General features: G+C 60.1%; 105 protein-coding genes and 2 tRNA genes (1 of these 107 running past the window's edge). 41 read left to right on the top strand and 66 right to left on the bottom strand.

The genetic code is table 11. The features are described 5' to 3' along the window. On the top strand, positions 1–666 hold the 3' portion of the coding sequence (locus tag ACEN8Q_RS22175) for an efflux RND transporter periplasmic adaptor subunit (protein WP_413425077.1). Its footprint begins 399 nt before the window's first position; 666 of the gene's 1065 nt are visible here — the last part of the coding sequence; its start codon lies beyond the left edge, outside the window; the stop codon is at positions 664–666. Then, positions 663–3713 carry an efflux RND transporter permease subunit gene (locus ACEN8Q_RS22170; RefSeq protein ID WP_413425075.1) on the top strand — a complete coding sequence of 1017 codons (3051 nt, stop codon included), beginning with the start codon at positions 663–665 and terminating at the stop codon, positions 3711–3713. The genes ACEN8Q_RS22175 and ACEN8Q_RS22170 overlap by 4 nt, the downstream gene beginning before the upstream one ends. Before the next feature lie 119 nt (positions 3714–3832). Here the strand turns inward: ACEN8Q_RS22170 and ACEN8Q_RS22165 are convergent, their stop codons facing one another. From ACEN8Q_RS22165 to ACEN8Q_RS22105, 13 genes are all read right to left on the bottom strand, one after another. Further along, a complete protein-coding gene (locus ACEN8Q_RS22165) occupies positions 3833–4459 on the bottom strand; it encodes a class I SAM-dependent methyltransferase (RefSeq protein WP_413425073.1) in 627 nt (208 codons plus the stop codon). A gap of 157 nt (positions 4460–4616) precedes the next feature. Next, positions 4617–4973 carry a DUF6124 family protein gene (locus ACEN8Q_RS22160; protein WP_413425071.1) on the bottom strand — a complete coding sequence of 119 codons (357 nt, stop codon included), beginning with the start codon at positions 4971–4973 and terminating at the stop codon, positions 4617–4619. A gap of 464 nt (positions 4974–5437) precedes the next feature. Then, positions 5438–6082 (bottom strand): methionine ABC transporter permease, encoded by a 645-nt coding sequence (locus ACEN8Q_RS22155; RefSeq protein WP_007972909.1) that lies wholly within the window; start codon positions 6080–6082, stop codon positions 5438–5440. Continuing rightward, positions 6072–7193, bottom strand: coding sequence for a methionine ABC transporter ATP-binding protein (locus ACEN8Q_RS22150; RefSeq protein ID WP_413703741.1), 1122 nt, complete (start codon positions 7191–7193; stop codon positions 6072–6074). The genes ACEN8Q_RS22155 and ACEN8Q_RS22150 overlap by 11 nt, the downstream gene beginning before the upstream one ends. 2 nt (positions 7194–7195) lie before the next feature. Continuing rightward, a complete protein-coding gene (locus ACEN8Q_RS22145; RefSeq protein WP_102670668.1) occupies positions 7196–8005 on the bottom strand; it encodes a MetQ/NlpA family ABC transporter substrate-binding protein in 810 nt (269 codons plus the stop codon). Between the two features lie 119 nt (positions 8006–8124). After that, the gene (locus ACEN8Q_RS22140; protein ID WP_413425065.1) at positions 8125–9483 is read right to left on the bottom strand and encodes an LLM class flavin-dependent oxidoreductase; all 1359 of its coding nucleotides are present in this window, start codon (positions 9481–9483) and stop codon (positions 8125–8127) included. Beyond that, on the bottom strand, positions 9483–10676 hold the full coding sequence (locus ACEN8Q_RS22135) for an SfnB family sulfur acquisition oxidoreductase (RefSeq protein WP_413425063.1): 1194 nt from the start codon (positions 10674–10676) through the stop codon (positions 9483–9485). Before ACEN8Q_RS22135 ends, ACEN8Q_RS22140 begins: the two co-directional genes overlap by 1 nt. Positions 10677–10699: 23 nt before the next feature. Next, positions 10700–11932 carry an SfnB family sulfur acquisition oxidoreductase gene (locus ACEN8Q_RS22130; RefSeq protein ID WP_413703740.1) on the bottom strand — a complete coding sequence of 411 codons (1233 nt, stop codon included), beginning with the start codon at positions 11930–11932 and terminating at the stop codon, positions 10700–10702. A 231-nt stretch (positions 11933–12163) separates the two neighbouring features. Beyond that, a complete protein-coding gene (locus tag ACEN8Q_RS22125) occupies positions 12164–12928 on the bottom strand; it encodes a hypothetical protein (RefSeq protein ID WP_413703739.1) in 765 nt (254 codons plus the stop codon). Positions 12929–13413: 485 nt separating this feature from the next. Then, positions 13414–14169, bottom strand: coding sequence for an L-cystine ABC transporter ATP-binding protein TcyN (gene tcyN / locus ACEN8Q_RS22120; RefSeq protein WP_413425057.1), 756 nt, complete (start codon positions 14167–14169; stop codon positions 13414–13416). Positions 14170–14173: 4 nt separating this feature from the next. After that, on the bottom strand, positions 14174–14839 hold the full coding sequence (gene tcyL / locus ACEN8Q_RS22115) for a cystine ABC transporter permease (RefSeq protein WP_007972897.1): 666 nt from the start codon (positions 14837–14839) through the stop codon (positions 14174–14176). Next, positions 14839–15639: a cystine ABC transporter substrate-binding protein gene (gene tcyJ / locus ACEN8Q_RS22110; protein ID WP_413425055.1), complete on the bottom strand. Its 801-nt coding sequence runs from the start codon at positions 15637–15639 to the stop codon at positions 14839–14841. Before tcyJ ends, tcyL begins: the two co-directional genes overlap by 1 nt. A 300-nt stretch (positions 15640–15939) precedes the next feature. Then, on the bottom strand, positions 15940–16932 hold the full coding sequence (locus ACEN8Q_RS22105; RefSeq protein WP_413425053.1) for a D-cysteine desulfhydrase: 993 nt from the start codon (positions 16930–16932) through the stop codon (positions 15940–15942). 190 nt (positions 16933–17122) lie between these two features. Here ACEN8Q_RS22105 and epsC point away from each other — a divergent pair, with 190 nt between their 5' ends. Both epsC and betT read left to right on the top strand, forming a co-directional pair. Beyond that, complete coding sequence (epsC, locus tag ACEN8Q_RS22100; RefSeq protein WP_057399186.1) at positions 17123–18049, top strand: serine O-acetyltransferase EpsC; 927 nt, start codon at positions 17123–17125, stop codon at positions 18047–18049. A gap of 386 nt (positions 18050–18435) precedes the next feature. After that, positions 18436–20397 carry a choline transporter BetT gene (gene betT / locus ACEN8Q_RS22095; protein WP_413425088.1) on the top strand — a complete coding sequence of 654 codons (1962 nt, stop codon included), beginning with the start codon at positions 18436–18438 and terminating at the stop codon, positions 20395–20397. A 24-nt stretch (positions 20398–20421) separates the two neighbouring features. Here betT and ACEN8Q_RS22090 read toward each other — a convergent pair whose 3' ends face one another. Next, positions 20422–20682 carry a hypothetical protein gene (locus ACEN8Q_RS22090; RefSeq protein ID WP_413425051.1) on the bottom strand — a complete coding sequence of 87 codons (261 nt, stop codon included), beginning with the start codon at positions 20680–20682 and terminating at the stop codon, positions 20422–20424. Positions 20683–20919: 237 nt separating this feature from the next. Between ACEN8Q_RS22090 and mgrA the strand changes: the two genes are divergently transcribed. Next, on the top strand, positions 20920–21957 hold the full coding sequence (gene mgrA, locus ACEN8Q_RS22085) for an L-glyceraldehyde 3-phosphate reductase (protein WP_057399192.1): 1038 nt from the start codon (positions 20920–20922) through the stop codon (positions 21955–21957). Positions 21958–22093: 136 nt separating this feature from the next. Here the strand turns inward: mgrA and tauD are convergent, their stop codons facing one another. The 7 genes from tauD to ACEN8Q_RS22050 form a co-directional block, all read right to left on the bottom strand. Then, positions 22094–22936, bottom strand: coding sequence for a taurine dioxygenase (gene tauD / locus ACEN8Q_RS22080; protein WP_413425048.1), 843 nt, complete (start codon positions 22934–22936; stop codon positions 22094–22096). Positions 22937–23074: 138 nt separating this feature from the next. Then, entirely contained in the window at positions 23075–23908 is an 834-nt protein-coding gene (gene tauC, locus ACEN8Q_RS22075) for a taurine ABC transporter permease TauC (RefSeq protein WP_413425046.1), read from the bottom strand. Beyond that, entirely contained in the window at positions 23905–24699 is a 795-nt protein-coding gene (gene tauB, locus ACEN8Q_RS22070; protein ID WP_413425044.1) for a taurine ABC transporter ATP-binding subunit, read from the bottom strand. The genes tauC and tauB overlap by 4 nt, the downstream gene beginning before the upstream one ends. A gap of 16 nt (positions 24700–24715) precedes the next feature. After that, positions 24716–25693: a taurine ABC transporter substrate-binding protein gene (tauA, locus tag ACEN8Q_RS22065; RefSeq protein WP_413425042.1), complete on the bottom strand. Its 978-nt coding sequence runs from the start codon at positions 25691–25693 to the stop codon at positions 24716–24718. A gap of 245 nt (positions 25694–25938) precedes the next feature. Further along, positions 25939–27522, bottom strand: a complete 1584-nt coding sequence (gshA, locus tag ACEN8Q_RS22060; protein ID WP_413425040.1) for a glutamate--cysteine ligase — start codon at positions 27520–27522, stop codon at positions 25939–25941. Between the two features lie 255 nt (positions 27523–27777). Continuing rightward, complete coding sequence (locus tag ACEN8Q_RS22055; protein ID WP_007972875.1) at positions 27778–28161, bottom strand: PaaI family thioesterase; 384 nt, start codon at positions 28159–28161, stop codon at positions 27778–27780. Next, a complete protein-coding gene (locus tag ACEN8Q_RS22050) occupies positions 28161–30485 on the bottom strand; it encodes a Tex family protein (protein WP_413703738.1) in 2325 nt (774 codons plus the stop codon). Before ACEN8Q_RS22050 ends, ACEN8Q_RS22055 begins: the two co-directional genes overlap by 1 nt. 361 nt (positions 30486–30846) lie before the next feature. On the opposite strand from ACEN8Q_RS22050, the gene ompR reads away from it, so the two are divergent. Together ompR and ACEN8Q_RS22040 are read left to right on the top strand one after the other, a co-directional pair. After that, positions 30847–31587: a two-component system response regulator OmpR gene (gene ompR / locus ACEN8Q_RS22045; RefSeq protein WP_007972873.1), complete on the top strand. Its 741-nt coding sequence runs from the start codon at positions 30847–30849 to the stop codon at positions 31585–31587. Positions 31588–31702: 115 nt separating this feature from the next. Further along, positions 31703–33016, top strand: a complete 1314-nt coding sequence (locus ACEN8Q_RS22040) for an ATP-binding protein (protein WP_008019059.1) — start codon at positions 31703–31705, stop codon at positions 33014–33016. 84 nt (positions 33017–33100) lie between these two features. On the opposite strand, the gene rimK is transcribed toward ACEN8Q_RS22040, so the two are convergent. Both rimK and ACEN8Q_RS22030 read right to left on the bottom strand, forming a co-directional pair. Continuing rightward, positions 33101–34006, bottom strand: a complete 906-nt coding sequence (gene rimK, locus ACEN8Q_RS22035) for a 30S ribosomal protein S6--L-glutamate ligase (RefSeq protein WP_007972871.1) — start codon at positions 34004–34006, stop codon at positions 33101–33103. After that, complete coding sequence (locus ACEN8Q_RS22030; protein ID WP_413425086.1) at positions 34003–34464, bottom strand: ATP-dependent zinc protease; 462 nt, start codon at positions 34462–34464, stop codon at positions 34003–34005. The genes rimK and ACEN8Q_RS22030 overlap by 4 nt, the downstream gene beginning before the upstream one ends. A gap of 233 nt (positions 34465–34697) precedes the next feature. On the opposite strand from ACEN8Q_RS22030, the gene ACEN8Q_RS22025 reads away from it, so the two are divergent. From ACEN8Q_RS22025 to ACEN8Q_RS22015, 3 genes are all read left to right on the top strand, one after another. Then, the gene (locus ACEN8Q_RS22025) at positions 34698–35102 is read left to right on the top strand and encodes an RNA-binding S4 domain-containing protein (protein ID WP_008019054.1); all 405 of its coding nucleotides are present in this window, start codon (positions 34698–34700) and stop codon (positions 35100–35102) included. Between the two features lie 216 nt (positions 35103–35318). Continuing rightward, positions 35319–36221 carry an Hsp33 family molecular chaperone HslO gene (hslO, locus tag ACEN8Q_RS22020; protein ID WP_413425034.1) on the top strand — a complete coding sequence of 301 codons (903 nt, stop codon included), beginning with the start codon at positions 35319–35321 and terminating at the stop codon, positions 36219–36221. Positions 36222–36401: 180 nt separating this feature from the next. After that, positions 36402–37943: a phosphoenolpyruvate carboxykinase gene (locus ACEN8Q_RS22015; protein WP_413425032.1), complete on the top strand. Its 1542-nt coding sequence runs from the start codon at positions 36402–36404 to the stop codon at positions 37941–37943. A gap of 57 nt (positions 37944–38000) precedes the next feature. Here the strand turns inward: ACEN8Q_RS22015 and ACEN8Q_RS22010 are convergent, their stop codons facing one another. The 5 genes from ACEN8Q_RS22010 to ACEN8Q_RS21990 all read right to left on the bottom strand — a co-directional run bounded on the left by ACEN8Q_RS22010 (position 38001) and on the right by ACEN8Q_RS21990 (position 42257). After that, a complete protein-coding gene (locus ACEN8Q_RS22010; protein ID WP_413425030.1) occupies positions 38001–38354 on the bottom strand; it encodes a DUF1493 family protein in 354 nt (117 codons plus the stop codon). Beyond that, positions 38351–39628 (bottom strand): type II toxin-antitoxin system HipA family toxin, encoded by a 1278-nt coding sequence (locus ACEN8Q_RS22005; protein ID WP_413425028.1) that lies wholly within the window; start codon positions 39626–39628, stop codon positions 38351–38353. Before ACEN8Q_RS22005 ends, ACEN8Q_RS22010 begins: the two co-directional genes overlap by 4 nt. Then, positions 39625–40119: a helix-turn-helix domain-containing protein gene (locus ACEN8Q_RS22000; RefSeq protein WP_413703737.1), complete on the bottom strand. Its 495-nt coding sequence runs from the start codon at positions 40117–40119 to the stop codon at positions 39625–39627. Before ACEN8Q_RS22000 ends, ACEN8Q_RS22005 begins: the two co-directional genes overlap by 4 nt. A gap of 352 nt (positions 40120–40471) precedes the next feature. After that, positions 40472–40762 (bottom strand): hypothetical protein, encoded by a 291-nt coding sequence (locus tag ACEN8Q_RS21995; RefSeq protein WP_413703736.1) that lies wholly within the window; start codon positions 40760–40762, stop codon positions 40472–40474. 430 nt (positions 40763–41192) lie between these two features. After that, complete coding sequence (locus ACEN8Q_RS21990; protein ID WP_413425084.1) at positions 41193–42257, bottom strand: S8 family peptidase; 1065 nt, start codon at positions 42255–42257, stop codon at positions 41193–41195. Between the two features lie 263 nt (positions 42258–42520). Here ACEN8Q_RS21990 and ACEN8Q_RS21985 point away from each other — a divergent pair, with 263 nt between their 5' ends. From ACEN8Q_RS21985 to ACEN8Q_RS21975, 3 genes are all read left to right on the top strand, one after another. Continuing rightward, positions 42521–44455, top strand: coding sequence for an ATP-dependent DNA helicase RecQ (locus tag ACEN8Q_RS21985; RefSeq protein ID WP_413425022.1), 1935 nt, complete (start codon positions 42521–42523; stop codon positions 44453–44455). Positions 44456–44684: 229 nt separating this feature from the next. Next, the gene (locus ACEN8Q_RS21980) at positions 44685–45911 is read left to right on the top strand and encodes a 3-hydroxyacyl-CoA dehydrogenase NAD-binding domain-containing protein (RefSeq protein ID WP_413425020.1); all 1227 of its coding nucleotides are present in this window, start codon (positions 44685–44687) and stop codon (positions 45909–45911) included. Positions 45912–46003: 92 nt separating this feature from the next. Continuing rightward, positions 46004–46426 carry an acyl-CoA thioesterase gene (locus ACEN8Q_RS21975; protein WP_413425018.1) on the top strand — a complete coding sequence of 141 codons (423 nt, stop codon included), beginning with the start codon at positions 46004–46006 and terminating at the stop codon, positions 46424–46426. A gap of 66 nt (positions 46427–46492) precedes the next feature. On the opposite strand, the gene ACEN8Q_RS21970 is transcribed toward ACEN8Q_RS21975, so the two are convergent. The 4 genes from ACEN8Q_RS21970 to ACEN8Q_RS21955 form a co-directional block, all read right to left on the bottom strand. Continuing rightward, positions 46493–46981 carry a glycine zipper domain-containing protein gene (locus ACEN8Q_RS21970; RefSeq protein WP_413425016.1) on the bottom strand — a complete coding sequence of 163 codons (489 nt, stop codon included), beginning with the start codon at positions 46979–46981 and terminating at the stop codon, positions 46493–46495. 326 nt (positions 46982–47307) lie between these two features. Beyond that, positions 47308–49656, bottom strand: a complete 2349-nt coding sequence (locus ACEN8Q_RS21965) for an FdhF/YdeP family oxidoreductase (protein WP_413703735.1) — start codon at positions 49654–49656, stop codon at positions 47308–47310. Next, on the bottom strand, positions 49653–50492 hold the full coding sequence (gene fdhD, locus ACEN8Q_RS21960; RefSeq protein ID WP_413425012.1) for a formate dehydrogenase accessory sulfurtransferase FdhD: 840 nt from the start codon (positions 50490–50492) through the stop codon (positions 49653–49655). The genes ACEN8Q_RS21965 and fdhD overlap by 4 nt, the downstream gene beginning before the upstream one ends. A gap of 92 nt (positions 50493–50584) precedes the next feature. Beyond that, a complete protein-coding gene (locus ACEN8Q_RS21955) occupies positions 50585–51472 on the bottom strand; it encodes a LysR family transcriptional regulator (RefSeq protein WP_413425010.1) in 888 nt (295 codons plus the stop codon). A 128-nt stretch (positions 51473–51600) separates the two neighbouring features. Between ACEN8Q_RS21955 and lysM the strand changes: the two genes are divergently transcribed. Further along, complete coding sequence (gene lysM / locus ACEN8Q_RS21950; protein ID WP_413425008.1) at positions 51601–52041, top strand: peptidoglycan-binding protein LysM; 441 nt, start codon at positions 51601–51603, stop codon at positions 52039–52041. A gap of 130 nt (positions 52042–52171) precedes the next feature. Here lysM and yrfG read toward each other — a convergent pair whose 3' ends face one another. Continuing rightward, the gene (gene yrfG, locus ACEN8Q_RS21945; protein ID WP_413425006.1) at positions 52172–52834 is read right to left on the bottom strand and encodes a GMP/IMP nucleotidase; all 663 of its coding nucleotides are present in this window, start codon (positions 52832–52834) and stop codon (positions 52172–52174) included. A gap of 88 nt (positions 52835–52922) precedes the next feature. Between yrfG and nudE the strand changes: the two genes are divergently transcribed. Next, positions 52923–53489: an ADP compounds hydrolase NudE gene (gene nudE, locus ACEN8Q_RS21940; protein WP_008019034.1), complete on the top strand. Its 567-nt coding sequence runs from the start codon at positions 52923–52925 to the stop codon at positions 53487–53489. Beyond that, positions 53486–54313 (top strand): 3'(2'),5'-bisphosphate nucleotidase CysQ, encoded by an 828-nt coding sequence (gene cysQ, locus ACEN8Q_RS21935; protein ID WP_413425004.1) that lies wholly within the window; start codon positions 53486–53488, stop codon positions 54311–54313. The genes nudE and cysQ overlap by 4 nt, the downstream gene beginning before the upstream one ends. A gap of 86 nt (positions 54314–54399) precedes the next feature. Here cysQ and ACEN8Q_RS21930 read toward each other — a convergent pair whose 3' ends face one another. From ACEN8Q_RS21930 to rfbC, 4 genes are all read right to left on the bottom strand, one after another. Continuing rightward, positions 54400–54855: a YiiD C-terminal domain-containing protein gene (locus ACEN8Q_RS21930; protein ID WP_008003181.1), complete on the bottom strand. Its 456-nt coding sequence runs from the start codon at positions 54853–54855 to the stop codon at positions 54400–54402. Positions 54856–54895: 40 nt separating this feature from the next. Next, the gene (locus ACEN8Q_RS21925) at positions 54896–56290 is read right to left on the bottom strand and encodes a sigma-54-dependent transcriptional regulator (protein WP_413703734.1); all 1395 of its coding nucleotides are present in this window, start codon (positions 56288–56290) and stop codon (positions 54896–54898) included. Beyond that, on the bottom strand, positions 56287–58095 hold the full coding sequence (locus tag ACEN8Q_RS21920; protein ID WP_413425000.1) for a sensor histidine kinase: 1809 nt from the start codon (positions 58093–58095) through the stop codon (positions 56287–56289). The genes ACEN8Q_RS21925 and ACEN8Q_RS21920 overlap by 4 nt, the downstream gene beginning before the upstream one ends. A 93-nt stretch (positions 58096–58188) precedes the next feature. Further along, on the bottom strand, positions 58189–58734 hold the full coding sequence (gene rfbC, locus ACEN8Q_RS21915) for a dTDP-4-dehydrorhamnose 3,5-epimerase (protein WP_413424998.1): 546 nt from the start codon (positions 58732–58734) through the stop codon (positions 58189–58191). 191 nt (positions 58735–58925) lie between these two features. Here rfbC and ACEN8Q_RS21910 point away from each other — a divergent pair, with 191 nt between their 5' ends. The 8 genes from ACEN8Q_RS21910 to ACEN8Q_RS21875 all read left to right on the top strand — a co-directional run bounded on the left by ACEN8Q_RS21910 (position 58926) and on the right by ACEN8Q_RS21875 (position 68126). Then, the gene (locus ACEN8Q_RS21910; RefSeq protein ID WP_413703733.1) at positions 58926–61838 is read left to right on the top strand and encodes an aminotransferase; all 2913 of its coding nucleotides are present in this window, start codon (positions 58926–58928) and stop codon (positions 61836–61838) included. A 294-nt stretch (positions 61839–62132) separates the two neighbouring features. Further along, positions 62133–63239, top strand: coding sequence for an agmatine deiminase (gene aguA, locus ACEN8Q_RS21905; RefSeq protein WP_413423471.1), 1107 nt, complete (start codon positions 62133–62135; stop codon positions 63237–63239). Positions 63240–63483: 244 nt separating this feature from the next. After that, on the top strand, positions 63484–63696 hold the full coding sequence (locus ACEN8Q_RS21900) for a hypothetical protein (protein ID WP_057399224.1): 213 nt from the start codon (positions 63484–63486) through the stop codon (positions 63694–63696). Positions 63697–63925: 229 nt separating this feature from the next. Continuing rightward, positions 63926–64597: a DsbA family protein gene (locus tag ACEN8Q_RS21895; RefSeq protein WP_413423469.1), complete on the top strand. Its 672-nt coding sequence runs from the start codon at positions 63926–63928 to the stop codon at positions 64595–64597. A gap of 260 nt (positions 64598–64857) precedes the next feature. Beyond that, complete coding sequence (locus tag ACEN8Q_RS21890) at positions 64858–66144, top strand: OprD family porin (protein ID WP_413423467.1); 1287 nt, start codon at positions 64858–64860, stop codon at positions 66142–66144. A 352-nt stretch (positions 66145–66496) separates the two neighbouring features. Continuing rightward, positions 66497–66718, top strand: a complete 222-nt coding sequence (locus ACEN8Q_RS21885; protein ID WP_111286693.1) for a tautomerase family protein — start codon at positions 66497–66499, stop codon at positions 66716–66718. Further along, positions 66715–67371: a DsbA family oxidoreductase gene (locus ACEN8Q_RS21880; RefSeq protein ID WP_413423461.1), complete on the top strand. Its 657-nt coding sequence runs from the start codon at positions 66715–66717 to the stop codon at positions 67369–67371. The genes ACEN8Q_RS21885 and ACEN8Q_RS21880 overlap by 4 nt, the downstream gene beginning before the upstream one ends. Positions 67372–67415: 44 nt before the next feature. After that, positions 67416–68126: an SDR family NAD(P)-dependent oxidoreductase gene (locus ACEN8Q_RS21875; RefSeq protein WP_057712436.1), complete on the top strand. Its 711-nt coding sequence runs from the start codon at positions 67416–67418 to the stop codon at positions 68124–68126. A 64-nt stretch (positions 68127–68190) separates the two neighbouring features. Here ACEN8Q_RS21875 and ACEN8Q_RS21870 read toward each other — a convergent pair. The 7 genes from ACEN8Q_RS21870 to ACEN8Q_RS21840 all read right to left on the bottom strand — a co-directional run bounded on the left by ACEN8Q_RS21870 (position 68191) and on the right by ACEN8Q_RS21840 (position 73716). Next, positions 68191–68266, bottom strand: a tRNA-Thr gene (locus ACEN8Q_RS21870). 78 nt (positions 68267–68344) lie between these two features. Further along, a complete protein-coding gene (locus ACEN8Q_RS21865; protein WP_413703732.1) occupies positions 68345–69169 on the bottom strand; it encodes an FkbM family methyltransferase in 825 nt (274 codons plus the stop codon). 343 nt (positions 69170–69512) lie between these two features. Then, positions 69513–70742, bottom strand: coding sequence for a methyltransferase (locus ACEN8Q_RS21860; protein ID WP_413703731.1), 1230 nt, complete (start codon positions 70740–70742; stop codon positions 69513–69515). Beyond that, positions 70723–71412 (bottom strand): ABC transporter permease, encoded by a 690-nt coding sequence (locus ACEN8Q_RS21855; RefSeq protein WP_413423442.1) that lies wholly within the window; start codon positions 71410–71412, stop codon positions 70723–70725. The genes ACEN8Q_RS21860 and ACEN8Q_RS21855 overlap by 20 nt, the downstream gene beginning before the upstream one ends. Continuing rightward, positions 71409–72104: an ABC transporter permease gene (locus tag ACEN8Q_RS21850; protein ID WP_085717865.1), complete on the bottom strand. Its 696-nt coding sequence runs from the start codon at positions 72102–72104 to the stop codon at positions 71409–71411. Before ACEN8Q_RS21850 ends, ACEN8Q_RS21855 begins: the two co-directional genes overlap by 4 nt. A 78-nt stretch (positions 72105–72182) precedes the next feature. Further along, positions 72183–72929 (bottom strand): ABC transporter substrate-binding protein, encoded by a 747-nt coding sequence (locus tag ACEN8Q_RS21845; RefSeq protein WP_111286715.1) that lies wholly within the window; start codon positions 72927–72929, stop codon positions 72183–72185. Positions 72930–72942: 13 nt separating this feature from the next. Next, positions 72943–73716, bottom strand: coding sequence for an ABC transporter ATP-binding protein (locus tag ACEN8Q_RS21840; protein ID WP_007972784.1), 774 nt, complete (start codon positions 73714–73716; stop codon positions 72943–72945). A 115-nt stretch (positions 73717–73831) separates the two neighbouring features. On the opposite strand from ACEN8Q_RS21840, the gene ACEN8Q_RS21835 reads away from it, so the two are divergent. Then, entirely contained in the window at positions 73832–74122 is a 291-nt protein-coding gene (locus tag ACEN8Q_RS21835) for a hypothetical protein (RefSeq protein ID WP_413423439.1), read from the top strand. Between the two features lie 157 nt (positions 74123–74279). Next, entirely contained in the window at positions 74280–75671 is a 1392-nt protein-coding gene (gene gabP / locus ACEN8Q_RS21830; protein WP_413423437.1) for a GABA permease, read from the top strand. 70 nt (positions 75672–75741) lie between these two features. Here the strand turns inward: gabP and vapC are convergent, their stop codons facing one another. The 6 genes from vapC to ACEN8Q_RS21800 form a co-directional block, all read right to left on the bottom strand. Further along, the gene (vapC, locus tag ACEN8Q_RS21825) at positions 75742–76149 is read right to left on the bottom strand and encodes a type II toxin-antitoxin system tRNA(fMet)-specific endonuclease VapC (RefSeq protein WP_413423435.1); all 408 of its coding nucleotides are present in this window, start codon (positions 76147–76149) and stop codon (positions 75742–75744) included. Then, positions 76149–76379, bottom strand: coding sequence for a type II toxin-antitoxin system VapB family antitoxin (vapB, locus tag ACEN8Q_RS21820; protein ID WP_413423433.1), 231 nt, complete (start codon positions 76377–76379; stop codon positions 76149–76151). The genes vapC and vapB overlap by 1 nt, the downstream gene beginning before the upstream one ends. A 163-nt stretch (positions 76380–76542) precedes the next feature. Continuing rightward, positions 76543–76992: a hypothetical protein gene (locus ACEN8Q_RS21815; RefSeq protein WP_413423431.1), complete on the bottom strand. Its 450-nt coding sequence runs from the start codon at positions 76990–76992 to the stop codon at positions 76543–76545. Between the two features lie 6 nt (positions 76993–76998). Continuing rightward, the gene (locus tag ACEN8Q_RS21810; protein WP_368556556.1) at positions 76999–77415 is read right to left on the bottom strand and encodes a hypothetical protein; all 417 of its coding nucleotides are present in this window, start codon (positions 77413–77415) and stop codon (positions 76999–77001) included. A 38-nt stretch (positions 77416–77453) separates the two neighbouring features. Further along, entirely contained in the window at positions 77454–78416 is a 963-nt protein-coding gene (locus tag ACEN8Q_RS21805) for an alpha/beta fold hydrolase (RefSeq protein WP_413423429.1), read from the bottom strand. A 68-nt stretch (positions 78417–78484) separates the two neighbouring features. Beyond that, the gene (locus ACEN8Q_RS21800) at positions 78485–79543 is read right to left on the bottom strand and encodes a PDDEXK nuclease domain-containing protein (protein WP_413423427.1); all 1059 of its coding nucleotides are present in this window, start codon (positions 79541–79543) and stop codon (positions 78485–78487) included. A gap of 254 nt (positions 79544–79797) precedes the next feature. Here ACEN8Q_RS21800 and ACEN8Q_RS21795 point away from each other — a divergent pair, with 254 nt between their 5' ends. Then, on the top strand, positions 79798–80247 hold the full coding sequence (locus ACEN8Q_RS21795) for a carboxypeptidase regulatory-like domain-containing protein (RefSeq protein WP_413423425.1): 450 nt from the start codon (positions 79798–79800) through the stop codon (positions 80245–80247). A 139-nt stretch (positions 80248–80386) separates the two neighbouring features. On the opposite strand, the gene ACEN8Q_RS21790 is transcribed toward ACEN8Q_RS21795, so the two are convergent. From ACEN8Q_RS21790 to ACEN8Q_RS21770, 5 genes are all read right to left on the bottom strand, one after another. Beyond that, a tRNA-Phe gene (locus ACEN8Q_RS21790) sits at positions 80387–80462 on the bottom strand. Between the two features lie 103 nt (positions 80463–80565). Continuing rightward, complete coding sequence (locus tag ACEN8Q_RS21785; RefSeq protein WP_413423423.1) at positions 80566–80838, bottom strand: oxidative damage protection protein; 273 nt, start codon at positions 80836–80838, stop codon at positions 80566–80568. After that, complete coding sequence (gene mutY / locus ACEN8Q_RS21780) at positions 80835–81902, bottom strand: A/G-specific adenine glycosylase (RefSeq protein ID WP_413423421.1); 1068 nt, start codon at positions 81900–81902, stop codon at positions 80835–80837. Before mutY ends, ACEN8Q_RS21785 begins: the two co-directional genes overlap by 4 nt. Then, positions 81899–84130, bottom strand: a complete 2232-nt coding sequence (locus ACEN8Q_RS21775) for an AsmA family protein (RefSeq protein ID WP_413703730.1) — start codon at positions 84128–84130, stop codon at positions 81899–81901. The genes mutY and ACEN8Q_RS21775 overlap by 4 nt, the downstream gene beginning before the upstream one ends. A gap of 78 nt (positions 84131–84208) precedes the next feature. Then, positions 84209–84613 (bottom strand): acetyl-CoA sensor PanZ family protein, encoded by a 405-nt coding sequence (locus tag ACEN8Q_RS21770; protein ID WP_413703729.1) that lies wholly within the window; start codon positions 84611–84613, stop codon positions 84209–84211. 231 nt (positions 84614–84844) lie between these two features. On the opposite strand from ACEN8Q_RS21770, the gene ACEN8Q_RS21765 reads away from it, so the two are divergent. The 7 genes from ACEN8Q_RS21765 to ACEN8Q_RS21735 all read left to right on the top strand — a co-directional run bounded on the left by ACEN8Q_RS21765 (position 84845) and on the right by ACEN8Q_RS21735 (position 90679). Further along, entirely contained in the window at positions 84845–86509 is a 1665-nt protein-coding gene (locus ACEN8Q_RS21765; protein WP_413703728.1) for an OFA family MFS transporter, read from the top strand. 283 nt (positions 86510–86792) lie between these two features. Continuing rightward, entirely contained in the window at positions 86793–87386 is a 594-nt protein-coding gene (gene hisB / locus ACEN8Q_RS21760; RefSeq protein ID WP_003186751.1) for an imidazoleglycerol-phosphate dehydratase HisB, read from the top strand. After that, the gene (hisH, locus tag ACEN8Q_RS21755; protein WP_007989198.1) at positions 87386–88024 is read left to right on the top strand and encodes an imidazole glycerol phosphate synthase subunit HisH; all 639 of its coding nucleotides are present in this window, start codon (positions 87386–87388) and stop codon (positions 88022–88024) included. The genes hisB and hisH overlap by 1 nt, the downstream gene beginning before the upstream one ends. After that, the gene (locus ACEN8Q_RS21750) at positions 88025–88285 is read left to right on the top strand and encodes a DUF2164 domain-containing protein (protein ID WP_413423413.1); all 261 of its coding nucleotides are present in this window, start codon (positions 88025–88027) and stop codon (positions 88283–88285) included. A gap of 42 nt (positions 88286–88327) precedes the next feature. Further along, positions 88328–89065 (top strand): 1-(5-phosphoribosyl)-5-[(5-phosphoribosylamino)methylideneamino]imidazole-4-carboxamide isomerase, encoded by a 738-nt coding sequence (gene hisA / locus ACEN8Q_RS21745; protein ID WP_413703727.1) that lies wholly within the window; start codon positions 88328–88330, stop codon positions 89063–89065. Between the two features lie 9 nt (positions 89066–89074). Continuing rightward, complete coding sequence (gene hisF / locus ACEN8Q_RS21740; RefSeq protein WP_413703726.1) at positions 89075–89845, top strand: imidazole glycerol phosphate synthase subunit HisF; 771 nt, start codon at positions 89075–89077, stop codon at positions 89843–89845. A gap of 78 nt (positions 89846–89923) precedes the next feature. After that, positions 89924–90679 (top strand): substrate-binding periplasmic protein, encoded by a 756-nt coding sequence (locus tag ACEN8Q_RS21735; protein WP_413423408.1) that lies wholly within the window; start codon positions 89924–89926, stop codon positions 90677–90679. Positions 90680–90823: 144 nt separating this feature from the next. Here the strand turns inward: ACEN8Q_RS21735 and ACEN8Q_RS21730 are convergent, their stop codons facing one another. The 4 genes from ACEN8Q_RS21730 to gpmI all read right to left on the bottom strand — a co-directional run bounded on the left by ACEN8Q_RS21730 (position 90824) and on the right by gpmI (position 96027). Continuing rightward, complete coding sequence (locus ACEN8Q_RS21730; protein WP_413703725.1) at positions 90824–91600, bottom strand: divergent polysaccharide deacetylase family protein; 777 nt, start codon at positions 91598–91600, stop codon at positions 90824–90826. A 2-nt stretch (positions 91601–91602) separates the two neighbouring features. Continuing rightward, positions 91603–92922, bottom strand: a complete 1320-nt coding sequence (locus ACEN8Q_RS21725; protein WP_413423404.1) for a S41 family peptidase — start codon at positions 92920–92922, stop codon at positions 91603–91605. A gap of 34 nt (positions 92923–92956) precedes the next feature. Beyond that, positions 92957–94252 (bottom strand): murein hydrolase activator EnvC family protein, encoded by a 1296-nt coding sequence (locus ACEN8Q_RS21720; RefSeq protein WP_413703724.1) that lies wholly within the window; start codon positions 94250–94252, stop codon positions 92957–92959. Positions 94253–94497: 245 nt separating this feature from the next. After that, the gene (gene gpmI, locus ACEN8Q_RS21715) at positions 94498–96027 is read right to left on the bottom strand and encodes a 2,3-bisphosphoglycerate-independent phosphoglycerate mutase (RefSeq protein WP_413703723.1); all 1530 of its coding nucleotides are present in this window, start codon (positions 96025–96027) and stop codon (positions 94498–94500) included. A gap of 151 nt (positions 96028–96178) precedes the next feature. Here gpmI and ACEN8Q_RS21710 point away from each other — a divergent pair, with 151 nt between their 5' ends. The 3 genes from ACEN8Q_RS21710 to secB are packed head-to-tail and all read left to right on the top strand — an operon-like array spanning position 96179 to position 97390. Beyond that, positions 96179–96592, top strand: a complete 414-nt coding sequence (locus ACEN8Q_RS21710; RefSeq protein WP_007989216.1) for a rhodanese-like domain-containing protein — start codon at positions 96179–96181, stop codon at positions 96590–96592. Position 96593: 1 nt separating this feature from the next. Beyond that, complete coding sequence (gene grxC, locus ACEN8Q_RS21705; RefSeq protein WP_008018956.1) at positions 96594–96848, top strand: glutaredoxin 3; 255 nt, start codon at positions 96594–96596, stop codon at positions 96846–96848. 56 nt (positions 96849–96904) lie between these two features. Then, positions 96905–97390 (top strand): protein-export chaperone SecB, encoded by a 486-nt coding sequence (gene secB / locus ACEN8Q_RS21700; protein WP_057397192.1) that lies wholly within the window; start codon positions 96905–96907, stop codon positions 97388–97390. 132 nt (positions 97391–97522) lie between these two features. On the opposite strand, the gene ACEN8Q_RS21695 is transcribed toward secB, so the two are convergent. Beyond that, on the bottom strand, positions 97523–97978 hold the full coding sequence (locus ACEN8Q_RS21695) for a tRNA (cytidine(34)-2'-O)-methyltransferase (protein WP_413423397.1): 456 nt from the start codon (positions 97976–97978) through the stop codon (positions 97523–97525). Here ACEN8Q_RS21695 and ACEN8Q_RS21690 point away from each other — a divergent pair. After that, positions 97977–98417 carry a hypothetical protein gene (locus ACEN8Q_RS21690; protein ID WP_413703722.1) on the top strand — a complete coding sequence of 147 codons (441 nt, stop codon included), beginning with the start codon at positions 97977–97979 and terminating at the stop codon, positions 98415–98417. The two genes, ACEN8Q_RS21695 and ACEN8Q_RS21690, sit on opposite strands and share 2 nt — an antisense overlap. Positions 98418–98956: 539 nt before the next feature. On the opposite strand, the gene ntrC is transcribed toward ACEN8Q_RS21690, so the two are convergent. The 5 genes from ntrC to glnA form a co-directional block, all read right to left on the bottom strand. Beyond that, a complete protein-coding gene (gene ntrC, locus ACEN8Q_RS21685; protein ID WP_413423393.1) occupies positions 98957–100393 on the bottom strand; it encodes a nitrogen regulation protein NR(I) in 1437 nt (478 codons plus the stop codon). Beyond that, on the bottom strand, positions 100390–101475 hold the full coding sequence (glnL, locus tag ACEN8Q_RS21680; RefSeq protein ID WP_008018951.1) for a nitrogen regulation protein NR(II): 1086 nt from the start codon (positions 101473–101475) through the stop codon (positions 100390–100392). Before glnL ends, ntrC begins: the two co-directional genes overlap by 4 nt. A gap of 230 nt (positions 101476–101705) precedes the next feature. After that, complete coding sequence (locus ACEN8Q_RS21675) at positions 101706–102326, bottom strand: DUF4124 domain-containing protein (RefSeq protein WP_413423391.1); 621 nt, start codon at positions 102324–102326, stop codon at positions 101706–101708. Then, positions 102323–102838: a DUF4124 domain-containing protein gene (locus ACEN8Q_RS21670; RefSeq protein ID WP_413423389.1), complete on the bottom strand. Its 516-nt coding sequence runs from the start codon at positions 102836–102838 to the stop codon at positions 102323–102325. Before ACEN8Q_RS21670 ends, ACEN8Q_RS21675 begins: the two co-directional genes overlap by 4 nt. A 300-nt stretch (positions 102839–103138) precedes the next feature. After that, on the bottom strand, positions 103139–104545 hold the full coding sequence (glnA, locus tag ACEN8Q_RS21665) for a glutamate--ammonia ligase (protein ID WP_413423387.1): 1407 nt from the start codon (positions 104543–104545) through the stop codon (positions 103139–103141). A gap of 328 nt (positions 104546–104873) precedes the next feature. On the opposite strand from glnA, the gene thiI reads away from it, so the two are divergent. Together thiI and typA are read left to right on the top strand one after the other, a co-directional pair. Continuing rightward, complete coding sequence (thiI, locus tag ACEN8Q_RS21660) at positions 104874–106328, top strand: tRNA uracil 4-sulfurtransferase ThiI (RefSeq protein ID WP_413423385.1); 1455 nt, start codon at positions 104874–104876, stop codon at positions 106326–106328. Positions 106329–106467: 139 nt separating this feature from the next. Then, positions 106468–108288, top strand: coding sequence for a translational GTPase TypA (gene typA, locus ACEN8Q_RS21655; RefSeq protein ID WP_413423383.1), 1821 nt, complete (start codon positions 106468–106470; stop codon positions 108286–108288). Between the two features lie 218 nt (positions 108289–108506). On the opposite strand, the gene ACEN8Q_RS21650 is transcribed toward typA, so the two are convergent. Next, entirely contained in the window at positions 108507–108944 is a 438-nt protein-coding gene (locus ACEN8Q_RS21650) for a YkgJ family cysteine cluster protein (protein ID WP_008018944.1), read from the bottom strand. 257 nt (positions 108945–109201) lie between these two features. Here ACEN8Q_RS21650 and ACEN8Q_RS21645 point away from each other — a divergent pair, with 257 nt between their 5' ends. Further along, positions 109202–111652: a glycogen/starch/alpha-glucan phosphorylase gene (locus ACEN8Q_RS21645; RefSeq protein ID WP_413703721.1), complete on the top strand. Its 2451-nt coding sequence runs from the start codon at positions 109202–109204 to the stop codon at positions 111650–111652. Positions 111653–111834: the final 182 nt, after the last annotated feature.

The raw sequence follows: 111834 nt of genomic DNA, 5'->3' as shown, positions 1-111834 counted from the left end.
GCGGCCAACACCGACCTGAAAACCACCCAGGCCTCCCTCGATCAGGCCCGGGCCGCCGTCAACCAGAGCAAGGACCAACTGGGCTACACCGAGTTGCGCGCCGATCATAAAGCCGTGGTCACCGCGTGGAGCGCCGAGGCCGGGCAAGTGGTCACGGCCGGCCAGCAAGTGGTGACCCTGGCGCAACCGGACATCAAGGAAGCGGTGATCGACCTGCCCGATACCCTGGTTGATCAACTGCCCAAAGATGTGGTGTTCCTGGTCGCGGTGCAACTTGATCCGAGCATCAACACCACGGCTGTCATCCGCGAAATCGAGCCTCAGGCTCAAAGCGCCACGCGCACTCGTCGCGCCCGCCTGACCCTGGCTGAAACGCCAGTCGGCTTTCGTCTGGGCACGGCAATCAGCGTCACCTTGAGCTCGGCGATCAAGCCGCGCATCGAGTTGCCTGTCACCGCGCTGCAGGAGGTGGATGGCAAGCCGCGCATCTGGGTGATTGATGCACAGAGTAAAACCGTCTCCCCCCGTGACATCACCGTGATCAGCCGCACCGGCAACACCGTGGTGCTGGCCGGCGGCGTGAAGAACGGCGAGCGGGTGGTCAGTGCCGGTGTCAACAGCCTCAAGCCGGGGCAACAAGTGAAAATCGACGAGGACAGTCAATGAAAGGGCCTTTCAACCTCTCGGAATGGGCCCTCAAGCATCAGTCGTTCATCTGGTATCTGATGTTCGTCGCGTTGCTGATGGGTGTGTTCTCGTACTTCAACCTTGGGCGTGAAGAAGACCCTTCGTTCACCATCAAGACCATGGTGATCCAGAGCAAATGGCCGGGGGCGACCCAGGAGGAAACCCTCGAGCAGATCACCGACCGGATCGAGAAAAAGCTCGAAGAGCTCGACTCCCTCGACTACGTGAAAAGTTACACGCGCCCAGGCGAGTCCACGGTGTACGTGTACCTGCGCGACACCACCAGTGCCAAGGACATCCCGGAAATCTGGTACCAGGTGCGCAAGAAGATCAACGACATCAAGTACCAGTTCCCGCAAGGCATACAGGGGCCGTCGTTCAACGACGAGTTCGGTGACGTCTTCGGGTCGATCTACGCCTTTACCGCTGACGGCCTGACCATGCGTCAGTTGCGCGACTACGTGGAACAGGCCCGCATGGAAATTCGCGGCGTGCCGGGGCTGGGCAAGATCGAGATGGTCGGCCAGCAGGACGAAGTGCTGTACCTGAACTTCTCCACGCGCAAACTCGCCGCGCTGGGCATAGATCAGCGTCAGGTGGTGCAGAGCCTGCAAACCCAGAACGCCGTGACCCCGGCAGGTGTCATCGAGGCCGGGCCGGAGCGGATTTCGGTGCGGACATCGGGGCAATTCGCTTCGGAGAAAGACCTGGCCGAGGTCAACCTCAAGCTCAACGACCGCTTTTATCGTCTGGCCGACATCGCCGAAATCAGCCGTGGCTACGTCGATCCGGCCTCGCCGGAATTCCGCTTCAACGGCAAGCCGGCCATCGGCCTGGCGATCGCCATGCAGAAGGGAGGCAACGTCCAGGCATTCGGCAAGGCCTTGCATACCCGTATCGACGAGTTGACTGCCGACTTGCCGGTCGGTGTCGGCATCTACAACGTCTCCGACCAGGCCGTGGTGGTGGAGGAGGCCGTTGGCGGCTTTACCAGCGCGTTGTTCGAGGCGGTGGTGATCGTGCTGCTGGTCAGCTTCGTCAGCCTTGGCGTGCGCGCCGGGCTGGTGGTGGCGTGCTCGATCCCGCTGGTGCTGGCGATGGTCTTCGTGTTCATGGAATACAGCGGCATCACCATGCAGCGGATTTCCCTCGGTGCACTGATCATCGCCCTCGGCCTGCTGGTGGACGATGCGATGATCACCGTGGAAATGATGGTCACGCGCCTGGAATTGGGCGAAACCAAGGAGCAAGCGGCGACCTTCGCCTACACCTCCACGGCGTTCCCGATGCTCACCGGTACGCTGGTCACGGTGGCGGGCTTCGTGCCGATCGGCTTGAACGCCAGCTCCGCCGGCGAGTACACCTACACCCTGTTTGCGGTGATTGCCTGTGCGATGCTGGTGTCATGGGTGGTGGCGGTGCTGTTTGCGCCGGTGATCGGCGTGCACATCCTCAGCACCAACGTGAAACCCCATGAAGGCGAACCCGGGCGTATCGGCAAGGCGTTCAACGGCGGGCTGCTATGGTGCATGCGCAATCGCTGGTGGGCCATCGGCATCACCGTACTGTGCTTTGTACTGGCGGTGTTTGGCATGCGCTACGTGCAGAACCAGTTCTTCCCGTCTTCGGATCGACCGGAAATCCTCGTGGACCTGAACCTGCCGCAAAACGCCTCGATCGACGAAACCCGCCGGGCTGTCGACCGACTCGAGGCCACGCTCAAGGACGATCCGGACATCGTGCGCTGGAGCACTTACGTCGGTCAGGGCGCCATCCGCTTCTACCTGCCACTGGACCAGCAACTGCAAAACCCGTTTTACGCGCAGTTGGTGATCGTCAGCAAAGGCCATACCCGCGAGGCCATGATGCAGAAGCTTCGCGAGCGCTTGCGCAACGACTTCGTCGGCATCGGCAGTTATGTCCAGGCACTGGAAATGGGCCCGCCGGTAGGGCGTCCGATCCAGTACCGGGTCAGCGGCAAGGACATCGACCAAGTGCGCCGACATGCCATCGACCTGGCCACCGAGCTGGACAAGAACCCGCACGTTGGCGAGATCATCTACGACTGGAACGAGCCGGGCAAAGTCCTGCGCATCGACATCGCCCAGGACAAGGCGCGGCAGTTGGGGCTGTCTTCCGAGGATGTGGCCAACCTGATGAACAGCATCGTCAGCGGCCAGTCGGTGACCCAGGTCGATGACGACATCTATCTGATCAACGTGGTCGGGCGTGCGGTGGATTCCGAGCGCGGAACACCGGAAACCCTGCAGAACCTGCAAATCGTCACGCCTGGCGGCACGTCGATTCCACTGCTGGCGTTCGCCACGGTGCGCTACGAACTGGAACAGCCGCTGGTGTGGCGTCGCGATCGCCTGCCGACCATCACCATCAAGGCGGCGATACGCGACGAGATCCAGCCGACCGACCTGGTGAGAATCCTCAAGCCGTCCATCGACGATTTCGCTGCCAAATTGCCGGCGGGCTACAAGGTCGCCACCGGTGGTACGGTGGAGGAAAGCGGCAAGGCCCAGGGACCGATTGCCAAGGTTGTGCCGCTGATGCTGTTTTTGATGGCGACCTTCCTGATGATCCAGTTGCACAGCGTGCAAAAGCTGTTCCTGGTGGCCAGCGTCGCGCCGCTGGGGCTGATCGGCGTGGTACTTGCGCTGGTGCCTACAGGTACGCCAATGGGCTTCGTGGCGATCCTCGGGATTCTGGCGCTGATCGGTATCATCATCCGTAACTCGGTGATCCTGGTGACCCAGATCGAGGAGTACGAGCAGAAGGGCTATACGCCGTGGGACTCGGTGGTGCAGGCCACCGAGCATCGACGTCGGCCGATCCTGCTGACCGCGGCAGCGGCGAGCATGGGGATGATCCCGATTGCCCGGGAAGTGTTCTGGGGGCCGATGGCCTACGCCATGATCGGCGGGATCGTCATCGCCACCTTGCTGACGCTGCTGTTTTTGCCGGCGCTGTATGTGGCCTGGTACAAGATTCGCGAGCCGAAGAAAGAGGTGCAGTAAGGGCGAGCGCTTCGCGCTCTATTCGCGAGCAAGCCCGCTCCCACAGGGTTCAGCGCAATCCCTGTGGGAGCGGGCTTGCCCGCGAAGACGTCAGCACAACCACCGCAAATCTGCGGGCTTTACACCTTGCGCCAGACACTCGCCAACCAAGGCTGCTGCTCTCGCGGCAGCCCTGCCGGCCGGTAGTAATGCTCAAGCTCCACAAACCCCGCCTCGATCAACAATTGCTGCCAGGCCGCCAGGTCGTGGTACGACCCATAACGCGGCCCGTTCCAGCCTTCCTGATTCTCGCCACGGGGATTGGAACTGAACAACACGCCACCCGGTTTCAACGCTCCCCGCAACTGCTTCAACACCCGTGGCAATTCCTGGCGCGGAACATGAAACAGCGCCGCATTGGCAAAGATCCCGTCGAAACGCTCGGCCGGCAGATCGAGCTTCAGGAAGTCCTGTTGCCACACCTCGCAACCACTGTCTTCACGGGCCAACTGCGCGAGTTTTTCCGAGCCGTCGAGGCCGACTGCCTTGTGGCCCATGCGGGTGAACGTCTGCAAATCCCGGCCCGGTCCACAGCCAAAATCGAGAATGTCGAATGGCGCCTCGCCCTGAATGTGCCGTAACAGCGCATCAATGTTCTGGCTGACATCGTGATCGCGGGTTCCTTCACGGAAGCTTTCGGCGACCGCGTTGTAGTGGCCCAGGGTGGTGGAGGTGATCTGTTCGAGGTCGTCGGGTGTTTGTTTCATGGTTGGCTGCGCAGGCAAGTGGGATGGGTCGAATATACGCCATCGGTTGGGTGGCTGCTTTGCAGCCATTCGCGAGCAAGCCCGCTCCCACAGGAGTACGCAGTCAACTGTGGGAGCGGGCTTGCTCGCGAAGGCGGTGGAACTGACAACAAATGACTCAGCCTTTTTTCATCCCCAGACATTCAATGGAGTGGTCCACCATCGCCTTGGCAATCTCCAGCAGATGCCAGATCGAGAACACCATTGCACGATCAGCCCCCTTGAGTTGATCGCCACACTGATACGCCGTGACTGAAGCGCAACGCAGCAGATCGGCAACATAGAGCTGGGTGTCTTCGAAGCTCACGTCTTTGCTGACGTTGTAGAAGCGCAGTTCATCGGGCGCTGAGGGTTGCTTGCCGGTGAGGTGGAAATCAATGGCGCGGTAAAGCGAGGATCGATCCCTGAGCGGGTCTTCGGTGATGGTTTCGTTGTCGGGATTTTCGGGAGGTGGATCGGGAACGGATTTCTTCATTGGTAAAACTCCTGGAATTAATTGGAGCCAACCGATATCGCGACTAAACGAATAGGGGTGGCGGCTGCACGCAGGTTAGTCGACCGGTCTCCAGGCAATACCGGCGCACCCGAGGGTGCCCTGCGCACAGCCACCATAACTTTCAGGTAATAAACACCTGACACGAGGTGGCGCTGTGCGCCTGGAAAGATCCGGGCGACTAAACCCGATCACTGATGAGCAGTGACGGGCCGAGACTAGCCACCGGATTTGGCAGGCGCAAGCGAGCGAAATGATCTAGGAAATGTCCTGCAAAGGAAAGGGAACAGGCCTTCGGAAACGCTGATTTCTTTGTACGAAATATCACCAGGATCGCCACTCCTGTAGGAGCGAGCTTGCTCGCGAAAAGCCTGAGGGCGCCACGGGGAATCAGGTTCCCCGCGTTATCGTTGACCTCCATCGCGAGCAAGCTCGCTCCTACAGCGTTAGCGTTTATTCAACCCCCGCGCCAACCGATCACCCCCCAACTGAATCACCGCCACCAACGCCACCAGCAGCACAATCACCGTCAGCATGATCTGGCTATCAAAGCGCTGATACCCATACCGATACGCAATGTCCCCCAACCCACCTGCACCAATCGCCCCGGCCATGGCCGAGGAGTTGATCATCGTCACCAGGGTGATGGTGAACCCGCCGACAATCCCCGGCAGGGCTTCCGGCAACAACACATGCCAGACGATGTGCCAACGCCGGCAGCCCATGGCTTGCGCCGCTTCGATCAGTCCGTGATCGACCTCGCGCAAACTCACTTCAGCGATCCGCGCAAAGAACGGTGTAGCCGCGATGGTCAACGGCACCACGGCCGCCCAGACGCCGTAAGTGGTGCCGACAATAAGCCGCGTGAACGGAATCAAAGCGACCATCAGGATCAGGAAAGGCACCGAGCGGAACAAGTTCACGAATGCGCCCAGCGCGCGGTTCAGCGCCGGGGCTTCGTAGATGCCGCCCTTGGAACTGGTGACCAGGATCACAGCCAGCGGAATGCCCGCCAACAGCGCGATCAACGACGACACGCCGACCATCAGGAACGTGTCGATAAAACCCTGCAGCAAGCGATCAAACCACATAACCCAGTACCTCCACCTGTTGCGCCCAATGGCCGGCGCGTTGACGCAACTCTTCGGCACTGAGGGATGAGCCCGCCACCGACAGCAGCAGTTGCCCAAGCGCATGGCCCTGAATCCGTTCCACGCCGCCCTGCAGCAAGCGCACTTGGCCACCGAGCGCACTGAACAATGCCGCCAGGTCCGGTTCGTCGCGTTGGCTGCCGGTGAACTGCAAGCGCAGGACCACGGCGGCATCGGCGGATGTCGCTTGCGCCAACAGACGGCTTTGCAGCTCTGGCGGCAATGCGTGTTGCAATGGCGCCAGCAGCGTCTTGCTGACCTCATGCTGTGGATTGCCGAAGACTTCCCACACCGGCCCTTGCTCGACGATTCCGCCGTGTTCGAGCACGACCACCCGATCACAGATCTCGCGGATCACCGCCATCTCATGGGTGATCAAAACGATGGTCAGGCCCAGGCGCCGGTTGATCTCGCGCAGCAGGCCGAGGATCGATTGCGTGGTCTCCGGGTCGAGTGCCGAGGTGGCTTCGTCGCACAGCAGGATCTGCGGGTCATGCACCAGCGCCCGGGCAATGCCCACGCGCTGTTTCTGCCCGCCGGACAATTGCGCCGGGTAAGCCTTGTGTTTGGCCTGCAAGCCGACCAGTTCCAGCAGTTCACGGACTTTCTGCTCGCGTTGTTCCTTGGGCACGCCAGCGACTTTCAGCGGCAGTTCGACGTTCTGCCAAACGGTCTTGGCCGACATCAGGTTGAAGTGCTGGAAGATCATGCCGATGCGCCGACGCAGCGCCACCAGGCGGTCTTCGTCGAACTCGCCGATGTCCACCTGATCGATCAGCACCCGACCGCTGCTCGGTTGCTCCAGGCGATTGATGGTACGGATCAGCGACGACTTGCCGGCGCCGCTGCGGCCGATGATGCCGAACACTTCGCCGCGCTGGATTGCCAGGTCGATGCCGTGCAGGGCAGCCACCGGCCCTTGCTGGCCGTTGTAGGTCTTGCCCAGGCCGATGAAGCGGACGTGGGCATGGTTCAGCTCGGGATGCAGCTCGGTGCGTTCGGCACTTTGCGGCTCTGGAATCTCCAGTCGCCGTTGGATGGCGGCGGTCATGCTCAGCTTTCCCAGCCGGCTTGATAGAGCTTGCCGTGAGCTTTATCCAGCGCGGCGCGCACAGCGGGTGAGTGCTGGTAGATATCGACGAACTTGATCAGGCGCGGGTCGGTTTTGCTCTTGGGCTGGATCACGAACTGAATCACGTACTCCTTGTGATCGAGGCCATCGAACAGCAGCGCGGAGCCCGCATCGAAGGTTTTCGACAAGCGAATGTAGGCCGGGTAGCCCTGCACCAGATCGGCATCGTCATAGGCTCGCACCAGTTGTACGGCTTCGACCTGGAGGATCTTGATGTGCTTCGGGTTGGCGATGATGTCTTCTTCGGTGGCCTTGTAGCCGACGCCGGGCTTGAGGGTGATCAGCCCGGCCTTGGCCAGTAGCTGCAAGCCACGACCGCTGTTGATCGGATCGTTGGCGATGGCCACGCTGGCGCCTTGCGGCAGTTCGTCGAAGCTTTTGTATTTTTTCGAATAGAGGCCGACGTTGTTGATGATCCCCGGCGCGAAAGGCACCAGGTCGAAACCCGAAGCGGCCTTGGCGTTTTCCAGGAACGGGATGTGCTGGAAGTAGTTCACGTCGATGTCGCCGGCGGCGAGGCTGACGTTCGGTGCGATCCAGTCGGTGAACTCCACCAGCTCGACTTTCAGGCCTTGTTTGGAGGCCTCTTCGACGGCCGCTTCCAGGGGAATGGCGAAGGCGGCGGTGGTGCCGATTTTCAGCGGCGCGTCGGCGGCGAATGTCACCGAGCTGAACAGGCCGAGGGCCAGGGCCAGTGCTTTGACTGGGTGAGAGAGGTAGTGCTTTTTCATGATGAGTTTTCCAGTCAGTGCATTGATTTTTTGGTGTCTGGTGGGGCCTCTTCGCGAGCAAGCCCGCTCCCACATCTGGAATGCATTCCCCTGTGGGAGCGGGCTTGCTCGCGAAGCTTTTAGCGGCGGTAAGCCGAGCCGGTATGTTGCTCAGGCAAAAACGCCTCTCGCTGAAACAGCTTTTGACGCAAGGTGCCGCTGTCGTACGCCGTCTTGTACGACCCCCGCCGCTGCAACTCGGGAATCACCAGTTCAATGAAATCCTCATAGCTTTCCGGCGTGACGATGCGGGTCAGGTTGAAGCCATCCAGCCCGGTTTCGGCGATCCACGATTCCAGCTCATCGGCCACCTGTTCCGGGGAACCCACTACGGTGATGTAGCGACCGCCGAGGGCGTGTTGTTCGAGCAATTTGCGCCGGGTCCAGTCGTTGTTTTGCAGGTGTTTGGTGGCGGACTGGATCGCGTTGCTCTTTACGTACTGGATCGGTTCGTCGATTTCATACTGAGAAAAATCAATCCCGGTGGACGCCGAAAAATGCGCCACGCCGGCTTCGGCACTGGCGTAGCTCAGGTATTCGGCGTGCTTGGCCCAGGCCAGGTCTTCGGTGGCGCCGACGATCACATTCAGGCCCATGAACACCTTGATGTCCTCGGGGTTGCGTCCGGCGGCGACGGCGCTGGCGCGCACCTTGTCCACCTGCGCCTTGGTCGATGCCTTGGTCTGGCCGCTGATGAACACGCACTCGGCATGGCGCCCGGCGAACAGCAAGCCGCGATCCGAGCTGCCGGCCTGGAACAGCACCGGCGTGCGCTGCGGCGAGGGTTCACACAGGTGATAACCCTCGACCTGATAGAACTCGCCCTTGTGCTCGACCTTGTGCACTTTCTCAGGCTGCGCGTAGATCCGCTGCTGTCGATCGTTCAGCACCGCGCCGTTTTCCCAACTGCCTTCCCAGAGTTTGTAGAGCACCTCCAGGTACTCGTCGGCCTGGTCGTAGCGACGGTCATGCTCGACCTGTTCGCTCAGGCCCATGGCTTTGGCGGCGCTGTCGAGGTAGCCGGTGACGATGTTCCAGCCGACCCGGCCACGGCTCAGGTGATCCAGTGTCGACAGGCGTCGGGCGAACAGGTACGGCGCTTCGTAGGTGAGGTTGGCGGTCAGGCCGAAACCGAGGTTTTTCGTCACCGCGGCCATGGCCGACACCAGCAGCAGCGGGTCGTTGACCGGCAACTGGATCGACTCTTTCAACGGCACGTCCACCGAGTTCTGATAGACGTCGTAGACCCCGACGATGTCGGCGATGAACAGGCCGTCGAACAGCCCGCGCTCCAGCAACTGCGCCAGTTCGGTCCAGTATTCGAGGGTGTTGTACTGAGTCGAGTTATCTCGCGGATGGGTCCACAGACCATGGTTGATGTGCCCGATGCAGTTCATGTTGAACGCGTTGAGCAGGATCTTCTTTTTAGTGGCAGCCATCAGATGGTCCCCCGCAGTGGCGGGTTTTCATCGTTGAGGTAGTAATTACCTACGGCGTGGTACTTCCAGCGCACCGGATCGTGCAGGGTGTGCACCCGGGCGTTGCGCCAGTGACGGTCGAGGCTGTGTTCGATCAAGGTCGCCTGGCTGCCGGCCAGTTCGAACAGCGTGCTGCCGGCGGCCAGGGAGATTTCTGTGCTGATGGCGCGGGCTTCGGCGACGGCAATCGACGCGGCCGCGACGGTCTCGGCATGGGTGTCGGCCTGGGCCTTGTCGAGGTATTCGCCCGCACGCTCCAGCAGCGCCTCGGCGGCGTGCAGGCGAATGCTCAGGTGGCCGAAGCTCTTGAGGGTCAGCGGATCGTCCGTGGCTTTTTCGTGGGTAGCGTCGATCCATGGCCGGGTTTTCGTGCGCACGAAGTGCAGCGCATCTTCGTACGCGGCGCGGGCGATGCCAGTGTCGATGGCGGCATGGAGGATCTGCGCCAGTGGGCCAACCGTGGTAGGGCGCTCGAAGGCGCTTTGAAAGGGGATCACATCGTCAGCGGCAACAAACACATCTTCAAATACCACTGAGCCGCTGCCGGTGGTGCGCTGGCCGAAGCCGCTCCAGTCGTCGATCACACTCAGGCCCTTGCTGTTGCGCGGGACGAACGCCAGTTGCTGCACGCCATTTTCATCCACCACCGAGGTGGGAATGCGCTGGGCGTAAATCGCGCCGGTGGCGTAGAACTTGCGACCATTGATGCGATAGCCGCTGCCGTCGCGGGTCAGGCTGGTGACGCGATCGTGGGCGGTTTTGGTGCCGAGTTCGGCCAATGCATTGCCGAAGCGCTGGCCGGCCAATACTTCGGCATAAAGACGTTTTTTCTGCTCGTGGTTGCCGTTCACCCGCAGCACTTCGAGGGCATAAAAATGGTTTTGCGGGATTTGCCCAAGCGAGCCGTCGGCCTGGGCAATCAATGCGATGACCTTGGCCAGGGTGACGTTGGAAGCGCCGGCGCCGCCATACTCTTTCGGCACGCTGATGCCCCACAGGCCCGAGCGGGAAAACACTTCCAGCTCCGGGTGTGGCAAGCGGCGCTCGCGGTCGCGCAAGGCGCTGTCGCGTTTGAAGTCTTCGGCCAGGTCGCTGGCAATGATCAGGGCTTGTTCATCGCTGGTGATGACCGCGACGTGCTGATAATTTGTCATGTTGTTCTCCAGATGTCTGGTCGTCAGATCCAGGAATGCCGATTAGGCAACGTGCCGTTGAGGCGATAGGCGCCGATGGCGTGATACTTCCAGCGCACCGGATCGTGCAGGGTGTGCACGCGGGCATTGCGCCAGTGACGGTCGAGGTTGAATTCGGCGAGGGTCGCGCGGCTGCCGGCCAGTTCGAACAGCTTTTCACTGGCCAACAGCGAGATCTCGGTGGTCAGCACCTTGGCTTCGGCCACGGCAATCGAGGCGCGGGCGGCTGACTCGGCGGTGAGCGGCGCGGCGCTGACCTGATCAAGCACCTGTCCGGCCTTGCGCAGCAGCGCTTCGGCGGCGTGCAATTCAATTTTCAACTTGCCAATATCGGCGATCACGTACAGGTCATCACCGGCCCGCTCGACCTTGGCGTCGATCCATGGCCGGGCGCGGGTTTTCACGAAGTCGATGGCGTCGTCGATGGCGCCTCGGGCGATACCGGCGTCGATGGCCGCTTGAATCAGTTGGGAGACGGCCCCCTGAATGTTCGGCGTGTCGTTGATCTTCCAGTTATCCACAACCAGTTCGGAGTCGACTCGCACGTTGTTGAGCAAAATCGTGCCGCTGGCGGTGGTGCGCTGACCAAAACCGGACCAGTCATCGACGATGCGCAATCCCGGCGTGCCACGACGGATGAACGCCAGCACCTGCCTGCCGTCGTCATTCAATGCCTTGACCGCGACCCAATGGGCGAACAGGGCACCGGTGGAATAGAACTTCTGACCGTTGAGGACACCGTCGGCGGTCAGGCGTGCCTTCAGTTCCAAGGTGTTTTTGGTGCCGCGTTCCGGCCCGGCATTGCCGATGCGCCAGCCATCAAGAACGCTTTTGAACAGTTGTTGTTTCTGCGTTTCGGTTGCGCTGCCGAGGATCAGGTTGAGAATGCCGAACTGGTTCTGCGGGATCTGCCCAAGCGCCGGGTCGGCGGCGGAAATGATCGCGAAGACCTCGGCCAGGGTGACGAACGAAACTTGCGGGCCACCGTACTCGCGGGGGATGGAAATGCTGCCCAGGCCGCTGCGGGTGAACTGTTCGATTTCAGACCATGGGAGCTTGCGCTGCTGGTCTCGTTTGGCCGCTTGCAAGCGGGCGGCTTGCGCCAGCTCGTGGGCGGCCTTGATGGCTTGGGCATCGTTGCGCAAGACTTGTGCGGGCAACAACAGGGGGGCGACGTCCAGGTCACTCTGGACGATTGCATCTGCCAGACTGGACATCAGTGCCGCTCCTTGGCTGCACGCAATGCCCTGGCGATCTGCACTGGGGTGATTGTGTTCCGGACCATACCTACCTCACATCTCATGGAAGCGCCGCTTGTGGCGGCGCATGAAAACAAGAATGTCCGGTGGTCCGGTGTATATACCCTAAACGCGTATAAATAATTTATGAACTAACTTTTAGGAATATGGATAGAAGGATGATCCCGCTGATGTGAGTGGCCCCTGTATTCATTGCTTGCGGGATTCGGCTGCCTTGAGCATTTTTTTCGGGGGGACTTTCAGATAAGGATTGGCGCAACCGATCTTTAGCGTGCGGGGCGGTGCCCAGCGGGAGTTGTTGCCCACCCTGTCGAGAATGCAGTAGGTCACTTCCAGCCGCAGATCTTCGCCGGCTTCGAGGATGATGGCTGGCGGTATCCAGACCTGGATCGGTTGGCCGACATCGGCGGGCTCGAGTCGTGGCAGGTCCATGCGCACATCGCCCCAGCGCAGGGTGATTTCGTCGTCGACGGCCATGTTCAGGTACGGCTCGATGGTCAAGGGAACACCGCGTTTGACCTGGCTCGTATTGACCCCCTGACGGCGAATCGCCTCGGGAATGTTCACCGGTGCCAGGCACTGGTTTTCATCGCCGCACAACGCGGAGGGTTGGCCGCCCGGGCAGTCGAGTTTGATCTGCACGTTGCGGCTGGCCGATATCGCCGGGCCCCGGCCAACTTGCATGACCCGGTAGTGAATGCTCGAAGTACCGTTGGCGACAAAACTTTCAGGCACCCTTAGCTGCACCGGTTGGCCGACATCGTTGGCCGTCAGTACGCGGGAGGCCACGTAGCAGTTGTCCCAGAACAGTTCTATCAGGTCGCCTGCATCCATGGCGGGGTAGGGCGCCACATCGATCAGCAGGTGCGCCGCGCAAGTGACGTTGATGCCGGTCTTGTTGGATTGCGCCAGGGTCGGGGCCGCAAGCGCGGATTTGTTCGAGGTGCTTTTCATGAAGTCTCCTTGAAGTCTTGCAACGAAGTCCGTTTCTGGAATATCAAAAAACTAAAAATCGAAGCGAAAAAAACCATTCATTACTTCGAGTTGAAATAATGATTCAAGCGTGATGAATGTTGCTGGCAGGAGACTAGATAAGAGCCATGAAGATCAGGTGTCAATAAGAAATATTAGTTATGATTGGTGTGTGTTGCTATTCAGAAAGTTCCTACACTCCCAAGTAAATAAACCATGTCCGCGTGTCGTATTTGTCTGCTGAAAACGGCGAGATACAGGCGTTTTTGTGCAAGTCGTAGGCGCAGTCCTGCCATGAGGAGCCTGATTGGCTCAGCACTGTTTAATTGTTGCGATGCATATATATGTACCGCGTGTGCGTACAGGATATGCGTGTCGAATGGATGAGTTTTGTTTGGTATTTATGAGGTGTATTTCGAGGGGTGTCACTTCCATCCATGGAAGTTTACCGTTGTTGTGCAGGGTTGTTAGTTGTGAGCGTTATTCAGGAACTTGCTCAGGAACTGTTTGGTTCGCTCTTCTTTCGGGTTGGCAAACAACGCCTTCGCTTCGCCTTGCTCGACGATCACGCCCTTGTCGAAAAACACCACCCGGTTGGCCACGTCCCGGGCAAAACCCATTTCGTGGGTGACGATCACCATGGTGCGTTTCTCTTCGGCCAGGCCGCGGATGGTCGCCAACACCTCGCCCACCAGCTCCGGGTCGAGGGCCGAGGTCGGCTCATCGAACAGGATCACTTCGGGCTCCATCGCCAGCGCCCGGGCAATCGCCACGCGCTGTTGCTGGCCACCGGAGAGGCGACGCGGGTAAGCGTCCTCCTTGCCCGCCAGGCCGACCTTGGCCAAGAGCTTTTTACCCAGGGAAACGGCGTCGGCGCGCGGGGTCTTTTTCACCACGATCGGGCCTTCGATGACGTTTTCCAGGGCGGTGCGATGGGGGAACAGGTTGAAGTTCTGGAACACGAAACCTACGTGCTGGCGCAAGCGCCGCACCAGACTCTGCTGCTGGTTCAGGGGACGGCTGGTATCGATCTCGATATCACCGACCTTGATCCGGCCGCTGGTGGGTTCTTCCAGAAAATTCAGGCAACGCAGGAAGGTGGTCTTGCCCGAACCGCTTGGGCCGATGATTGCTACCACCTCGCCTTCCTTGACCTCAAGATCGATGCCGTTGAGCACGACTTGACCCTTGAACTGCTTTGTCAGTTTTTCCACGACAATCATCGGGTCAGGACTCCTGGTCGTGCCGATTGACCCGCGCTTCCAACTGGTTCTGCAGGTGCGACAGCACCGTGGCCAGGACCCAGTAGATCAGTGCGGCGGCAAGATACATGGTGAAGATTTCGAAGGTACGGGCAGTGATCAGTTGCGCCTGGCGGAACAGTTCCGGCACCTGGATGGTAGCGGCCAGCGCCGTGTCCTTGACCAGCGAAATGAAGCTGTTGCCCAGCGGCGGCAATGCGGTGCGCATTGCCTGCGGCAGGATGGCCCGGCGCAGGGTTTGCGCACGGGTCATGCCGATGCTGGCAGCAGCTTCCCACTGGCCGCGCTCGATGGAGCTGATCGCGGCACGCAGGATTTCACAGGCGTAGGCGGCCATGTTCAGCGAGAAGCCGATCAGGGCCGCCGGCAGCGGATCGAGTTCCAGACCCAATTGCGGTAAGCCGTAATAGATCACGAACAGTTGCACCAGCAACGGCGTGCCGCGAAAGAACGACACGTAGATGCGGGCGATCCAGCTCACCAGTTTGAAACGCGACAGGCGCATCAACGCCAGGCCGAACCCCATCACCAGGCCGAAGAACATCCCGCCCAGGCTCAAGATCACTGTGTAGTACGCGCCCTTGAGCAGAAAGGGCACGGAGTCCAGTGCGAGTTGAAAAGCTTCTTCCATTATTGAGTGACGTCAGCGCTGAAGTATTTTTCCGAAAGCTTTTTCAGCGTACCGTCGGCGCGCAGCTTGTCGATGGCTTTGTTCACGGCTGCCAGCAGTTCAGGCTCGCCTTTGCGCAGGGCAATGCCGGCTTCCTGACGGGAGAACGCATCACCGGCGGCGGTGGTGTCCTTGGCTTTCTTGGCGTATTCCAGCGCGGCCAGGCGGTCGATCAGAATGGCGTCGATGCGGCCGACACGCAGATCCTGGAACTTGGTCGGATCATCTTCGTAGGTGCGGATGTCAGCCTTGGGCACATTTTCTTTCACCCACTGCTCGTAGTTGGTGCCCAGACCTACGCCGACTTTCTTGCCAGACAGGTCAGCGGCGGACTTGATGTTCAGCTCGGCGGCCTTCTTCGTCAGCACCAGCGCTTGAATCCCGGAAACGGTGTACGGCTCGGAGAAGTCATACTTCTTCTTGCGCTCTTCGGAGATGGTCACCTGGTTGATGACCGCGTCCAGGCGCTTGGACTCCAGGGCGGCGAGGATGCCGTCCCATTTGGTCGGTTGCAGCTTGACCTTCACGCCCAGCTCTTTGGCCAGGGCTTCGGAGAACTCGACTTCGAAGCCGGCCAGTTTGCCGTCGGCGTCGACGAAACTGAACGGTGGGTAAGTGCCTTCCAGGCCAACGTTGATCACGCCGGCGTCTTTGATTTTTTGCAGTTGCTCACCGGCAACGGCTTGGCCAATCAGGCCAGCGCTCAGTGCCAGGCCCAGCGAGCCCACCAGCAGATTGCGACGTAGTGCGGAAAAATTCATGACAAGCCCCTGTGTTTTCTTATGGAAGACGCTTAAGGAAAGTTGGCAAATTCGGGATTTTGACGACAGCGCTATCCTGCCTTAAAGCAGCGTATGCGTCTCGCTGCAAATTCGCCTGCAGCGTGACTATATGATGGCGTTTTTAGATTAGAAAATAATAATTAATCTTCTGGTTATTCTTTTTTGGAATAGCTTGCGTTTTTACTGTAGGAGCGAGCTTGCTCGCGATGGACGACAGGGCACCGCGGGGTGTCAGGTTGCCAGCGTTATCGTTGACGACCATCGCGAGCAGGCTCGCTCCTACAGAAAATCCTTGTACGCAAACAACGCCGGCGCCCCGCCGGTGTGCAGGAAGATAATCGGGCCCTCATCGAAACGCTGACGCCCGATTCCGTCCAGCAAGCCCGCCATGGCCTTGCCAGTGTAGACCGGGTCCAGCAGCAAGCCTTCCTGGCCCGCCAGCAGCTTCACCGCCGCCAGTGTTCCGGCATTCGGCTCGCCATAACGCGGGGCGAAATACTCATCCCATAGCTCGACCTTGAAAGCCTCCGGCAGGTTCACGCCCAGCAGCTCGGCGGTGCGTTCGGCCAGGCCTTGAACCTTGGGCCGCTGATCTTCATCGCTGCGCGAGACCGTCACGCCGATCACTGGCAGATCCGGCAGCACTTCACTCAAGGCCAGTGCCAGGCCGCTGTGGGTACCGGCGCTGCCCGAGGCCAGGACTACGGCGGCGAAGGTCAGGCCGGTGTCCTTGATTTGCCCGGCCAGTTCCAGCCCGGCACGCACGTAACCCAGGGCACCCAGCGCGTTGGAGCCACCGATCGGCACCAGGTACGGCTTCTTGCCGTTGCTGCGCAGCCGGCCGGCCAGGGCTTGCAGTTGTTCGTCGGCGTTGTCGAGGTTTTCCACCAGTTCGACCTTGGCATCGAACAAGTCGAGCAGCAGCCGGTTGCCATTGCCGGTGTAATTGCTGTCATCGGTGCCGAGGGGGTTTTCCAGAAGGGCTACGCAGCCCAGACCGAGCTTGGCGGCAATGGCAGCTGTCTGGCGCACGTGGTTCGATTGCAGCGCGCCGGCGGTGATCAAGGTGTCGGCACCCTGGGCCAGTGCATCGGCGGCCAGGTATTCGAGTTTGCGCAGCTTGTTGCCGCCCATCGCCAGCGGCGTCAGGTCATCGCGCTTGACGTACACGTCGCGACCCAGCCAGGTCGACAGGCGTTCAAGTTTTTCCAGGGCGGTGGGCTGACCGAGCAGGTCGAGGCGGTTAAAGCGGGCGAGCTGTTGTTTGATCATGGGTCCGTACTGGCCGTTGAAGATCTCAGGACTATAGGCACGCCCCAAAGCCTGGGCAACCGCCAATCGCTTATAGCCAAACGAACTGAGCACAGCACTATTGGTTCTTAATTTGCCTTGCGACCCTTGCCGTAAAGTAATTGCCGTCAGTGCGGCCAGACAGTCCGGTCGCCCGTGAGGAGTTTTTACCGTGAGTGAGCGTTCCAGCCATTGGCAATTGCAGACCATCGTCAGCCAGCTGCGCACGGCGCGTGAACAGTGGCGTGCACAAAACGGCCGGGCCAGCGGCGAGCAGGGCGGTCGCGAACTGCCCTCCCGGGCAGCCATGGCGGAGATTCTCGAAGCCTTGTGCGGTGCGCTGTTCCCGATGCGCCTGGGGCCGGTTGACCTGCGCGAAGAAAGCGAAGATTTCTACGTCGGTCACACGCTGGATGTGGCATTAAATGCGCTGTTGGCCCAGGCGCGGCTCGAATTGCGCTACGCCGCGCGCCACAGTGCCCAGGCCGATACCGAAGTCGAAGCCAAGACCATCCAGATCATTCAGGACTTCGCCCTCGCTTTGCCTGGGTTGCGCAGCCTGTTGGACACCGACGTACTGGCGGCCTATCACGGCGACCCGGCGGCGCGCAGTGTCGATGAAGTGCTGTTGTGCTATCCGGGGATTCTGGCGGTGATCCATCATCGCCTGGCCCACCATTTGTACCGTGCCGGGCTGCCGTTGCTGGCGCGGATCAGTGCGGAAATCGCCCACTCGGCCACTGGCATCGACATTCACCCTGGTGCGCAGATCGGCCGCAGTTTCTTCATCGACCACGGTACCGGCGTGGTGATCGGCGAAACCGCGATCATCGGCGAGCGCGTGCGGATTTATCAGGCGGTGACTTTGGGGGCCAAGCGCTTCCCGGCCGACGAAGACGGTCAGTTGCAGAAGGGCCAGCCGCGGCATCCGATCGTCGAGGATGATGTGGTGATTTATGCCGGGGCGACGATTCTGGGGCGGATCACCATCGGTCAGGGCTCGACCATCGGCGGCAATGTCTGGTTGACCCGCAGCGTGCCGGCGGGCAGTAACCTGACCCAGGCGAATCTGCAGCATGATGATGGGGCGCAGAAGTAGGCCTTTGAATCTCCTTTGACTGGTCTGGCCTCTTCGCGGGCAAGCCCGCTCCCACAGTGTTTTCTGTCGTTCACGGCTTTTGTGTTCAACCCGGATCCACTGTAGGAGCGAGCTTGCTCCGGGCGGCGTTCCGACGAAGCTTCTAAATCCCCCGTATTTCCTCCCTTGAACTAGCGTACAACCAGTACCGCCCAGCCCTGCGATTAGTCCTTAGCCCCCTATCCATGTTTAACTTGAACGTTCATTCAAGTTAAACCGGCGGTTCGCTGCCCGCTCACAACAGGAGGCTTGCCTTTGCTGAGTCCGATTTCCACAGCCACGTTTCTACCCTTCGAGGTGCACCGTACATGAGTGCATCGTCCATCCCTCAAGGCGGTCTGATCCGCATGAATCCGCCGGTGTTCTGGTTCTCGGCGAGTTTCATTCTGTTGTTTGGTGTCGTTGTCATCGCCATGCCCGAGCAGGCCGGTGCCTGGTTGCTGGCGGCGCAAAACTGGGCGGCCAACACGGTCGGCTGGTATTACCTGCTGGCGATGACCCTGTATCTGGTCTTCGTGGTGGTCACCGCCTTGTCCGGCTACGGCAAGATCAAGCTCGGTGCCGACCACGACGAACCCGAATTCAGTTATCTGTCCTGGGCCGGCATGCTGTTCGCCGCGGGGATCAGCATCACCCTGTTTTTCTTCTGTGTGTCCGAGCCCCTGACCCACATGCTGCAACCGCCGCAAGGAGAGGCGGGTACGGCGGATGCGGCGCGCCAGGCGATGCAGATTCTGTTTCTGCACTGGGGTCTGCATGGCTGGGGCGTGTTCGCCTTTGTCGGCATGGCGCTGGCCTACTTTGCCTACCGGCATAACCTGCCACTGGCCCTGCGTTCGGCGCTGTACCCGCTGATCGGCAAGCGCATCAATGGCCCCATCGGCTATGCCGTGGATGGCTTCGGCATCATTGCCACGGTGTTCGGCCTCGGTGCCGACATGGGCTTCGGCGTGTTGCACCTCAACTCGGGCCTGGACTACCTGTTCGGCATCGCCCATACCCAATGGATTCAGGTCGGCCTGATCACCTTGATGATGGGGGCGGCGATCATCGTTGCCGTATCCGGCGTCGACAAGGGCATGCGGGTCATGTCCGACATCAACATGCTGCTGGCCTGTGCGCTGTTGCTGTTCGTGTTGTTCGCCGGCCCCACGCAGCACTTGCTCAACACCCTGATCCAGAACCTCGGCGATTACCTCGGCGCCTTGCCGATGAAGAGTTTCGACCTTTACGCCTACGACAAACCCAGCGACTGGCTGGGCGGCTGGACCGTGTTCTACTGGGCCTGGTGGATTGCCTGGTCGCCGTTCGTGGGGCTGTTCATCGCGCGCATTTCCCGTGGCCGGACGATCCGCGAATTCGTCTTCGGCGTGCTGCTGATTCCACTTGGCTTCACCCTGGCGTGGATGTCGATCTTCGGTAACAGCGCCATCGATCAAGTGCTCAACCATGGCATGAGCGCGCTCGGCATGTCGGCCATCGACAACCCGTCGATGACGCTCTACCTGCTGCTGGAAACCTACCCGTGGAGCAAAACCGTCATCGCGGTGACGGTGTTCATCAGCTTCGTGTTTTTCGTCACCTCCGCCGACTCCGGCACGGTGGTGCTGTCGACGCTGTCCGCCAAGGGCGGCACTCACGATGAAGACGGGCCGAAATGGCTGCGAGTGTTCTGGGGTGCAATGACTGCGCTGGTGACCAGTGCATTGCTGTTCTCGGGCAGCATCGATGCGTTGAAGTCGGCGGTGGTCCTGACCTCGCTGCCGTTCTCGTTGATCTTGCTGTTGATGATGTGGGGGCTGCACAAGGCGTTTTACCTGGAATCGCAGAAGCGGATTGCGCAGATGCATTCACTGGCGCCGGTCTCGGGGTCCCGACGTGGCAAGGGCGGCTGGCGTCAGCGCTTGAGCCAGGCGGTGCATTTCCCTTCGCGGGATGAGGTCTATCGCTTCCTCGATACGACGGTGCGCCCGGCGATTGAAGAGGTGTCTGCCGTGTTCATCGAAAAGGGTTTGCACGTAGCGACACACCCGGGCCCGGCCAATGACAGCGTCAGCCTGGAAATCGGCCATGGCGATCAGCATCCGTTCGTTTATCAAGTGCAGATGCGCGGTTATTTCACACCATCGTTTGCCCGCGGCGGCATGGGCTCCAAGCAACTCAACAATCGCCGTTACTACCGGGCCGAAGTGCATTTGAGCGAGGGTAGCCAGGACTACGATCTGGTGGGTTACACCAAGGAACAGATCATCAACGATATCCTCGACCAGTACGAACGACACATGCAGTTCCTGCATCTGGTGCGTTGATCGCGGGCAGGGCGCCGGGGCTTTTCAGCCCTCGGCGCTCAGCACCATGAACAACACCAGCGCCGCCACCGGAATGCTGAACACCACCGTGCCGATCCCCAGTTCCGTACTCAACGACTGGCCGGCGCTCACCACGCCGATGGCACCGTTGATCACTGTCAGCGCCAGCCACAGCAGCACAAACGCGTAGGTCAGGGTCTGGCGGCTGAAGCCGATCTTCTCGCCGATGAACAGCATCAGGGCGAGCAAGGCCAGGCCGAAGGTGATGATGATCGTGGTGTGCATGGCGGCTTCCCTCCTTGCGATAGCTATCGCATCTTCGTTGCTTTGGCGACTTTGTTCCTGTCGACCCTGATCACGCAAGCCTGTCGCGGTTTTGTTGAATTCTGCGGGCTGATCAATTTTTTGTGAAACGATTCAGCATTTAGTCGAATCCCCGGTTTTTTGCCGTCCGTGCGGGCGTATGCTGGGCGACTGGCGAAGCAGTCGATACCAGATTCAAGACAGACAAGAGAGGATTCGATGACTTACACCGCTGCCGAAAACCGCTACGACTCCATCCCTTATCGCCGTGTGGGCCGCAGTGGGCTGGTGCTGCCGGCGCTGTCCCTGGGCCTGTGGCACAACTTCGGCGACAGCACGCCGATCGATACCCAGCGCGCGTTACTGCGCACGGCGTTCGACCTGGGCATCAACCATTTCGACCTGGCCAACAACTACGGCCCGCCGTATGGCAGCGCCGAGATCAACTTCGGCCGTCTACTGCGCGAAGACTTCAAGCAGTATCGTGACGAACTGATCATCTCCAGCAAGGCCGGTTGGGACATGTGGCCGGGGCCTTACGGTCAGGGCGGCGGTTCGCGCAAGTACGTGCTGGCCAGCCTCGATCAGAGCCTGCAACGCCTGGGCGTGGACTACGTCGACATCTTTTACTCCCACCGTTTCGACCCGGACACGCCGCTGGAAGAAACCGCCAGCGCACTGGCGACAGCGGTACAACAGGGCAAGGCGCTGTACATCGGCATCTCGTCCTATTCCGGGGTGAAAACCCGTGAAATGGCCGCGTTGCTCAAGGAATGGAAAGTCCCGTTGCTGATCCACCAACCGGCCTACAACCTGCTCAATCGCTGGGTTGAAAAAGACTTGCTGGACACCACTGACGAACTCGGCACGGGCGTGATCGCCTTCACGCCGCTGGCGCAGGGATTGCTGACCGACAAGTACCTCAACGGTGTGCCGACGGATGCGCGGGTCAATCGTCCTGGGGGTGGTTCGTTGCAGGCGTCGCACTTGTCCGAGGCCAACATCGCCCAGGTGCGAGCACTCAACGAAATCGCCCGGCAGCGTGGCCAGAGCCTGGCGCAACTGGCGCTGGCCTGGACCCTGCGTGATCCACGGGTGACTTCGGCATTGATTGGTGCGAGCCGGCCGGAGCAGATCATCGAGAACGTCGGGGCGTTGAAGAACCTGAGCTTCAGTGCGCAGGAACTGGCGGAGATTGACCGGTTTGCCCAGGAGGGCGGGATCAATCTTTGGGAGAAGCCTTCGACGGCTGAGTGAGTGTTAGGCGCCAGATTCTTTTGCGCCTTTCAGATCGCTTTCGCGAGCAAGCCCGCTCCCACATTGGAACGCATTCCAAATGTGGGAGCGGGCTTGCTCGCGAAGAGGCCAGACCGGCCATTCAAGACATCAGGGTTTACTTAAAAAACGGCACATCCCCCAAAACCGTTGCCCGCTGCATCACCCGCCGCGCCGGCCGGTAATCATCCACCGCGTAATGCTGGGTCACGCGGTTATCCCAGAACGCGATGTCGTCCTGCTGCCAGCGCCAGCGAATGGTGAATTCAGGTCGCGTGGCGTGGGCAAACAGAAACTTCAGAATCGCCTCGCTTTCGGTTTCCGACAGTTCGTTGATCTTCGAGGTGAAGCCTTCATTGACGAACAGCGAGCGGCGCCCGCTGACCGGGTGCGTGCGGATCACCGGGTGTGACAGCGGCGGATTCTTGCGTCGTGCTTCTTCCCATTGGGCCAGCGCCTCGGGCGTGTTGCCATAGCGCTCCAGCGGGAATGAGCGGGTGAAGTCGTGGGTGGCGGTCAGCCCTTCGAGCAAGGTTTTCATCGGCGCCGACAGGGCTTCATACGCCGCAATCCCGCTGGCCCACAACGTGTCGCCGCCAAACTCCGGCAGCAGCTTGGCGCTGAGCACCGCGCCCAGGGCCGGGGTCGGCAGGAAGGTCACGTCGGTGTGCCAGATCGCGTTGTCGCGCACGTCGGTGACGGCGGTGTCGAGGATCAATACTTCCGGTTGTTCCGGCACATTGGGGTAGATCGGGTGAATGTGCAGGTCGCCGAAATTCGCGGCGAATCGCGCCTGTTGCTGGGGCGTGATCGGCTGGTCGCGGAAGAACAGCACCTGATGCTTGAGCAGTGCCTGCTCGATGGTGTCGCGCTGTTCAACGTTCAGCGGCTGACTGATGTCGATGCCGCTGATTTGTGCACCGAGCGCGGAGCTGAGGGGGACGATAGTCAGGTGGCTCATGGTGGTTCTCTTCAATTCGGGGTCGAGCTTTCTTGTAGGAGCGAGCTTGCTCGCGATGGCGGTGAATCAATCACAGTAGTGTTGCCTGTCGCATTGCTATCGCGAGCAAGCTCGCTCCTACAGGGGGGAGTTCAGTTATCAGTGAGCCTGGCCATGCCACGGCACCAGTTTGCGTTGCAGGGCGCGCAGGCCCATCTCCATCGCGAAGGCGATCAGCGCGATCACCAGAATCCCCAGTACCACCACATCGGTGACCAGGAACTGTGCGGCCGACTGCACCATGAAGCCCAAACCGCTGGTGGCGGCGATCAGTTCGGCGGCGACCAGCGTCGACCAGCCTACGCCGAGACCGATGCGCACACCGGTCAGGATGTCCGGCAAGGCACTCGGCAAAATGACGTGACGGATCAACTGCGCCCGCGTCGCGCCCAAGGATTGTGCGGCGCGCAATTTCGCCGGGTCGACGGTACGCACGCCGGTCGCGGTGGCGATGGCGATCGGGGCGAAAATTGCCAGGTAGATCAGCAGCACTTTCGACAATTCACCGATGCCGCACCAGATCACGATCAGTGGCAGGTAGGCCAGCGGTGGAATCGGCCGGTAGAACTCGATCAGCGGGTCGAGCACGCCACGGGCGATGCGGTTGGCGCCGATGGCGATTCCCACCGGCACGGCGGTGAGAATCGCAAAGCCGAGGCCCAGGCCGATGCGCCCCAGGCTCGCGCCGAGGTGCTGCCACAGGGTTGAATCCATGTAACCGGAGGTCGCCAGCAGCCAGCCTTTTTGCAGGACGGCGGAGGGTGGTGGCAGGAACAGCGGCTCGATCAAACCGGTTGCCGTTACGACCCACCAGAAAACAATCAGAGCGACCAGTGTCAGCACACTGATCCAGCGAGTACTCAAGCTGCGTCGTGTAGCAGTCACGGGAGTGCCTGGCCTTGTCGCTGCGGCGGGAATTTCGTAACTGCTCATGCGCGCTCCTGCCGCGTGGCGGCGCTGCGTTGGGAGAACACTTTGGCGAGTACGTGTTCGCGGGTTTCGATAAAGCGCGGGTCGGACTTGATTGCCCGTGCCGACTCACCGGCGGCATAACGCTGGCCGAAGTCGAGACTCAGGCGCTCGACGATCTGCCCCGGGTTCGGCGCCAACAGAATCAGGTCGGTGGCGAGGAACACGGCTTCTTCAATGTCGTGGGTAATCAGGAACACCGGCTTGGCGGTGCGTTGCCAGACTTGCAGCAATAGCTCCTGCATCTGTTCACGGGTGAACGCGTCGAGGGCGCCGAAAGGTTCGTCCATGAGCAACACGCGCGGGTCGGCGGCGAGGGCACGGGCCAGGCCGACGCGCTGCTTCTGGCCGCCGGAAAGCTGCCAGATGCGGCGGTCTTCAAAACCGGAAAGATCGACCAGGGCGAGCATTTCCCGGGCGCGGGCCTCGCGCTTGTCCCGGGCGATGCCGGCCAGTTCAAGGCCGAAGCCTACGTTGGCCAGCACGTCTTGCCACGGCAGCAGCGCGTCGTCCTGGAACACCACGCCACGCTCGGCACTCGGGCCTTTGACGGGCACGCCGTCGAGGGTGATGCGCCCGGTGCTGGGATCGACGAAACCGGCAATCAGGTTCAACAGCGAAGTCTTGCCACTGCCGGACGGGCCGAGGGCGACCAGCAGCTGCCGGGGCCCCAGGCTCAGGGAGATATCCGCCAGCACAGGTGTAGGGCTGCCGGGGTACTGTGCGCTGATGCGCTCCAGCTGTAGCAAAGCCATCGCAATGAACTCCCGATCAGTTGGTGATGAACTTGGCGCTGACGTACGGCGCGTAGTCCGGCAGTACCGCCTCGACCTTGCCTTGCTCCTTGAGGAACGCGGCGGTGTCGGTGATGGCCTTGGTGGTCGGCGCGCCGAGGGTGATCACCTGGTCAGCTGCCAGCGGGTAGACGTTGCCTTGCAGCAGCAGCGGAATGTCGCTGGCCTTGGCTCCGGACAGTTTTACCAGCTTGTCGACGTTGCCCTGGTTGGCGAGCCAGGCTTGCGGGTCTTTGCGGTAGTCGGCGTAGGCGTCCAGGGTCACTTTGGCGAACGCGGTGACGATTTCAGGGTGCTTCTCGGCGAAGTCCTTGCGCACGATCCAGGCATCGAAGGTCGGTGCGCCGAATTTGGCCAGCTCGCCAGAGGTGATCAGTACCTTGCCGTTTTCCTTGGCCACGCCGAGTGCCGGATCCCAGACGTAAGTGGCGTCGATGTCACCACGTTTCCAGGCGGCAATGATCGCTGGCGGAGCCAGGTTGAGTACGGTGACTTTCGACGGGTCGATGTTCCAGTGCTTCAGCGCGGCGAGCAGGCTGTAGTGGCCGGTGGACACGAACGGCACGGCGATCTTTTTGCCGATCAGGTCTTGCGGGGTCTTGATCCCGGAACCGTCGCGAGCCACCAGGGCTTCGGCGGCACCGATCTGGGTGGCGATGAGGAAGGTTTCCACCGGGACTTTGCGGGTGATGGCCGCCGTCAGGGGGCTGGAACCGAGGTAGCCGATCTGCACGTCGCCGGAGGCGATGGCGGCGATGATGTCGGCACCGTTGTCGAATTTGCGCCAGCTGATATCGGCCTTGGTGGCTTTTTCGTAGGCGCCATCGGCCTGGGCGACTTTCGCCGGGTCAACGGTGGTCTGGTAGGCGACGGTGACGTCGGCCGCTTGGGCCAGGAAACTCGCTGTCGCCAAGGAAGCGGCCGCCAGCAAGCGTAGAGGGAAAGTCAGTTTCATCAGAAAGCTCCTTGTCAGGCGACCGAATGTCGGCGTGAGAAAGAGACTAAATGATCTAAGAATTCGAAAATAAATAACTTTTTCGAATTAGCTTATGAGGGGAACAATCTGTGGAGGTCAGCGGATCATGCTCTCTGTGGGAGCGGGCTTGCTCGCGAAAGCGGTGTGTCAGTCGCAGTAAAGTCGCCTGACACTCTGCATTCGCGAGCAAGCCCACTCCCACAGGGGGGAGCTGTGTTTGATGGTCAGTTGCTGATCGCCAGAATGCTCGCCTGGTACGCCCCGACAAACACATCGAAATCACCGACTTCGTTCTGCTCCAGCTCAGCCTGCTCAGCCAGCGACGAACGCGCCCGCTCTTCAAACCTCGCCTGCTCCTCAGCCGGCAACGGCTCGCTACGGAAGAACTCGGCGTGGGCCTGGCTCTGGCGCAGGGAGAACTGGGCAAAGCTCTCCTTGTGCTCGGCCATGGCCGCCAATACCTGTGCCGACGGCGTCAGGGACGAGTCCTGGACCTTGGCCATCTGGGCGTCCAGCGCCTTGCTGTGGGCATCGCCGCCATGGCTCTGGTCGAGCATCGCGGCCAATGGCGCAATTTTCTCCAGTAACTCGCCGGCCCATTCCTTCAGGTCGACCGGATGGCCATCCCGTTGCAGTTGCAGGCCTGGACGACGGCCTTCCTTGACCACGCTGAGGAAGTTCGAAGTCGCGTTGCCGCAACTGGTGTTGGTCAGCAGCGGGCTGTCGTTGAGCGCGCAGTACAGCAGGAACGCATCGAGGAAGCGTGACTCGGTGAGGTCGATGCCCATCGGCAGGAACGGGTTGATGTCCAGGCAGCGCACTTCGACGTACTGGATGCCCCGGGCCATCAACGCCTGGATAGGACGCTCGCCGGTGTAGGTCACGCGTTTCGGGCGGATGTTGGAGTAGTACTCGTTTTCGATCTGCAGGATGTTGGTGTTGAGCTGTACCCACTCGCCATCCTGGTGGGTGCCGACTTCGACGTATGGCGCATAGGGTGTGGCCACCGCCTTGCGCAGGCTGTCGGTGTAGCTGGCCAGATCGTTGTAGCACGGCGTCAGGCCGGCCTGGGCGTTGCTCTGGTAACCCAGGTCGCTCATGCGCAGGCTGGTGGCGTACGGCAGGTACAGGGTGTTCGGGTCCAGTTGCTCCAGCTGATGCGAGCGACCGCGCAGGAAGCCGGCGTCCAGTGCCGGCGAGGCGCCGAACAGGTACATCAGCAACCAGCTGTAGCGGCGGAAGTTACGGATCAGCGCGATGTAGGACGACGACTGAAAATCGCGGTCGGTGCCGACAAAGCCTTCGGCCTGCCTGAGCAACGGCCAGAGTTTTTCCGGCAGGGAAAAATTGTAGTGGATGCCGGCAATGCATTGCATGGTCTTGCCGTAACGCAGGGCCAGACCCTTGCGGTACACATACTTGAGCTGCCCGATATTGGACGTGCCGTAATAGGCGATCGGGATGTCTTCCTCGGCCGGCAACGGGCACGGCATCGATGGGCTCCACAGATACTCGTTGCCGAGCTTGCTGTAGGCAAAACGGTGAATGCTGTCCAGGCTCGCCAGCGTGTCCGCCGGGTCGGGCAGGGCCGGAGTGATGAACTCCAGCAGCGACTCGGAATAGTCGGTGGTGATCTGTTCGTTGGTCAGCGCGGAACCCAATGCTTCCGGGTGCGGCGTTTGCGCCAGACGACCTTCGCCGGTCACGCGCAGGCATTCACGTTCGATGCCGTGAAGGCACTGTTCGAGCAGAGAGAGGTTAGCGCGCTCGCCGAGCAGGGCCAGGCGGCGGTTGAGAAGTTCGCTCAAGTTGGATTCCTTCACGCGTCAGTCGCCCCAATATGGGGGTGGGCAAGACGGTCTACAAGGGTGAAGTTAAAACTGGCGTTTTCGCCTGGTTTTCGGACCGCGCAGGCCCATACCCTGTAGGAGCGAGCTTGCTCGCGATGGAGGTTAACGATAACGAGGGGTGCCTGAGTGAAAACGGCGCCCTGACGTTCATCGCGAGCAAGCTCGCTCCTACAGGTCATTGCGCTGAAATTAACTCAAATCGATGACGACTAGCTACAGGACAGCGAACGTGCCTTGTGCTTTTGCGACCAGTTTGTCGCCCTGCATCACATCGGCTTCGACTACCAACGTGCGGCGACCCGGGTGGATCACCCGCGCCGTGCACATCACCTCGCCGTCTGAGACGGCGCGGATGTAGTTGATCTTGCACTCGATGGTCGCGCTCTGCTGGTCAAAGCCGTGGGTGCTGGAACAGGCCAGCCCCATGGCAATGTCCACCAGGCTGAACAAGGCCCCGCCGTGCAGCTTGCCGCCGCGATTGCGCAACTCGGGCTCCAGCGCCAGGGCGACTTGCGCCACCCCGGTTTCCAGGCTGTGCAGGCGACAGCCCAGTAGCTTGAAAAACGCGCTTTCGGTCAGCCCGGCGGGAATGTCCATCAGCGTTTCTTCAACTGCTTGGCGTTGGCGAACAGCGAAGCCATGGCGTTGTTGCTCGGGGCAGCGGCCGTGGTTTCCTTGCGCGGTGCAGTGTTCTGGGACTGGCGTGGCGCCGACCCCGGACGCGCGCCGCGGGCACCGTCGATTTTCTCGCCCGGGGTGTCGCTCATGCGCATCGACAGGCCTACGCGTTTGCGCGGGATGTCGACTTCCATGACCTTCACTTTCACCACGTCGCCGGCCTTCACCGCTTCGCGAGGATCCTTGATGAATTTCTCCGAAAGTGCAGAGATATGTACCAAACCGTCCTGATGCACGCCGATATCGACGAAGGCACCGAAGTTGGTCACGTTAGTCACCACGCCTTCGAGGATCATGCCCAGCTGCAGATCCTTGAGGTCTTCGACGCCTTCCTGGAACTCGGCGGTCTTGAACTCTGGACGCGGGTCGCGACCGGGTTTTTCCAGCTCTTGCAGAATGTCGGTGACTGTCGGCAGGCCGAAGGTTTCATCGGTGTACTTCTTCGGATCGAGGCGCTTGAGAAATGCGGCATCGCCGATCAGTGAGCGGATGTCACGGTCGGTCTCGGCGGCAATGCGCTGCACCAGCGGATAGGCTTCCGGGTGAACGGCCGACGAGTCCAGCGGGTTTTCGCCGTTCATGACGCGCAGGAATCCGGCGGCCTGTTCGAAGGTTTTTTCACCCAGACGCGCGACTTTCTTCAGCGCGGCACGGGTTTTGAACGCGCCGTGCTCGTCGCGGTGGCTGACGATGTTCTGCGCCAGGGTCGCGTTGAGGCCGGAGATCCGTGCCAGCAGCGCCACGGAAGCGGTGTTCACGTCCACGCCAACGGCGTTCACGCAGTCCTCGACTACCGCATCGAGGCCGCGGGCCAGTTTCAGCTGTGAAACGTCGTGCTGGTACTGGCCGACACCGATGGATTTCGGATCGATCTTCACAAGCTCAGCCAGCGGATCTTGCAGACGACGGGCAATCGACACCGCACCACGGATCGACACGTCGAGGTCCGGGAATTCCTTCGAGGCCAGTTCCGATGCCGAGTAAACCGATGCGCCGGCCTCGGAAACCATGACCTTGGTCATTTTCATGGCTGGGTATTTTTTGATCAGTTCGGCGGCCAGTTTGTCGGTCTCGCGGCTGGCGGTGCCGTTGCCGATGGCGATCAGGTCCACCGAGTGCTTGGCGCACAGCGCAGCGAGCACGGCGAGGGTCTGGTCCCACTTGTTGTGCGGCACGTGCGGGTAAACCGTGGCGTGATCCAGCAGCTTGCCGGTGGAGTCGACCACGGCAACCTTGCAACCGGTGCGCAGGCCAGGGTCGAGGCCCAGGGTGGCACGCGGGCCGGCCGGGGCCGACAGCAACAGGTCATGCAGGTTGTGGGCGAAGACGTTGATCGCTTCGGTTTCCGCGCCATCGCGCAACTCGCCCAGCAGGTCGGTTTCCAGATGGGTGTAGAGCTTGACCTTCCAGGTCCAGCGCACCACCTCGCCCAGCCATTTGTCGGCGGCGCGGTTCTGGTTCTGGATGCCGACATGCTGGCCGATCATGCCTTCGCACGGGTGCATGGTGCCCGGCAATTCGTCGCCGACTTTCAGCGAGGAACTGAGAATGCCTTCGTTGCGGCCACGGAAAATCGCCAGCGCGCGGTGCGACGGCATGCTCTTGAGCGGTTCGTCGTGTTCGAAATAGTCGCGGAACTTGGCGCCTTCCTCCTCCTTGCCGGCAATCACGCGGGCACTGAGGGTGGCTTCCTGCTTGAGGTAGTTGCGCAGCTTGTCCAAGAGGCCTGCGTCTTCGGCGAAGCGCTCCATGAGGATGTACTTGGCGCCTTCGAGGGCAGCCTTCACATCGGCCACGCCTTTTTCCGCGTCGATGAAACGCGCGGCTTCGGTTTCCGGGCTCAGGGACGGGTCGTTGAACAGGCCGTCGGCCAGTTCGCCGAGGCCGGCTTCCAGGGCGATCTGACCCTTGGTGCGGCGTTTCTGCTTGTACGGCAGGTACAAGTCTTCGAGACGGGTCTTGGTGTCGGCGAGCTTGATGTCGCGTTCCAGTTGCGGCGTCAGCTTGCCCTGCTCTTCGATGCTGGCAAGGATGCTGATGCGCCGTTCGTCGAGTTCTCGCAGGTAGCGCAGGCGCTCTTCCAGATGACGCAATTGCGTATCGTCGAGGCTGCCGGTCACTTCTTTCCGGTAACGGGCGATGAAGGGAACGGTAGAGCCTTCATCGAGTAGCGCGACGGCCGCTTCGACCTGTTGTGGGCGTACACCGAGTTCCTCGGCGATGCGGCTGTTGATGCTGTCCATAAAACCACCTGACAAATTGTGAAAGCAGGCTCGCAGGCGCTGAAACAGGGCCTTCGCGAGTCTGGTTGAGCGGCCTGGCCAGCGCCGCTGCCTGGGTCAACAGGCATTGCGTTGACCCGTGAAATCGAACAATTACTGCTGACGCCATGAAAATAAATAGCGTCCGTCTGTAGTACCTGTCTGATGTTGCCTGACACAAAAGGCCGCGCATTATAACCAGCGTTACGGCATTCGGGGGCATAGCGGATTGCCAGTGCAATGGCCGGTTTTCTGGCGCTGAAGGAAAAATCTGCTAACAATGCACACGGTGCGTATAACGGCAGCTACGCCATAATGCGCGCCGAGATCAAAGGAGCATCCAATGAGCAGCACTGCACAAACTGCTGAAGGCGAAAAAATTCTTATCGTTGACGACGATCCGGGGCTGAGCAGCCTGCTGGAACGTTTTTTCGTCAGCAAGGGCTATCGCGCCCGCGCCGTACCGAACACTGAGCAAATGGATCGCCTGCTGGCGCGCGAAGTGTTCAACCTGGTCGTCCTCGACCTGATGTTGCCCGGCGAAGACGGCCTGACCGCTTGCCGCCGCCTGCGCAACGCGAACAACCAGATTCCGATCATCATGCTCACCGCCAAGGGTGATGAGCTGAGCCGCATCAAGGGCCTGGAGCTGGGCGCCGACGATTACCTGGCCAAGCCCTTCAACCCGGATGAGCTGATGGCTCGCGTCAAGGCGGTATTGCGTCGCCAGTCGGCGCCGGTGCCGGGCGCCCCGGGCAGCGAAGACGAAAGCGTGACCTTCGGCGACTACGAGTTGTCCCTGGCCACCCGCGAGCTCAAGCGCGGCGAAGAGGTGCACATGCTCACCACCGGTGAATTCGCCGTGCTCAAGGCCCTGGTGATGAACGCGCGTCAACCGCTGACCCGCGACAAGTTGATGAACCTGGCCCGTGGCCGCGAGTGGGATGCCCTGGAGCGTTCCATCGATGTGCAGATTTCCCGTCTGCGCCGGATGATCGAACCCGATCCTTCCAAACCGCGTTACATCCAGACTGTCTGGGGCGTGGGTTATGTGTTTGTTCCGGATGGTACCGCCACCAAGTGATGGGCGATTTGTAGGAGCGGGTCATGCGGACAACGGATCAATCGATCCCGTCCGCAGACTCGCGATCCGCAATATGCGAGCATCGCTCGCTCCTGCAAGTGTTTAACGGTTATCCATGAAAACCCCCGTTTGGTTCCCCCAGAGCTTCTTCTCCCGCACCCTTTGGCTGGTGCTGATCGTCGTACTCTTCTCCAAGGCGCTGACCCTGGTTTATCTGCTGATGAACGAAGATGTGCTTGTGGACCGTCAGTACAGCCACGGTGTCGCCCTGACGCTGCGCGCCTATTGGGCTGCCGATGAAGAAAACCGCGGCAAGATCGCCGAGGCCGCGACCCTGATCCGGGTGGTGGGTGCCGGCGTGCCGGAAGGCGAACAGCACTGGCCTTACAGCGAGATCTACCAGCGGCAGATGCAGGCGGAGCTGGGGGCCGACACTGAAGTCCGGCTACGCATGCATTCGCCACCGGCGCTGTGGGTACGGGCGCCAAGCCTGGGCGATGGCTGGCTGAAAGTACCGCTTTATCCCCATCCGCTGCGCGGCCAGAAAATCTGGAACGTGCTGGGCTGGTTCCTCGCTATCGGTCTGCTTTCCACCGCTTCGGCCTGGATCTTCGTCAGCCAGCTCAATCAACCGTTGAAGCGTCTGGTGTATGCCGCGCGGCAACTCGGCCAGGGTCGCAGCGTGCGCCTGCCAATCAGCGATACGCCGAGCGAGATGACTGAGGTTTACCGCGCCTTCAACCAGATGGCCGAAGACGTCGAACAGGCCGGTCGCGAGCGTGAGCTGATGCTGGCCGGTGTTTCCCATGATTTGCGCACGCCGTTGACCCGCTTGCGCCTGTCCCTGGAGTTGATGGGTGATCGCACCGATCTGACCGACGACATGGTGCGTGATATCGAGGACATGGATGCGATTCTCGATCAGTTCCTGGCGTTCATTCGCGACGGGCGCGACGAGTCGGTGGAAGAGGTTGACCTGAGCGACCTGGTCCGCGAAGTCGCTGCGCCCTACAACCAGAATGAAGAGAAAGTGCGGTTGCGCCTGGAGCCGATTCAGCCGTTTCCGTTGCGTCGTGTGTCGATGAAACGACTGCTGAACAACCTGATCGGCAACGCGTTGCATCATGCCGGCAGTGGTGTGGAGGTGGCGGCGTATGTATCCGGGGACACCAGCGCGCCGTATGTGGTGCTGAGCGTCATGGACCGTGGTGCCGGTATCGATCCGTCGGAACTGGAAGCGATCTTCAACCCGTTCACCCGCGGTGATCGTGCCCGGGGTGGCAAGGGCACCGGGTTGGGACTGGCAATCGTGAAGCGGATTGCTTCGATGCATGGCGGCAACGTTGAACTGCGTAACCGCTCGGGCGGAGGGCTGGAAGCGCGGGTGCGGTTGCCGTTGGGGTTGTTGTTGCCGCGGGATGCCGTTTAAAGACAGCTTCGAGCGCCAAGCTTCAAGCTGCAAGAAAAAGCGGCTTTCCACTTGCCGCTTGAAACTTGCAGCTTATGGCTGCTTCTAGCCTTTGCCCTTGGTCCGGGTCATGTTCGGCCCACCATTCTTCTCTAAATGCTCAATGATGATCCCCGCGACATTCTTCCCGGTGGTGGTCTCAATCCCTTCCAGACCCGGCGAGGAGTTCACTTCCATCACCAGCGGCCCATGATTGGAACGCAGGATATCCACCCCGGCCACCGCCAACCCCATGACCTTTGCCGCACGCAGTGCTGTCATGCGCTCCTCGGGTGTGATCTTGATCAGACTCGCGCTGCCACCACGATGCAGGTTGGAACGAAATTCGCCGGGCTTGGCCTGGCGCTTCATCGCTGCGATCACCTTGTCACCGACGACGAAGCAGCGAATGTCTGCACCACCGGCTTCCTTGATGTATTCCTGAACCATGATGTTCTGCTTGAGGCCCATGAACGCCTCGATCACCGATTCTGCGGCCGTGGCGGTTTCGCACAGCACCACGCCGATGCCTTGGGTGCCTTCCAGCACCTTGATCACCAACGGCGCGCCGTTGACCATTTCGATCAGGTCGGGAATGTCATCGGGGGAGTGGGCAAACCCGGTCACCGGCAAGCCGATCCCGCGACGGGACAGCAATTGCAGTGAACGCAGCTTGTCCCGTGAACGGGCAATGGCCACCGATTCGTTGAGCGGAAAGACCCCCATCATCTCGAACTGGCGCAGCACTGCGCAGCCATAAAAGGTCACGGACGCACCGATCCGTGGAATCACCGCATCGAAACCCTCCAGCGGCTTGCCGCGGTAGTGGATCTGCGGCTTGTGGCTGGCGATGTTCATGTAGGCACGCAGGGTATCGACCACCACCATTTCATGGCCGCGTTCGGTACCGGCTTCAACCAGGCGGCGGGTGGAATACAGACGCGGGTTCCGCGACAGCACAGCGATCTTCATGCAACACCTGTGGAGAAGGTAGATACCGGGAACACCGGCTTGTCTTGTACATACTTGATGCCTGGATTGACCACCAACTGGCCGTCGATCAGGGCTTTGGAACCGAGTAGCAGGCGATAACGCATGGACTTGCGGCAGGCCAGGGTGAACTCGACCCGCCAAACCCGATCACCGAGGGCCAGGGTGGTGCTGATCACATATCGCACTTGTGCGTGACCGTTAGAGCTTTTAATGGTTTTTCTCGTCACCAGCGGTGCCTCGCAGCGGCGATGACGCAACTGCACCACGGTGCCCAGGTGCGCCGTGAAGCGCACCCAGGGCTCGCCTTCGCGCTCGAACGTCTCGATGTCGGTGGCGTGCAGGCTTGAGGTGCTGGCACCGGTGTCGATTTTTGCCCGAAGGCCAGCGACTCCCAAATCCGGGAGCGCCACCCACTCGCGCAGACCGACAACGGTCAAATGGTCAAATGTCTTCAAAATTGCTCAACCGGTAGAAACCGCGGTGGCTGCAGGCGGCCAGATTCGCGGTATTCACGCAGAATAATGGTTAAAAGGCGACAGATATCTACGGCCCGGATTTCCAGTCTCGCAATGAGGTTATGGAATGTCAGCATTGTAATCCGGGACGACGTAATTCTTGGTACGAGAGAACGGTAGTACAGTTCACCAATATTTCAGAATGAGGAAATCCCATGGCACAAAAAAACGAAGAGGACGATAAAGTCCGCCTCGATAAATGGTTGTGGGCTGCACGCTTTTACAAAACCCGCGCCTTGGCCAAGGCGGCGATTGAAAGCGGCAAGGTGCATTGCCGGGGCGAACGCTGCAAACCGGGCAAAGAGCCACGGGTCGGTGATGAATTTGTGATTCGCACCGGTTTCGACGAGCGTACGGTGGTGGTCCAGGCCTTGTCGATCGTTCGCCGCGGCGCCCCGGAGGCGCAGACCTTGTATGCCGAGACGCAGGCCAGCATCGCCAAGCGCGAAGAGGCCGCTGCGCAAAGAAAGGCGGGAGCCCTGGGCGTGAGTACCGACGGTAAGCCAAGCAAGAAACAGCGCCGCGATCTGTTCAAGTTTCGTGGTGACAGCAACGAATGATTGGCCGGGGCCGCCGATCACATCAGTCAGGACAAGACTTGTAATTGCACCTGCGCGTAGCCATATGAGGTAATTGGCCTGTCGTGCATGTGCCATTCGTCGTAAAGCGCACACAGCCACCGGCGTGTAAGCCATAACCAGGCAGCAATACGCTATAGCCAAGGCCTAGCGTCGAATTCTGTAACCATTATTGTCACCACTTCAGATACCAGACTTATGACCGACTTACCGGATAACGACTTCACCCAACGCTTCATCTTCGATGACAGCGACACCCGTGGCGAGCTGGTCTCGCTGGAGCTCAGTTACGCTGAAGTCCTGGCCAAGCACGCCTATCCGGAGCCGGTTGCGCAACTGCTCGGCGAACTGATGGCGGCTGCGGCGTTGCTGGTCGGCACGTTGAAGTTCGATGGCCTGCTGATTCTGCAAGCCCGCTCCGAAGGCCCGATCCCGCTGCTGATGATCGAGTGCTCCAGCGAGCGCGACATCCGTGGCCTGGCCCGTTACGAGGCGGACCGTATCGCTCCCGATGCAACCCTGGCTGACTTGATGCCGGATGGCTCGTTGACACTGACCATCGACCCGAGACAGGGCCAGCGTTACCAGGGCGTGGTCGATCTTGACGGTGAAACGTTGTCCGACTGCTTCACCAACTATTTCGTCATGTCGCAGCAGATCGGTACGCGCATCAAGCTCTGTGCCGATGGCCGTCGCGCCCGTGGCATGTTGCTGCAGCAACTGCCCGCCGACCGCCTGAAAGACGAAGAAGAACGCGCCGCCAGCTGGCAGCACCTCACCGCCCTGGCCACCACCTTGACCGCTGATGAGCTGCTGGGCCTGGACAACGAAACCGTGCTTCATCGCCTCTATCACGAAGAGCAGGTGCGTCTGTTCGATGTGCAAAAACTGCGCTTCCGCTGCAGTTGCTCGCGCGAACGTTCGGCCAATGCACTGGTCAGTCTGGGTAAGGACGACGCGCAGAAACTGGTCGTGGAGCACGGTGGCAACATCGAAATCGATTGCCAGTTCTGTAACCAGCGCTACCTGTTCGATGCCGCCGATGTCACCCAATTGTTCGCTGGCGCGGGTGTCGAGACACCGTCAGATACCCGTCACTAAAACGGTTCAGCGCAGGTAAATTCACTGGCTGCCGCCGGATTGACGCCGTTACGACAGGAGGGGCCTACTTTTTTTGGGCTTTTCTGGCATAATCCGGCCCACTTTTTTCGCGGTAGTAGTGCACGACTTTCTACTACAAAAACGTTTGGAGCACTCGGCCACTGGCCGACGGGGAACCTCATGACGCAAGCCAATAACGCCGTGTACACCGATCTGAGTGTTGATGATCTGGTTAAAGAAGCCCTCAACCGCGGTGAAGGCGAGCTTGCCGATACCGGCGCACTGGTTGTTCGTACCGGTCACCGTACCGGCCGTTCGCCAGTCGATCGTTTCATCGTTGAAGAGCCAAGCACCCAGGCCGCTATCGCCTGGGGCCCGATCAACCGCAAGTTCCCGGCCGACAAGTTCGACGCCCTGTGGGCTCGCGTTGAGGCATTCAACAACGCGCAAGAGCATTTCGTTTCCCACGTGCATGTAGGTGCGGCTTCCGAGCACTACCTGGCCGTGAAGATGACCACCCAGACCGCCTGGCAGAACCTGTTCGGCCGTTGCCTGTTCATCAACCCGGCCCAGTACAACCCGGCGGGTCGTGAAGAGTGGCAAGTGCTGAACGTTGCCAACTTTGAGTGCGTGCCAGAGCGTGACGGCACCAACTCCGACGGTTGCGTGATCATCAACTTCGCACAGAAGAAAGTGCTGATCGCCGGCATGCGTTACGCCGGTGAAATGAAGAAAGCCATGTTCTCGGTGCAGAACTTCCTGCTGCCGGCCGCTGACGTGCTGCCAATGCACTGCGCCGCCAACATCGGCGAAGAAGGCGACGTGACCCTGTTCTTCGGTCTGTCCGGTACCGGCAAGACCACCCTGTCCGCCGACGAAAGCCGTTACCTGATCGGTGACGACGAGCACGGCTGGGGCGAGGGCGTGGTGTTCAACATCGAAGGCGGTTGCTATGCCAAGTGCATCGACCTGTCCGAGAAGAACGAGCCGGTTATCTGGAAAGCCATCAAGCACGGCGCGGTCCTGGAAAACGTCGTTATCGACGACGCCAAGCACGCCGACTACGCCGATGTCAGCCTGACCCAGAACAGCCGTGCCGCGTACCCGCTGGAGCACGTTGCCAAGCGTTCCGGGAAGAACCTCGGTGGCGAGCCGAACGCTGTGATCTTCCTGACCTGCGACCTGACCGGCGTTCTGCCGCCAGTGTCGATCCTCAACGAAGAACAAGCGGCTTACCACTTCCTGTCCGGTTACACCGCTCTGGTCGGTTCGACCGAAATGGGTTCGGGCAGCGGCATCAAGTCGACTTTCTCCACCTGCTTCGGCGCACCGTTCTTCCCGCGTCCGGCCGGCGAATACGCTGAGCTGCTGATCAAGCGCATCCGCGGCTTCGGCTCCAAGGTCTACCTGGTCAACACCGGCTGGACCGGCGGTGGCTACGGCGTCGGCAAACGCTTCAACATCCCGACCACCCGTGCAGTGATCGCAGCGATCCAGAGCGGCGCGCTGATCGGTACCGAAACCGAGCACCTGGACACCATCAACCTCGACGTGCCACTGGCCGTACCGGGCGTTGAGACTGGCCTGCTGAACCCACGTAACACCTGGGCCGACAAAACCGCCTACGACGAAGCCGCCAAAGCACTGGCCGGCCTGTTCATCGAGAACTTCAAGAAGTTCGAAGTGAGCGACGCGATCAAGGCTGCCGGTCCAAAGCTGTAATGCTGGATTGAGCTAACGAAAAAGCCGCCCCTCGGGGCGGCTTTTTTGTGCGTGTCGCTACAGGCCTTCCAATGCCTGAGTGTCCCAGCGTTGGGCCTTGATGGCCCGGTAGAGCATGCCGATGGTCAACGGCACCTTCTCGCCGCGACCCTTGGCCTTTCGCTTTAGATTCACATCGTAGCCGTCGGGCTGGAAATAACGATAGCTGTCGAAATCCACGAAATCGATGGCGAATAGATCTTCCAGGCATTCGATCAAGTGCTGTGCATCGGCACCGTTGCAACCAAGGTCGAAATTGATCGAGGTGGCAAGGCTGATGGTTTTGCGTTCGGGCAGGCCGAGTTCTTCGTGTAGCAGTTGCATGAGTTGCTGCATTGAGTGGTCGTCGGGGAAGTTGGGGGCGAGGTTCATTGCGTAGGTTCCGCCAATCGAAATGCAGGCGCCATATTGTCCTGCTCACGTTTCGACAGCCCCAGAGCGCCCGCTAGCGTTGGCCATTGGCTGACGACCTGTTTGAAACTGTTGATGATGTTTTCTGCATCCGCGCGACCTACCCGAAAATACTCCGCCACTTCCCGGGCCAGTTCCAGATCCAGGGCGTTGTCGGTATCGGTGATGTTGAGCTTCAAGCCGTCGGCGTGGGCCACCGGGTTCATGTCATAGGCGGCAGACAATCGCCACCCCCGACCCGGATCAAGGATAAAACCATGGTTGCGCAGGTGATCGTCAGTGTTGGAGACCAGAATGTTGAGCACAATTCGAGACCACAGCTCCCGCAGGTCTGCTTTGGTTTCCGAGCCGTGTTCCATGAGTACTTCGGCCAACTCAAGGTAGCTCGCACCGACAGAGGCATCGTCACCGTCAACTCGATCAGTCATGGTCATGGCCGAGGCAAAGTGCAGTCGGCCACCTCGTTCAGTGCGATCGAAGCGCTTTACCATGAAGCAGTGATGATCGCTGGCGTAGCGTCGGGCGATACCGGTCGCGACTCGCAGGCCACAATGATTGGCCAAGGCATTTACCACGAGTTCCCAGGCGCCAATGTCATAGTCATCGCGTGTGCTGGGGAACTTGGCAATCCACAAGTGACCGTGCTCGTCTGCAACGCTGGCCTTGGGGCGGGCACCACCCAGCGAACCTCCGGGTGCGATCAGCATTCTCAGCCACTCTCGGCCGTCGAGTGAGGTGTTGTCCGGATCGTTTTCCAGAGCACGGCTTGCTTGCTCCAATGCCCGCAATTCAATGAAGGGTGGGGCGGCCACGCCATTGCGGTCATCGAGAAAGTTGCCTTGGTCATTGAGCTTGTAGCGGATCGCGCCGGCCCGATAGAGATCATGTACGCCTAACAGGAAATCCGACTCGTAAAGCTTGCTGCCTTTGGCAACCAATCCATCGCGAACATCTCGTTCCATCCTCCGCTTCATCAACAACTGACCCCACCGATCCGGGCTGGAATCAGCGAACACACCAAATCGGCTTTGATGTTGCCCAGGGAACTGACGACCTTCATAGAGGCCGATTCGAGGGTCCAGCGGTGTGAAGTTCAACTCGGGGTCTGCTAGCGCCGCAGCGTCGTATTCAAATTCGAAGACGTCCGTGGAACGGGCCTTTCGGGAGTGCAAGAAACCGAGACGCCTGGGTCCATTCAAGGATTCCCAATCGGCATACACCGCAATTTGCGTCATTTTTCACCTGTCGCGGACTTGGTTTTTTTCTTGGTCAACAGATTGGAAAGTGAGTGGGTGTTGAAGGGGAAGTCAGCGGAGAGATCCTCTGTCCGGGTGGCACTTTCAATTACGCCAGTGTCTTTTTCAGGTATTGGAGAGGCCTTTTTAACTGCGCTTATTCTGCGTACTCGTCGGTTCGAGTCTTTCGCTGAGGTTGCCTTGGGTTTCAGCTGCGCGTCCTGCAGTTGACGCCCCACCTCATCGGTTGCTGCGAGTTTGTCCAAGTCTTTTTCCAGACCCAGAATCTGCATGACAGACAGGTAGGCGCCGATGGTCACTCCTGAGCCACCCGATTCCAGAGAGCGCAAGGTTGTCAGTGACATGCCCGACCTCTCGGCGACTTGCTTGGCTGTGAGCTTGCGGCGCAGTCGGGCCAACTTCAATCGCTCCCCGAATTCGGCTAGCAATCTGGATGCGGCAGGCAGGAGTGGCGCGGTTTTCTTGGCCATATGCCAATATTCCTTCATTTATTAGCCTTAACTAGCAGAATAATAGCACTTGGATGAAAGAACATCGCTTTGCCATGAGTGCGTCCTCACCGCATTAAAAGTTTTGTGGGTGGAGCTTTGCACTGCCATTATTCCAGCTGAAATACCGATAAACAGCCAGAATAATGCCAGTTTGTCAGCGACGGCCCGGACTATAGGGTTGAGTGGTTGGTCTTCGATAGCCGACAAGGTGTCTTGTTTTGCAGGACCTTGCCGAAGCTTTCATAGGTCGTTGCTGACGGGGTTATCCACAGTGCACCGCGTTATCGTTCATCGCTGGCAAGCCAGCTCCTACAGGGGATGTGGTGGGGCTTCAGCCGGTGAATTTCGGCAGGCGCTGCCGGGCGATGTCGAGCAGGTCGTTGCCGTCCTGGGTCAGCAGGTACAGGGCGCTGACGATCTTGGGGATGTCGCTCGCTTGGGCCTGGTTGAAACACGTGCAATAAAGGGTTTCGAGGAGGTCGCTGGCGGCGCGGATGCGTTGTCGGGCGGCGTCGAGGATCTCGAAGGGGTCGGCCTCGGTATCGATGACCAGCACTGGGGTTTCGCTGTAGCGGGTCTTGAGCGGCTGGTAGCGGGCTGGCAGTGAGTCGGGGTTTTTCATTGAGTGGGTCCTGTGCGAAATCGGCAAGTGTTCCCGGCAGGCCGAGACACTGTTTTCAGCCGCGCTGGAAACTATAGGAGGGTATGGCGTTGCGGGACAAGACGGCCGAGATCGACAGGCTTTGTAAGGGTTTTGTCATATTTAGAGGAAGCGGACTACAGGTTGTTGGTGGGTTTTCAACGTGAAATGGCCAGGGGTAAAAATGCTTACAGCGTTTTCAGTCGCTTCGCAGCAAATCTCGGTAGAAGGGGCCTCGGACAATGTCGGGTGTTTCGAGTTTTGCGGAGGGTGTGTTGGCCTCTTCGCGAGCAGGTTCGCCCCGACAAGGGATCTGCGTCGTACTTGATTTTTTCGGTAGTGAAGGGCGAGTCGGTGTGGGTGGTTCAGACTGGCGAGGTTACCTCGACGCTGCCGAACGACCCATACAGACTTACTCGGTCGTGACCTTCGGCGCCTGGCGCGAGGCTGCTTCCAGATCCATTAATCCTCTACCGTACGCTTCACTGTTGGCATAGATGCCAGTCCGGTTCGCCGTCGCCAGCAGACGCTCGCGCACTTGCTGCGCAGTGAGCTCAGGGTAACGGCTTTGCAGTGCCGCCAATGCTCCGCTGACCAGCGCGGCAGCAGGCGAGGTGCCAGCCGTCTGGGTGTATTTGCCATCCTTGTTGGTGGTCAGCAGGCCTTGCCCTGCACCGGAGTCGCCACCCGGTACGGCAATGCACCAGGCTGCCGCCACGCCACAATAGTTGGATTTGGCATTGATGGCGCTGCCGTCGTTTTTCAATGCAACCACCGCGATCCAGCCTTTTTCCAGTTCGGGTATGGCGACAGGCAAGCCGGGTTCAGCCAAGGGTTCTCGTTTCAGTTCATTGCCGGTGGGGAAAACAAATACTGCGCCGTCCTCAACCAGTTTCCGCGCCGTCACTAGCGATTGCGGCATGACTTGCCTGTAACGCGCCTCGTTGATTTCGGTCGCCGGAATGGCGTTGGCCCACGAGTTGTTGAGTATGCGCGTGCCCTTGTCGAAACCTGCTTGCCAGGACTGAGCGATTTCACCGTCGAAGAAAAAGGGTTCGTTATCGTCGCCAAAGCGATAGGTGATCAGCTGTGCGTTGAACGCGACGCCATGCATGCCCTGATCGTTCTTGTTGGCGGCGAGGATGCCGGCCATCTGGGTGCCGTGGCCGATACGATCAAAGGTGCCGACCCGATTCTCGACATAGTCAAAACCCGGATCACGGAGCCTTCCTAGAAACTCCGGCAGGCTACTGTTCAAACCCGAGTCGATCAGTGCGACAGCCACACCCTGGCCGGTGCCGCCGCGGGCATAAAGACTTGATGCGTTGACAATCGCCAGACCTTTTTGGGCCTGATACTCCGGCGTTTCGAATGCAGCTGTGTCCAGGGAAGGCTGTTCCGGGCCGGTCAGGCATCCGCTCAACAGAAGGGGTAGTGCGAGCGCGCAGGCAAGCGGAAAAAAGTGTTTTTGGGACATGATCGTTCCTTGAAAAAGATCCGCGTATCTCACGCTTCCTGCATGATGGACACCTAGCGGAGGTTGATGGAGGTAAACCATACCGGCTGACGGAAGGCTGAGGTCAGTGGGCAAAGTGCCTCCAGTGTTTCAACCTGTGGCCAGGAATCGGTGGGTTGGGACGCTGTATCATCCCTTATCGTTTTCGCCCTCAACCTTTTCTCGACTCGCTGCGATCGCCGGCCCGGCTTTTGGCACTGCGGCGGTCAACGGAGTGACAGCTTATGCACAACACCCTGGAACAGGTTTTCGGTTATCCACAGTTCCGACCCGGTCAGGAGTCGGCTGTCAGTGCCGTGCTGGCCGGGCGTTCGGCGGCGGCGATTTTCCCCACCGGTTCCGGCAAATCCCTTTGCTACCAATTGCCGGCGGTGTTGCTGCCGCACTTGACGCTGGTGGTCTCACCGTTGCTGGCGTTGATGCAGGATCAACTGGCGTTCCTGCAACGCCATGGCATTTCGGCGGGCAGTATCGATTCGGCCCAGAGCCGCGATGACGCCAGCGATGTCATGGCCCGTGCCAGGTCCGGCGAGTTGAAGATTCTGATGATCTCGGTGGAACGCTTGAAGAACGAGCGTTTTCGCCATTTCCTGCAGCAAGTGCCGATCTCGCTGCTGGTGGTGGACGAAGCGCACTGCATCTCCGAATGGGGGCATAACTTCCGCCCGGACTACCTCAAGCTTCCCGACTATCAACGCCAGTTCAATATCCCTCAGGTGCTGCTGCTGACCGCGACGGCGACGCCCAAGGTCATCACCGACATGCAGGTGAAGTTCGCCATCGCCGCCGAGGATGTAGTGACCACCGGTTTCTATCGGCCGAACCTGAATTTGCTGGTGGAGCCGGTTCGCGGAGCGGACAAGCGCAGACGCCTGGTCGAGTGGATGAGCCAGCGCCCGGGTCAACCGAGCATCGTCTACGTCACCCTGCAGAAAACCGCCGAGCACATCGCCGAACACCTGAACCGCAACGGCATTCAGGCCGAGGCCTATCACGCCGGGTTGCCCCATGATCAACGGGAAGCGATCCAGCGTCGCTTCATGGGCGGGCAGTCCAATTGCATCGTCGCGACCATCGCTTTCGGCATGGGCATCGACAAGAGTGACATCCGCAACGTGGTGCATTTCGACCTGCCAAAATCCATTGAAAACTACAGCCAGGAAATCGGCCGCGCCGGGCGTGACGGGCAGCCGTCGGACTGCCTGGTGTTGGCCAACCGCGACAGCCTCAACGTGCTGGAGAACTTCGTCTACGGCGACACGCCCGAGCTGGATGGCATCCGTTGCGTGCTTGACGAGATGCATACCGCAGCCCCCGAAGGGCAGTGGGAGTTTCTGCTGGGGCCGTTGGCCGATCAGAGCAATATTCGTCAATTGCCGCTCAAGACCTTGCTGGTGCAGCTCGAGTTGCGCGGGTTGATCGCCCCGCGCTACGCGTACTACGCCGAGTACCGTTTCAAGTATGTGCAGGAGCCGGAGGCGCTATTGGCGCATTTCGAAGGCGAGCGCAGGGATTTTGTCGCGGCGATCATCCAGACCTCCAGCCGCGCCCGGACCTGGGCAACGGTGAATTTCGAGGCGTTGTACGAGCAGTATCAGGCCGAGCGCACTCGGGTGGTCAAGGCGCTGGATTACTTCCAGGAGAAGGGCTGGGTGGAACTCGAAAGCAAACAGATGACCGAGGTCTACAGCGTGCTGCAAAGCGGGCTCGACAGCGTCGCGTTGAGCGAGGAACTGCATGGCTGTTTCACTCGGCATGAGCACACCGAGATCGCGCGTATTCACGCCATGCTGGATCTGTTCGCCACCGACCAATGCCTGGGTTATCGCCTGGCAGAGTATTTCGGCGATCACAATGCCCCGCAGCAATGTGGTCATTGTTCGGTGTGTCATGGGCAAGTGGCGCGGCTACCGGCACCACCGGAATTGCCGGCGCTTGTGGATAAAAATTTCGAGGCGCTGTGTGGCGGTTTTATCCACAGGCACGAGCAGCACACGGGCAACCTGCCATCGGCTGAGCGCGTGACACGGTTTCTGTGCGGGATCAGTGTGCCGCTGTTCACCAGGCTCAAGGTGCGGGCGGTTACCGGGTTTGCGGCGTTGGAGGATTACCCGTACGCCGAGGTGCGCGAGTGGGTTGAGCGGCATCTCGCAGGCTGAGCTGTGGTCCTTGTGGGAGCGGGCTTGCTCGCGAAAGCGGTGGGTCAGTCACCATCACTGCCAATTGATGAGTCGCCTTCGCGAGCAAGCCCGCTCCCACAGGGATTTCAGTGTCTGACTGGGCACATCCATCCGCTGAATGTTGCCCATCACAGGAATAAATTTCAAAAAAGCCCGGTGGCTGACTATGGTGATGGCTGTCTTCGGATCGCCAACAAGAGAACAAAACATGAGCCAGACACCGTCGAACATTCAGCGTGCCGCCGTCATCGGCGCGGGCACCATGGGCCGTGGCATTGTCATGTGCCTGGCCAACGCCGGAGTGGCTGTGCAGTGGGTCGACAACAATCCGCAAATGCTGGAGCAAGCGCTGGCCAGCGTGGCGGACACCTACGCTCACAACGTGCGCCAGGGCCGGATTGATAAGGGCGAAGCCGATGCCTGTGTCGCGCGCATAACGGCGGCAGATGATTATCTGGCCATCCGCGATGTCGACCTGGTCATTGAAGCGGTGTACGAAAACCTTGAGCTCAAACGGAAAATTTTCCGCGAGCTCGATGGCCTGCTCAAACCTGAAGCGATCCTGGCGAGCAATACTTCGGCGCTGGACATCGACGCTATCGCGGCGGCTACACGCCGGCCGCAGCAAGTGCTGGGCCTGCATTTCTTCAGCCCGGCACACATCATGAAACTGCTGGAAATCGTTCGCGGTGCACGGACGGCGCCGGCAGTGCTCGACGCGGCGCTGGCGCTCGGCCAGCGCATGGGCAAGGTCAGTGTGGTGGCGGGCAATTGCGACGGTTTCATCGGCAACCGCATGCTCAATACCTATGTGCTCGAAGCGCGAAAAATGCTGCTGGAAGGCGCTTATCCCTATCAGGTGGACGCAGCGCTGCAAGGGTTCGGTTTCGCCATGGGGCCGTTCCGCATGTTCGACGTGGTTGGCGTCGACCTGCAGTGGCGCGCCCGACAACTGTCCGGTGTCGGGCAGGACGCGCCGGAGGTTCAAGTAGATAACCGACTGTGCGAGATGGGGCGCTTTGGTCAGAAGAGCGGTAATGGCTATTACCACTATGAGCCGGGCAGTCGCCAGGCCGAACATGATCCACAGGTCGATGCGCTGGTGCTGGAAGTCAGCGAAAGGTTGGGGTTCCACCGTCGCGTGATCGGCCCGGAGGAAATTCTCGAGCGCTGCTTGCTGGCACTGGTCAATGAAGGCGCGAAGATCCTGCAGGAAGGCATTGCCGGGTCAGCTCATGACATTGATCTGGTTTACCTCAATGGCTACGGTTTCCCGGCGGACAAGGGTGGGCCGATGGCCTGGGCCGACCAGCAAGGGTTGGCGGACATTCACCGGCGCTTGATGGACCTTGAAACGCGTCAGGGCGATCACTGGCAGCCGGCGCGGTTGATCGGGGAGTTGGCGGCGGCCGGCAAGGGCTTTGCTGACAAGTGATTGATGTGGCGCTTGTAGGAGCGAGCTTGCTCGCGATGAATGCAACGCGGTTTTCGCCTTAGACTGGCGAACCCACTCAGGAATCAACGCTAATGCCCCAGCGCACCGACTACCCGCACTTCCAGCCCATCACCACCCGCTGGCACGACAATGACGCCTACGGTCACGTCAACAACGTCACCTATTACAGCTTCTTCGATACGGCGGTGAACACCTACCTGATCGAAGTCGGTGGCCTGAACATCCATGACGGCGAGGTGGTGGGGTTCGTGGTGAGCTCGGCCTGTGATTACTTCGCTTCCATTGCCTTCCCGGACCGCATCGAGATCGGTCTGCGGGTGGGCAAGCTGGGCAACAGCTCGGTGCAATACGAACTGGCGGTGTTCAAGCAAGGGGAAGACGAAGCCTGTGCGGCGGGGCGCTTCGTGCATGTGTTTGTCGATCGCGCGTCGAATCAACCCGTAGCGATTCCTTCAGGGTTGCGTGGGGCGCTGGAGCGTCTGGTGGTTGAATAGGGCAAAAAAAATCGCAGCCCTTGGGCTGCGATTTTTGTTGTACTCACCGGCGAGGCGCTCGAGGCCTTAGTCGCGGTAGTACCTGTGGTGGTGCTTGCGATGGCCATAGGCATGGCCGCGGCCTGGATGGTCGTCACGGTAGTAACGACGATCGTCATGGCCGCGATAGTAACGACGATCGCCGTCCTCATCATCGTACTCTTTGCCCATGTGGTTACCCAGCGCGCCACCGACGCCGCCGCCTGCTGCGGCGCCGATCAGGCTGCCGGTGGTGCCGCCCATGCTGCGGCCGACCACGTTACCGCCTGCAGCACCCAACGCACCGCCAATGGCTGCTTCGCCACGGCTGTGTTTGTTTGCGCCGACGGCGCTACCACCCGCGCCACCCAGGGCCGCGCCGATGGTGGAACCTGTACTGCCGCCTAACGACTGGCCGACGACCGAGCCTAGAACCCCGCCCAATGCGCCGCCTACACCGGCTTCGGTGGTGCCGCCAGCAGACGCGATACCGCTGACCAGGCCAAGGGACAACAAGAGAATCGAGGAGAACTTCATGGAGGAACCTCTAGGGGATGACGGCGCGATCCTGAGGCTCTGGAATGGGCGTGACAATCGAAATCCGACGAATAACACGACCTGTATACAATATTGCAAGTTACTGTTTTTTGGGTGGAACTTAACGTTTTTTTGCCGGTCTTTTATTACTTCGCAAAGGCCGTTTTCATGAGAAAGCGGCCTTTTTTGTGGGCGAAAGGAAAGTACTGAATCTGGAATGTTTGTTGTTTGATCTACCGTATTCGCGAGCAAGCCCGCTCCCACAGGGGAACGCATTCCAATGTGGGAGCGGGCTTGCTCGCGAAGAGGCCAGATCAAACGACGTGTTACGCCGACCTGGCCATGATCAGTCCAGTCTCGCTCGCCGCTTCCAACCGGATCGCCACGAACTTCGATGTCGGCGTATGGCTGCCATCGCCGATGCTTTCCAGTGGCACCAGCGGGTTCACTTCCGGATAGTAGGCCGCCGCTTGCCCGGCCGGGATATCAAACGCCAGCAGCGTGAAGCCTTTTACCCGACGTTCAACGCCATCGTCCCAGAGCGATACGATGTCTGCCTTCTGCCCCGGCTTGAAGCCCAGGCGGATGATGTCGGCTTCGTTGACGAAAAGCACATCGCGCTGACCTTTGACCCCACGATAACGATCGTTGAGACCATAGATGGTGGTGTTGTACTGATCGTGGGAGCGCATCGATTGCATGATCAGATCCGGCAGCACACCGGTGGCGCGGGTGCGTTCGTGCACCAGGTCTTTGGGCAGCACGTTCGGGCGGAAATTGGCCCGGCCTGAAGCGGTGTTCCACTTGCGTGCGCCGGCGCTACTGCCCAGGTAGAAACCACCCGGATTCCTGACTTTCTCATTGAAATCCTTGAAGCCTGGAATGGTCTCGGCAATCAGGTCGCGGATGCGGCTGTAGTCCGCCACCAGCCAGTTCCAGTCCACCGGGTGGTTGCCCAGGGTCGCGGCAGCGATGCCGGCCAGGATCGCCGGTTCCGAGCGCATCTGGTTCGACAGTGCCTGCAACTGACCATTGGAGGCGTGGACCATGCTGAACGAATCTTCGACGGTCACCGCTTGCGGGCCTTCGGTCTGGATATCGATGTCGGTGCGGCCCAGGCACGGCAGGATCAGTGCGTCCTTGCCGTGGGTCAAATGGCTGCGGTTGAGCTTGGTGCTGATCTGCACGGTCAGGTCGCAGTTTTGCAGGGCCTGGAAGGTGCGCGGGCTGTCCGGCGTGGCCTGGGCGAAATTGCCGCCCAGACCGATGAAGACTTTCGCCCGGCCTTCAGCCATCGCATGAATCGCCTCGACCACGTTGTGGCCGTTGTGGCGTGGCACCTTGAACTGGAAGCGACGCTCCAGGGCATCGAGGAATGCCACTGGCGGCCGTTCGTTGATGCCCATGGTCCGGTCGCCCTGCACGTTGCTGTGGCCGCGTACCGGGCACAGACCGGCTCCCGGCCGGCCGATGTTGCCGCGCAGCATCATCAGGTTGGCGATTTCCTGGATGGTCGCCACCGAATGGCGATGCTGGGTGATGCCCATGGCCCAGCACATGATGACGCTCTTGCTCTTGGCGTACATGCGCGCCGCTTGTTCGATCTCTACCAGCGTCAGGCCCGACTGCTCGACGATCTGCTCCCACGGTGTTTCGTCGATGGCCGCCAGGTACTCCAGCACATTGGCGCTGTGTTCATTGAGGAAGTCGTGGTCGAACACCGCCGGTGCGCCGCTGCGCTGCGCATCGCGTTCCCACAGCAGGAGGAATTTCGCCATGCCGCGCATGATCGCCATGTCGCCGCCCAGGGCCGGGCGGAAGAACGCGGTGTTGGTTGGCTTGTCGCCGTTGGTGAGCATTTCGAACGCGTGCTGCGGGTGCTGGAAACGCTCCAGGCCACGTTCCTTGAGCGGATTGATGCACACCACCTGAGCGCCGCGCTTCACCGCTTCGCGCAGTGGTTCGAGCATCCGCGGGTGGTTGGTGCCGGGGTTCTGGCCCCAGACGAAAATCGCATCGGCGTGTTCGAAGTCGTCGAAGGTCACGGTGCCTTTGCCGACTCCGACGCTTTGCGACAAGGCGACACCGCTGGCCTCGTGACACATGTTCGAGCAGTCAGGGAAATTGTTGGTGCCATAGGCGCGCACGAACAGTTGATAGAGATAGGCTGCTTCGTTGCTGGCGCGGCCCGAGGTGTAGAACTCGGCCTGATCCGGGCTCGACAAGCTGTTCAGGTGTTTGGCGACCAGCGCGAATGCGTCGTCCCAACTGATCGGCTTGTAGCGGTCGGTTTCGGCGTCGTACCTCATCGGCTCGGTCAGGCGGCCCTGATATTCGAGCCAGTAGTCGCTTTGCTCCAGCAGCGAAGTGACGCTGTGTCTGGCGAAGAATCTGGCATCAACCCGGCGTTTGGTCGCCTCCCAGTTCACCGCCTTGGCGCCGTTCTCGCAGAACATCACCATGCCGCCTTCCTGAGAATCACCCCAGGCGCAACCGGGACAGTCGAAGCCGCCGCTCTTGTTGGTCTTGAGCATCATGCGCAGGTTTTTCAGTGCGTTGTCGCTGGTCAACCAGGCCTGGGCGACACTGATCAGTGCGCCCCAGCCACCGGCCGGGCCTTTGTAGGGCTTGTAGCGAGGGACAGGTGTCTGGTCGGCTTGACGGTGTTGACTCACGCTTGATTCTCCGACGTTGGGCTGTACACCCGCGGTGCATTCTTCTGTGGCAAATGGATGAGGTTGAGGTTGTGGCGGCGGGCCCATTGCACGGCAAGGCCGGTGGGCGACGACAGGCTGACCAGGGTCTGGATGCCGGCGCGCAAGACCTTCTGGATCAATTCGAGGCTGCAACGACTGGTGACAATCACCAGTCCGCCAGCGGTCGGAATTTTTTGCCGGATCAGCCCGCCGATCAGTTTGTCGAGGGCGTTGTGCCGGCCGATGTCTTCACGCCCCAGCAGCAACTCGCCTTGACCGTTCATGAACACAGCCGCGTGCACTGCGCCGCAATGCTGGCCCAAAGGCTGGAAGGCGCCGATGCGCTGGCGCAGGCCATCGAGCCATTCGGCCGGTGGCAGCGGGGCGCCGGGCAATACCTGAAGGTCCGGCAATGCCTGCTCGACCGCTTCCACGCCGCACAGCCCGCAACCACTGGTGCCGGCCAGTTGCCGACGCTGTTGCTTGAGGTTCCAGAAGGCGCGGTTGGCGATGGTCACTTGCGCGTATTGCGCTGACCCTGAGCCGCTGAGTTGCAGGTCATAAATATCAGTGGCGTCGATGATGATGCCGCTGCCCAGGCTGAAACCGACGATGAAGTCTTCGAGGTCCGTTGGCGTCACCAGCATGACTGCCTGGCTGATGCCGTTGTAGGCAATCGCCAACGCGACTTCCTCGGCCAGTGCGGTGCTGGCCGATTCCGAGTATTCAAGGTTACTGTAGCTATACGTCTGGCTTGCGGCGGGCGCGGGCGTTTCGAGGGCAGGCGCCGCGCAGGCTGGGCGCTTGGCGTTCATGGCATCACCGACGGATTGATCAGCTTTAAGACTAGGCGCGGCAACTTGTCACGTCTAATCGCTATTACTGATCTACCGATAGATACCGTCGATCAAGAGTTCGTCTGCGATTGCCGATAGATCGCGAAACAGGCCTCCGCCAGGGCCGAGCGTGGTGCACTGCGCCGCATGATCAGCCCCAGGCGGCCAAGGGTCTGGGCGTTCTCGATCGGTTGCAGGCGCAAGTGTTCGGCCAGCCCTTCGAGGCCACCGTCCAATGGCATCACGGCGCAACACAGGCCGCCGTGCACAGCTTGCAGCAGTTGATGAACGGCGTCGGTCTGCAGCAACGGTTGTGGGGTGAGGCCGCGGCTGTGGAAGTTATGGTCGATGGATTGGCGAAAGTGCATGCCGCTGGTGAGCATGCCCAGTGGCAGTTCGATCAATGATTCCCAACTCAGCGGCGCCTCGCCAAAGGTGAAGAAGCGTTGGTCGTAGAGCAGCCCCATGCGGGTTTCGCTGAAGGCCAGGGAGTCGAAATGTTCGGCGTCGAGGCGTTCCAGATAGGAAACGCCGAGGTCCAGGCGATTGTTCGCCAGTTGTTCGAGGATCTGCTCGGAACTCAGTGCCGAGAGTTCGAAACGCAGGTTCGGGTGCTCGGCATGCAGGCGTTGCAGCAGCGGCAGCGGATCGAAGCTCGACAGCGGCACCATGCCCAGGCGCAAGGTGCCGACCAGGTTGCCACGACAGGCGGCCGCTTCGGCGTACAAACCGTCATAGGCTGCCAGCACCGTGCGTGCCCAAGCTAATACCCGCTCGCCCGGCGCGGTGAAGCCCTCGAAGCGCTGGCCGCGATTGACCAGCGGCAGATCGAGTTCTTCTTCGAGGCTGCGCAGGCGCATGGACAGGGTCGGCTGGGTGATGTGGCAGCGCACGGCGGCCTGGCCGAAATGGCGGGTTTCGTCGAGCGCGATGAGGAATTTCAGCTGCTTGATGTCCATCTTCGCTCCTGGGCGCGGGAAGGGGCCGATTCTATCGCAAGCGGGGTCATTGGTCGGGTTGGATTCGCAAGCGATGGCCGTGGTCTAGGCTTCTGCGTCTGGAACCGCAAACCCAAGGAGAGTGCACCATGAGTCTTTTGAGCTTTGTGAAGGAAGCAGGCGAAAAACTGCTGGATCTGCTGACGCCGGGCAATGCCAATGCCAGTGAGCAGTTGAAAGAACACATCAGCAAAGTCGGCCTGGGTAATCCGAATGTGCAGGCGACGGTCGATGGCGACAAGGTTACGGTGACTGGTGAAGTGGCGAGCCAGGAAGAAAAGGAAAAGATCCTGCTGGCGGTGGGCAATATCGCCGGGATTGGCAACGTGGATGATCAGATTACCGTGACCGGGCCGCTAGTGAAGGCCGCGGTATTCGTCACGGTGGTAAAGGGCGACACCCTCAGCGCGATTTCCAAGCGTGTGTATGGCGACGCGAACAAATACAACAAGATTTTCGAAGCCAACAAACCGATGCTGTCGCACCCGGACAAGATCTATCCGGGGCAGTCGTTGCGGATTCCCGAGTAGCCTGTGACACCGTGTGATGGCTTTCGCGAGCAAGCCCGCTCCCACATTTGATCTTCATCGCACACAATTTTTGTGTTCACTGGAGATCCAGTGTGGGAGCGGGCTTGCCCGCGAAGCAGGCGCCTCGGTATCAAAGTCCTGCAATCAAATCCCGATAATCCTCAACCGCTGCAAACTCCGCCGTATCCTTCGGCCCTTTGCGGCTGTCTGGTTCGCGCACCGCCAGCAAGTGCGCCACGCCAAAATCCCGTGCGCTGCGCAGGATCGGCAAGGTGTCGTCGATGAACAGGCTGCGCGCCGGATCGAAATCGATGTCAGCTTGCAGCGCATCCCAGAACTGCGGGTTTTCCTTGGGGAAGCCGTAGTCATGGGAACTGATCAAGCGCTCGAAGTAGGGCGCCAGTTCGACTTTTTCCAGCTTCAACGACAGCGCATCCCGATGGGCATTGGTGATCAGCACCACGCGCTTGCCGGCCCGTTTGATCGCCGCCAGAAAGGTGTCGGCATCCGGGCGCAGGGCGATCAGATGCGCGGTTTCCAGTTTCAGGTTGCGCACCGACAGCTTCAGTTCGGCGCTCCAGAAGTCCAGGCAGTACCACTGCAACTGGCCGGCATTGCGCTCGAACAACGGCTGCAATTCCATCTCGGCCATGGTCCGGCTGACCCCGTGCAGTTCGGCGTAACGCTGGGGCAGGTGCTCCATCCAGAAATGATTGTCGAAGTGCAGATCCAGCAGCGTGCCGTCCATGTCCAGCAGAACGGTATCGATGTCGGACCAGGGTAATGAAGGCATGGCAGCGTCTCGGGCAGTAGAAAGATTTCTGGCGTAAACAATTGGGAAAGCCGCGTTATAGTAGCGCGTTCACGCCAAGGAGCTTTGCATGCGCCAGAAACCCACCATACTCGCCCGCGAAATTGTCGCCACCAGTCGATTGTTCTGCGTGGAGGAGCTGAAGTTGCGCTTTGCCAATGGCGTGGAGCGCACCTATGAGCGCCTGGTTGGCAAAGGGGCCGGGTACGGCGCAGTGATGATCGTGGCGATGCTCGATGCCGAGCATGCGGTGCTGGTCGAGGAGTATTGCGGCGGCACGGATGAATACGAAATGTCATTGCCCAAGGGGTTGATCGAGCCGGGTGAAGACGTGTTGGCGGCAGCCGAGCGTGAACTCAAGGAAGAGGCCGGGTTCGGCGCGCGACAGCTGGAGCACCTGACCGAGTTGTCGCTGTCCCCCGGTTACATGAGCCAGAAGATTCAGGTGGTGCTGGCCACTGACCTCTACGAAGAGCGCCTGGAGGGCGACGAGCCCGAGCCGATGCGGGTGGACAAGGTCAATCTGCGTGAACTCTCGGCGCTGGCGCAAAATCCGCAATTTACCGAAGGCCGTGCCTTGGCGGCGCTGTATCTGGCCCGAGACCTGTTGACTCAGCGCGGAGCGTTCCAGCCATGAATTTTCCGCATCCGTTGATGGCACCGGTCATCGAGCTGGCCTTGCAGGCTGGTGAAGCGATCCTGCCGTTCTGGCGCACAGGTACGGCCGTTACGGCGAAGGCTGATGATTCGCCGGTGACCGCTGCTGACCTGGCCGCGCACCACCTGATTCTGGCCGGGCTGACGGCACTCGATCCAAGCATTCCGGTGCTCTCCGAAGAGGACGCCAACATTCCCCAAGGCGTTCGCGCTGGCTGGCAGCGCTGGTGGCTGGTCGATCCGCTGGATGGCACCAAGGAATTCATCAGCGGCAGCGAAGAGTTCACCGTCAACATCGCCCTGATCGAAAACGGTCGAGTGGTGTTCGGTGTCGTGTCGATGCCGACCAACGGCCGTTTCTATGTCGGCGGCGCCGGCCTCGGTGCCTGGCGCGGCGATAAAGGTGGTACGCCTGTGGCGATTCAGGTACGTGATGCGTTAGCGCCTGGCGAGTCGTTCACCGTGGTGGCCAGCCGTCGCCATTCGAGCCCGGAGCAGGAGCGTTTGCTGGCCGGGTTGAGCGCCAGCCTTGGCGAGCTGCAACTGACCAATATCGGCAGTTCGCTGAAGTTTTGCCTGCTGGCCGAAGGGGCGGCGGATTGTTATCCGCGCCTGGCACCGACCTCGCAGTGGGACACGGCGGCAGCGCAAGGCGTGCTGGAAGGCGCCGGCGGCGAGGTGCTGGAGTTGAACGGCGAGCCGTTCAGCTATCCGGCGCGGGAATCGCTGTTGAACCCATTCTTTCTGGCATTGCCGGCGAAGGCGGCGTGGCGGGAGAAGCTGCTGGCGCTCGCTACCCTGTAGGAGCTGGCTTGCCAGCGAAGCGGTGTGTCAGGCACACCGCGTTGCATCAATCGCCGACAAGCCGGCTCCTACAGAGGTAGTGGCGCTTAACGGTGCAACACATACTGCCCGACAAACCTCACCGCATCCTCATCACGGCCTTCATTGACGACCCGCGTATGCAGCGTCAACCGCGCTCGGCTGTAGCGCTGGAACGTGGTCAGGAATTTCTTCCAGATCACTGGGTCCGGCGCCTGGCAAATGGCGTTGGCATCGCCCGTTACCGGCAGCGGGTAACTGATCTGTCCTTCCTGAATCACGATGTGCCCGTCGGTAATGCCTTCTTCCTTGAGGCGCAAATGCAGCCAGCCCCAGCCGGCCAGGACCGCGCCGCAATACAGGCTGCCGCCGAACATGGTGCTCTTGTGGTTGACGTTGGCTTCCAGCGGCAAGTGCAGGCGCAGTTGCTGGTCATGCCAGTCGAGCACTTTGAGGCCCATGTCCCGGGTGAGGGGAATGTCGTGATGGAGGACTGATTCCAGTTGGCGACTGTCGCGGCTCATTCAGGGGCCTCTTGCTTGAAGTGGATGATTGGACGCTAGCTCAGTCGAGGTCGTCAGGGTGGGCCGAGGCGCCACTGTCCGAGAAGCTCAAACCGTGTTTGCGCAGTTTGTCGTGCAGGGTCTTGCGCGGAACGCCGAGGGCTTCGGCGACGCTGCGCACGGAGCTGTGCGGGCGTGCCAGTTCGGCGGCAATGAGGGTTTTTTCGAAGTTCTCCACTTGCTCGCTCAAACCGCCGCTGACGACTTCGACCCTGTTGCCAGCGCTGCCATCCGGCGTGCTGTTGTCGAGGGCCAGTTCCAGCCCGAGGGCAAAACGTTCGGCCGCATTTTGCAGCTCGCGCACGTTGCCGGGCCAGGTATGGCGCAGCAGCAAGGCTCGTTGCCCCGGTTGCAGTTCATGGGGCGGCAAGCCGTGGCGGGTACTGGCTTCATCGGCAAAATGCTGGAACAGCATCAGGGCATCTTCGCCCCGTTCGCGCAGCGGTGGAATCCGCAATGGCGCGACGTTCAGGCGGTAATACAAGTCGGCACGGAAACGTCCTTGATCCGCCGCCTGGCGCAGGTCTTCCTTGGTGGCGGCGATGATGCGGATGTCCAGCGGGATCAGTTGATTGCCGCCCAGGCGCTCGACCACCCGCTCTTGCAGCAAGCGCAGCAATTTGACCTGCACATCCAGGCTCATGCTTTCGATTTCATCGAGGAACAATGTGCCGCCGTTGGCGAATTCGAACTTGCCGATGCGGCGTTTCTGCGCACCGGTGAAGGCGCCGGGCTCGTGGCCGAACAGCTCGCTTTCGACCACTGATTCGGCCAGGGCACCGGCGTTGATCGCCACGAACGGTCCGTTGCGACGGTTCGATAAGTCGTGCAGCGCCCGGGCCACGACTTCTTTGCCAGCGCCGGTTTCGCCGAGGATCAGCACATCGGCCCTGGTCGCGGCCAGGGCGCCGATCTGCTCGCGCAGGCGCAGCATCGAAGGGGAGTGGCCAACCAGGCGGGCGCTTAGCTCATTGCGGTCGCTCAAGGCCAGCCGCAGGCTGCGGTTATCCAGCACCAGCCGGCGCAGGGCCAACGCGCGGCGCACGCTGTCGAGCAGGGCGTCGCTGGCGAAGGGTTTTTCCAGAAAGTCATAGGCTCCGGCGCGCATGGCCTGCACGGCTAGTGGCACATCGCCGTGGCCGGTGATCAACAGCACCGGCAGTTCAGGGTCCTGGGCATGCAGTTCGGTCAGCAGCTCCAGACCGTCCATGCCGGGCATGCGGATGTCACTGACCACCACGCCCGGCCAGTCGCGCTCCAGTTGCGCGGCCAGACCCTTGGCTTCGGCCAGCGGCAGGATTTTCAGGCCGGCCAGATCCAGCGTTTGGCTCAAGGCCTGACGCAAGTGGGGATCGTCGTCGATCAACACGACCTGAATGCGGTTGTCGATGCTCATGCACTTCGGTCCTCGGACGGTTGCAGGCTCACGCCCGGTGCGCCTGCGCGCAGTTTCAGGGTAATCAGGGCGCCGCCCTCCTTGTGATTGGCGAACGACAGTTCACCACCGAAGGCACGCATCAGGGTTTCGCAAATCGCCAGCCCCAGACCCAGGCCCTGGGTGCGGGTCTTGGTGGTGTAGAACGGCTCGCTGGCGCGCCCAAGGGCTTCCATGCAAAAGCCGGGGCCGTTGTCGCGAATGTACAGGTTGACGCCATCGGCCGTGGATTGGGCACTCAACCAGAGTTTACGTGGCGGGCCTTTTTCCGTCAGGGCATCCAGGGCGTTGGCCAGCAGATTACCGAGTACCTGGCGCAGGCGGGTTTCCCCGGCCTCGACCCACAGGGTGGCGGCGGGCAAGTCGCGGATCAGTTCGACCTCCATGCTGCGTCGGCGCTTGGCCAGCAAGGCCAGGGCATCATCCAGCGCCGGTTGCAGGGCGACGCTTTCCGGGGCGTGGCGGTCGCGACGGGCGAAGGCGCGCAGGTGGGCAATGATCGAGGCCATGCGCCCGGTCAATTCGCTGATCAGCTTGAGGTTGCCGCGGGCATCGTCGGTGCGCTGGTGATCGAGCAATACTTCGGCGTTTTCCGCGTAGCTGCGAATCGCTGCCAGCGGCTGATTGAGTTCGTGGCTGATGCTCGCCGACATGGTGCCCAGTGCCGACAATTTGCCGGCCTGCACCAGGTCATCCTGGGCGCGTACCAGCTCCTGCTGGGCCTGTTCGCGCTCCAGTACTTCCTGTTTCAGGCGCCGGTTCAGGCCTTCGAGATCGCTGGTGCGCTCGGCGACCCGACCCTCGAGTTCGCGGCGGGCCTTGGCTTCGAAGGCAATGCGTTCGAGATAATGGCGACGGCGCTGCATCATCAGGCCGAGCAACAGCATCAATACCAGCAGTGTTGCACCGCCGATGGCCACCACCGTGCGCACCGGGCGGTCGATCAGGGTACGCGGGGCGAGGATGCTGACATTCCAGCCGGTTTCGGCGATCTGCTGGGTCTGGGTCAACCAGGCATTGGGATTGAGCTTCAGCGGTTTTGGATCGCGGGTTGGGTAGGGTTGAATCGCGGTGATGGCTTTGCTTTCTTCCTCGTTCAACGGGCGGGTCGAGCGGAATCGCCACTCCGGACGCGAGGTGAGAATGACCACGCCGTTGTGGTCGGTCAGCAGCAGTTGTTCCGGGGTTTTGCCCCAGAGGCTCTCGGTGTGGTCAAGGTCGACCTTGACCACCAGCACGCCAACGATTTTTTCGCCATCGCGCACGCCGGCGGCGAAGAAATAACCGCGCTTGGCGGAGGTCGTGCCCAGGCCGAAAAAGCGCCCGAGCTTCCCGGCCATGGCTTCGCTGAAATACGGCCGGAAGGAAAAATTGCGCCCGACAAAACTGTCGTGTTTGTCCCAGTTGGAGGCGGCCAGGGTCTTGCCGGTGGCGTCCATCAGGTACATGACTTCGGCGCCGGTCTGGGTCGCAATGTCTTTCAGCAGGCGGTTGGCATTGCCTTGGGTGACGCCATCGTCCGGCGCACCGAGAACGGCGCGCAGGGCCGGTAGGTCGCCGAGGATCTGCGGCAACACTTCATAGCGGTGCAGGGTACCCAGCAGGTTGGCGACGTAGAGGTCGAGGGTCTGACGATTCTGGCTGGCCAGCTCGCTGCGGTAATAACGCTCGGCCAGATGCTCCAGCGGCCACAGCAACGGAGCCAGGCACAGTGCCAGCAGGGCCAGGCTGCGCCAACGGGGTCTGGAGGGGAGAGTCGGTTTCATGAGCAGCATGCGCCTGTGGGTACAGGCGCATTATGCCTAGGCTTGCGCACCTTGGGTCAGGTGCATCTTGATCGGGGAGCTTCAGCCGGCCTTTCAGGCAAAGACGTCGGCGTCCTTGAACAATACGCCGGCCTGATCTTTCGCCGACAGCTGCGGCGTGCCCTCCAGTTGCCAGTCGATGGCCAGGTCCGGGTCGTCCCAGCGAATGCTGCGCTCGGCGGATGGCGTGTAGTAGTCGGTGGTTTTGTAAAGGAACTCGGCAAATTCGCTCAATACCACGAACCCGTGGGCGAAACCTTCCGGGACCCAGAGCTGACGATGATTGTCGGAGGACAGTCGCACGGCGACCCATTTGCCGAAGTGCGCGGAGCTGCGACGGATGTCCACGGCTACATCCAGCACTTCACCTGCCGTAACGCGAACCAGTTTCCCCTGGGTATTTTCCAGTTGGTAATGCAGGCCGCGCAGCACGCCCTTCTGCGATCGGGAGTGATTGTCTTGAACGAATTCAGTGTCCAGTCCGGTGGCCTCCTTGAAGGCCCGGGCGTTGAAACTCTCGTAGAAGAAACCACGTTCGTCACCAAAGACCTTGGGTTCGAGGATCAGAACACCGGGCAGGTCGGTGGTCACTACATTCATGGTGGTTCTCCAGCAGTGTGCGTTTGATGGCCGCCATTCTTGCGCAAAGCGCCGACGGGGGCGAGTGTTCAAGTAAAAATCTGCCGGCCTGTTCCAGCCCCTGTAAACGACGAGTACCGGCCCCGGGGGGGTTGCGTATCGCCCTGAGCAGTGGCGATATAGGCGCCTAATAAAATTTCAGGGGTCGTTGTATGTCGCTCGCCACGTTGATTCATCGCGCCAGTTTGCCCAGCCCGCTGGTGTCTGCGGAGCAAGCGCTAGAGCTGCTGGAAGAACACTACGGGCTCAGCGGCAGGTTGCAGGCCCTTGGCAGCCAGCAAGACCTGAACTACCGCGTCGACAGCGAGCGGGGACGTTTCGTCCTGAAAATCTGCCGTGGCGACTACTCGGTACTTGAGCTTCAGGCACAGCATGCCGGCCTCAAGCACTTGGGCGAGCATCCCGATGTCCACGTGCCGCGAGTCATCGCGGCGAAAAACGGTGCAGACCTGCTGTCTCTGGACGTTGGCGACCAGGCAGTGCACGTTCGCCTGCTCGATTACATCGAAGGCCAGCCGCTGACGAGCCTCAGCCATTTCAACCCGACGGTGGTGTCCGGCTTCGGTCGCCTGTGCGGTGAAATGGACCTGGCCCTGGCGGACTTCGACCATCCGGGTCTGGTGCGAACCCTGCAGTGGGACGCCCGCCATGCTCACGCCTTGATCGCGCATTTGCTGCCGGTGATCAAGGATGAAGACCAGCGCAAACTGATCGTCGAAGCGTCCGGGCAAGCCGAGCGGCATTTGCAGCCACTGGAGGACAAACTGCCGGTGCAGGCCATTCACATGGACATCACCGACGACAACGTGGTGTGGCAGCGCGATGCGCAACGCCACTGGCAGCTGCAAGGCGTGATCGATTTCGGCGACCTGGTGCGCACCTGGCGCATAACCGATCTGTCGGTGACCTGCGCCGCGCTGCTGCATCATGGCGAGGGCGATCCGTTCTGCATCTTGCCAGCGGTACAGGCGTATCACGCGGTCAATCCGTTACAACACGAAGAGCTGCTGGCGCTGTGGCCGCTGATTGTTGCTCGCGCGGCGGTGCTGGTGCTCAGTGGCGAACAGCAGGTCAGCATCGATCCGGGCAATGCCTACAGCCGCGATAACCTGGTCCATGAATGGGAAATCTTCCGTGTGGCCACGTCGGTGCCGCTGGCATTGATGGAAGCGGCGATCCTCACGGCCGTCGGCCAGAATCTTCCGGCCATCGGCAGTGAAGGCTTTGCGCCGCTGTTGCCGAGCCTGGTGGGGCGTGAGTTCGCCTTGATCGACCTGGGCGTGCTCAGCCCGCATTTCGAGGCCGGGAACTGGGAGCAGGAGGGCGTCGACCAGCGCCTGCTGGATGAAGCGGCCGAGGCACATGGCTTGGCGGCCAGTCGCTACGGACAATACCGCTTGTCCCGCACCCGCCCGGACAGCGCCACTGAGCCTGATACTTGCCCGTTGCATGTCGAGTTGCGTGTGCCTCAGGGCACAGCAGTCGAAGCGCCGTTTGCCGCGGTGGTGCATCACCCATCCGCCGGCGTGCTGCAACTGGACGGCCCGCATTTGAGTGTACGGCTTTGGGGCGTCACGCCTTCGCTGCACAGCGGCGCGGCACTGGTCAAAGGCCAGGTGCTGGGTTCGGTCAGCGGGCCGTTGATCGTGCAGTTGTGCCGTGGCGGGTCGATCGGTGCGCCGTTGTTCTGCACGCCATCGCGCGCCGCCGCCTGGCAGGCGCTGTGCCCATCACCTGCCGCGCTGTTGGGGCTGGCTTGTGACGCCGAAGCAGAGCTCGACGGAGCGACCTTGCTGGCCCGCCGCAACGCCAGTTTCGCCCGTACGCAAAAGCATTATTACGTCGACCCGCCGCGCATCGAGCGTGGCTGGCGCAACCATTTGATCGACATGCAGGGGCGCTCCTACCTCGACATGCTCAACAACGTTGCGGTCTTGGGCCACGGTCACCCGCGCATGGCGGCAGTTGCCAGTCGCCAGTGGTCATTGCTCAACACCAACTCGCGCTTCAACTACGCGGCCGTGGCCGAGTTTTCCGAACGTTTGCTGAAACTGTCCCCTGACGGCATGGACCGTGTGTTCTTGGTCAACAGCGGTAGCGAGGCCAACGACCTGGCGATTCGCCTGGCGTGGGCCTACAGCGGCGGCCGTGACATGCTCAGCGTGCTGGAGGCGTATCACGGCTGGACGGTGGGTGCCGACTCGGTGTCGACCTCGATCGCCGACAACCCCAAGGCCTTGAGCAGCCGCCCGGACTGGGTGCACCCGGTGACCGCGCCAAACACCTATCGCGGTGAGTTCCGCGGGCCGGACAGCGCGCCGGATTATGTACGAAGCGTCGAACACAACCTGGCGAAAATCGCCGGGCAGAAACGCCAGCTGGCCGGTTTCATCTGCGAACCGGTGTACGGCAATGCCGGCGGTATTTCGCTGCCAGCGGGCTATTTGCAGCAGGTCTATGCAATGGTTCGGGCCCAGGGCGGCGTGTGCATCGCCGACGAAGTGCAGGTCGGCTACGGGCGCATGGGCGATTTCTTCTGGGGCTTCCAAGAGCAGGGCGTGGTGCCGGACATCATCACCATGGCCAAGGGCATGGGTAACGGCCAGCCGCTGGGCGCGGTCATTACCCGCCGGGAAATCGCCGAGGCGCTGGAGGCCGAGGGTTACTTCTTCTCGTCCGCCGGGGGCAGCCCGGTCAGTTGCCAGGTCGGCATGGCCGTGCTGGATGTGATGGAAGAGGAAAAACTCTGGGAGAACGCCCAGGTCGTTGGCGGGCACTTCAAGAAGCGCCTCGAAGCGTTGATCGATATTCATCCGTTAGTGGGCGCGGTGCATGGTTCTGGTTTCTACCTGGGTGTCGAACTGATCCGCAACCGCGAAACCCTGGAGCCGGCCACCGAAGAAACCACCGCACTGTGCGATCGCTTGCGTGAGCTGGGGATCTTCATGCAGCCGACCGGCGATTACCTGAACATCCTCAAGATCAAGCCACCGATGGTCACTTCGCGCCAGAGCGTGGATTTCTTCGTGGACATGCTGTCGAAGGTGCTGGCGGAAGGTCTGTAAACCGATCCACCAAATGAATGCGGGCCTATGTGGGAGCGGGCTTGCTCGCGAAAGCGGACTGTCAGTCGACATCTCGTTCGACTGACACGGCCCTTTCGCGAGCAAGCCCGCTCCCACATGAAAGGTGGTGTTAGTTCGATTGATATCGGCTTTTTATCGATCATTTTTGTAACCGTGGATTGATGGTGCTTTAAAAGCCGATATTTATCGGATATAAAGTCACCATAGCCCACGGCGTTTACACATACGCTTCCCTTTCTGTCAGGTATCAATGCCACTCCGGAGTCCTGAGCCATGACCACGTTGAACAGCACCCCTCGCGCCGACGGCTTCTACATGCCGGCCGAATGGGCACCCCAAACCCAGACCTGGATGATCTGGCCCGAGCGCCCGGACAACTGGCGCCTGGGTGGCAAACCGGCACAAGCCGCGCACGTGGCAGTGGCCAAAGCCATCGCCCGTTTCGAACCGGTGACCGTGGCGGTTTCCGCCGGCCAGTACGAAAACGCCCGTGCCCGCCTGGACGTGCCGAATATTCGTGTGGTGGAAATGTCCAGCGACGACGCCTGGGTTCGCGACTCCGGTCCGACTTTCGTCATCAACAACAGTGGCGAAGTCCGTGGCGTGAACTGGGACTTCAATGCCTGGGGCGGTTTTGACGGCGGCCTGTATTCGCCGTGGAACCGTGATTCGCAAGTCGGCGGCAAGATCCTCGAGATCGAGCGCAGCCCGCGCTACCGCACCGAAGGCTTCGTGCTCGAGGGCGGCTCGATTCACGTCGATGGCGAAGGCACGCTGATCACCACCGAAGAATGCCTGCTCAACCGCAATCGCAACCCGCACATGAATCGCGCGGAAATCGAAGCGCTCCTGAGTGCGAACCTGGCTGTGGATAAAATCATTTGGCTGCCGGATGGCTTGTTCAACGACGAAACCGATGGCCATGTGGATAACTTCTGCTGCTATGTGCGCCCGGGCGAAGTATTGCTGGCCTGGACCGATGATCCACAGGACCCGAACTATCCGCGCTGCCAGGCGGCGATGAAAGTGCTGCAAGGCAGCACCGACGCCAAGGGCCGCCCATTCATGGTGCACAAGATGCCGATTCCGGGTCCGCTGTTTGCGACCGAGGAAGAATGTGCCGGTGTCGATCCGGTCGATGGAACCCAGGAACGTAACCCGACTGTTCGTCTGGCCGGTTCCTACGTGAACTTCCTGATCGTCAACGGCGGCATCATCGCGCCGAGCTTTGACGACCCGCAGGATGGCCCGGCCAAGGAAATCCTGCAGAACCTGTTCCCGCAGCATGAAGTGGTCATGGTGCCTGGCCGCGAACTGTTACTGGGGGGCGGCAATATTCACTGCCTTACCCAGCAACAACCCGCGCCGCACAAGGAGTGAGTGAGGTTGTAACAGCTTGAGTTGATTGCGAAATCCCTCAGGCTGTCGATCAGCCCGCTGCATGGCACAGAGCCCGCAGCCCATCAGGGTTGCGGGCTTTTTTGTATCCGCTTGCCCACACTTCAGAAACCTTGGCACAGCTCTTGTATCTCTACTGTTGTAACTCGGGGAGGGGGAGGACTTCGATGTTCTGTCATAAACCTTGGATAAGTTAGCCGCTCACAAACCGGGAGAGAGCGCGGAAATGAACGCCGAAGTGAATGTAGTGAGCGAAAAGGCGTTGCATCCCCTGGCAGTAAACAGCGAATCGCTCCAGATTCTGGCGCACTGGTTCAAGTCCAATGGAACGCGTCAGATCAGCGAAACTGATCCGCGCCGGACGATGATCGAGCGTTACCCCGCTGGTTTATTCAGCGAAGCGGAACTGGATGCGTTGTGGGATGTAATGGAAGGATAAGAAGAACAACAACGGATTGATCAAAAAAAAGCGCTGCCGGGATGGCAGCGTTTTTTTTTGCTTACGGATTTTTTCAGTCACCACTGAACATTGTGGGAGCAATGGTCTTAACCCTGCCATTCGACCGATTCAAGCAACAGACTGAAAGCCAATCCGGCGTTTTTCCGGGGCCGTTGCGGCACTAATCTGCCGACATCGAATTTTCCTGAATTTCTGTCGGAGCTTTTCCATGATCCTGCATTACATCTACGACCCATTGTGCGGTTGGTGCTATGGCGCCAAACCGCTGGTGCAGGCCGCCCAGGCCGTGCTGCCCGTGATTGCCCACGGCGGCGGCATGATGACGGGTGCCAATCGGCAAAAGGTATCGCCACAGCTGCGCAGTTACGTCATGCCCCATGACCGGCGCATTGCCGAATACAGCGGGCAGCCGTTCGGTGAGGCCTATTTCGAAGGATTGCTGCGTGATCACACCGCCGTGTTCGACTCGGCTCCACCCATCGCTGCGGTGCTGGCTGCCGAGCAAATGGAAAGTCGCGGGCTGGAGTTGTTGGGGCGTTTGCAAAGTGCTCATTACGTGGAAGGGCGCCGCATCGCCGACGAATCGGTATTGTTTGAACTGGCCCACGGCATGGGGCTGGACCGTCAAGCCTTCGAAGGAGCCTTCAGGGCGGCCGACACCGAAGGCCATATCAGCAACAGCCGGGCTTTCCTGGCCAAGGTTGGAGGGCAGGGTTTTCCGACCCTGGTGCTTGAGGACAATGACCAATTCACCCTGATCGATATCGGGCCATGGCTGGGCAAACCCCAGGCATTTGCGCAGTGGTTGAGTCAGTCGCTGCCCGATCAGGGAGCATCCACTCCCGTAGCAGTCTGTGGCCTCGAAGGTTGCATCGATTGAATGTTCCTGCCACGTAAAGCCGTTTCTTAGACGTTTTTTGCCTATTTGTAGAAGATTCACGAAATTGACACATCATTGAGGGCGCAGCTACGATTCGGCCCAACGCCTGTGGCCGACCGCCACGACTCAAAAACAATAAAAGGCCCGCCGCGAGCAATCGTGGGCGGGCCTTTTTGTTTTTGCATTGAAACAAGAGCGCGATAGCGCCATTTCGGCCGTTCGACACAGCGCGTATCAACCGAATCAAGGAAAAAAACAAAATGTTGAACAAGCGAATCAGCCTGATCGCACTGGGGATGTTGAGCGCTACACAGGCCATGGCGAACGACCAGGCCGAATCCAAGGGTTTTGTTGAAGACAGCAGCCTCAAAGTGCTGCTGCGCAATGCCTACATCAATCGTGACTTCAAAGACGGCAACCCGGATAAATCCGAGTGGGGCCAGGCGGCCATCGGCACGTTCTCGTCCGGCTTCACCCAAGGCACCGTGGGTGTGGGTGTGGACGCTTTCGGGCTGTACGCTCTGAACCTGGAACGCAGCGAAGACCGTAGCGGCGCGCAAGGCATCGACTTTTTCAAAAAGGGCGACAGCGGCCAGCCGGCTGACGACCTGTCCAAGGGCGGCGCAGCGATCAAGTTCCGCCTGTCCAGCACCACCCTGACCTACGGCGACCAGATGCCGGCCCTGCCGGTACTGAACTACGACAACTCGCGCCTGCTGCCGGAAAGCTACACCGGTACCTTGATCACCTCCAAAGAGATCAAAGGCCTGCAACTGGACGCCGGGCGTTTCACCGCCGAATCGCGCAAAAGTGCCGAAGGTCGTGACAGCGGTGGCTTGAAGTCGATCAACGTATTGGGCGGTAGCTACCAGTTCACCGAACAATTCAAGGCTGCGCTGTACGCTTCCGACGTCGAAGACGTGCTGAAGAAACAATACGTGAACGCCAACTACGTGTTCCCGATCGACAAGGATCAGTCCCTGACCCTGGACTTCAACGGCTACCGCACCAAGCTGGAAGATTCCTACGTTCGCGACAACGGTATCACCGGCGACGACAACAAGATCTGGAGCCTGGCCGCCACCTACATCACCGGCCCGCACTCGTTCACCCTCGCGCACCAGCGCAGTACCGGCGACAGCAACCTGGGCTATGCCTATGGCGGCTACCAGAAAGATCAAGGCCGCATCGGCGACGGTGGCAACACCATCTACCTGGCGAACTCCTACTGGTCCGACTTCAACGCCGAAGACGAACGCAGCTGGCAAGTCGGCTACGGCCTGGACTTCAGCACCTTCGGTGTACCGGGCCTGACCTACAACGTGGCCTACGTGCGCGGTGACAACATCACCACCTCCACCAGCGAAGGCGGCACCGAGCGCGAGATCTTCAACCAGTTCAAATACGTCGTACAAAGCGGCCCGGCCAAAGACCTCAGCGTGAAACTGCGCAGCTCGGTCCTGCGCGTATCGCAGAAGTCGAGCGAGTACAACGTCAGCGGCAACGAAGTGCGTGTGTTCGTGGACTACCCGATCAACATCTTCTGATGATCGGTTGCGGTATCGAGGTCTGATCAAAGGCTGAGAAAGAAGAAGCCCCGACTGTTAAGGATTCTGTAGGAGCGAGCTTGCTCGCGATGGACTCAAGAGCGCTGCGTTTAGTCAGTAATCACGCGGCATCGTTAACGAACATCGCGAGCAAGCTCGCTCCTACAACGGATCATTCTCGCTTAACCGAACAGCATTACGCCCGGGCCGGGGCTTTTTTCACAGCGTAATCATTACACCACGTAACGAATGAAGTTCCCGCTCCCACCTTTATCCCTTCCAGCAAACTCCATAAATTGAGCTCCAACGCCTCTCCCATCATCCCGACGGGAAGGTCACTGGAGTTTCCCTCATGCCTTTCGTAAGCGTACGCATCACCCGCGATGGCGTTACCACTGAGCAGAAAGCTCAGGTGATTGCCGAGATCACTGAAACACTGGAACGCGTCCTCAACAAACGCCCTGACCTGACCCACATCGTGATCGAGGAAGTCGACACCGATAACTGGGGTTACGCCGGAATCACCACCACCCAGTACCGCAAGCAACTGGCCGAGGCGGAGGGGAAATCATGACGTCGTCCGTCACCATCGATTTCATCTCCGATGTGGTGTGCCCCTGGTGCGCACTGGGGGCGACGGCGCTGGAGCAAGCGATCGAGAACGTGGCCGGGGACATCTCGGTCGAGCTGACCTACAAGCCGTTCGAGTTGAACCCGGATATGCCGGCCGAAGGTGAACAAGCGGTCGAGCACTTGATGCGCAAGTACGGAAGAACGGCCGCCGACGTCGCCGCCGGCAAGGCCATGCAGATCGCTCGCGGCGAGGCCATCGGCTTCAAATTCGATCTGGAGAAACGCACGCATTTCTACAACACCTTCGATGCACACCGTTTGTTGCTGTGGGCGTTGCAGGAAGGGCGGCAAGTCGAGTTGAAGAGGGTGCTGCTGCAGGCCTACTTCAGCGAAGGCCAGAACCCGAGTGATCAGTCGACGCTGGTGCGTCTGGCGATTGAAGCGGGGCTGGATGGGGCAAGTGCACAAGAGGTGCTGGCGTCCGGCGCGTTCGCAGAAGAGGTGCGAGAACTTGAAGAGTACTACCGGCAGCGCGGCATCAATTCGGTCCCGGCCATGGTGCTGAACGGTCGCCACCTGGTGTCCGGTTCGCAATCGGTCGAGTACTACGAACAGATGTTGCGACAAATGGCCAAGGCACCGGCCGAAGCCTGATTACAGATTTTCTACCCCACTTTTAATTTTCAGAGGTCTTCATCATGAGCATTTCGAAAAAAGTCATTGTAATCACCGGCGCATCCCAGGGTCTTGGCGACGGTATGGTCAAAGCCTTTCGTGAACTCGGCTACCGCATCGTCGCCACTTCGCGCTCGATCAAACCGTCCACCGATCCGGACATTCTCACCGTGGCCGGCGACATCGGCGAACCGGAAACCGCCCAGCGCGTCATCCGTGAAGCGATTTCCCGTTTCGGTCGCATCGATACCCTGGTCAACAACGCCGGGATCTTCATCGCCAAGCCGTTCACTGCGTACACCGCGGAAGACTACGCCAATGTGCTGTCGGTGAACGTCAATGGCTTCTTCTACATCACTCAACTCGCCATCGCCGAGATGGAAAAACAGGGCAGCGGCCACGTCGTCAACATCACCACCAGCCTGGTGGACCACGCCATCGACGGCGTGCCATCGGTATTGGCTTCGCTGACCAAGGGCGGGCTCAACGCGGCAACCAAATCCCTGGCCATCGAATACGCCAAGCGCGGGATCCGGGTGAACGCGGTCAGCCCAGGCATCATCAAGACCCCGATGCACGGCGAAGAAACCCACGCAGCGCTGGGCAACCTGCACCCGGTCGGGCACATGGGCGAGATCGATGATATTGCGCAAGCGGTCGTGTATCTGGACGGCGCCAAGTTCGTCACTGGCGAAATCCTGCACGTGGACGGTGGTCAGAGCGCGGGGCACTAAAAGCGTTTTGCCAAACCCCGGAAACAACAAAGCCCCTGCATTTCTGCAGGGGCTTTGTTTTGTATGGTGCCGGCACCAGGAATCGAACCCGGGACCTACTGATTACAAGTCAGTTGCTCTACCATCTGAGCTATACCGGCGTGTCAGGGCGACGATTATAGCGATTGGTTGGCTTCTGTAAACCCCTGAATTTTGACTATTTTTGCGCGGGCTTCAGGTCAGGCGCGCAGCAGGGTTTTCTTGAGTTTCTGAATGGCTCGCCAGGCTCGACTGTTTTGCATTGCGCGCAGCTGTGCTTCGGCCTGTTCGGCGCGTTGCAGGGCGGCGGCGAGTTGCTGTTCGGCGTCGCCGACGGGGTGGCTGAAGTTGTGGCCTTTGCAGAACTGGAACTCGTCCAGGTTGCATGGCGGGATGTCGAAGGCGGGTTTGAGGTTCAGGTGTTCTTCGGCGAGGTAGTAGGTGTTGATGCCGTCGAACAGGATGGGCTGGTAGCCGGCGCCGGTGACGAGGGTTTCCCAGGTCTGGTCGCGCTCCCATGGGGTCTCGATGAGGATCACCCATGGCCGCCACCGGGTGAAGTCCATGCCGCGCAGGACGGTCTCTTCGTGGCCTTCGACGTCGATCTTCAGGAAGTGAATGTCACGGCCCCGGGCGTGTTCTTCGCAGATGGAGGTCAGGGTGCGGGATTGGACGGTCTGGCTGCGCACGTCCATGCCGGCGTCTTTGTGCATTTGCGCCATGGCCGGGTCGGCGGTCGAGAGGCCGGTGCCGGCGATGCCGTAGAAGGTCAGGCTGTCGGCGCTTTCGCCGGCCACACATTGCAGGTTGGTGTCTTTGGGGCGTTGCTGGCACAGGGCTTGGTAGTAGTTGGGCATCGGTTCGACGTTGATGCCGGTCCAGCCATGGTCATAGAACGCCTTGGTGACCGAGTCATGGGTGGGGTCGTTTGCCCCGACGTCGATGTAGAAGCCGTTCTCGACGGTTTTGAGGGCGCGCCACAGGCGTATGTCTTCGAAGTTCTGTGCGTAGGAAATGAACGTCACTGGCGCATCCTGTCGGAAGAATGTTCTTGTTCGTGGCCGCGCTGCTGGCGCCCTTGCGTGTGTGTATAACAAGAGTCATGAGAGGGTGCAAATCCCCCTGTCCGAGGTCCGGGATTAGGCGTTTATGTCGTTTTCATTAAATGCTTATGCACAATGCCATTGGAAGTGCACTGGGTTTAGGCCGAATTTGTGGAGTTGTTCTCATTTGTCCGCAAATGCCTGTTTTTTCGATTTTTTATCCGTGTGTACAAAAAATGAACAGTATTGTTTTTGCCCTGAAACTGGCATGAATCTTGGATCCACGATAATTCCATCAACAGAGTTATCCACAGGCTGGGCGTGTTTAAGCGCGTTCGGCCAGGAGCAGAAAATTGCGCGGCGTGAGCGGGGTTTTGCAGAAGGTGCCGACGCGGACGCTGTAGCCCTGTTCGGCGAGGAAAAGTGCCCGGTCAAGGACCAGCCAAAGCTCCAGCGGACGTCGGAAAAGTCCGCGTAATAGCTCAAGGTTGCGCACCTCGGCCAGTCGCTGCCAACCGGCAGCTTCGAGGGCTGGCCAATCTTGCGGGCCGATTGTGGATAACTCTTTGAGTGCGGCCAGATGATGGCAGTAATCGGCGAAGGGTGTATCCAGCCAGGCACTGGGCAGGGAAGGGGTTGGCAAATACTCGTCAATGCCGCGCAGTTGCCGTTGCAGCAAGTCGAAGCCCAGGCGCCGGGCCATGGAGGTGTCGCGTTGACGTCGCACGCGGGCACCGGCGGTAACGGTTTCGCTCATGGGCAACGCGAGGTCGTCGAGGGAAAGCTGTAAGCCGGAGCCTTGGGCGGCCGAGGAAATCGGCGAGTATTCGGCAAGACTGATCCGGTTGTAGCAGCACGGGGCTATGGCGAGTTGTTTGCAGCCTTTCGCGCTGGCGAGTTGAATCAGCCGCACATGCAAATCACCGCAGGCGTGAAGCGCGACGGGCGTGTGATACGCACTCAGTAAAGAGGCTGCATTTGCCGCGAGCACATCCTGTTCAATATGTAGCGCGTGCAGATGATGGCGCTGGCTGAGTGCCTGGCCGCTGGTTACCAGGGCCGGGTCGTATTCCAGACATGTCAGTTGCTGCCCCGGTTGCAGCAGGCGGCGCCCCAGGTGTCCCTTGCCCGAGCACCAGTCCAGCCAATGCTGCGGTGCCTCGGAAAACTGCAACCGGCTGGCGAATGCTTCGATCTGTTGCCATTTGCGCCCTGGCACATCGACGTTCAATCGATGGCCTGCCGCTTCGAGCGTGCGTGCAGGCAATTCATCCACGGCACTCAAAGCAACGGACTTCGTTGCCAGCGATGCAAAGGGTTCGGGTGCGTGCAGTAGAGCCGGCTGGTTGTGAGCGTTTTCGGCGTCTTCCAGCGTTCGCCCGCGTAGCCATGCGGCCAGCTCCGGGTAGGACGCTTCCCAAGGTAGTTGCAGATAAGTGAACGGGCGAGGTTTCCACAACGCCTGATGCTCTGTGAGAAAAGCATCCAGCGCAGTGAAGCGGGCGAGTAGCGCCTCGCCCGTCAACACGCAGCTATCAACGCCCTTGGCAGGCATCGACGCGCAACCAGCGCTCCAGCAACTTGAAGCCACGCACCAGCACATAGGCCATCAGCAGGTAGAACATGCCCGCGGCGAAGAAGATCTCCACCGGCAGGTAGGTCCGGGCAATGATGGTGCGGGCCATGCCGGTCAGTTCCAGCAAGGTCACGGTGCTGGCCAGGGCACTGGCCTTGAGCATCAGGATCACTTCGTTGCTGTAGGCCGGCAGGCCGATGCGCGCGGCGCGCGGCAGCATGATGTAGAACAGCGCTTTGGGTTTGGACATGCCCAGCGCCCGTGCCGCTTCGATCTCGCCCGGTGGAATCGCCTGAATGGCGCCGCGCAGGATTTCCGCAATGTAGGCGGCGGTGTGCAGGGTCATGGTCGCCGTGGCGCACCAGAACGGATCGCGCAGGTACGGCCACATCGAGCTGTTACGGATCACGTCGAACTGCGCCAGGCCGTAGTAGACCAGGAACAGTTGAACCAGCAGCGGCGTGCCGCGGAAAAAGAAGATGTAGCCGTAGGGAAATGCCCGCACCCACCACAGCCGCGACGAACGGGCAATGCCCAGCGGAATGGCCAGCAGCAATCCGGCAATCACGGCGATGGCCACCAGTTCCAGGGTCAGCGTTGCGCCCTGGGCCAGCTTCGGCAGCCACTTGATGATGACTTCCCAGTTCATTGGGCGCTCCTCGCGAAGCCGCGAGCGGCGCGTTTTTCCATGAAGTGCATACCGGTCATGGCCAGAATCGTCAGGCCCAGGTACATGAACGCGGCCACCATATAGAAGGTGAACGGTTGTTTGGAGACGGTCACGCCGATTTGCGCGTGACGCATGATTTCTTCCAGGCCGATCACCGACACCAGCGCCGTGTCTTTCATCAGGATCATGAACAGGTTGCCCAGGCCGGGCAGGGCGATGCGCCACATCTGCGGCATGATCAGCCGGGTGAAGATGCGCAATTTCGACAGGCCCAACGCCACGCCTGCTTCACGGTGACCCTTGGGAATGGCGAGGATCGCGCCACGAAACACTTCCGTGGCGTAGGCGCCAAAGCACAGGCCCAGTGCAATCACGCCGGCGGCAAAGGCATTGAGTTCAAGGTCGGGGTTGCCGAAGAACTCGCCCAGGGCACGCATCAGGTTGACCGTGCCGAAGTAGATCAACAGCACCCAGAGCAATTCCGGGATGCCGCGAACCAGGGTCGAATAGGTGCCGCCAAGCCATTGCAGTGGCTTGTACGGGGAAGTCTTGGCCAAGGCGCCGAGCAGACCGAGCACCAGCCCCAGGCATAGGGCCGAGAGCGCCAGTTTCACAGTCATCAGCGCGCCAGCGGCGAGCGCCGGGCCGAATCCGTAGAGGTCGATAATCATGGATTTCTTTTCAAATCGCGGCAGGCAAGGCCGGGGACCGGCGCCGTCACAAGGCGGCGTCGGTCCGGCAGGTCAGAATCAATAGATGCTGAACGGGAAGTACTTGTCGTTGATTTTCTTGTAGGTGCCATCAGCGACGATTTCTTTCAGCGCGGCGTTCAGCTTCTCGCGGATCGGGTCCTTCTTGCGCACGGCAATACCGATCTTGTCGCTTTCTTCCACCGGATCGCCCTTGAACTCGTAGCCACGGCCAGCGTCGCTTTTCAGCCACTCGTAGTTGACGTACTTGTCAGCCAGGATGCCGTCCAGACGACCCGAAGTCAGGTCGAGGTAAGCGTTTTCCTGGGTGTCATAGAGTTTGGTTTCAACGCCCGGCATGTTGTCTTCGAGCCAGGTGCCGGCCAGGGTCGCGCGCTGGGCGCCGATCACTTTGCCCTTGAGCGCATCCTTGTCGGTCTTGAAGTCGACGTCTTTCTTGGCGATGAACTGCAGCTTGTTGGAGTAGTACGGGTCGGTGAAGTCCACCGCTTGCTTGCGCTCGTCGGTGATCGACATCGAGGAGATCAGGAAGTCGAACTTCTTGGCGTTCAGGGCCGGGATGATGCCGTCCCAGTCGGAGGTGACCACGGTGCACTCGACTTTCATCTTGGCGCACAGGGCGTCGCCGATCTCTTTGTCGAAGCCGACGACATTGCCACTGGCATCTTTATTGTTGAACGGCGGGTAAGCCGCTTCGATGCCCATCTTCAGGGTTTCGGCCATGGCACCGGCGCTGAACGCCAGGGTGACGGCGGCAGCCAGGAAGACCTTTTTGTACATCTGCATGTGGGTAGCTCCGTTAGCGGTTGCTGGACATGAATTGTTTGCAGCGTGCCGAAAGCGGGTTTTCAAACACCTGCTGTGGCGATCCTTGCTCTTCTACCAGGCCCTGGTGGAGGAACACCACTTCGCTGGAGACCTGGCGGGCGAAGCCCATCTCGTGGGTCACCAGCAGCATGGTGCGGCCTTCTTCGGCCAGTGCGCGGATGACATTAAGTACTTCCTGGACCATTTCCGGGTCAAGCGCGGAGGTCGGCTCATCGAACAGGATGACTTTGGGCTGCATGGCCAGGGTGCGGGCAATCGCCGCCCGTTGTTGCTGGCCACCGGACAGTTGCGCGGGGTAGGCATGGCGCTTGTCGGCGATGCCGACCTTGGCCAGCAGGGCTTCGGCAACCTCAATGGCTTCGGCCTTGCTCTGGCCGAGCACGCGGCGCGGGGCTTCGATGATGTTGTCGAGCACGCTCATGTGCGGCCACAGGTTAAAGTTTTGAAACACAAAACCGATTTCGCTGCGCAGGCGATTGATCTGCTTGCCGTCGGCGGCCACCAGTTCACCGTTCTTCGCGGCCTTGAGCTTGAGTTCTTCGCCGGCGACCAGGATCTGGCCCTGGTGCGGGTTTTCCAGCAGGTTGATGCAACGCAGGAACGTGGACTTGCCGGAGCCGGAAGAACCCAGGATCGAGATCACGTCGCCGTCGCGGGCGGTCAGCGAGATGCCCTTGAGCACCTCCAGCGAACCGTAGCGTTTGTGCAAGTTGCGGATTTCAAGCGCGGGCGTGGCCTCAGCCATGTGCGTTCCTCATATATGTTGCGCTCCTGCTGTTGGCGGCCTTACTGGCGAGGCGGCCAACCTAGCATAGCGTTTCAATGGCAGCCAACAGCGCTACGGACGGTAAACGGCTGGCGTGTGGCAGGTTGTCGCATCGGCGCAGCAGACTGTCGCCCCATCAACAACCGAACAGCCGTTTGAACCTTGCCTGTCGATAAAAAGCGCGGTGGCTGTCGCAAAAAAGGGCGCGATGTTGCCAGCTTTGGCGGGGGGTTGGAAGCGCTATCCGGCCGAACGTGGCAGATCCGCACTTTTATCGTGCGTCGTGTCGTTTTTAGATGTGTTTCCGGTGCGCAATTTCGTTCAAAAAGTGGGTCGCAGGGTAACGTTCTGGCAAAGTGCCATTGATTTCAAGGGCTTGCGATGACTGTCCGGTCGAGTCGAAATCGCCGGGGTAGACGCTTTTGAAACATTTTGGCGCAATTATTGCGTGCAGATTCCGGAACACCCCGTTGGTTTCTTTTTACAAGAAGGACATCCAAACGGGATGCACGCATTCGCTTTTCCTTACAAAGGTAGTTTCAATGAGCAGTACCCAAAGCTCTAACGGCCTCGAACAGGGGCTCAAACCGCGTCATGTGACCATGCTGTCGATTGCCGGGGTTATCGGTGCCGGCCTGTTCGTCGGCTCGGGTCACGCCATCGCGGCCGCAGGCCCGGCCGTGCTGTTGGCCTACGCTGCCGCCGGCATGCTGGTGGTGTTGGTGATGCGCATGCTCGGTGAAATGGCGATTGCATCGCCGGACACCGGCTCGTTCTCGACTTATGCCGATCGCGCGATCGGTCACTGGGCCGGTTTCACCATCGGCTGGCTCTACTGGTGGTTCTGGGTCCTGGTGATCCCGTTGGAAGCCAACGCCGCCGCGACCATCCTGCACGCCTGGTTCCCTGGTGTGGACATCTGGGCCTTCGCCCTGGTCATCACCATGCTGTTGACCGTGACCAACCTGTTCAGCGTGAAGAACTACGGTGAATTCGAGTTCTGGTTTGCCCTGATCAAAGTGTTGGCGATCATCGGTTTCATTGTTGTGGGCCTCATGGCGATCTTCGGCTTCCTGCCGGGTAGCCAGGTCAGCGGCGTTTCCCACCTGTTCGACACCCAGGGCTTCCTGCCAAACGGTATGGGCGCGGTGTTGGGTGCCATCCTGACCACCATGTTCTCCTTCATGGGCACCGAAATCGTGACCATCGCGGCCGCGGAATCGAAGAACCCTGGCAAGCAAATCTCCAAGGCCACCAACTCGGTGATCTGGCGGATCGGCCTGTTCTACCTCGTATCGATCTTCATCGTCGTAGCCCTGGTGCCTTGGAACGACCCGGTACTGGCAAGCCTGGGTTCCTACCAGACTGTGCTTGAACGCATGGGCATCCCTAACGCCAAGATGATCGTCGACATCGTGGTACTGGTCGCTGTGACCAGCTGCCTGAACTCGGCGCTCTACACCTCGTCGCGGATGCTGTTCTCCCTGGGCAAGCGCGGCGATGCGCCGGCCATGTCCACCCGCACCAACAAAAGCGGCACGCCATACTGGGCGGTGATGTTGTCCACTGGCGCAGCGTTCCTGGCGACCTTCGCCAACTACGTGGCCCCGGCGGCGGTGTTCGAGTTCCTGCTGGCCAGCTCCGGCGCCATCGCGCTGCTGGTGTACCTGGTGATCGCGATTTCGCAACTGCGCATGCGCAAACAGCGTATGGCTCGTGGTGAGAAAATCGTCTTCAGCATGTGGCTGTTCCCGGGCCTGACCTACGCGGTGATCGCATTCATCGTTGGTGCCCTGACCATCATGCTGTTCCAGGAAGCCCATCGTGTGGAAATCCTCGCGACCGGTTTGCTCAGCGTGTTGGTGGTGGCAGCTGGCTTGATCGTGGCTCGCCGTCGCAAGCTGGAAAAAAGTGGCGCGGTGGTGTTGAACTGATTCATACCGCGTAACGCAAAACGGCCGCTGTCAGTGATGACAAGCGGCCGTTTTGGTTTCTGGGGCAGACTTACTCGGGATTAACCCAGTCTTCAACGCGCAATCCCGGGATCCGATCAAACTCCCTGACGTTGTTCGTCACCACAATGAAGCCGCGGGAACGCGCGTGCCCGGCAATCATTTGGTCATACGGCCCTATAGGTGTTCCTGCCTTCGCCAACTCCGACCGAATCATCCCGGTGTGCGCGGCAGCATCATTATCGAAAGGCAAGACTTCAAGACGGGCTGCAAATCCCTCAATGATCGCCAGGTTTTTCTCGGGAGCTGCGGATTTTTCAGCTCCGTAGATCAGCTCCATCAACGTGACAGCACTGATGCACAATTGATCGTGATGGCGATTGAAGGCCTCGCGTACGACGGGTGGTTTGTTCTTGATGGTGAAAATGCAGATGTTGGTGTCGAGCATGAATTTAATCATCAGAGCGCTTCACGTTCCTGATCGGCGGGTTGTTCGCGATCATTCATGAAGTCTGAAGTGACGCTCTCTCCATCGAACCAACTGTCCCAGCTTTCTCCAGCGGGCGTGATGATGCGCGCCCTGCCAATGGCGATAACATCCACCCGCTTGACGTCGCCAGGCATCGCAACGGCCTTTGGAAGGCGAACAGCCTGACTCCTGTTGCTCATGAAAAGGGTGGTCTGCTCCATATTTAGCCTCCTGGATCATTATGAGTACTGAGAAAGGATAGATTCCAGGTGGGATATGTCAATGGGATATACATTTCAGCGGATGTGCGTCCTCCTACACGTAATAAATAAAACGGCCGCTGTCAGTGATGACAAGCGGCCGTTTTTGTTTGAGGCGTAACCTTTACTCGGCTTTTTCTTCCGGCGTATCCAGCGTCTGGCGGTAGACGTCCAGTGCGTCGCCGAAGTCGGCAATGAACTGCGGGTCGGTCAGCCATGCCTGGGCGGCGTCGCGGTCCATGCCGTCGGCCCACATGCGGTAGTCGATCAGCATGTCGGCGGCCAGGTGGGTGGCGGCCATGCCTTCGTCGTCGGCGTTTTCCATGTCAAGCAGTTCTGGATGGTCGATGATGATGAAGGCCAGATTCGTCAACAGCACGGAGAGCATTTCGCTGCGGCTGATGGCTTCCGCGTCACGCATTTTGCTGAACATCGCCAGGGTGTATTCCGGGATCGGCTCCGGGAGATCCAGGTCGTTGTCCAGTGCCAGGGATTTACGGCCGACCATGCGGATTTGCTTGGCTTTGGCTTTTGCGCGCTTGGCGCGTTTCTGTTGCTTGTTCAGGGAGGCCATGGGAACTCAGTTCGGTTTCTGTTGGGTTTGCGCGGCAATGGCGTCGGACGCCGCCACGTAGTCAGCCTGGAAGGCCGGTGATTCGATCCACGCCAGGGCGCCAGCCTCGTCGGTTTCAGTGGACCATTGGCGATACTCGATCAGCGCGGCAAGGATGAAGTCCATCGCGCCTTCTTCGCCTTCCTGCTCGTACACCAGTTCCAGCAATGGGTCTTCGAGGAAGGCCGTGCACATGGCTTGCTGACTGGTCTTTTCGGCGTCGATCATTTTCTTGAACAGTTCGGTCAGGTCCACCGATTCGAAGTCGATGCGATCATCGTTCGGGTCCAGTTCGACCGGCGCGGCAGCCCGCTGGGTGCGGTTCTGTTTGGCCTTGGCCTTGGCGCGGGAGGCGCGTTTCTGCTGTTTGTTGGCGGAGGCCATGGGTGTTGTTCCGTAATTCGTTGAAAGGGGCGGGTGGCTCAGCTGCGTGGCACCGTTCGCCCGGGTGTGCCGGGGGCCAGCTCGCCGTTTTGCAGCCAGGACAATGCAATGGGCCATAGTGTGGCTTGGTATGCGCTGCGAAAAAAGGCGAAATGCCCAACTTCTTTTTCGCCGATGTCTTCGGGGGCTATGCGCAGGTGGGTGTTTGTGCTGCCGGTGAAGTAGGCGAGCAGGCGTTCGATCGCCGGGATCGTGCCATAGGGATCGTCGCTGATGCTGATGGCCAGGGCTTTTGCGGTGACGGCAGCGAAGTTTCTGACATGGATGCCCTGGCCGCTGGGGCGCTTCTCGTAGCGAGCGGTGGGCGTGCTCCAGTCGCGGACTACACCGGCAGGTGTGTCTTCCAGCCAGCCGAGTCGTTTGCCGGGGAAGTAGCCGCACAGCATCGTCACCAGCGGCATCACCACATGCCACTTGCCGAACATCCGCCAGCGATGAGCGGGCGCATAGTCGCGCCAGTAAGCGAATTGTGCGCCGACCGTCACCAGGCGCCGGATTAGTTGTCCGGAGGCTCCCAGGCCCGCTGCACAGCCTCCAAAGCTGTGGCCGACCACATTGATCGGCTGCCCGGGGAATTCGCGCTGTGCGCGCCTGAGCATCGCCTCGAAATCCAGCGCGCCCCAATCGGACCACGAGGCTTGAAGCCCCTTGAGCGATCCTGGCCGCGACTCGCCGATGCCGCGGTAGTCATAGGTGATGACATCGAAGCCGTGGGCGAACAGGTAGTCGGCAAAGCGCGAGTAATGGCGGCAACGGACCGAGGTGGCGGCATTGATGATAACGACCGGGCGAGCGGCGTCCTGAGAAGGGTGCCGCCAGGTGAAGCCGCCGAGGATGAAGCCGTCCGGGGCGGTTTCCTTGAACGGTTCGCCGGGCGTGGATGTCGGCCGCGGCAACTCGACGGGAGTGGGGGCCAGTGAAGGCGTGTCCTGCAAATTCATTGGCGTCAGACCTTTGCGGGTAGCTGCCAACGATAGTCTTCATGGCGTTGATGAACAATCCGTTCGCCTCAACGCAGTGGTTGATCGAGCAGCCGCTCTTCAAGTGCCGCCCGTTCCCGATCCAGCTCGTTACGGAGCTCCTCCTCAGTTGGCAGGACAAGCTTGTACTTGCTGGCGAACAGTTGTTCGTTTCCTTCAAGCACCGAGTAACGCACCACGGATTCATCCTTTTGCGCACAGAGAATGATGCCGACAGTGGGGCCGTCTTCCACGCCACGTTTCAGGTCGTCGTACATGCGTACGTACATGTCCATCTGCCCCACATCCTGATGGGTCAGTTCACCGCGCTTGATATCGAAGATGACGAAGCACTTGAGCAGGTAGTTGTAGAACACCAGATCGATGTAGAAGTCTTTGCTGTCGGTACTGATGCGTTGCTGGCGGGCAATGAACGCGAAGCCCTTGCCCAGCTCCAGCAAGAAGCCTTGCAGTTGTTCGATCAACGCTTGTTCGATCTCGCTTTCCTGAAGCTTTCCGGCATTGGGTAAACCAAGAAATTCCAGTACCACCGGATCACGGATGAATTCCCGAGGGCTGGCTTTCATGTTCTGAATGTTGGTAGCGGCCTCCTGCTTGACGCTGCCGCGATCGCGGCTTGCCAGCAGGCGCTCGTAATACAGTGTGTTGATCTGGCGTTCCAGAGCGCGGCTTGACCAGTTTTGGGTGGCTGATTCGTTCATGTACCAGAGACGAGCGCTGTCGTTGTCGACCCGAAGCAGGCGGCGGTAGTGGGTCCAGCTCAATTCGTGACGCAGTGCGTCACGAATTGGAAAGGCTTGATAGAACAGACGCATGTAACGAAGGTTGGAGGCGTCAAATCCTTTTCCGAATTCTTCAGCCAGCACTTTTGCCAAGGTCGACAGTAACTCTTTGCCATACCTCGCCCGTCGCGCGCCGTTCTGTTCGAACTCAACGATGTGCCGACCGATCTGCCAACAGGTCTGCACTTGAACGGTATCGACCGCCCGAAGCGCTTTCTGACGTGCCTGATGGATCAATTTGCCAAGGTTGCCAAGCAGTGATGCGAGATAGGGGTCGTGAGTGTCGTTGGGTGTGAGGGCCGTCATGAGGTCTTCCGCAGCAGATTGAGCAGCGAAAGAGCATGACCAGTGAGTACCTTTCGAAGATGCCGGGAGTTACTGAAAAACAGGCAGGAAATACCGGGCTCTTCGGCAGGACGAGTCTAAATCCGGGCGAGGGCTGAGGAACAAATGGTGTAGTACGTTTCGTACTCAGGCCAAATCAATCTAAAACCCCTCCCTCCACCCGGAAATCCAAAGGGTGTAACCATTGGGTTCTGCAGAACCCGGGAGGCGTCATCATGAAACCCCTCCATTCACTCCTGTTACCTCTCACCGCCGTCGGCGTGTTGATGTTTCCATCGATGTCGCCCGCCGCCAGCCTTGCTCCAATCGACAGCGCTGGCGTGCAGGTGCAGCGCCAGGAGCAAAACGGCATCGCCTACCTGTCCGGCGGTATCGGCGAGGATGAGTCCAGGGCCATTCAGCAGACCACCGGCTATAACCTGCACATGACGTTCTCGGTCGGATCGCAAAATGAATACATTCCCGACGTGAGCGTCGTTATTCAGAAAGCCCCGGGGCAAACCGTACTGACGCTCAATGACGCCGGTCCGCTGGTTTACGTGAAACTGCCTGCCGGTAAATACACGGTCATTGCGACGCGCAACGGCGAAACGCGGCATGACGTTGCCAATGTTGGCAGCGGTGCAGCCCGTAGCCTGGTTTTCCACTGGAAGGACGCGAGTTGACGAGAGGCTCTGAACCATGGGGCGCAAGTGAGCCCTGAATCTTGCAGTTCAGGGTTCCTGGGGAGGGGCGTTTGGGGGCCTGCACTTTCCCGCAGGCATAAAAAAACCCTGAATCTTGCGATTCAGGGTTTTCGGTATTTGGTGCCCAGAGACGGAATCGAACCGCCGACACGGGGATTTTCAATCCCCTGCTCTACCGACTGAGCTATCTGGGCAACGGGGCGCATTAAACGGGTTTTTCAGGGGGTCGTCAAGCAAGTTTTCAAAAAATATTTAATTATTACCGTTGCTTACGTGCCGACCCCGGATTTTGATCAATTATTGAGCAGGTGGAACGTAGCCTTCGGCCTTGGCGTAATCCTCGCCGGAGAAGTACTTGTCCATCTCGCCCTGCAGATATTTGCGATCTTCGGCGTTCATCATGTTCAGGCGTTTTTCGTTGATCAGCAGGGTCTGGTGCTTTTGCCAATCTGCCCAGGCCTTGGCCGAGACGTGGTCAAAAATGTCCTGGCCTTTGGCACCCGGGAACGGTGCGCGCTCCAGGGCAGGCAATTCTTCTTTGTACTTGCGGCACATGATGGTGCGGGTCATGACGACTCTCCTGCGTTCAATACGGCGGCCGCGCGTTCGAGCAAGGTCTTGACCGGGGCGGCAAGACCCAGGCGCGGCGGGGTGGCGAGGTTATACCAGAGCCAGTCGGCCTCGGCCACGTGATGGCCGGTCTGCTGGACCTGAACCAGCCAGGGTTCGATGGATAACTGAAAATGGCTGAAGGTGTGCACCAGGCTCGGCAACGCCTGTTGGGTGCCCAGTTCCAGCGAATGCTGCGATGCCAGGTGCTGCAGATCGTCGAGGTCGTCGAGTTCCGGCAGGCTCCACAAGCCGCCCCACAGGCCCGTGGAGGGGCGACGGTAAAGCAGAATGGCGCCCTCGGCGTTGGCGAGCATCGGCATCAGCGTGCGCTTCTGCGGGATGGCCTTACGCGGCTTGGGGATCGGGTAGCGGGTCTCCAGGCCAAGCATGTGCGCCTCACAGCCCTTTTTCAGCGGACACAGCAGGCAGCTCGGTTTGCTGCGGGTGCAGAGCGTGGCGCCGAGGTCCATCATCGCCTGGGTGTAGGCGTTGACCCGGTCGTGCGGTGTGAAGCGCTCAGCGTTGGCCCAGAGCTGTTTCGCGACCTTCGGCTCGCCGGGGTAGCCCTCCTGCGCGGTAAAGCGCGCCAGCACCCGTTTGACGTTGCCGTCGAGGATCGGCGCGCGCAGCCCCATGCTGATGCTGGCAATCGCACCAGCGGTGGACAGGCCGATGCCCGGCAGGTCAGTGAGCTTTTCCACGTCCCGGGGAAATTCGCCGCCGTACTGCTCGACGACGATTTTCGCGGTCTTCTGCAAATTGCGCGCGCGGGTGTAGTAACCCAGGCCCGTCCACAGGTGCAGCACTTCGTCTTCCGGTGCCGCCGCCAGGGCTTCGACCGTTGGCAGCGAGGCCATGAAGCGGTCGAAGTAGTTCAGCACGGTGCTGACCTGGGTCTGCTGCAACATGATTTCCGAGACCCATACCCGATATGGGTTGATGTCCTGCTGCCAGGGCAAATCGTGACGGCCGTGGCGGTCGAACCAGTCCAGCACCGCCGTTGAAAACTGCTCGGCTCTCATCGCTTGAACAGTTCCTTGAGTGCGTCTTTCAGTTTCGGGTCGACTTTGTCGCCCCATTTTTCCTCGATTTTTTCGCTGATCCTGTCGCCAGCCACCTTGGTCGCGACCTGGCTCATGCGTTCGTTATCCACGCGGCAAGCCTTGGCGCCCAGCTCCAGCGGGCCGCGGCAGCGCAGTGGCCACTCGATACCGACAAACTTGTCGCCGACCTGACAGGCCGGGTCTGGCATGGCGCTCGTATCACCTTCGACGATGATGCCGACGCGGTAGTCCATGCCCAGCACTCGCAGATCGATGTCACCGTTACCGTTGACGGCCATGCCCGGGATGCGCACTTTCAGGTCCGGGTTGCTGGCCACGCCATTACGGAAGGTCAGGTTGCCCTTGAGTTCCTGGAACGGTGTGTCCTTGCCCCGCGGCTCGCCGCTGAGGGTTTTGCGGTTGAGCGTGGCGATGCCTTTGCACAGCTGTTGCTCAAGGTTGGCATTGAGCAGCATGCCATTGTTGATGACGATACTGGCGTTGCCATTGAGGGTTTCGATCAGCGCTTTCTGGCTGTTGCCATTGCCGCTCAGGCTGCTGTTGAGCGTGACCAGGCCTTTGACCGGCGGGTTCTTGCCCTGGCTTTCGAGGATTTTTTCTGCCGGTACCCGGCTGATCTTCGTCTGCAGGTTCAGCGCCGGCACTGGCTGGCGCACATCGAGCGTGCCAGCGGTTTCGAAGTTGCCCTCGTACAGATCGCCGCGCAGGTTGGCCAGCGTCAGCAGGCCGCCCTGGCCGGTGGCCTTGAGCGTAGCGTTATGGATCGGCAGTTTTTTCAGGGTCAACTGGCCGAAGGTCAGGTCGGCGTCCACATCGAGCTTGCTCAAGCGTTCCACTGGCAACAGACGCTCGCTGCTCCACGCGTCCTTGGTCGGCGCGGGTGGCAGTGGTGTACTGCCCGCGCCAGCCAGGGCATCGGCTTCGGTGCTGGCGACTTCGGCCTGGCGTACCTGCGTGGCGCTATTGGCCTCGGCGGATTTTGGCGGCAGGTAACGATCGACGTTGAAGGTGTCGGCCTTGAGCACAGCGCGCAGCGATTGCTTGGCGAAGTCTTCGACGGCAATGCGGCCGCTGAAGGTGCTGTCGTCGACTTTCAGGTTGAGGTTGTCGAGCGCCAGGCTGGTCGGTGTCGCTGCCAATCGGCTGACCAGCTCGACTTTGCTCAGGCTGCCTTCGGCCATGGCCGGGAGTTTCTGGCCGATGCTTTCGACGAATTTCGCCAGGTCGAACTGGGCAATCGAGATGCCGCCGCTGACCTGTGGGGTCTTGTCGAGGTCGTTGACCTTCAGTTCACCCAGTGCCCGCAGTTGGTTGGCGGAGATCTTGATACCGGTCCACTCGGCCACGTTGGCGGCCTTGTCCAGCACCAGCTGGCCCTGGGCGGAGAACGTCATGGTCTTGCCTTGCAGCGGATCGCCGGCCACTTCACCGGACAACTTCATGTCTTCGAACTGATAACGCTGCAGTGCACGTGCGATACGCACCTCACCATTGAGCTCGGTGCGAACCCGCAGTGCCGGCTGGTTGGCTGACAGGAAAGCCGTGAGCTTGAGCGGAATGTTGACGGAGTCGTGAACCGCGCCGGTGCTCAACTGAATGCTTTCGGCGCTGAAGCTCTTGCCGGTTCGTTCGTCGGTGTATTCAACCCGTGCGTTGTTCACGGTCAGGCTGTCGATGTCCAGACGGATCGGCTGAGGCGGTTTTTCCGCCACGACGCTGGCTTCGGGCGCAGGTTCGATAGCGGCTGGCGGGGTGCTGGTGGCGTCGGTCTTGGCCGTAGCAGGCACCTTGCCGATGTCCTCCCAGTTGCCGTGACCATCCTTGTCGCGGTTCAGGCGCAGGTTCAGGCCTTCGACGCGCACGTCGCTCATCTGCACTTCACGGCGCAGCAGCGGCAGGACGCGCACCGACAGGCCGAGCATCTGCAAATCGGCGTACGGTTCGGTCGGTTTGACCATGGTCGCGACACTGGCGTCGTGCAGCTCCAGGCCCAGCCACGGGAACAGGCTCCAGCCGATATCGCCATTGAGCGTCAGCTCGATGTGGGCCTTGTCGCGGGCAATCTGGCGAATCTCGTCTTTGTAGTCGTTGGGATCGAAGAGGTGGGTCAGGGCAAAGCCCAGCGCCACAATGATCAGCAACAGCCCGAGAAGTACCAGACCCAGGATTTTGCCGAACGCTTTCATGGGCGAGTCCTTGTAGATAGTCGAATTCAAAATTTAGCCGAGGAGTATAGCGCCACCGGATAGACGACCGGTCAGCGATCACTCGGGCAGTACATCCAGCGGCAGTTTCAGCTTGGCGGCCAGTGCCTGAGCCTCCAGGTGCCCGGCAGGTGCGAGCAAGCGCAGGGTCACGCCCGATTGCTCGGCCATTTTCCGGGCTTCGGCCACCAGTCGCTCGGCAACACCACGGCGACGGGTAATTTTTCGCACACAAATTTGTGACAAGTACCAGGCCTCTTGGTGCCTTTGCAAACGGGCCGCGCCCAGCAGGCGATCATTGAAGCGCCCGGCGATCAGCGTGCCGTCGCGCAAACAGTCTTCGATCAACTGCGCTTCCCCGGAAAACGGGGCGAACAACCATTCTGGAGCGTCGCGGTAGATCTTCTGCAGATCCTGCCGATCCTGGGACGTGGCTTGATTCAGCGACTCGACGATGATCGGCATGGTGATTCCTGTGAGGTCATGGGTGAAAGAGGTCAGATAACGTACAAAAGGTGATGTCAGTTTGGTTTTTCTGTCACTTGCAGATGGTACCCTTTGCCCGTTCGTCCGTCCTTCTGCGACCTGTTGTCGCACAACAAGGCGTCCCCCGAAAAAAAACGGTCATGCCTGCGTGCATAAAGGCCGGGGGTGGACCATGGCTGGCGAACCCTACTGATAATTGGGGGAAACACAATGACTACGAGCATCACGGCGGACGGCTTCAGTGCCAGCCAGCCTGCGTTCCTGTCCAAGGAGCGGATCATCGCCAAGCCCGGTTTCAACCGCTGGCTGGTACCACCGGCCGCGTTGGCCATCCACTTGTGCATCGGCATGGCCTACGGCTTTTCGGTGTTCTGGCTGCCGCTGTCCAAGGCGCTGGGCATCACCGCTCCGGCAGCCTGCGCGCCAGACATGAGTTTTATCGCACAAGTCTTTTCGTCTCAGTGTGACTGGCCGATCTCGATGCTCGGCTGGATCTACACGCTGTTCTTCATCTTCCTCGGTTGCTCGGCCGCCATCTGGGGTGGCTGGCTGGAACATGCCGGACCGCGCAAGGCCGGCGTCGTATCGGCTCTGTGCTGGTGTGGCGGCCTGCTGATTTCGGCGCTGGGGGTGTATACCCACCAGATCTGGCTGATGTGGATCGGCTCCGGGGTCATTGGCGGTATCGGCCTGGGCCTGGGCTACATTTCGCCGGTGTCGACCCTGATCAAATGGTTTCCGGACAAGCGCGGCATGGCGACCGGCATGGCGATCATGGGCTTCGGCGGCGGCGCAATGGTCGGCGCTCCGCTGGCGGCGGCGCTGATGGGGCACTTCGCTTCGCCAACCAGTGTCGGCGTGTGGCAGAGCTTCCTGGTGATGGCCGCGATCTACTTCGTGTTCATGATCGGTGGCGCGCTGTCCTACCGCGTTCCGCCAACCGGCTGGAAGCCCGAAGGCTGGACCGCCCCGGTGAAAAAAGCCTCGAACGCGATGATCACTCATCGTCATGTTCACGTGAATGTGGCCTGGAAGACGCCGCAATTCCGTCTGGTGTGGCTGGTGCTGTGCCTGAACGTATCCGCCGGTATCGGTATCCTCGGCATGGCGTCGCCGCTGTTGCAGGAAGTGTTCGCGGGCAAATTGCTGGGCAATGACCTGGCGTTCGGTCAGCTCGACGCCTCGCAACTGGCTTCGATCGCCGCCATCGCTGCCGGTTTCACCGGTTTGCTGAGCCTGTTCAACATCGGCGGACGTTTCTTCTGGGCTTCGTTCTCGGATTACCTGGGCCGCAAAAACACCTACTTCGTGTTCTTCGCCCTGGGTTTTGCCCTGTACGGACTGATTCCGAACCTTGGTCATCTGGGCAGCGTCGCGCTGTTCGTGGCGGCGTTCTGCATCATCCTGTCGATGTATGGCGGTGGCTTTGCAACCGTTCCGGCGTATCTGGCGGACCTGTTCGGTACGCAAATGGTCGGCGCGATCCACGGTCGTCTGCTGACCGCCTGGGCTGCCGCCGGCGTGCTGGGTCCGGTGCTGGTGAACTACCTGCGTGAGTATCAATTGAGCATCGGCGTCGAGCGCGCAGCGGCATACGACATCACCCCGTACATCCTCGCCGGCCTGCTGGTGCTGGGTTTCCTGTGCAATCTGCTGGTGCGTCCGGTGGCCGACAAGTACTTCATGACCGACGCCGAACTGGCCGCCGAACAGGCGCTGGGTCATGACAAGGGTGCTGACAGCAGTACCGTGCTGGAGTGGAAAGCGGCTGCCGGCACCAAGCCGCTGGCGGTTGCGGCGTGGCTGGTGGTGGGCATTCCGTTGGCGTGGGGTGTGTGGGTGACATTGCAAAAAACAGCAGTGTTGTTCCACTGACACCAAGGTAAATGCAATACCTGTGGGAGCGGGCTTGCTCGCGAAGGCGGTGTGTCAGTCAACACAAATGTTGAATGTGACGGCCTCTTCGCGAGCAAGTCGGATTGCCGCACCACCGCTCCCACATTTGTTTTGCGTTCTTTCCAGGTCGCTTGTATGGACATGTACATCGCCGACACCCCCGGATTCATTCCGTCAGCCATATCACCTCTCGTGTTTCTGTTTGGCGCCCGCGCCCCTATAATGGTTGCCTTTTTCGCCCAATGATTTTGCGGAGCTGGTGATGGCCGAACGTAAGGCGTCTGTCGAGCGCGACACTCTGGAAACCCAGATCAAAGCCTCGATCAACCTCGATGGCACCGGAAAGGCCCGATTTGATATCGGTGTTCCTTTTCTTGAGCACATGCTGGACCAGATCGCCCGTCACGGGCTGATCGACCTGGATATTGTCAGCAAGGGCGACCTGCATATCGATGACCACCACACCGTGGAAGACGTCGGTATCACCCTCGGCCAGGCTTTCACCAAAGCCATCGGCGACAAGAAAGGCATCCGTCGCTACGGTCACGCCTACGTGCCGCTCGATGAAGCACTCTCGCGTGTGGTGATCGACTTCTCCGGCCGTCCGGGCCTGCAGATGCATGTTCCGTACACCCGTGCCACCGTCGGCGGCTTCGACGTCGACCTGTTCCAGGAATTCTTCCAGGGCTTCGTCAACCACGCCAACGTCACCTTGCACATCGACAATCTGCGTGGGCACAACACCCACCACCAGATCGAAACCGTGTTCAAGGCTTTCGGTCGTGCCCTGCGCATGGCCGTCGAGCTCGATGATCGCATGGCCGGGCAAATGCCTTCGACCAAGGGCGTGCTGTAATGCAGACAGTCGCGGTTATCGATTACGGCATGGGCAACCTGCACTCGGTGGCCAAGGCCCTCGAGCACGTCGGTGCCGGCAAGGTCCTGATCACCAGCGATGCGAACGTGATTCGCGAGGCCGACCGGGTGGTTTTCCCCGGCGTGGGTGCCATTCGCGATTGCATGGCGGAGATCCGTCGCCTCGGCTTCGATTCGCTGGTACGTGAAGTCAGCCAGGACCGTCCGTTCCTTGGTATCTGCGTGGGCATGCAAGCCTTGCTCGACACCAGCGAAGAGAACGACGGCGTCGACTGCATCGGTCTGTTTCCGGGCCAGGTGAAGTTCTTCGGCAAGGATCTGGTCGAGGACGGTGAACACCTGAAAGTCCCGCACATGGGCTGGAACGAAGTGAAGCAGAAGGTGAGTCACCCGCTGTGGCACGACATCCCGGACCTGGCGCGGTTCTACTTCGTGCACAGCTACTACATCGCTGCCGCCAACGCGCGGCAGGTGGTGGGTGGCGGTCACTACGGTGTCGACTTCGCCGCGGCGCTGGCCGAAGGCTCGCGTTTCGCCGTGCAGTTCCACCCGGAGAAAAGCCATACCCATGGCCTGCAGCTGCTGCAGAACTTCGCTGCGTGGGACGGTCGCTGGTAAATGGCCGCCAAGAAAACCAAGCCGCCGATCCTGACCCTCACTCCTGAACAGGAGAGCGAGGCCAATCGCAAGATCAAGCGGTTCATGGAGGATCGCTTCGAACTGGACCTGGGTTCGTTCGAAGCGGCCGAAATTCTTGAGCTGTTTACCCGCGAAATTGCTCCGCACTATTACAACAGGGCGATTTTCGATGTGCAGGCGCACCTCAAAGAGAGGTTCGAAAGCATCGAAAGCGACCTGTGGGCGCTCGAGAAAAACTGATTTCCGAGCCAAGCTGAACATTCAAATTTGAAGGTTTGCCAGATGCTGATTATTCCCGCTATCGATCTTAAAGACGGTGCCTGCGTACGTCTGCGCCAGGGCCGCATGGAAGATTCCACAGTGTTCTCCGATGACCCGGTGAGCATGGCTGCCAAGTGGGTGGAGGGCGGTTGCCGTCGTCTGCATCTGGTCGACCTGAATGGCGCATTCGAGGGCCAGCCGGTCAACGGCGAAGTGGTCACCGCCATCGCCAAGCGCTACCCGAACCTGCCGATCCAGATCGGCGGCGGTATCCGTTCCCTGGAAACTATCGAACACTACGTGAAAGCCGGCGTGAGCTACGTGATCATCGGCACCAAGGCGGTGAAGGATCCGGCATTCGTCGCTGAGGCCTGCCGTGCGTTCCCGGGCAAGATCATCGTCGGCCTCGACGCGAAGGACGGTTTTGTTGCGACCGATGGCTGGGCTGAAATCAGCACCGTGCAGGTTATCGATCTGGCCAAACAGTTTGAAGCCGACGGCGTGTCTTCGATCGTTTATACCGACATCGCCAAAGACGGCATGATGCAGGGCTGCAACGTACCGTTCACCGCCGCGCTCGCTGCTGCGACCAGGATTCCGGTGATCGCTTCCGGCGGTATTCACAACCTGGGTGACATCAAGTCGCTGCTCGACGCCAAGGCGCCGGGCATCATCGGCGCGATCACCGGCCGGGCGATCTACGAAGGCACTCTCGACGTCGCCGAAGCGCAAGCTTTCTGCGACTCGTACCAAGGCTGAGGACTGACCATGGCGCTGGCCAAACGCATCATCCCTTGCCTGGACGTGGATAACGGCCGGGTGGTCAAGGGTGTGAAATTCGAAAACATCCGCGACGCCGGTGACCCGGTGGAAGTCGCCCGTCGCTACGACGAGCAGGGTGCCGACGAAATTACCTTTCTCGACATCACTGCCAGTGTCGACGGCCGCGACACCACGCTGCACACCGTAGAGCGCATGGCCAGCCAGGTGTTCATCCCGCTGACCGTGGGCGGCGGCGTACGCACCGTGCAGGACATCCGCAACTTGCTCAATGCCGGCGCGGACAAGGTTTCGATCAACACCGCCGCGGTGTTCAACCCGGAGTTTGTCGGCGAAGCCGCGCAGCATTTCGGTTCGCAATGCATCGTGGTTGCCATCGACGCGAAGAAGGTTTCCGGGCCGGGTGAAACCCCGCGCTGGGAAATCTTCACCCATGGCGGTCGCAAACCAACCGGTCTCGACGCGGTTGAGTGGGCGAAGAAGATGGAAGGCTTGGGTGCCGGTGAGATCCTGCTGACCAGCATGGACCAGGACGGCATGAAAAACGGTTTCGATCTGGGTGTCACCCGCGCCATCAGCGATGCGCTGGGCATTCCGGTGATCGCCTCCGGCGGTGTCGGCAACTTGCAACACCTGGCCGACGGCATCCTTGAAGGCCACGCCAGTGCGGTATTGGCGGCGAGTATTTTCCACTTTGGCGAATACACCGTGCAGGAAGCAAAAGCCTATATGGCTCATCGCGGAATCGTGATGCGTTAAACAAACCGATACAGGCCAGTGGACATCATGGCGGGCTCAAGGCACTCTTGGGTACGCCATGGATTTCGGTAGCCAGACATGCTTAGACGCCTTCTTCTAGCCCTCGCCAGTGCTTGTCTCTTGTTGGCCACCGGGGCGTACGCAACAGACAGTCCCGATACCAACATGGTGTTGCTGACGGAAAACTTCCCGCCGTACAACATGGCGAAGAACGGCAAGAACTTCGCTCAGGACGAGAACATCAATGGCATCGCCACCGATATCGTCCGCGAGATTTTCAAACGCGCCGACATAACCTATAGCCTGACACTGCGTTTCCCTTGGGAGCGAATCTACAAACTCACCCTGGAAAAACCTGGTTACGGTGTATTCGTCATGGCACGGTTGCCGGATCGCGAAAAACTCTTCAAGTGGGTCGGTCCGATCGGCCCGGACGACTGGATCATGCTGGCCAAGGCTGACAGCAAGATCACCCTCGAAACCCTGAGCGATGCACGTAAATACAGGATTGGCGCCTACAAGGGCGATGCGATCGCCGAGACGCTGGCCAAGCAGGGGCTCAATCCGATCGTCGTGCTGCGTGATCAGGACAATGCGAAGAAACTGGTCAACGGTCAGATCGACCTGTGGGCCACTGGCGATCCGGCCGGGCGCTATCTGGCGCGTCAGGAAGGGGTTAACGGATTGAAAACCGTACTGCGCTTCAACAGTGCCGAACTGTACCTGGCACTGAACAAGGACGTGCCGGACGAGACGGTGGCCAAGCTCCAGGCGGCGCTGGATCAGATGCGCAAGGAAGGGCGGGTGGACGAGATCATGGCGCAGTATCTATAGTGATCCTGCACATACTGGTGTGGGAGCGGGCTTGCTCGCGAAAGCGGTGTATCAGGCAACAATGATGTGGACTGACACGCCCTCTTCGCGAGCAAGTCGAATCGTCGCACCGCCACTCCCACATTTGTTCTGCGGTACTTCGGATTAGCGGTATACGCCATCCTTGCCATGCGCGGCCGTCGCCCGATTACCGCGCACGCTGATCATCTGCCGGATATCGATCCACTCGATCCCCTGAGCCTTCAGCTTCGGCAGTTCTCGCTCCAAAACAGCCAGCGTCTGTGGATACGGGTGCCCGATCATCACTGCCGAACCCTGTTTGTGCGCGAGGCTTATCGCTGTCTGCAGCTGGGTGAAGATTGCTGCTTCAGTACGCTCATCGTCGAGAAACACATCCCGCGAAACGCTCGCCAGACCGATCTTCTGTGCTTCGGCAGCGGCCACGGTCTGGGCGCTGGTGCGACTGTCGACGAAGAACTTGTGCCGTCGTTGCAAGTCCGTCATCAGCCAGGCCATGGCGGCGGGTTGTGCGGTCATGCGGCTGCCCATGTGATTGTTGATGCCGCTGGTGTACGGGACCATCTTGAACGCAGCGTTCAGGCGCTTTTCCAGCTCATCGATGGGGAGTTCGGGGTGCCAGGCGAACGGTCCGGTGGCCGGATCCATGGGCATGTGCAGAATGACGATTTTGCCGGCGCGATGGGCTTCGCGGGCGAATTCGGTGGCGTGGGGCGTGTCGGGCATGATTGCCGTGGTCACCGGGCCGGGCAGGGCCAGCACGCGGCGATCCCGGGGCAGGTTCTGCCCCAGGTCATCGATGATCAGGGACAGGTAGGCTTTTTGCGGCGTGGTCGAGGCGGGCGTTGCGTGAACAACACCCGCCAGACAGCAAAGCAGACCGAGAACGTACCGCAGGCGCATCCTCAGCGGCCGGATGTAATGCTCAGCCCTTTGAGCAGGCTCAGGGCCTGGGCCAACTGGTAGTCATCGTCCTGTGGCATCGGTTTGGCTTTGCCACTGGTGCCGGTCGGTTTGTCGGCGCCGCCGTTGCCGTTGCCCAGGTGACCCTGCAAGTCAGCTTCCTTGAAGTAGTCGCTGTCCTGCTCGCTGGTGATCTTGGCCTTGCGCACTTCGATGTCCGGGACGATGCCCTGTGCCTGGATGGAGCGGCCGTTCGGCGTGTAATACAGCGCCGTGGTGATCTTCAATGCGCGTTCATTGTTCAGCGGCAGCACGGTTTGCACCGAACCTTTACCGAAACTGGTGGTGCCCATCAGCACGGCGCGTTTCTGGTCCTGCAGGGCGCCGGCGACAATTTCCGAAGCCGAGGCGCTGCCGCCGTTGATCAGCACGACCATTGGCACGGCTTCGCTTTCGTCCTTGCCGGTGGCAGAGAAGCGCAGCTCGGAATTGGCGATGCGGCCCTTGGTGTAAACGATCAGGCCCTTGGTGATGAAGTGGTCGACCACTTCCACCGCCGCCTGCAACACCCCGCCCGGGTTGTTGCGCAGGTCGAGAATGATGCCCTTGAGCTTCTTGCCGTTGTCTTTGCGCAGCTTGGCCAGGGCCTTGGAAACCTCTTCACCGGTCTTGACCTGGAACTGGGTGATGCGGATGTAACCGTAGCCCGATTCCAGCAACTGGCTCTTGACGCTCTTCACCTGGATGACGGCGCGGGCCAGGGTCACGTCGAACGGCGTGCCGCCGTCGCGCACCAGGGTCAGGGTGATTTTCTGGCCGATCTTGCCGCGCATCTTGTCGACGGCTTCGGTCATGCTCTGGCCCCGGGTGGGCTGGCCGTTGATCTTGACGATGAAGTCGCCGGCCTGAATGCCGGCCTTGGAGGCTGGAGTGTCGTCAATTGGCGACACCACCTTGATGAAGCCGTCTTCGGCGCCGACTTCGATACCCAGGCCGCCGAATTCCCCACTGGTGCTTTCCTGCAGCTCGGCGAAATCTTCAGGGCCAAGGTAGGCGGAATGCGGATCGAGGTTGCTGAGCATGCCCTTGATGGCGTTTTCCAGCAGGGTCTTGTCGTCTACCGGTTCGACATAAGCGGCCTTGATCCGGTCCATCACCTCGGCAAAAGTGCGCAACTCGTCCAGCGGCAGTGGCGCCTTGGTGGTCGCAGCAGTGCCCGCAGGCGCAACCGCCGGGGCTGGTTGAGCGGCAAACGCCAGAGGCGCGCCGATCACCAGGGCGATCGTCAGGGCCAGCGAGGTAAGGCGGGACAAATGCAGCATGTCGAACGAACTCCTAATGTAGGTGACTCAACGCCTATCCTTGCGCGTGGCACCATTGCGCAGGGTCACTCGGGTGACCCTGCTGACGAATTGCGAAATACAGCGCTGGTGTGTCCTGCCCGCCACTGTTACCGACAGTGGAAATAGGCTCACCGGCTTTTACAACGTCACCCGCAGACTTGAGCAGCGTCTGGTTGTGACCGTACAGACTCAAATAACCATTGCCGTGGTCGAGAATCACCAGCAGCCCGGCGCCGCGCAACCAGTCGGCGAACACCACTCGCCCACCGTGTACGGCATGCACCGCACTGCCGGCAGACGCGCCGATCATCACGCCATCCCACCTGGTCCGGGCATCATCGCCACGGGTTTCACCGAAGCGCGCGAGCAGTCGACCATCGACAGGCCAGGGAAGTTTGCCGCGGGTTGATGCAAACGGGCCGCCAAAGGTCTCGCCGGAACTGGAGACCAGTGCACCAGGAGTCGATCTGACTGGTTTGCGTGGGGCGTCATCGTTGGCATCTGCCAGCGCCTGGGCCTCACGTAAACGCTTTTTTTCGGCTTCCTGCTGGGCAATCAGCGCTTTCTGCCGCGCTTCTTCTGCCTCACGGGCCTGGCGGGCCAGAGTTTCTTCAATGGTTTTAAGGACTTTAGACAGGTCTGCCTGATCCTGCTCGCGCGCCGCCAGTTTCTGATCGCGAGCCTTTACGTCGTCATTGAGTTTGGCCAGGACTTGCTGGCGCTCCTGGCGGACTTTCTCGAGTTCGCCGCGCTGGGTGTCGAGGCTGCTTTGCTGCACCAGCAATTGCGCCTGCTGCATCGCGATGTCTTTCTCGACATTGGACAGTTGGCGCAGGGTTTCGTTGAAACTCTTCAACTGCTCCAGGCGAGCCTGGCTCAGGTAATCGTAATAGGTGAGGGTACGGGCGAATTTTTCCGGGTTTTGCTGGTTGAGCAGCAGCTTGAGGTATTCCTGGCGACCGTTCTGGTAGGCCGCGCGGGCCTGCATGGCGATCAGTCGTTGCTGTTCAGTGCGCGCGCTCTGGAGTTTTTTTTTCTCTGCGTCGAGGCGCTGTAGCTCGGCTTCGCTTTTCTTCAGCTCTTTTTGCAGGGCTTCGACCTGCTTCTCGAGCTTGCCCATTTCGGTTTCGGTGCCCTTGAGCTCCTTCTGCACACCGGACTTCTCTTCCTGCAGTTTACCCAGCAGTTTCTTCAGCTCGGCAATGTCCTGACGCGTGGCGTCCAACTGTTGTTGGGTTTCTGCGCGCTCGTCAGCAAAGGCCGGTTGGAGCAGGCATGTCAGAGCTAGGGCTATCAGGACGCGAAGCATAGGGGCGGGCGGCACCAGGGAAAGGGACGGCCTAGTATGCCCGCCATGGGCGGCAAAAAAAATGCCCATTTCTGACTGTGTGATAACTGGACTCAAAAACACCGCAAAACCAATGTGGGAGCGGGCTTGCTCGCGAATGCGGTGTGTCAGGCAACGTTGATGTCGACTGGCACAATGCTTTCGCGAGCAAGTCGAATCGTCGCACCGCCGCTCCCACAGGGTTTGCAGTGATTTGAATAACCGGGTTACACCAGAATCGAAGTCCCGGTCATTTCCGCCGGTTGTTCCAGGCCCAGCAACTTCAGCATGGTTGGCGCCACGTCCGCCAGCACGCCGCCTTCACGGACCTTCAGATCGCGCTTGCCGACATAAATGAACGGCACCGGCTCAGTGGTGTGTGCAGTGTGCGCCTGGCCGGTGGAGGCGTCGGACATTTGCTCGACGTTACCGTGGTCAGCGGTGATCAAGGCTTCGCCGCCGACTTTTTCCAGGGCTTCGACGATGCGGCCCACGCACTGATCCAGGCATTCGACGGCCTTCACCGCGGCTTCGAACACGCCGCTGTGGCCGACCATGTCGCCGTTGGCGTAGTTGACCACGATCACGTCGTAACGCTGGTTTTCGATGGCGTCGACGATGCGATCGGTAACTTCCGGTGCGCTCATTTCCGGCTGCAAGTCATAGGTGGCGACTTTCGGCGACGGAATCAGGATGCGTTCTTCGCCCGGGAACGGTTCTTCGCGCCCGCCCGAGAAGAAGAAGGTCACGTGGGCGTATTTTTCGGTTTCGGCGATACGCAGCTGGGTCTTGCCGTTTTTCGCCAGGTAGTCGCCCAGCACGTTTTCCAGGCTGCCGGCGGCGAAAGCCGACGGGGCAGGGATGCTGGCGGCGTATTGGGTCAGCATGACGAAGCCGGCCAGTTTCGGCTGGCGGGCACGCTCGAACTCACTGAAATCGTCTTCGACGAACACGCGGGTCAGCTCGCGGGCGCGGTCGGCGCGGAAGTTCATGAACACCACGGCATCGCCGTCTTCGACTTTTACCGGCTCACCGATGGAGGTGGCTTTGACGAACTCGTCGCTCTCGCCACGCTCGTAGGCTGCTTGCAGGCCTTCCTGAGCGGTGGCGGCGTTGAATTCGCCCTGGCCGTCGACAATCAGGTTGTAGGCCTGGGACACACGGTCCCAACGGTTGTCGCGGTCCATGGCGTAGTAACGGCCGATCAGGCTGGCGATCCGGCCTTTGCCCAGGGCCTGGAAGGTCGCGTCGAGCAGTTCGATCGACGATTGCGCGCTTTTCGGCGGAGTGTCGCGGCCATCGAGGAAGGCGTGCAGGTAGATGTTCCGGGCGCCGCGCTTGAAGGCCAGTTCGGCCATGGCGACCAGGTGATCCTGGTGGCTATGCACGCCGCCATCGGACAGCAGGCCCATGAAATGTACGGCTTTGCCGGCGGCGACGGCCTTGTCCACTGCGGCGCAGATGGTCGGGTTCTCGAAGAACTCGCCGTCGCGGATCGATTTGGTGACCCGAGTGAAGTCCTGATACACCACGCGGCCGGCGCCCAGGTTCATGTGGCCGACTTCGGAGTTGCCCATCTGGCCATCCGGCAGGCCGACGTCCATGCCGCTGCCCGAGATCAGGCCGTTCGGCACAGTGGCCCACAGGCGGTCCAGTACAGGCTTCTTCGCCGCGAAAATGGCGTTTGATTCGGGGCTGTCGCTGTGACCGAAGCCGTCGAGAATCATCAGGACCAAAGGTTTAGGCGTGGTAGTCATGGAATCCGCTCTGGCTTAAGTTAAAGGGGCGATGGAAAAGGGAGTCGCAGTTTAAAGCGAAGTTCCGGCCACGTCACCGCCGGACGGGGTTTGGCCCACCATAGTGGCTGTGTATACTGGCCGACATTTTAACGCCCTGGAACCTCCTTCGATGGTTGCTCACCTGATTGAATTCGCCACTAACCACTACATTCTCGTCGGTATCTTCGTCGTACTGCTGGCGTTGCTGATTGCCTATCAAATGCAGGGCGGCGGCCGTAGCCTGAGCACCGGCGAACTGACCGGCCTGGTCAACAAGGACGCGGGCGTCGTGGTCGACATTCGTCCGAGCAAGGATTTCGCCGCCGGTCACATTGTCGGTGCGGTGAACATTCCCCAGGACAAACTGGCCGCCCGCGTTGGCGAACTGGAAAAACACAAGGCCAAGACCATTATCCTGGTCGACGCCATGGGCCAGACCGCCGGCACCCACGCCCGCGAATTGATGAAATCCGGCTTCACCGCCGCCAAGCTGTCCGGTGGTATCTCCAGCTGGAAAGCCGACAATCTGCCACTGGTGAAGTGATATGAGTAGCGTCGTCGTCTATTCCAGCGATTACTGCCCTTACTGCTCGCGAGCCAAGTACCTGCTCGAGAACAAAGGCGTGGCCTTCGAAGAGATCAAGGTCGATGGCAAGCCGCAGGTGCGCGCTGCGATGGCCCAGAAGGCCGGGCGTACGTCCGTGCCGCAAATCTGGATCGGCAGCACCCACGTGGGCGGTTGTGATGATTTGTTCGCCCTGGAGCGCGCCGGCAAGCTCGACGCGCTGCTCAAGGCCTGACGGCAATACCCCAAACAAGCAAACCTAAAAGAACCCTGGATCAAGAAGGATCTGCGATGACTGACCAACAGAACACTGCTGCGAACGAAGAAGAAACTGCACCGCAATTCTCCTTGCAGCGCATTTATGTGCGTGACCTGTCCTTCGAAGCTCCGAAAAGCCCGGCGATCTTCCGCCAGCAGTGGGAGCCGAGCGTCGCCCTGGATCTGAACACCCGCCAAAAGACACTGGAAGCCGACTTCCACGAAGTCGTGCTGACCTTGTCGGTTACCGTGAAAAACGGTGACGAAGTGGCGTTCATCGCCGAAGTGCAACAGGCCGGGATCTTCCTGATCAAGAACCTGGACGACGCTTCGATGAGCCACACCCTGGGTGCGTTCTGCCCGAACATCCTGTTCCCGTACGCTCGCGAAACCCTGGACAGCCTGGTGACCCGTGGTTCGTTCCCGGCACTGATGCTGGCTCCGGTGAACTTCGATGCGCTGTACGCACAAGAGCTGCAACGCATGCAGGCTGCTGGCGAGACTCCGACCGTTCAGTAAGCATTTCTGAGTGTCGCAGCAAGTCCAATGTGGGAGCGGGCTTGCTCGCGAAAGCGGTGTAACAGTCAACGAAGATGTTGAATGTTATGACCCCTTCGCGAGCAAGCCCGCTCCCACATTTGTTATGCGCTGTTACTTGAAGTCGTTCTGGCGCCAGGCTTCGTAAACGGCCACTGCCACGGTATTGGACAGGTTCAGGCTGCGGCAGCCTTCGCGCATCGGCAGGCGCAGGCGTTGTTCGGCTGGCAGGGCCTCCAGCACTTCGGCGGGCAGGCCACGGCTTTCCGGGCCGAACAGGAATGCATCGCCCGGGACGAAACTGGCGTTGTGGAACGGACGCGAGCCTTTGGTGGTGAAGGCGAACACCCGCGGGTTGCCCAGGCTTTCCAGGCAGCTGGCCAGGTCCGCATGGCGTTGCAGGGTGGCATACTCGTGGTAGTCGAGGCCGGCGCGGCGCAGACGCTTGTCGTCCATCTCAAAGCCCAGCGGTTCGATCAAATGCAGGTGGCAGCCACTGTTGGCGCACAGCCTGATAACGTTGCCGGTGTTCGGCGGAATTTCTGGTTGGAAAAGGATGACGTGAAACATGCACGGCTCCGAAGGTAAAGATGACGCGCATTCTACGCCGCCGGAAGGCGTGCGTTCGAAACTATTCCTGCCGGTGATGGGCTCGCTGGCGATTGTCGGGGTGATGGTCGGGATGATGATCGGTCGCCTGACCACACCAGACCCCAGCCAGTTGCAGCAGGTCGAGGTGACGAACGACGGGCTGGTGGTGTGGTTCAACAACGAACCCAAGACCCACGGCGAAATGGTTGATGGCAGTGTCGCGCTGCTGTTTGGCGCCGAAGGCAAGGCACAGAAAGGCCAGCTCAAGCTCGACGGCAAGGACGTGAACTGGCGGGTACGTTTGAGCGATGGGGGAGTGTTGCTGACTCTGGTCGCGGCCCGACCCCTGCAGGGCGAGTGGGCTGGTCGCGAGGTCGACGACCGCTGGCGGCTGGAGATCCATCTCCGGGAGCAATAAAAGAGGGAATCCCCGGCCTGCCTGTACCAAGGTTCCCGAAACGGGAGGCTCGTCGCGAGTGCGGTTTGAGCCTGGTGTAAAGAGGGAACCCCTGACCTGCCTGTATCAAGGGCCCCAAAACGGTTGGGCTCGTCGCGAGTGCGGTGTGAGCCCGGTGTAAAGAGGGGAATCCCCGGCCTGCCTGTACCAAGGTCCCCGAAACCGGTCAGGTGAACTGATTCACCTGAAAGGGTTATTGCAGGGGGCGTGCCAGGTTTTAAAACTGCACAATAAAATTACGCCTCAAAACGCCGAAAGCCCCGTAATCCGGGGCTTTCGTGTTTTTTCGATAGGGGTTCGATTGTGAACGCGGGCAGGGTTTCGGAGCGGTTGCCGTGCGCGATTGCGGTTCACGGTGCATTCAGGCGGTGCACTGGGCTTTAAATGTGGGAGCGGGCTTGCTCGCGAAAGCGGTGTATCAGTCAAAATTGAAGTCGACTGACATACCGCTTTCGTCGGAACGCCGCCCGGAGCAAGCCCGCTCCCACAGGATCGTGTGCTCAGCCCTCATCCCCCTCATCATCATCCCCACCATCCACCTTCATCCCCAGTTCCTTGATCTTGCGGGTCAGGGTGTTGCGCCCCCAGCCCAGCAAAACGGCGGCATCGCGGCGGCGACCGGCGGTGTGTTTGAGCGCGGTCTCGATCATGATCCGTTCGAAGGCCGGCACGGCGCTGTCGAGCAGGCTCGACTGACCGCGGGCCAGTGCCTGGTCCGCCCACTGGCGCAGGGCCTGTTCCCAGTTGGTCACGGGGGCTGAATCCTGCGGCAGGCTCAGCAATTCCGGCGGCAGGTCGCCAATGTGCACTTCACGACCCGAAGCCATCACCGTGATCCAGCGGCAGGTGTTCTCCAGTTGCCGCACGTTACCGGGCCACGGCAGGTTCTTCAGGTATTCCTCGGTTTCGCTTTTCAGCAGCTTCGGCTCGACGGCCAGCTCCTGGGCTGCGCGGCTGAGGAAGTGCCTGGCCAGGGTCGGAATGTCTTCGCGACGATCCGACAGACGCGGGATATGGATGCGGATAACGTTGAGGCGATGGAACAAGTCCTCACGGAATTTCCCGGCATGCACCAGGGTTTCCAGATTCTGGTGAGTCGCAGCGATGATGCGCACATCGACCTTCACCGGCACATGACCGCCGACGCGGTAAAACTCGCCATCGGCCAGTACGCGCAGCAAGCGCGTCTGGGTGTCGGCCGGCATGTCGCCGATTTCATCGAGGAACAGCGTGCCGCCGTCCGCCTGTTCGAAGCGCCCGCGACGCAGGTTGGCTGCGCCGGTGAACGCACCTTTTTCATGGCCGAACAGTTCGGATTCCATCAGATCTTTAGGAATCGCCGCCATGTTCAGCGCGATGAACGGCGAAGCTGCCCGCGGGCTGTGACGATGCAGGGCGTGGGCCACCAGTTCTTTACCGGTACCGGACTCGCCGTTGATCAGCACGGTGATGTTGGAGTGGCTCAGGCGGCCGATGGCGCGAAACACCTCCTGCATCGCGGGTGCTTCACCGATGATTTCCGGGGTGCGGGTCAGGGTCGGGGTGACTTCCAGGCCTTGTTGTTCCTGGGCGTGCTGGTTGGCGCGCTTGACCAGGGAAACCGCTTCATCGACGTCGAACGGCTTGGGCAGGTACTCGAAGGCGCCGCCCTGATAGGACGCGACAGCGCTGTCCAGATCGGAGTGCGCGGTCATGATGATCACTGGCAGCCGTGGGTGTTGTTCGCGAATCCGCGCCAGAAGGTCCAGGCCGCTGGTGCCGGGCATACGGATGTCGGAAATGATCACGTCCGGTTGCTGGCGCGCCAGGCGGCTCATCACGCCATCGGCGCTGTCGAAGCTTTGTGTGGTCATGCCTTCCTGTTGCAAGGCTTTTTCCAGGACCCAACGGATAGAACGGTCGTCATCGACGATCCACACGGTTTCACTACGGCTCATGTCGATGTGGCTCCTTGTTCCAGTGGCAGAAAGATCGAGAAAGTGGTGTGGCCGGGGTGGCTGTCACATTCGATCAGGCCCTGGTGCTGGCTGATGATGTTCTGGGTAATGGCCAGGCCAAGCCCGGTACCGTCCGGACGACCGCTGACCATGGGGAAGAAAATGGTTTCCTGAAGTTCGGCAGGGATGCCCGGACCGTTGTCGATGATCTCGATCTTGGTCACCAGGCGATGGCGCACGTGGCCGATCGTGAACTGGCGCATGGTGCGGGTGCGCAGGCTGATGCGGCCCAGGCGCAGTTCGTTCTGGCTGCTGATGGCCTGCATTGCATTGCGCACGATGTTCAGCACGGCCTGAATCATCTGTTCGCGGTCGATCAACACGTCGGGGATGCTTGGGTCGTAGTCGCGCACCAAAGTGATGCAGCCCTGGCTTTCGGCCTCCACCAGCTGGCAGACACGCTCCAGCACTTCGTGGACATTGCACAGGGCCAGTGATGGCAACTTGTTGGAGCCGAGCATGCGGTCCACCAGGTTACGCAGACGGTCGGCTTCTTCGATGATGACGTTGGTGTAGTCGCGCAGGCTTTCTTCCGGCAGTTCCCGGGCCAGCAATTGCGCCGCGCCGCGAATCCCGCCCAAGGGGTTCTTGATTTCATGGGCCAGGCCGCGCACCAGCATTTTGCTGGTTTCCTGTTTGGAAAGCTGTGCTTCTTCCTTGGTGATCCGCAGCAAGCGGTCACGAGGGTGGACTTCGAGCAGCAGCATCGTGTCGCCATTGCTCAGAATCGGCGTTACTGCGTAGTCAACGGTCAGGGTCTGGCCGGTGAGGGCGGTGAGCATGGCTTCGCGCTTGGTGAACGGGTGCGCTTGTTCGACGGCCTGGCGCAACGAATTCAGTGCTTCGGCCGATTCGGTAAACAATTCACTGATGAACTGCCCATGGCTGCGCTGGCCGCTGATGGCCAGCAGCATCTCCGCCGCCGGGTTCATGTACTCGAGGCGCAGTTCGGCGTCGAGCAGGATGGTGGCGGTGGTGAGGTTATCGAGTAGCAAACGGTGGAGTGCGTCGCTAATGGTCATCGGGACCTCTTTCAGGGCGGAGCATGCGCAAGAAAACAGCGCTGGTACGGGCAAAATGCAAAAACCAAACCAAGGCTCCGAAAAGAAGCGTTCAGCGCCTGAAACGGACGTTTGACGCTCATTTACGCGGCGCTTTGCCAGCTTTAGCGGGTAGTTTCGAACCAAAATGGGTTGGAATGTGAGTACGGTGCAAGCAATTGCACCAATATAGTGCGCAAACCTGAACGATGTTAAAAAAGTCGCAAGAAAGGATTTTTTTCTTCGGCGGGCTTGTCGCTGAGCGGGCATTCCGGCCGCTGGCCGTAGTCTTCGAGGGCGCAGGGTTTGATCTGGCGCTTCTGGGCGAGTGACGTGCGCTGCATATGGAAGGGTTGGCTGGCGGTGCGTTCGACGATGCGTCCCTGCTCATCGAGGATTTCCACGGCCAGGGTATGGCTGCCGCGATCGATGTTGCTCAACGGGAACACCGGGCTCGGGCCGGGTTCAGCAGTGGGCTCGCCATCAAGCAGCAACCGGTAGCGGTGACCGGGTTGCAGGCCGGGCTCGTTGGTGGCGCTGACGATGACTTCGCCGGCGTTGCTGCGGATGGTCGCGTCGGGCTCCGGGACCAGGATGCGCAGCACTTCATAGTGGAACGGGACTTGTGCTTCCGGGCTGCTCTGGGCAATCAACGGTTCTGCACGGGTGGGGGTGGCCGCCATTCGATTGCTCTTGGCCAGCGGTACACGCCTGGCGTTACCGGGTTTTGGCTGGTCGGTGAAAACCCGATTGCCTTGGGAGTCAACGTAAGTAAAGACCTCTGCCGATGCGGGCAGCGCGATGAGGCAGGCGAGCAGCAACCAGGTCTTCAAGGCGCGTGTACTCGTTGCACGGTGACGGTCGTGGCGGGGCTTTGCTGCACTACTTTTTCACCATCGATCACTTGCACGGCGAGGCGGTGTTCGCCGCGATCGATGTTCACCAGTTGCAGGGTCGGCACATTGCCTGGCTGGCCGTAGGGCTGGCCGTCCAGCAGCAGGCGCAACAGATGGGAGCCTTGCAGGCGCGGTTTGATCTGTACGTTAACGGTGAACGTGCCGTTGTTGGCACGTAGGGCTTCGGTGGTCGGCAGGCCTGTCAGCTCCAGCACTTCATAGGCCTTGCCGGGCTGTTCATGACGAACGACTTCAGCGGCAGGTGCGGCTTCGCCGGTAGGCTGGCGCTCGACGCTGTTGAGTGGCGGCAACTCGATCGGTTGAGCGTTGACGCCGTCGGGCGGTTGATTGCTGTACGCGGTGGTGCCGTTGGCGTCCGTGTATTTGTAGATCTGCGCTGCGGCGGGCAGGGCGATCAGCAGCAGAATGAACAGAAAACCTCGACCCATGGAATCGACCGGAAACGAAAGCGATGGGTTGCAGCATAGGTCAGGGATGTTGGTTGGCCCAGCGTGTTAACAATTGGATATGGATTCACCCAGCTCTCCAGGTCGCCACAACTCCACTGTGGGAACGGGCTTGCTCGCGAATTCGGAGTGTCAGTCGCCATCAATGTTCACTGATACATCGCCTTCGCGAGCAAGCCCGCTCCCACAGGGATTTTCAGCGGTTGTTAAATCGCGGGCACAAAAAAGGCCTCCCGAAGGAGGCCTTTTTTTTGTCACGCCGCGTGCCGCGGCGCTACCGGATCAGCAGCTGTAGTACAGCTCGTATTCCAGTGGGTGTACGAAGGTACGTACCTTGATTTCTTCTTCGCTTTTCAGGGCGATGTAAGCGTCGATGAAGTCGTCGCTGAAAACGCCGCCTTTGGTCAGGAACGCACGACCTTTGTCCAGCTCTTCCAGGGCTTCTTTCAGGCTGCCGCAAACTTGTGGGATCTCTTTGGCCTCTTCAGGCGGCAGGTCGTACAGGTTTTTGTCAGCTGCGTCGCCAGGGTGGATCTTGTTCTGGATGCCGTCCAGGCCAGCCATCAGCAGTGCAGCGAAGCACAGGTACGGGTTGGCAGCCGGATCCGGGAAACGCGCTTCGATACGGCGGGCTTTCGGGCTCGACACGTAAGGAATGCGGATCGAAGCGGAGCGGTTACGGGCCGAGTAGGCCAGCATCACTGGAGCTTCGAAGCCTGGAACCAGACGCTTGTAGGAGTTGGTTGCCGGGTTGGTGAAGCCGTTCAGCGCCTTACCGTGCTTGATGATGCCGCCGATGAAGTACAGGGCGGTATCGGACAGGCCGGCATAACCTTCGCCAGCGAAGGTGTTCTTGCCGTCTTTCCAGATGGACATGTGAACGTGCATGCCCGAACCGTTGTCGCCGTACAGAGGCTTAGGCATGAAGGTAGCGGTACGGCCGTAGGCATCGGCAACGTTGTGCACGACGTACTTCAGGGTCTGGGTTTCGTCGGCTTTCTTCACCAGGGTGTTGAACTTGACGCCGATTTCGTTCTGGCCGGCAGTTGCCACTTCGTGGTGGTGAACTTCGACGGTCAGGCCCATTTCTTCCAGTGCGTTGCACATGGAGGTACGGATTTCGTGGTCGTGGTCGAACGGCGGAACCGGGAAGTAGCCGCCTTTGACGCCTGGACGGTGGCCTTTGTTGCCGCCTTCCACGTCCTGGTCGGACATCCACGAACCTTGTTCAGAGTAGATCTTGAACATGGAGCCGGAAATGTCGGACTTGAACTTCACTTGGTCGAAGATGAAGAACTCTGGCTCTGGACCGGCGAATACGGTGTCACCGATACCGGTGGCTTTCAGGTGCTCTTCGGCACGCTTGGCGATCGCGCGCGGGTCGCGGTCGTAGCCTTGCATGCTCGAAGGTTCGATGATGTCGCAGACCAGGATCAGGGTCGGCTCTTCAGTGAACGGGTCCAGTACGGCAGTGGAGTCGTCCGGCATCAGGATCATGTCGGAGGCTTCGATGCCTTTCCAGCCAGCGATGGAGGAACCGTCGAACATTTTGCCGACTTCGAAGAAGTCGTCATCCAGCGCGTCGCGAGCCGGCATGGTCACGTGGTGCTGAGTGCCTTTGGTGTCCGTGAAGCGCAGATCAATCCACTTGACGTCATGATCTTTGATGAGTTGAACCGACTTCGACATAGTGTCCTCCGGGTGGATTAGGGCTGGTAGTGGATGCCCTTAAATGTTTGTGATGCCGGCGCGAATACTCTGCCAAGGCAACCTGCCTCACAAGGGAGCAAATTGCATGCCAGTGCCCCAGCATGGGTTTTTTGCCCCAATTTCACGCCTGTCAGGCAGAAAAGCACCTTAAAGCGGAAAATCCCGCCCTACAATGTGGCGTTCATTTCAATAAATGACCTGTTTTGGTGCGCGCAAAACCTTCTGCACATTAACTGGTTAAACCTTGAGCAATTTCCGCTATAATCCGCGCCCCCCTTTTTCGGCAGGCCTCGCGCGCGCTGTTTCCATGAAATTAATCGTAAAAGTCTTTCCAGAGATCACCATCAAGAGCCGCCCGGTACGGATGCGTTTCATCCGCCAGTTGGCCAAGAACATCCGTGCCGTGCTCCGCGATCTGGATCCGGCCGTGGTGGTGAACGGCGTGTGGGACAACCTCGAGCTGGAAACCCGCGTCAGCGACCCCAAGGCCCTGAAGGAGATGGGCGAGCGCCTGAGCTGCATGCCGGGCATCGCGCACTTCCTGCAAATCGATGAATACCCGCTGGGCGATTTCGACGACATCGTCGAAAAATGCAAGCAGCACTACGGTGATGCACTGGCCGGCAAGATCTTCTCGGTGCGTTGCAAGCGTGCCGGCAAGCACCCGTTCAGCTCGATTGATATCGAAAAATATGTCGGCAGCCAGTTGCGCCGTCAGTGTGGTGCCGCCGGGATCGACCTGAAAAAGCCGGAAATCGAAGTCCGGATCGAAGTTCGCGACCAACGGTTGTTCGTGATCCACAGCCAGCACAACGGCATCGGCGGATATCCGCTGGGCGCCCTGGAGCAGACGCTGGTGCTGATGTCCGGCGGCTTCGATTCCACCGTTGCGGCCTACCAGATCATGCGCCGCGGCCTTATGGCGCATTTCTGCTTCTTCAATCTGGGCGGGCGGGCCCATGAATTGGGCGTGATGGAAGTCGCGCATTTCATCTGGAAGAAGTACGGCAGCTCCCAACGCGTGTTATTTGTCAGTGTGCCTTTCGAGGAAGTGCTGGGCGAAATTCTCGGCAAAGTCGATAACAGTCATATGGGCGTAGTATTGAAGCGTATGATGTTGCGCGCTTCCTCCCAGATTGCCGATCGACTGCACATCGAAGCGCTGGTGACCGGTGAGGCGATCTCCCAGGTGTCGAGCCAGACGCTGCCGAACCTGTCCGTGATCGATTGCGTGACCGACAAACTGGTCTTGCGCCCGCTGATCGCCAGCCACAAGCAGGACATCATCGACACGGCCAACGAGATCGGCACCGCCGATTTCGCCCGACACATGCCGGAGTACTGCGGGGTCATCTCGGTCAATCCGAAGACGGCCGCCAAACGCTACCGTGTCGAGCACGAAGAGAAAGAATTCGATATGGCGGTGCTCGAGCGTGCGCTCGAAAACGCCAAGCTGGTGCCGATCGATCGCGTGATCGACGAATTGGGCCAGGACTTGCAGATTGAAGAAGTCAGCGAAGCGCTGGCCGGTCAGATCGTCATCGACATCCGTCACCCGGATGCCGCTGAAGACGACCCGCTGGACCTTGCTGGTATCGAGGTACAAACGATGCCGTTTTATGCACTGAACGCTCGTTTCAAGGAACTGGACCCTACTCGCCAGTACCTGCTGTATTGCGACAAAGGCGTGATGAGTCGCCTGCATGCCCACCATTTGCTCAGTGAGGGGCATGCCAATGTGCGCGTTTATCGACCGAGCTAAGTGCCCGGGGCTGTTTGCCTGTGGCTTGCGTCACCGGCCCCCCGATGCCGCCGTCAAGCTGTAACGGCTTTCACGGACGCTACTGTTAATCGCTGCCAAGACTTGTCAGCACACCGAATCCTCTGATCGAGATACACAAGTGATCGAAAATCTACGCAACATCGCCATCATTGCCCACGTTGACCATGGTAAAACGACCCTGGTAGACAAACTCCTGCGTCAATCCGGCACCCTGGAGCGCAACGAGCTCAACGACGAGCGCGTGATGGACTCCAACGACCAGGAAAAAGAGCGCGGTATTACCATTCTGGCGAAAAACACCGCCATCAACTGGAACGGCTACCACATCAACATCGTGGACACCCCGGGCCACGCCGACTTCGGCGGCGAAGTTGAACGCGTAATGTCGATGGTCGACTCCGTTCTGCTGCTGGTTGACGCTCAAGACGGCCCTATGCCGCAAACCCGTTTCGTGACCAAGAAGGCTTTCGAAGCCGGCCTGCGTCCGATCGTGTGCATCAACAAGGTTGACCGTCCAGGCGCGCGTCCGGACTGGGTTCTGGACCAGATCTTCGACCTGTTCGACAACCTGGGTGCCACCGAAGAACAGCTGGACTTCAAAGTCGTCTACGCCTCGGCCCTGAACGGTATTGCCGGTCTGGACCACAACGAAATGGCTGACGACATGACCCCGCTGTACCAGTCGATCGTCGACAACGTACCGGCGCCGGCTGTTGACCGTGAAGGTCCGTTCCAGATGCAGATCTCCGCACTGGACTACAACAGCTTCCTGGGTGTTATCGGTGTTGGCCGTATCGCCCGTGGTCGCGTCAAGCCGAACACCCCGGTTGTGGCTGTCGGTGCCGACGGCAAGAAGCGTAACGGTCGTATCCTGAAGCTGATGGGTCACCACGGTCTGCACCGTGTAGACGTTGAAGAAGCTGCTGCAGGCGACATCGTGTGCATCAGCGGTATGGACTCGCTGTTCATCTCCGACACCCTGTGCCACCCGGACACCGTCGAGGCGATGAAGCCTCTGACCGTCGACGAGCCAACCGTTTCCATGACCTTCCAGGTAAACGACTCGCCATTCTGCGGTAAAGAAGGCAAGTTCGTGACTTCCCGTAACATCAAGGAACGTCTGGACAAAGAGCTGCTGTACAACGTTGCACTGCGCGTTGAAGAAGGCGACTCGGCTGACAAGTTCAAGGTTTCCGGCCGTGGCGAACTGCACCTCTCGGTACTGATCGAAACCATGCGTCGCGAAGGCTTCGAAATGGCTGTAGGCCGTCCGGAAGTGATCATCCGTCTGGTTGACGGCGTGAAGCACGAACCGTTCGAAAACGTCACCATCGACCTGCCGGAAGAATCCCAGGGCAAGGTGATGGAAGAGATGGGTCTGCGTAAGGGCGACCTGACCAACATGGTGCCGGATGGCAAGGGCCGTGTGCGTCTGGAATACAACATCCCTGCTCGTGGTCTGATCGGTTTCCGTAACCAGTTCCTGACCCTGACCAACGGTGCTGGCATCCTGACCTCGATCTTCGACCGTTACGACGTGATGAAGTCCGGCGACATGTCCGGCCGTCAGAACGGCGTTCTGGTTTCGGTTGAAACCGGCAAGGCTCTGACCTACTCCCTGGAAACCCTGCAGGCACGTGGCAAGCTGTTCGTTGAACACGGTCAGGAAATCTACAACGGTCAGATCGTTGGTCTGAACAGCCGTGACAACGACCTGGGCGTCAACCCTACCAAGGGCAAGAAGCTCGACAACATGCGTGCTTCGGGTAAAGACGAAACCATCGCCCTGGTTCCACCTGTTCGCTTCACCCTGGAACAGGCTCTGGAATTCATCCAGGACGACGAGCTGTGTGAAGTGACTCCTAAGTCCATCCGTCTTCGCAAGAAGATCCTGGACGAAAGCGAGCGTACCCGCGCTGCCAAGAAAGCCAAGGCATAAGATTTAGCCCTGGCTGAACGAAAACGCCCCCGGTCGAAAGGCCGGGGGCGTTTTTGTTTGTCTGGGGTTTGGGTGGTGTTAGTGCCGGCCCCTTCGCGAGCAAGCCCGCTCCCACAGGGATTTTTGGTGTTCACAGATTTTGTGTTTCACCTTGATCCCTGTGGGAGCGGGCTTGCTCGCGAAGGCGGCCGATCAGTCGGCGCAGAAATCAGGAAATATCAGAACCGCTCAATCGACCGCGAATTCCGCTCGCGCTCCACTTCCTTCGGCTTGTACGCGCAATACCCCGGCCGCGGGCCGATTTTCGGGTGATTGCGGCAAGTATCCGGGCGCTTTTCATAAATAGTGCACAGACGGCTCTTACGATCCAGGTACAGGCAATCGTTGTTGCTCATGCGCTGGAGGGTAAAGATTCCTGACTTCTGGTTGAAGCGCTCGACCAGGCCTTCCTTTTGCAGACGTTTGGCGATGTTCTTCGGCGGATCGCCCAGCTCGAACTCATCGACCACGCCGATGCGGATCAGGTCCTTGATCTTGACCTCGACGGGCAGGGTGCAGCAGCTGGACATGCACGAGCCGCACATCGGGGCAGAGTACTTGGCCCAGGTATCGAGGCGGTCGATCTCTGCGGCAGCGATCAGGTTCGGCTTCATCATCGTTTGTTACCAGCGTGTGCATCAGGGCGCGCGATCATACCGGGACTGGTGGATTTTTGAACAACCTTTCGCCAGTTTTTTTCGCAAGCGGTGCAAACAACCGGAAAAAACGGCACGGGCCCTGCATTCATTCAGACACATGACAACGCATTGTCGATCCAGCTCGTATTCAAGGGAAAAACTGCCGAACCAGAGCCTCTACCGCCTGTCAGACCGTCTAGGCTCAGACAATTCCAAGCTCGCTCGAGGTCCTATCGATGACTCAAGAACCACTTGTTCGCGAAGCAGAGGTGGCCGCATTCCGCGACGCCGTCTTGACCAAACTCACTTATGCGGTGGGTAAAGACCCGGATCACGCCTTCGACCATGACTGGTTCGAAGCTATTGCCCTGGCCGCGCGGGACCACATGGTCGAGCACTGGATGGACCACACGCGGCAGATCTACCGCAAAGGTCAGAAGCGCGTCTATTACCTCTCTCTGGAATTTCTCATCGGCCGGCTGCTGTTCGACAGCCTGAGCAACCTCGGCCTGCTCGACGTGGCCCGCGAAGCCCTGACCGAACTTGGCGTCGACCTTGAGCGCATCCGCTTGCTGGAGCCCGATGCGGCCCTGGGCAACGGCGGCCTTGGGCGTCTGGCGGCGTGTTTCCTGGAAAGCATGTCGACCCTCGGCATCGCCGCTCATGGCTACGGCATCCGCTATGAGCACGGGTTGTTCCGCCAGGCGATTGTCGACGGCTGGCAGCAGGAGCAGACCGAACACTGGCTGGATTTTGGCAACCCGTGGGAGTTCGAGCGGCCGGAGGTGGTGTACCCGATCGGCTTTGGCGGCGGCGTTGAAACCGTGACCGATGACAGCGGCAAGTCCAGGCAAGTCTGGCACCCGGCGGAAACCGTGCGGGCGATTGCCTACGACACGCCGGTGGTCGGCTGGCGCGGGGCGAGCGTCAACACGCTGCGCCTGTGGCGTGCGCGGGCCATGGAAGATCTGCATCTGGAGCGTTTCAACGCCGGCGACCACCTGGGCGCCGTGGCTGAAGTGGCCCGGGCCGAAAGTATCTCCCGGGTGCTGTACCCGGCGGACAGTACCGAGGCCGGCCAGGAGTTGCGCCTGCGTCAGGAGTATTTCTTCGTCGCGGCCTCATTGCAGGATCTGCTGCGCCGCCATCGCAACATGCACACCTCGGTGCTGACCCTGGGCGATCACGCGTCGATTCAGCTCAACGACACTCACCCGTCGATTGCCGTGGCTGAACTGATGCGGCAACTGGTCGACGTCTATGACGTGGCATGGGATGCGGCATGGCAGGTCACTGTCGATACGCTGTCCTACACCAACCACACATTGCTGCCCGAAGCGCTGGAAACCTGGCCGGTCGGCTTGATGGAACGCATGCTGCCGCGACACATGCAGATCATTTACCTGATCAACGCCCACCACATCGATTCCTTGCGGGCCAAGGGCATTCACGATTTCGACGTGCTGCGCGCCGTGTCGCTGATCGAGGAAGACAACGGTCGTCGGGTGCGCATGGGCAACCTGGCGTTTCTCGGCTCCCACAGCGTCAACGGTGTGTCCGGTTTGCACACCCAACTGATGCGCAAGACGGTGTTCTCGGAGTTGCACAAGCTGTACCCGGAACGAATCAACAACAAGACCAACGGCATCACCTTCCGCCGCTGGCTGTACCAGGCCAACCCCGAGCTGACTTCGATGCTGGTCGATGCCCTGGGCTCCGCGGTACTGGATAACCCTGAAGAGCGTTTGCTCGCCCTCGAACCGTTCGCCGAGAAAAATGCGTTTCGCAAGGCGTTTGCCGAGCAACGCCTGCACAGCAAGAAGGCCCTGGCGTACCTGATCCATGAGCGGCTGGGTGTCGCGGTCAACCCGGCGGCGATGTTCGACGTGCAGGTCAAGCGAATCCACGAATATAAACGTCAGTTACTCAACCTGATGCACACCGTGGCGTTGTACCAGGCGATCCGCGCGGAACCTGAAATCGACTGGGTGCCACGGGTGAAAATCTTCGCCGGCAAGGCTGCCGCGAGTTATCACCAGGCCAAACTGATCATCAAGCTGACCAACGACATCGCCCGGGTGGTGAACAACGACCCGACCGTGCGCGGCTTGCTCAAAGTGGTGTTCCTGCCCAACTACAACGTCAGCCTGGCGGAGAGCATCATTCCGGCAGCGGATCTGTCCGAGCAGATCTCCACCGCCGGTTTCGAAGCGTCAGGCACCAGCAACATGAAATTCGGCCTGAACGGCGCGCTGACCATCGGCACCCTGGACGGGGCCAACGTGGAAATGTGCGAGCGCATTGGCGCCGAGCACATGTTCATCTTCGGCCTCAGCGCGCAGCAGGTGGAAGCGCGCAAGCAGAACCATGAGTTCAGTGCCGTACCGGACATCGCTGCGTCCCATCGCCTGAACGATGTGCTGCAAGCGATTCGTGGCGGGGTGTTCTCCCCGGATGATCCGTCCCGTTACACCGGGTTGATCGATTCGCTGGTGGATTACGACCGCTTCCTGGTCTGCGCCGATTTCGACTCCTACTGGAATGCGCAGATGCGCGTCGAAGCCCATTGGCACGATTCCAAGGAATGGTGGCGTTCAGCAGTGTTGAACACGGCGCGGATGGGCTGGTTCTCGTCGGACCGGACCATTCGCGAGTACGCCACGGAAATCTGGAAGGCGCTGGAGTAGTTTTCAACCGGAATGCCCGGCGACTAACGGGCCTGATCGATATACTGAGTGGCAACTGATCCCTGTGGGAGCGGGCTTGCTCGCGAATGCGGACTGACTTTCGACACAATTGTCGAGTGTGATGACCTCTTCGCGAGCAAGCCCGCTCCCACAGTGGATTTATGGGGCAAATGGAATTTGTG

Source organism: Pseudomonas sp. Pseusp16, from assembly GCF_047324915.1.
Lineage (GTDB): Bacteria > Pseudomonadota > Gammaproteobacteria > Pseudomonadales > Pseudomonadaceae > Aquipseudomonas > Aquipseudomonas fluorescens_CD.
This window is presented reverse-complemented; position numbering and strand designations above follow the sequence as displayed.

What these genes read in the sequence shown, in the direction of transcription:
- ACEN8Q_RS22170 (WP_413425075.1), top strand. Translation starts at nt 663, where the DNA reads ATGAAAGGGCCTTTCAACCTCTCGGAATGGGCCCTCAAGCATCAGTCG.
- ACEN8Q_RS22165 (WP_413425073.1), bottom strand. Translation starts at nt 4,459, where the DNA reads ATGAAACAAACACCCGACGACCTCGAACAGATCACCTCCACCACCCTG.
- ACEN8Q_RS22160 (WP_413425071.1), bottom strand. Translation starts at nt 4,973, where the DNA reads ATGAAGAAATCCGTTCCCGATCCACCTCCCGAAAATCCCGACAACGAA.
- ACEN8Q_RS22155 (WP_007972909.1), bottom strand. Translation starts at nt 6,082, where the DNA reads ATGTGGTTTGATCGCTTGCTGCAGGGTTTTATCGACACGTTCCTGATG.
- ACEN8Q_RS22150 (WP_413703741.1), bottom strand. Translation starts at nt 7,193, where the DNA reads ATGACCGCCGCCATCCAACGGCGACTGGAGATTCCAGAGCCGCAAAGT.
- ACEN8Q_RS22145 (WP_102670668.1), bottom strand. Translation starts at nt 8,005, where the DNA reads ATGAAAAAGCACTACCTCTCTCACCCAGTCAAAGCACTGGCCCTGGCC.
- ACEN8Q_RS22140 (WP_413425065.1), bottom strand. Translation starts at nt 9,483, where the DNA reads ATGGCTGCCACTAAAAAGAAGATCCTGCTCAACGCGTTCAACATGAAC.
- ACEN8Q_RS22135 (WP_413425063.1), bottom strand. Translation starts at nt 10,676, where the DNA reads ATGACAAATTATCAGCACGTCGCGGTCATCACCAGCGATGAACAAGCC.
- ACEN8Q_RS22130 (WP_413703740.1), bottom strand. Translation starts at nt 11,932, where the DNA reads ATGTCCAGTCTGGCAGATGCAATCGTCCAGAGTGACCTGGACGTCGCC.
- ACEN8Q_RS22125 (WP_413703739.1), bottom strand. Translation starts at nt 12,928, where the DNA reads ATGAAAAGCACCTCGAACAAATCCGCGCTTGCGGCCCCGACCCTGGCG.
- tcyN (WP_413425057.1), bottom strand. Translation starts at nt 14,169, where the DNA reads ATGATTGTCGTGGAAAAACTGACAAAGCAGTTCAAGGGTCAAGTCGTG.
- tcyL (WP_007972897.1), bottom strand. Translation starts at nt 14,839, where the DNA reads ATGGAAGAAGCTTTTCAACTCGCACTGGACTCCGTGCCCTTTCTGCTC.
- tcyJ (WP_413425055.1), bottom strand. Translation starts at nt 15,639, where the DNA reads ATGAATTTTTCCGCACTACGTCGCAATCTGCTGGTGGGCTCGCTGGGC.
- ACEN8Q_RS22105 (WP_413425053.1), bottom strand. Translation starts at nt 16,932, where the DNA reads ATGATCAAACAACAGCTCGCCCGCTTTAACCGCCTCGACCTGCTCGGT.
- betT (WP_413425088.1), top strand. Translation starts at nt 18,436, where the DNA reads ATGAATCCGCCGGTGTTCTGGTTCTCGGCGAGTTTCATTCTGTTGTTT.
- ACEN8Q_RS22090 (WP_413425051.1), bottom strand. Translation starts at nt 20,682, where the DNA reads ATGCACACCACGATCATCATCACCTTCGGCCTGGCCTTGCTCGCCCTG.
- mgrA (WP_057399192.1), top strand. Translation starts at nt 20,920, where the DNA reads ATGACTTACACCGCTGCCGAAAACCGCTACGACTCCATCCCTTATCGC.
- tauD (WP_413425048.1), bottom strand. Translation starts at nt 22,936, where the DNA reads ATGAGCCACCTGACTATCGTCCCCCTCAGCTCCGCGCTCGGTGCACAA.
- tauC (WP_413425046.1), bottom strand. Translation starts at nt 23,908, where the DNA reads ATGAGCAGTTACGAAATTCCCGCCGCAGCGACAAGGCCAGGCACTCCC.
- tauB (WP_413425044.1), bottom strand. Translation starts at nt 24,699, where the DNA reads ATGGCTTTGCTACAGCTGGAGCGCATCAGCGCACAGTACCCCGGCAGC.
- tauA (WP_413425042.1), bottom strand. Translation starts at nt 25,693, where the DNA reads ATGAAACTGACTTTCCCTCTACGCTTGCTGGCGGCCGCTTCCTTGGCG.
- ACEN8Q_RS22055 (WP_007972875.1), bottom strand. Translation starts at nt 28,161, where the DNA reads ATGGACATTCCCGCCGGGCTGACCGAAAGCGCGTTTTTCAAGCTACTG.
- ACEN8Q_RS22050 (WP_413703738.1), bottom strand. Translation starts at nt 30,485, where the DNA reads ATGGACAGCATCAACAGCCGCATCGCCGAGGAACTCGGTGTACGCCCA.
- ompR (WP_007972873.1), top strand. Translation starts at nt 30,847, where the DNA reads ATGAGCAGCACTGCACAAACTGCTGAAGGCGAAAAAATTCTTATCGTT.
- ACEN8Q_RS22040 (WP_008019059.1), top strand. Translation starts at nt 31,703, where the DNA reads ATGAAAACCCCCGTTTGGTTCCCCCAGAGCTTCTTCTCCCGCACCCTT.
- rimK (WP_007972871.1), bottom strand. Translation starts at nt 34,006, where the DNA reads ATGAAGATCGCTGTGCTGTCGCGGAACCCGCGTCTGTATTCCACCCGC.
- ACEN8Q_RS22025 (WP_008019054.1), top strand. Translation starts at nt 34,698, where the DNA reads ATGGCACAAAAAAACGAAGAGGACGATAAAGTCCGCCTCGATAAATGG.
- hslO (WP_413425034.1), top strand. Translation starts at nt 35,319, where the DNA reads ATGACCGACTTACCGGATAACGACTTCACCCAACGCTTCATCTTCGAT.
- ACEN8Q_RS22015 (WP_413425032.1), top strand. Translation starts at nt 36,402, where the DNA reads ATGACGCAAGCCAATAACGCCGTGTACACCGATCTGAGTGTTGATGAT.
- ACEN8Q_RS22010 (WP_413425030.1), bottom strand. Translation starts at nt 38,354, where the DNA reads ATGAACCTCGCCCCCAACTTCCCCGACGACCACTCAATGCAGCAACTC.
- ACEN8Q_RS22005 (WP_413425028.1), bottom strand. Translation starts at nt 39,628, where the DNA reads ATGACGCAAATTGCGGTGTATGCCGATTGGGAATCCTTGAATGGACCC.
- ACEN8Q_RS22000 (WP_413703737.1), bottom strand. Translation starts at nt 40,119, where the DNA reads ATGGCCAAGAAAACCGCGCCACTCCTGCCTGCCGCATCCAGATTGCTA.
- ACEN8Q_RS21995 (WP_413703736.1), bottom strand. Translation starts at nt 40,762, where the DNA reads ATGAAAAACCCCGACTCACTGCCAGCCCGCTACCAGCCGCTCAAGACC.
- ACEN8Q_RS21990 (WP_413425084.1), bottom strand. Translation starts at nt 42,257, where the DNA reads ATGTCCCAAAAACACTTTTTTCCGCTTGCCTGCGCGCTCGCACTACCC.
- ACEN8Q_RS21985 (WP_413425022.1), top strand. Translation starts at nt 42,521, where the DNA reads ATGCACAACACCCTGGAACAGGTTTTCGGTTATCCACAGTTCCGACCC.
- ACEN8Q_RS21980 (WP_413425020.1), top strand. Translation starts at nt 44,685, where the DNA reads ATGAGCCAGACACCGTCGAACATTCAGCGTGCCGCCGTCATCGGCGCG.
- ACEN8Q_RS21975 (WP_413425018.1), top strand. Translation starts at nt 46,004, where the DNA reads ATGCCCCAGCGCACCGACTACCCGCACTTCCAGCCCATCACCACCCGC.
- ACEN8Q_RS21970 (WP_413425016.1), bottom strand. Translation starts at nt 46,981, where the DNA reads ATGAAGTTCTCCTCGATTCTCTTGTTGTCCCTTGGCCTGGTCAGCGGT.
- fdhD (WP_413425012.1), bottom strand. Translation starts at nt 50,492, where the DNA reads ATGAACGCCAAGCGCCCAGCCTGCGCGGCGCCTGCCCTCGAAACGCCC.
- ACEN8Q_RS21955 (WP_413425010.1), bottom strand. Translation starts at nt 51,472, where the DNA reads ATGGACATCAAGCAGCTGAAATTCCTCATCGCGCTCGACGAAACCCGC.
- lysM (WP_413425008.1), top strand. Translation starts at nt 51,601, where the DNA reads ATGAGTCTTTTGAGCTTTGTGAAGGAAGCAGGCGAAAAACTGCTGGAT.
- yrfG (WP_413425006.1), bottom strand. Translation starts at nt 52,834, where the DNA reads ATGCCTTCATTACCCTGGTCCGACATCGATACCGTTCTGCTGGACATG.
- nudE (WP_008019034.1), top strand. Translation starts at nt 52,923, where the DNA reads ATGCGCCAGAAACCCACCATACTCGCCCGCGAAATTGTCGCCACCAGT.
- cysQ (WP_413425004.1), top strand. Translation starts at nt 53,486, where the DNA reads ATGAATTTTCCGCATCCGTTGATGGCACCGGTCATCGAGCTGGCCTTG.
- ACEN8Q_RS21930 (WP_008003181.1), bottom strand. Translation starts at nt 54,855, where the DNA reads ATGAGCCGCGACAGTCGCCAACTGGAATCAGTCCTCCATCACGACATT.
- ACEN8Q_RS21925 (WP_413703734.1), bottom strand. Translation starts at nt 56,290, where the DNA reads ATGAGCATCGACAACCGCATTCAGGTCGTGTTGATCGACGACGATCCC.
- ACEN8Q_RS21920 (WP_413425000.1), bottom strand. Translation starts at nt 58,095, where the DNA reads ATGAAACCGACTCTCCCCTCCAGACCCCGTTGGCGCAGCCTGGCCCTG.
- rfbC (WP_413424998.1), bottom strand. Translation starts at nt 58,734, where the DNA reads ATGAATGTAGTGACCACCGACCTGCCCGGTGTTCTGATCCTCGAACCC.
- ACEN8Q_RS21910 (WP_413703733.1), top strand. Translation starts at nt 58,926, where the DNA reads ATGTCGCTCGCCACGTTGATTCATCGCGCCAGTTTGCCCAGCCCGCTG.
- aguA (WP_413423471.1), top strand. Translation starts at nt 62,133, where the DNA reads ATGACCACGTTGAACAGCACCCCTCGCGCCGACGGCTTCTACATGCCG.
- ACEN8Q_RS21900 (WP_057399224.1), top strand. Translation starts at nt 63,484, where the DNA reads ATGAACGCCGAAGTGAATGTAGTGAGCGAAAAGGCGTTGCATCCCCTG.
- ACEN8Q_RS21895 (WP_413423469.1), top strand. Translation starts at nt 63,926, where the DNA reads ATGATCCTGCATTACATCTACGACCCATTGTGCGGTTGGTGCTATGGC.
- ACEN8Q_RS21890 (WP_413423467.1), top strand. Translation starts at nt 64,858, where the DNA reads ATGTTGAACAAGCGAATCAGCCTGATCGCACTGGGGATGTTGAGCGCT.
- ACEN8Q_RS21885 (WP_111286693.1), top strand. Translation starts at nt 66,497, where the DNA reads ATGCCTTTCGTAAGCGTACGCATCACCCGCGATGGCGTTACCACTGAG.
- ACEN8Q_RS21880 (WP_413423461.1), top strand. Translation starts at nt 66,715, where the DNA reads ATGACGTCGTCCGTCACCATCGATTTCATCTCCGATGTGGTGTGCCCC.
- ACEN8Q_RS21875 (WP_057712436.1), top strand. Translation starts at nt 67,416, where the DNA reads ATGAGCATTTCGAAAAAAGTCATTGTAATCACCGGCGCATCCCAGGGT.
- ACEN8Q_RS21860 (WP_413703731.1), bottom strand. Translation starts at nt 70,742, where the DNA reads ATGCCTGCCAAGGGCGTTGATAGCTGCGTGTTGACGGGCGAGGCGCTA.
- ACEN8Q_RS21855 (WP_413423442.1), bottom strand. Translation starts at nt 71,412, where the DNA reads ATGAACTGGGAAGTCATCATCAAGTGGCTGCCGAAGCTGGCCCAGGGC.
- ACEN8Q_RS21850 (WP_085717865.1), bottom strand. Translation starts at nt 72,104, where the DNA reads ATGATTATCGACCTCTACGGATTCGGCCCGGCGCTCGCCGCTGGCGCG.
- ACEN8Q_RS21845 (WP_111286715.1), bottom strand. Translation starts at nt 72,929, where the DNA reads ATGCAGATGTACAAAAAGGTCTTCCTGGCTGCCGCCGTCACCCTGGCG.
- ACEN8Q_RS21840 (WP_007972784.1), bottom strand. Translation starts at nt 73,716, where the DNA reads ATGGCTGAGGCCACGCCCGCGCTTGAAATCCGCAACTTGCACAAACGC.
- gabP (WP_413423437.1), top strand. Translation starts at nt 74,280, where the DNA reads ATGAGCAGTACCCAAAGCTCTAACGGCCTCGAACAGGGGCTCAAACCG.
- vapC (WP_413423435.1), bottom strand. Translation starts at nt 76,149, where the DNA reads ATGATTAAATTCATGCTCGACACCAACATCTGCATTTTCACCATCAAG.
- vapB (WP_413423433.1), bottom strand. Translation starts at nt 76,379, where the DNA reads ATGGAGCAGACCACCCTTTTCATGAGCAACAGGAGTCAGGCTGTTCGC.
- ACEN8Q_RS21815 (WP_413423431.1), bottom strand. Translation starts at nt 76,992, where the DNA reads ATGGCCTCCCTGAACAAGCAACAGAAACGCGCCAAGCGCGCAAAAGCC.
- ACEN8Q_RS21810 (WP_368556556.1), bottom strand. Translation starts at nt 77,415, where the DNA reads ATGGCCTCCGCCAACAAACAGCAGAAACGCGCCTCCCGCGCCAAGGCC.
- ACEN8Q_RS21805 (WP_413423429.1), bottom strand. Translation starts at nt 78,416, where the DNA reads ATGAATTTGCAGGACACGCCTTCACTGGCCCCCACTCCCGTCGAGTTG.
- ACEN8Q_RS21800 (WP_413423427.1), bottom strand. Translation starts at nt 79,543, where the DNA reads ATGACGGCCCTCACACCCAACGACACTCACGACCCCTATCTCGCATCA.
- ACEN8Q_RS21795 (WP_413423425.1), top strand. Translation starts at nt 79,798, where the DNA reads ATGAAACCCCTCCATTCACTCCTGTTACCTCTCACCGCCGTCGGCGTG.
- ACEN8Q_RS21785 (WP_413423423.1), bottom strand. Translation starts at nt 80,838, where the DNA reads ATGACCCGCACCATCATGTGCCGCAAGTACAAAGAAGAATTGCCTGCC.
- mutY (WP_413423421.1), bottom strand. Translation starts at nt 81,902, where the DNA reads ATGAGAGCCGAGCAGTTTTCAACGGCGGTGCTGGACTGGTTCGACCGC.
- ACEN8Q_RS21775 (WP_413703730.1), bottom strand. Translation starts at nt 84,130, where the DNA reads ATGAAAGCGTTCGGCAAAATCCTGGGTCTGGTACTTCTCGGGCTGTTG.
- ACEN8Q_RS21770 (WP_413703729.1), bottom strand. Translation starts at nt 84,613, where the DNA reads ATGCCGATCATCGTCGAGTCGCTGAATCAAGCCACGTCCCAGGATCGG.
- ACEN8Q_RS21765 (WP_413703728.1), top strand. Translation starts at nt 84,845, where the DNA reads ATGACTACGAGCATCACGGCGGACGGCTTCAGTGCCAGCCAGCCTGCG.
- hisB (WP_003186751.1), top strand. Translation starts at nt 86,793, where the DNA reads ATGGCCGAACGTAAGGCGTCTGTCGAGCGCGACACTCTGGAAACCCAG.
- hisH (WP_007989198.1), top strand. Translation starts at nt 87,386, where the DNA reads ATGCAGACAGTCGCGGTTATCGATTACGGCATGGGCAACCTGCACTCG.
- ACEN8Q_RS21750 (WP_413423413.1), top strand. Translation starts at nt 88,025, where the DNA reads ATGGCCGCCAAGAAAACCAAGCCGCCGATCCTGACCCTCACTCCTGAA.
- hisA (WP_413703727.1), top strand. Translation starts at nt 88,328, where the DNA reads ATGCTGATTATTCCCGCTATCGATCTTAAAGACGGTGCCTGCGTACGT.
- hisF (WP_413703726.1), top strand. Translation starts at nt 89,075, where the DNA reads ATGGCGCTGGCCAAACGCATCATCCCTTGCCTGGACGTGGATAACGGC.
- ACEN8Q_RS21735 (WP_413423408.1), top strand. Translation starts at nt 89,924, where the DNA reads ATGCTTAGACGCCTTCTTCTAGCCCTCGCCAGTGCTTGTCTCTTGTTG.
- ACEN8Q_RS21730 (WP_413703725.1), bottom strand. Translation starts at nt 91,600, where the DNA reads ATGCGCCTGCGGTACGTTCTCGGTCTGCTTTGCTGTCTGGCGGGTGTT.
- ACEN8Q_RS21725 (WP_413423404.1), bottom strand. Translation starts at nt 92,922, where the DNA reads ATGCTGCATTTGTCCCGCCTTACCTCGCTGGCCCTGACGATCGCCCTG.
- ACEN8Q_RS21720 (WP_413703724.1), bottom strand. Translation starts at nt 94,252, where the DNA reads ATGCTTCGCGTCCTGATAGCCCTAGCTCTGACATGCCTGCTCCAACCG.
- gpmI (WP_413703723.1), bottom strand. Translation starts at nt 96,027, where the DNA reads ATGACTACCACGCCTAAACCTTTGGTCCTGATGATTCTCGACGGCTTC.
- ACEN8Q_RS21710 (WP_007989216.1), top strand. Translation starts at nt 96,179, where the DNA reads ATGGTTGCTCACCTGATTGAATTCGCCACTAACCACTACATTCTCGTC.
- grxC (WP_008018956.1), top strand. Translation starts at nt 96,594, where the DNA reads ATGAGTAGCGTCGTCGTCTATTCCAGCGATTACTGCCCTTACTGCTCG.
- secB (WP_057397192.1), top strand. Translation starts at nt 96,905, where the DNA reads ATGACTGACCAACAGAACACTGCTGCGAACGAAGAAGAAACTGCACCG.
- ACEN8Q_RS21690 (WP_413703722.1), top strand. Translation starts at nt 97,977, where the DNA reads ATGCACGGCTCCGAAGGTAAAGATGACGCGCATTCTACGCCGCCGGAA.
- ACEN8Q_RS21695 (WP_413423397.1), bottom strand. Translation starts at nt 97,978, where the DNA reads ATGTTTCACGTCATCCTTTTCCAACCAGAAATTCCGCCGAACACCGGC.
- ntrC (WP_413423393.1), bottom strand. Translation starts at nt 100,393, where the DNA reads ATGAGCCGTAGTGAAACCGTGTGGATCGTCGATGACGACCGTTCTATC.
- glnL (WP_008018951.1), bottom strand. Translation starts at nt 101,475, where the DNA reads ATGACCATTAGCGACGCACTCCACCGTTTGCTACTCGATAACCTCACC.
- ACEN8Q_RS21670 (WP_413423389.1), bottom strand. Translation starts at nt 102,838, where the DNA reads ATGGGTCGAGGTTTTCTGTTCATTCTGCTGCTGATCGCCCTGCCCGCC.
- glnA (WP_413423387.1), bottom strand. Translation starts at nt 104,545, where the DNA reads ATGTCGAAGTCGGTTCAACTCATCAAAGATCATGACGTCAAGTGGATT.
- thiI (WP_413423385.1), top strand. Translation starts at nt 104,874, where the DNA reads ATGAAATTAATCGTAAAAGTCTTTCCAGAGATCACCATCAAGAGCCGC.
- ACEN8Q_RS21650 (WP_008018944.1), bottom strand. Translation starts at nt 108,944, where the DNA reads ATGATGAAGCCGAACCTGATCGCTGCCGCAGAGATCGACCGCCTCGAT.
- ACEN8Q_RS21645 (WP_413703721.1), top strand. Translation starts at nt 109,202, where the DNA reads ATGACTCAAGAACCACTTGTTCGCGAAGCAGAGGTGGCCGCATTCCGC.